Source organism: Pseudomonas sp. YH-1, assembly GCF_051990045.1.
Taxonomy (GTDB): Bacteria; Pseudomonadota; Gammaproteobacteria; order Pseudomonadales; family Pseudomonadaceae; genus Pseudomonas; species Pseudomonas nicosulfuronedens.
Map to the genome: position 1 here is coordinate 2537972 of NZ_CP178184.1, position 114940 is coordinate 2652911.

The 114940-nt window shown below is 65.7% G+C and carries 96 protein-coding genes and 1 riboswitch (1 of these 97 only partly in view); of the genes, 54 read left to right on the forward strand and 42 right to left on the reverse strand.

Features of this window, described 5'->3' with window-relative positions:
* Positions 1-81: 81 nt before the first annotated feature.
* The 12 genes from rpoE to pdxJ all read left to right on the forward strand — a co-directional run bounded on the left by rpoE (position 82) and on the right by pdxJ (position 10661).
* Complete coding sequence (rpoE, locus tag ACKI1H_RS11895; RefSeq protein ID WP_024765535.1) at positions 82-666, forward strand: RNA polymerase sigma factor RpoE; 585 nt, start codon at positions 82-84, stop codon at positions 664-666.
* A 31-nt stretch (positions 667-697) separates the two neighbouring features.
* Positions 698-1282 carry a sigma-E factor negative regulatory protein gene (locus tag ACKI1H_RS11900; protein WP_024765536.1) on the forward strand — a complete coding sequence of 195 codons (585 nt, stop codon included), beginning with the start codon at positions 698-700 and terminating at the stop codon, positions 1280-1282.
* Between the two features lie 21 nt (positions 1283-1303).
* Positions 1304-2248: a MucB/RseB C-terminal domain-containing protein gene (locus ACKI1H_RS11905; RefSeq protein WP_138520655.1), complete on the forward strand. Its 945-nt coding sequence runs from the start codon at positions 1304-1306 to the stop codon at positions 2246-2248.
* Complete coding sequence (locus ACKI1H_RS11910; RefSeq protein ID WP_138520656.1) at positions 2245-2715, forward strand: SoxR reducing system RseC family protein; 471 nt, start codon at positions 2245-2247, stop codon at positions 2713-2715. The genes ACKI1H_RS11905 and ACKI1H_RS11910 overlap by 4 nt, the downstream gene beginning before the upstream one ends.
* 36 nt (positions 2716-2751) lie before the next feature.
* Positions 2752-4182 (forward strand): DegQ family serine endoprotease, encoded by a 1431-nt coding sequence (locus ACKI1H_RS11915; protein WP_054908996.1) that lies wholly within the window; start codon positions 2752-2754, stop codon positions 4180-4182.
* 147 nt (positions 4183-4329) lie between these two features.
* On the forward strand, positions 4330-6129 hold the full coding sequence (lepA, locus tag ACKI1H_RS11920) for a translation elongation factor 4 (protein ID WP_024765539.1): 1800 nt from the start codon (positions 4330-4332) through the stop codon (positions 6127-6129).
* A 5-nt stretch (positions 6130-6134) separates the two neighbouring features.
* Entirely contained in the window at positions 6135-6989 is an 855-nt protein-coding gene (lepB, locus tag ACKI1H_RS11925) for a signal peptidase I (protein ID WP_440468438.1), read from the forward strand.
* 142 nt (positions 6990-7131) lie between these two features.
* Positions 7132-7509, forward strand: coding sequence for a DUF4845 domain-containing protein (locus ACKI1H_RS11930; protein WP_081517635.1), 378 nt, complete (start codon positions 7132-7134; stop codon positions 7507-7509).
* Complete coding sequence (gene rnc, locus ACKI1H_RS11935; protein ID WP_017517395.1) at positions 7506-8198, forward strand: ribonuclease III; 693 nt, start codon at positions 7506-7508, stop codon at positions 8196-8198. Before ACKI1H_RS11930 ends, rnc begins: the two co-directional genes overlap by 4 nt.
* Complete coding sequence (gene era, locus ACKI1H_RS11940; RefSeq protein WP_138520659.1) at positions 8191-9132, forward strand: GTPase Era; 942 nt, start codon at positions 8191-8193, stop codon at positions 9130-9132. The genes rnc and era overlap by 8 nt, the downstream gene beginning before the upstream one ends.
* A gap of 88 nt (positions 9133-9220) precedes the next feature.
* Positions 9221-9925 (forward strand): DNA repair protein RecO, encoded by a 705-nt coding sequence (recO, locus tag ACKI1H_RS11945; protein ID WP_440468439.1) that lies wholly within the window; start codon positions 9221-9223, stop codon positions 9923-9925.
* Entirely contained in the window at positions 9918-10661 is a 744-nt protein-coding gene (pdxJ, locus tag ACKI1H_RS11950; protein ID WP_017517398.1) for a pyridoxine 5'-phosphate synthase, read from the forward strand. Before recO ends, pdxJ begins: the two co-directional genes overlap by 8 nt.
* 96 nt (positions 10662-10757) lie before the next feature.
* Here pdxJ and cmoB read toward each other — a convergent pair whose 3' ends face one another.
* The 8 genes from cmoB to ACKI1H_RS11990 all read right to left on the reverse strand — a co-directional run bounded on the left by cmoB (position 10758) and on the right by ACKI1H_RS11990 (position 18894).
* The gene (cmoB, locus tag ACKI1H_RS11955; protein ID WP_440468440.1) at positions 10758-11726 is read right to left on the reverse strand and encodes a tRNA 5-methoxyuridine(34)/uridine 5-oxyacetic acid(34) synthase CmoB; all 969 of its coding nucleotides are present in this window, start codon (positions 11724-11726) and stop codon (positions 10758-10760) included.
* Positions 11723-12463, reverse strand: a complete 741-nt coding sequence (gene cmoA, locus ACKI1H_RS11960) for a carboxy-S-adenosyl-L-methionine synthase CmoA (RefSeq protein ID WP_138520663.1) — start codon at positions 12461-12463, stop codon at positions 11723-11725. The genes cmoB and cmoA overlap by 4 nt, the downstream gene beginning before the upstream one ends.
* A 113-nt stretch (positions 12464-12576) precedes the next feature.
* The gene (locus ACKI1H_RS11965) at positions 12577-13149 is read right to left on the reverse strand and encodes a hypothetical protein (protein ID WP_026078837.1); all 573 of its coding nucleotides are present in this window, start codon (positions 13147-13149) and stop codon (positions 12577-12579) included.
* Between the two features lie 87 nt (positions 13150-13236).
* A complete protein-coding gene (locus tag ACKI1H_RS11970) occupies positions 13237-13983 on the reverse strand; it encodes a substrate-binding periplasmic protein (protein ID WP_138520664.1) in 747 nt (248 codons plus the stop codon).
* A gap of 1 nt (position 13984) precedes the next feature.
* On the reverse strand, positions 13985-14659 hold the full coding sequence (locus tag ACKI1H_RS11975; protein ID WP_138520665.1) for a lysoplasmalogenase: 675 nt from the start codon (positions 14657-14659) through the stop codon (positions 13985-13987).
* A 108-nt stretch (positions 14660-14767) separates the two neighbouring features.
* The gene (locus ACKI1H_RS11980; RefSeq protein WP_138520666.1) at positions 14768-15163 is read right to left on the reverse strand and encodes a protease inhibitor I42 family protein; all 396 of its coding nucleotides are present in this window, start codon (positions 15161-15163) and stop codon (positions 14768-14770) included.
* Positions 15164-15571: 408 nt separating this feature from the next.
* Entirely contained in the window at positions 15572-17971 is a 2400-nt protein-coding gene (gene lon, locus ACKI1H_RS11985; protein ID WP_440468441.1) for an endopeptidase La, read from the reverse strand.
* A gap of 128 nt (positions 17972-18099) precedes the next feature.
* Complete coding sequence (locus ACKI1H_RS11990; RefSeq protein WP_138520668.1) at positions 18100-18894, reverse strand: AraC family transcriptional regulator; 795 nt, start codon at positions 18892-18894, stop codon at positions 18100-18102.
* A gap of 83 nt (positions 18895-18977) precedes the next feature.
* Here ACKI1H_RS11990 and ACKI1H_RS11995 point away from each other — a divergent pair, with 83 nt between their 5' ends.
* Entirely contained in the window at positions 18978-19841 is an 864-nt protein-coding gene (locus ACKI1H_RS11995; protein ID WP_440468442.1) for an ATP-binding protein, read from the forward strand.
* Positions 19842-19847: 6 nt separating this feature from the next.
* On the opposite strand, the gene ACKI1H_RS12000 is transcribed toward ACKI1H_RS11995, so the two are convergent.
* A complete protein-coding gene (locus ACKI1H_RS12000) occupies positions 19848-21896 on the reverse strand; it encodes a TonB-dependent receptor (protein ID WP_440468443.1) in 2049 nt (682 codons plus the stop codon).
* Positions 21897-22144: 248 nt separating this feature from the next.
* Here ACKI1H_RS12000 and ACKI1H_RS12005 point away from each other — a divergent pair, with 248 nt between their 5' ends.
* Complete coding sequence (locus ACKI1H_RS12005) at positions 22145-22894, forward strand: helix-turn-helix domain-containing protein (RefSeq protein WP_440468444.1); 750 nt, start codon at positions 22145-22147, stop codon at positions 22892-22894.
* A gap of 797 nt (positions 22895-23691) precedes the next feature.
* Positions 23692-25209, forward strand: coding sequence for a sodium/proline symporter PutP (gene putP / locus ACKI1H_RS12010; protein WP_440468445.1), 1518 nt, complete (start codon positions 23692-23694; stop codon positions 25207-25209).
* A 301-nt stretch (positions 25210-25510) separates the two neighbouring features.
* Here putP and ACKI1H_RS12015 read toward each other — a convergent pair whose 3' ends face one another.
* Positions 25511-26704, reverse strand: coding sequence for a sugar transporter (locus ACKI1H_RS12015; RefSeq protein WP_138520673.1), 1194 nt, complete (start codon positions 26702-26704; stop codon positions 25511-25513).
* Positions 26705-26864: 160 nt separating this feature from the next.
* Entirely contained in the window at positions 26865-27779 is a 915-nt protein-coding gene (locus ACKI1H_RS12020) for a LysR substrate-binding domain-containing protein (RefSeq protein ID WP_440468446.1), read from the reverse strand.
* Between the two features lie 139 nt (positions 27780-27918).
* Between ACKI1H_RS12020 and ACKI1H_RS12025 the strand changes: the two genes are divergently transcribed.
* The 3 genes from ACKI1H_RS12025 to ACKI1H_RS12035 are packed head-to-tail and all read left to right on the forward strand — an operon-like array spanning position 27919 to position 29146.
* Positions 27919-28557, forward strand: coding sequence for an FMN-dependent NADH-azoreductase (locus tag ACKI1H_RS12025; RefSeq protein ID WP_440468447.1), 639 nt, complete (start codon positions 27919-27921; stop codon positions 28555-28557).
* A complete protein-coding gene (locus tag ACKI1H_RS12030) occupies positions 28557-28865 on the forward strand; it encodes a DMT family transporter (RefSeq protein ID WP_440468448.1) in 309 nt (102 codons plus the stop codon). Before ACKI1H_RS12025 ends, ACKI1H_RS12030 begins: the two co-directional genes overlap by 1 nt.
* Before the next feature lie 59 nt (positions 28866-28924).
* Positions 28925-29146, forward strand: a complete 222-nt coding sequence (locus ACKI1H_RS12035) for a VF530 family DNA-binding protein (RefSeq protein ID WP_440468449.1) — start codon at positions 28925-28927, stop codon at positions 29144-29146.
* A gap of 244 nt (positions 29147-29390) precedes the next feature.
* Here the strand turns inward: ACKI1H_RS12035 and ACKI1H_RS12040 are convergent, their stop codons facing one another.
* Complete coding sequence (locus ACKI1H_RS12040) at positions 29391-32507, reverse strand: transglycosylase domain-containing protein (protein ID WP_440468450.1); 3117 nt, start codon at positions 32505-32507, stop codon at positions 29391-29393.
* A gap of 231 nt (positions 32508-32738) precedes the next feature.
* Between ACKI1H_RS12040 and ACKI1H_RS12045 the strand changes: the two genes are divergently transcribed.
* From ACKI1H_RS12045 to ACKI1H_RS12055, 3 genes are all read left to right on the forward strand, one after another.
* Positions 32739-33008 (forward strand): hypothetical protein, encoded by a 270-nt coding sequence (locus tag ACKI1H_RS12045; protein ID WP_081517656.1) that lies wholly within the window; start codon positions 32739-32741, stop codon positions 33006-33008.
* Positions 33009-33061: 53 nt separating this feature from the next.
* The gene (locus tag ACKI1H_RS12050; protein ID WP_138520678.1) at positions 33062-33739 is read left to right on the forward strand and encodes a class I SAM-dependent methyltransferase; all 678 of its coding nucleotides are present in this window, start codon (positions 33062-33064) and stop codon (positions 33737-33739) included.
* A gap of 325 nt (positions 33740-34064) precedes the next feature.
* On the forward strand, positions 34065-35447 hold the full coding sequence (locus ACKI1H_RS12055) for an amino acid permease (protein WP_440468451.1): 1383 nt from the start codon (positions 34065-34067) through the stop codon (positions 35445-35447).
* A gap of 63 nt (positions 35448-35510) precedes the next feature.
* Here ACKI1H_RS12055 and ACKI1H_RS12060 read toward each other — a convergent pair whose 3' ends face one another.
* The 4 genes from ACKI1H_RS12060 to ACKI1H_RS12075 form a co-directional block, all read right to left on the reverse strand.
* The gene (locus ACKI1H_RS12060) at positions 35511-35885 is read right to left on the reverse strand and encodes a 5-carboxymethyl-2-hydroxymuconate Delta-isomerase (RefSeq protein WP_440468452.1); all 375 of its coding nucleotides are present in this window, start codon (positions 35883-35885) and stop codon (positions 35511-35513) included.
* A 301-nt stretch (positions 35886-36186) separates the two neighbouring features.
* Complete coding sequence (locus ACKI1H_RS12065) at positions 36187-38097, reverse strand: M48 family metallopeptidase (protein WP_440468453.1); 1911 nt, start codon at positions 38095-38097, stop codon at positions 36187-36189.
* A 21-nt stretch (positions 38098-38118) separates the two neighbouring features.
* The gene (locus ACKI1H_RS12070; protein ID WP_440468454.1) at positions 38119-38715 is read right to left on the reverse strand and encodes a LemA family protein; all 597 of its coding nucleotides are present in this window, start codon (positions 38713-38715) and stop codon (positions 38119-38121) included.
* A gap of 164 nt (positions 38716-38879) precedes the next feature.
* Positions 38880-39428, reverse strand: coding sequence for a cysteine hydrolase family protein (locus ACKI1H_RS12075; protein WP_138520683.1), 549 nt, complete (start codon positions 39426-39428; stop codon positions 38880-38882).
* A gap of 124 nt (positions 39429-39552) precedes the next feature.
* Between ACKI1H_RS12075 and ACKI1H_RS12080 the strand changes: the two genes are divergently transcribed.
* Positions 39553-40551: a GlxA family transcriptional regulator gene (locus tag ACKI1H_RS12080; protein ID WP_440468455.1), complete on the forward strand. Its 999-nt coding sequence runs from the start codon at positions 39553-39555 to the stop codon at positions 40549-40551.
* Here the strand turns inward: ACKI1H_RS12080 and ACKI1H_RS12085 are convergent.
* Together ACKI1H_RS12085 and ACKI1H_RS12090 are read right to left on the reverse strand one after the other, a co-directional pair.
* Positions 40541-40840, reverse strand: a complete 300-nt coding sequence (locus tag ACKI1H_RS12085) for a DUF3303 domain-containing protein (RefSeq protein WP_138520685.1) — start codon at positions 40838-40840, stop codon at positions 40541-40543. The two genes, ACKI1H_RS12080 and ACKI1H_RS12085, sit on opposite strands and share 11 nt — an antisense overlap.
* A gap of 193 nt (positions 40841-41033) precedes the next feature.
* Complete coding sequence (locus ACKI1H_RS12090) at positions 41034-41402, reverse strand: cupin domain-containing protein (protein WP_138520686.1); 369 nt, start codon at positions 41400-41402, stop codon at positions 41034-41036.
* 162 nt (positions 41403-41564) lie between these two features.
* Between ACKI1H_RS12090 and ACKI1H_RS12095 the strand changes: the two genes are divergently transcribed.
* From ACKI1H_RS12095 to ACKI1H_RS12145, 11 genes are all read left to right on the forward strand, one after another.
* Positions 41565-41993: a VOC family protein gene (locus ACKI1H_RS12095; protein WP_138520687.1), complete on the forward strand. Its 429-nt coding sequence runs from the start codon at positions 41565-41567 to the stop codon at positions 41991-41993.
* Positions 41994-42052: 59 nt separating this feature from the next.
* Positions 42053-42259: riboswitch (cobalamin riboswitch) on the forward strand.
* 94 nt (positions 42260-42353) lie between these two features.
* Complete coding sequence (locus ACKI1H_RS12100; RefSeq protein WP_440468456.1) at positions 42354-44309, forward strand: TonB-dependent receptor plug domain-containing protein; 1956 nt, start codon at positions 42354-42356, stop codon at positions 44307-44309.
* The gene (locus ACKI1H_RS12105) at positions 44309-45013 is read left to right on the forward strand and encodes a (2Fe-2S) ferredoxin domain-containing protein (protein WP_440468457.1); all 705 of its coding nucleotides are present in this window, start codon (positions 44309-44311) and stop codon (positions 45011-45013) included. The genes ACKI1H_RS12100 and ACKI1H_RS12105 overlap by 1 nt, the downstream gene beginning before the upstream one ends.
* A gap of 113 nt (positions 45014-45126) precedes the next feature.
* Positions 45127-46026, forward strand: coding sequence for an ABC transporter substrate-binding protein (locus tag ACKI1H_RS12110; protein WP_440468458.1), 900 nt, complete (start codon positions 45127-45129; stop codon positions 46024-46026).
* A gap of 92 nt (positions 46027-46118) precedes the next feature.
* On the forward strand, positions 46119-47213 hold the full coding sequence (gene ddlA, locus ACKI1H_RS12115) for a D-alanine--D-alanine ligase (protein WP_440468459.1): 1095 nt from the start codon (positions 46119-46121) through the stop codon (positions 47211-47213).
* A 117-nt stretch (positions 47214-47330) separates the two neighbouring features.
* Positions 47331-48155 carry an aldo/keto reductase gene (locus ACKI1H_RS12120; protein WP_440468460.1) on the forward strand — a complete coding sequence of 275 codons (825 nt, stop codon included), beginning with the start codon at positions 47331-47333 and terminating at the stop codon, positions 48153-48155.
* A gap of 98 nt (positions 48156-48253) precedes the next feature.
* Complete coding sequence (locus ACKI1H_RS12125; RefSeq protein ID WP_138520692.1) at positions 48254-48625, forward strand: nuclear transport factor 2 family protein; 372 nt, start codon at positions 48254-48256, stop codon at positions 48623-48625.
* 1 nt (position 48626) lies between these two features.
* Positions 48627-49448, forward strand: a complete 822-nt coding sequence (locus ACKI1H_RS12130; protein ID WP_440468461.1) for a class I SAM-dependent methyltransferase — start codon at positions 48627-48629, stop codon at positions 49446-49448.
* Between the two features lie 73 nt (positions 49449-49521).
* Complete coding sequence (locus ACKI1H_RS12135) at positions 49522-49977, forward strand: DUF3237 domain-containing protein (protein ID WP_138520694.1); 456 nt, start codon at positions 49522-49524, stop codon at positions 49975-49977.
* Between the two features lie 69 nt (positions 49978-50046).
* Positions 50047-50475: a thiol-disulfide oxidoreductase DCC family protein gene (locus ACKI1H_RS12140; RefSeq protein WP_138520695.1), complete on the forward strand. Its 429-nt coding sequence runs from the start codon at positions 50047-50049 to the stop codon at positions 50473-50475.
* A complete protein-coding gene (locus ACKI1H_RS12145) occupies positions 50468-50860 on the forward strand; it encodes a DoxX-like family protein (protein ID WP_138520696.1) in 393 nt (130 codons plus the stop codon). The genes ACKI1H_RS12140 and ACKI1H_RS12145 overlap by 8 nt, the downstream gene beginning before the upstream one ends.
* Here the strand turns inward: ACKI1H_RS12145 and ACKI1H_RS12150 are convergent.
* Positions 50857-51600, reverse strand: coding sequence for a TorF family putative porin (locus tag ACKI1H_RS12150; RefSeq protein WP_138520697.1), 744 nt, complete (start codon positions 51598-51600; stop codon positions 50857-50859). The two genes, ACKI1H_RS12145 and ACKI1H_RS12150, sit on opposite strands and share 4 nt — an antisense overlap.
* Before the next feature lie 150 nt (positions 51601-51750).
* Positions 51751-53508 carry an amidohydrolase gene (locus ACKI1H_RS12155; RefSeq protein ID WP_440468462.1) on the reverse strand — a complete coding sequence of 586 codons (1758 nt, stop codon included), beginning with the start codon at positions 53506-53508 and terminating at the stop codon, positions 51751-51753.
* Between the two features lie 118 nt (positions 53509-53626).
* On the opposite strand from ACKI1H_RS12155, the gene ACKI1H_RS12160 reads away from it, so the two are divergent.
* Positions 53627-54535 (forward strand): LysR substrate-binding domain-containing protein, encoded by a 909-nt coding sequence (locus tag ACKI1H_RS12160; protein WP_440468855.1) that lies wholly within the window; start codon positions 53627-53629, stop codon positions 54533-54535.
* Between the two features lie 4 nt (positions 54536-54539).
* Here the strand turns inward: ACKI1H_RS12160 and ACKI1H_RS12165 are convergent, their stop codons facing one another.
* A complete protein-coding gene (locus ACKI1H_RS12165; protein WP_440468463.1) occupies positions 54540-55148 on the reverse strand; it encodes a LysE family translocator in 609 nt (202 codons plus the stop codon).
* Between the two features lie 51 nt (positions 55149-55199).
* Positions 55200-56036, reverse strand: a complete 837-nt coding sequence (locus tag ACKI1H_RS12170) for an AraC family ligand binding domain-containing protein (RefSeq protein WP_440468464.1) — start codon at positions 56034-56036, stop codon at positions 55200-55202.
* A gap of 157 nt (positions 56037-56193) precedes the next feature.
* Between ACKI1H_RS12170 and ACKI1H_RS12175 the strand changes: the two genes are divergently transcribed.
* A complete protein-coding gene (locus ACKI1H_RS12175; protein ID WP_440468465.1) occupies positions 56194-56625 on the forward strand; it encodes a hypothetical protein in 432 nt (143 codons plus the stop codon).
* 72 nt (positions 56626-56697) lie between these two features.
* On the opposite strand, the gene ACKI1H_RS12180 is transcribed toward ACKI1H_RS12175, so the two are convergent.
* The 3 genes from ACKI1H_RS12180 to ACKI1H_RS12190 all read right to left on the reverse strand — a co-directional run bounded on the left by ACKI1H_RS12180 (position 56698) and on the right by ACKI1H_RS12190 (position 60987).
* Positions 56698-58308 carry an FMN-binding glutamate synthase family protein gene (locus ACKI1H_RS12180; RefSeq protein WP_138520702.1) on the reverse strand — a complete coding sequence of 537 codons (1611 nt, stop codon included), beginning with the start codon at positions 58306-58308 and terminating at the stop codon, positions 56698-56700.
* 330 nt (positions 58309-58638) lie between these two features.
* Positions 58639-60018, reverse strand: a complete 1380-nt coding sequence (locus tag ACKI1H_RS12185) for an L-serine ammonia-lyase (protein ID WP_440468466.1) — start codon at positions 60016-60018, stop codon at positions 58639-58641.
* Positions 60019-60207: 189 nt separating this feature from the next.
* Positions 60208-60987, reverse strand: a complete 780-nt coding sequence (locus tag ACKI1H_RS12190; RefSeq protein ID WP_440468467.1) for a response regulator transcription factor — start codon at positions 60985-60987, stop codon at positions 60208-60210.
* A 150-nt stretch (positions 60988-61137) separates the two neighbouring features.
* Here ACKI1H_RS12190 and ACKI1H_RS12195 point away from each other — a divergent pair, with 150 nt between their 5' ends.
* The 3 genes from ACKI1H_RS12195 to ACKI1H_RS12205 all read left to right on the forward strand — a co-directional run bounded on the left by ACKI1H_RS12195 (position 61138) and on the right by ACKI1H_RS12205 (position 64140).
* Positions 61138-61956: a carbon-nitrogen hydrolase family protein gene (locus ACKI1H_RS12195; RefSeq protein ID WP_440468468.1), complete on the forward strand. Its 819-nt coding sequence runs from the start codon at positions 61138-61140 to the stop codon at positions 61954-61956.
* Positions 61957-62115: 159 nt separating this feature from the next.
* Positions 62116-63438, forward strand: a complete 1323-nt coding sequence (locus ACKI1H_RS12200; RefSeq protein WP_440468469.1) for an APC family permease — start codon at positions 62116-62118, stop codon at positions 63436-63438.
* A 57-nt stretch (positions 63439-63495) separates the two neighbouring features.
* Positions 63496-64140: a glutathione S-transferase family protein gene (locus ACKI1H_RS12205; RefSeq protein WP_138520707.1), complete on the forward strand. Its 645-nt coding sequence runs from the start codon at positions 63496-63498 to the stop codon at positions 64138-64140.
* Positions 64141-64405: 265 nt separating this feature from the next.
* Here ACKI1H_RS12205 and ACKI1H_RS12210 read toward each other — a convergent pair whose 3' ends face one another.
* The 3 genes from ACKI1H_RS12210 to ACKI1H_RS12220 all read right to left on the reverse strand — a co-directional run bounded on the left by ACKI1H_RS12210 (position 64406) and on the right by ACKI1H_RS12220 (position 67012).
* On the reverse strand, positions 64406-65404 hold the full coding sequence (locus ACKI1H_RS12210) for a tellurite resistance/C4-dicarboxylate transporter family protein (protein ID WP_138520708.1): 999 nt from the start codon (positions 65402-65404) through the stop codon (positions 64406-64408).
* A gap of 115 nt (positions 65405-65519) precedes the next feature.
* On the reverse strand, positions 65520-66440 hold the full coding sequence (gene metR, locus ACKI1H_RS12215) for a transcriptional regulator MetR (RefSeq protein ID WP_138520709.1): 921 nt from the start codon (positions 66438-66440) through the stop codon (positions 65520-65522).
* A 128-nt stretch (positions 66441-66568) separates the two neighbouring features.
* Complete coding sequence (locus tag ACKI1H_RS12220) at positions 66569-67012, reverse strand: CopD family copper resistance protein (protein WP_440468470.1); 444 nt, start codon at positions 67010-67012, stop codon at positions 66569-66571.
* A 201-nt stretch (positions 67013-67213) separates the two neighbouring features.
* On the opposite strand from ACKI1H_RS12220, the gene ACKI1H_RS12225 reads away from it, so the two are divergent.
* The gene (locus ACKI1H_RS12225) at positions 67214-68224 is read left to right on the forward strand and encodes an alpha/beta fold hydrolase (protein WP_440468471.1); all 1011 of its coding nucleotides are present in this window, start codon (positions 67214-67216) and stop codon (positions 68222-68224) included.
* Between the two features lie 23 nt (positions 68225-68247).
* On the opposite strand, the gene ACKI1H_RS12230 is transcribed toward ACKI1H_RS12225, so the two are convergent.
* The 4 genes from ACKI1H_RS12230 to glpK form a co-directional block, all read right to left on the reverse strand.
* The gene (locus tag ACKI1H_RS12230; RefSeq protein WP_440468856.1) at positions 68248-68574 is read right to left on the reverse strand and encodes a GlpM family protein; all 327 of its coding nucleotides are present in this window, start codon (positions 68572-68574) and stop codon (positions 68248-68250) included.
* 104 nt (positions 68575-68678) lie between these two features.
* Positions 68679-70220: a glycerol-3-phosphate dehydrogenase gene (glpD, locus tag ACKI1H_RS12235; RefSeq protein ID WP_440468472.1), complete on the reverse strand. Its 1542-nt coding sequence runs from the start codon at positions 70218-70220 to the stop codon at positions 68679-68681.
* Between the two features lie 147 nt (positions 70221-70367).
* A complete protein-coding gene (locus ACKI1H_RS12240; protein ID WP_440468473.1) occupies positions 70368-71123 on the reverse strand; it encodes a DeoR/GlpR family transcriptional regulator in 756 nt (251 codons plus the stop codon).
* A gap of 338 nt (positions 71124-71461) precedes the next feature.
* Positions 71462-72976 (reverse strand): glycerol kinase GlpK, encoded by a 1515-nt coding sequence (gene glpK, locus ACKI1H_RS12245; RefSeq protein ID WP_138520715.1) that lies wholly within the window; start codon positions 72974-72976, stop codon positions 71462-71464.
* Positions 72977-73148: 172 nt separating this feature from the next.
* Between glpK and ybaK the strand changes: the two genes are divergently transcribed.
* The 3 genes from ybaK to ACKI1H_RS12260 all read left to right on the forward strand — a co-directional run bounded on the left by ybaK (position 73149) and on the right by ACKI1H_RS12260 (position 75538).
* Positions 73149-73619, forward strand: coding sequence for a Cys-tRNA(Pro) deacylase (ybaK, locus tag ACKI1H_RS12250; RefSeq protein ID WP_440468474.1), 471 nt, complete (start codon positions 73149-73151; stop codon positions 73617-73619).
* Positions 73620-73712: 93 nt separating this feature from the next.
* Positions 73713-74498: a PhzF family phenazine biosynthesis protein gene (locus ACKI1H_RS12255; protein WP_440468475.1), complete on the forward strand. Its 786-nt coding sequence runs from the start codon at positions 73713-73715 to the stop codon at positions 74496-74498.
* 95 nt (positions 74499-74593) lie between these two features.
* Positions 74594-75538 carry an electron transfer flavoprotein subunit alpha/FixB family protein gene (locus ACKI1H_RS12260; protein ID WP_440468476.1) on the forward strand — a complete coding sequence of 315 codons (945 nt, stop codon included), beginning with the start codon at positions 74594-74596 and terminating at the stop codon, positions 75536-75538.
* Here ACKI1H_RS12260 and ACKI1H_RS12265 read toward each other — a convergent pair.
* The 3 genes from ACKI1H_RS12265 to ACKI1H_RS12275 form a co-directional block, all read right to left on the reverse strand.
* On the reverse strand, positions 75535-76596 hold the full coding sequence (locus ACKI1H_RS12265; protein WP_138520717.1) for an ABC transporter ATP-binding protein: 1062 nt from the start codon (positions 76594-76596) through the stop codon (positions 75535-75537). The genes ACKI1H_RS12260 and ACKI1H_RS12265 overlap by 4 nt on opposite strands.
* A 17-nt stretch (positions 76597-76613) precedes the next feature.
* A complete protein-coding gene (gene argF, locus ACKI1H_RS12270; RefSeq protein WP_138520718.1) occupies positions 76614-77531 on the reverse strand; it encodes an ornithine carbamoyltransferase in 918 nt (305 codons plus the stop codon).
* 214 nt (positions 77532-77745) lie between these two features.
* A complete protein-coding gene (locus ACKI1H_RS12275) occupies positions 77746-78543 on the reverse strand; it encodes a class I SAM-dependent methyltransferase (RefSeq protein WP_440468477.1) in 798 nt (265 codons plus the stop codon).
* A 244-nt stretch (positions 78544-78787) separates the two neighbouring features.
* On the opposite strand from ACKI1H_RS12275, the gene ACKI1H_RS12280 reads away from it, so the two are divergent.
* The 3 genes from ACKI1H_RS12280 to ACKI1H_RS12290 all read left to right on the forward strand — a co-directional run bounded on the left by ACKI1H_RS12280 (position 78788) and on the right by ACKI1H_RS12290 (position 82568).
* On the forward strand, positions 78788-80881 hold the full coding sequence (locus tag ACKI1H_RS12280; RefSeq protein ID WP_440468478.1) for a molybdopterin oxidoreductase family protein: 2094 nt from the start codon (positions 78788-78790) through the stop codon (positions 80879-80881).
* A gap of 132 nt (positions 80882-81013) precedes the next feature.
* Positions 81014-81340, forward strand: a complete 327-nt coding sequence (gene grxD / locus ACKI1H_RS12285) for a Grx4 family monothiol glutaredoxin (protein ID WP_017521010.1) — start codon at positions 81014-81016, stop codon at positions 81338-81340.
* A gap of 64 nt (positions 81341-81404) precedes the next feature.
* Positions 81405-82568, forward strand: coding sequence for an MFS transporter (locus ACKI1H_RS12290; protein ID WP_440468479.1), 1164 nt, complete (start codon positions 81405-81407; stop codon positions 82566-82568).
* A 48-nt stretch (positions 82569-82616) separates the two neighbouring features.
* On the opposite strand, the gene bfrB is transcribed toward ACKI1H_RS12290, so the two are convergent.
* Together bfrB and ACKI1H_RS12300 are read right to left on the reverse strand one after the other, a co-directional pair.
* Positions 82617-83093, reverse strand: coding sequence for a bacterioferritin BfrB (bfrB, locus tag ACKI1H_RS12295; protein WP_138520721.1), 477 nt, complete (start codon positions 83091-83093; stop codon positions 82617-82619).
* A gap of 219 nt (positions 83094-83312) precedes the next feature.
* Positions 83313-83528 (reverse strand): bacterioferritin-associated ferredoxin, encoded by a 216-nt coding sequence (locus ACKI1H_RS12300; protein ID WP_138520722.1) that lies wholly within the window; start codon positions 83526-83528, stop codon positions 83313-83315.
* Positions 83529-83792: 264 nt separating this feature from the next.
* On the opposite strand from ACKI1H_RS12300, the gene ACKI1H_RS12305 reads away from it, so the two are divergent.
* The gene (locus tag ACKI1H_RS12305) at positions 83793-84395 is read left to right on the forward strand and encodes a peroxiredoxin (RefSeq protein WP_138520723.1); all 603 of its coding nucleotides are present in this window, start codon (positions 83793-83795) and stop codon (positions 84393-84395) included.
* 60 nt (positions 84396-84455) lie between these two features.
* Here ACKI1H_RS12305 and rnt read toward each other — a convergent pair whose 3' ends face one another.
* Together rnt and pyrC are read right to left on the reverse strand one after the other, a co-directional pair.
* Positions 84456-85136, reverse strand: coding sequence for a ribonuclease T (gene rnt, locus ACKI1H_RS12310; RefSeq protein WP_037011317.1), 681 nt, complete (start codon positions 85134-85136; stop codon positions 84456-84458).
* The gene (pyrC, locus tag ACKI1H_RS12315; protein WP_138520724.1) at positions 85133-86179 is read right to left on the reverse strand and encodes a dihydroorotase; all 1047 of its coding nucleotides are present in this window, start codon (positions 86177-86179) and stop codon (positions 85133-85135) included. Before pyrC ends, rnt begins: the two co-directional genes overlap by 4 nt.
* Before the next feature lie 138 nt (positions 86180-86317).
* On the opposite strand from pyrC, the gene ACKI1H_RS12320 reads away from it, so the two are divergent.
* The 8 genes from ACKI1H_RS12320 to ppnN all read left to right on the forward strand — a co-directional run bounded on the left by ACKI1H_RS12320 (position 86318) and on the right by ppnN (position 113661).
* Positions 86318-87328, forward strand: a complete 1011-nt coding sequence (locus ACKI1H_RS12320; protein ID WP_440468480.1) for a flagellar protein MotY — start codon at positions 86318-86320, stop codon at positions 87326-87328.
* Positions 87329-87460: 132 nt separating this feature from the next.
* Positions 87461-88678, forward strand: a complete 1218-nt coding sequence (locus ACKI1H_RS12325; protein WP_138520725.1) for an argininosuccinate synthase — start codon at positions 87461-87463, stop codon at positions 88676-88678.
* 95 nt (positions 88679-88773) lie between these two features.
* On the forward strand, positions 88774-89166 hold the full coding sequence (gene gloA, locus ACKI1H_RS12330) for a lactoylglutathione lyase (RefSeq protein WP_017521018.1): 393 nt from the start codon (positions 88774-88776) through the stop codon (positions 89164-89166).
* A gap of 512 nt (positions 89167-89678) precedes the next feature.
* Entirely contained in the window at positions 89679-106811 is a 17133-nt protein-coding gene (locus tag ACKI1H_RS12335) for an Ig-like domain-containing protein (RefSeq protein ID WP_440468481.1), read from the forward strand.
* 385 nt (positions 106812-107196) lie between these two features.
* A complete protein-coding gene (locus ACKI1H_RS12340) occupies positions 107197-108618 on the forward strand; it encodes a TolC family outer membrane protein (protein ID WP_138520727.1) in 1422 nt (473 codons plus the stop codon).
* Positions 108615-110723, forward strand: a complete 2109-nt coding sequence (locus ACKI1H_RS12345; protein ID WP_138520728.1) for a type I secretion system permease/ATPase — start codon at positions 108615-108617, stop codon at positions 110721-110723. The genes ACKI1H_RS12340 and ACKI1H_RS12345 overlap by 4 nt, the downstream gene beginning before the upstream one ends.
* On the forward strand, positions 110720-111961 hold the full coding sequence (locus ACKI1H_RS12350) for an HlyD family type I secretion periplasmic adaptor subunit (RefSeq protein ID WP_246084819.1): 1242 nt from the start codon (positions 110720-110722) through the stop codon (positions 111959-111961). The genes ACKI1H_RS12345 and ACKI1H_RS12350 overlap by 4 nt, the downstream gene beginning before the upstream one ends.
* Positions 111962-112266: 305 nt before the next feature.
* The gene (gene ppnN / locus ACKI1H_RS12355; protein ID WP_280054383.1) at positions 112267-113661 is read left to right on the forward strand and encodes a nucleotide 5'-monophosphate nucleosidase PpnN; all 1395 of its coding nucleotides are present in this window, start codon (positions 112267-112269) and stop codon (positions 113659-113661) included.
* Between the two features lie 164 nt (positions 113662-113825).
* Here ppnN and ACKI1H_RS12360 read toward each other — a convergent pair whose 3' ends face one another.
* The 3 genes from ACKI1H_RS12360 to ACKI1H_RS12370 form a co-directional block, all read right to left on the reverse strand.
* Complete coding sequence (locus ACKI1H_RS12360; RefSeq protein WP_017521020.1) at positions 113826-114008, reverse strand: PA3496 family putative envelope integrity protein; 183 nt, start codon at positions 114006-114008, stop codon at positions 113826-113828.
* A gap of 107 nt (positions 114009-114115) precedes the next feature.
* A complete protein-coding gene (gene nth, locus ACKI1H_RS12365) occupies positions 114116-114754 on the reverse strand; it encodes an endonuclease III (RefSeq protein WP_037016056.1) in 639 nt (212 codons plus the stop codon).
* On the reverse strand, positions 114751-114940 hold the final stretch of the coding sequence (locus tag ACKI1H_RS12370; protein ID WP_440468482.1) for an electron transport complex subunit E. Its footprint extends 524 nt past the window's final position; the window shows 190 of its 714 coding nt (coding positions 525-714); its start codon lies beyond the right edge, outside the window — the gene reads right to left on this strand; its stop codon occupies positions 114751-114753. The genes nth and ACKI1H_RS12370 overlap by 4 nt, the downstream gene beginning before the upstream one ends.

A 114940-nucleotide genomic window follows, 5' to 3' on the forward strand; every position in this document is an offset into this window, starting at 1 on the left:
TTTGCAAAAGACCCGAGTCTATCTTGGCAGGACGATTCACCAGGGTGCTCGAAGCTCCTCCAGGTTTTCAGAGGAGCATTCATGCTAACCCAGGAAACGGATCAGCAACTGGTTGAACGGGTACAGCGCGGAGATAAGCGGGCATTCGACCTGCTGGTGCTGAAGTACCAGCACAAGATTCTGGGGCTGATCGTGCGATTCGTGCATGACGCCCAGGAAGCCCAGGATGTTGCACAGGAAGCATTCATCAAGGCGTATCGCGCCTTGGGTAACTTCCGGGGTGACAGTGCCTTTTATACCTGGCTGTACCGTATCGCCATCAACACCGCGAAGAACCATCTGGTTGCGCGCGGTCGGCGGCCGCCGGACAGCGATGTCACGGCAGAGGATGCGGAGTTCTTCGATGGCGATCATGCCCTGAAGGACATCGAGTCGCCGGAAAGAGCCATGCTGCGGGATGAGATCGAGGAAACCGTCCATCGCACCATCCAGCAGCTGCCCGATGATCTGCGCACGGCTTTGACCCTGCGCGAGTTCGAAGGCCTGAGTTACGAAGATATCGCCACCGTGATGCAGTGTCCGGTGGGGACCGTCCGCTCACGGATCTTCCGTGCGCGGGAAGCGATCGACAAAGCTTTGCAGCCTTTGTTGCATGATGAAGTCTGATACAGCGGCAGAAGCCAAGAGAGGTACCGCTATGAGTCGTGAAGCCCTGCAGGAGTCGCTGTCCGCGGTAATGGATAACGAAGCGGATGAGCTTGAGCTGCGGCGTGTGCTTGCAGCCTGCGGCGAGGACGCCGAATTGCGGGCCACCTGGTCCCGTTACCAACTGGCCCGTGCCGTGATGCACCGCGAGCCGGCCATGCCCAAGCTGGACATTGCTGCCGCCGTGTCCGCCGCGCTGGCTGATGAAGCCGTACCGGCGCCGCGCAGTCGCAATCCGTGGCGCAACGTCGGCCGCCTGGCTGTCGCCGCCTCGGTGACCCTGGCTGTTCTGGCCGGTGTGCGCATGTACCACCAGGATGACAGTGTTGCCAACGGCCTTGCCCAGCAAGGCGCCACTCCGCAGATCGCCCTGCCGCAAGTGCAAGGTCCGGCGGTACTGGCAGGCTACACTCAGGACGAGGCGCCGCAGGTGATCACCAATGCCCAGGGTGGGCAGACCACCTGGCACGAGCAGCGTCTTCCGGGTTACCTGCGTCAGCACGCGCAGCAGTCCGCCGTCAGCGGCACCGATAGCGCCCTGCCTTATGCGCGCGCCGCGAGCCTGGAAAGCCGCTGATTTGCGACCTTAAGGAGCGACATGCGCGCGACTACAGCACTGTTGTTCTTCCTCGGCGGTCTGCTGGCTTTGCCAGTCCAGGCCGCCGATGCGTTGGACTGGATCAAGCGCCTCTCCGAGGCTGATCAGCAACAGAACTTTCAGGGTACTTTCATCTACGAACGCAGCGGAGCCTTCTCCACCCACGATGTCTGGCATCGTGTGGAGAGCGACGGCTCTGTGCGCGAGCATCTGGTCCAGGTCGATGGGCCGCGCCAGGAAGTGGTGCGCGTCGATGGCGCTACCCAGTGTGTAGGTGGAGGTATGTCGGGGCAGGTGTCGACTGGCGAGATGTGGCCGGCACGCAAGCTCAACCCTGCCGAACTGTCCACTTACTATGACGTTCGTGTCGCTGGCGAGTCGCGCATTGCTGATCGCCCGGCGGTGGTGCTGGCGGTGATACCGCGTGACCAGCATCGCTATGGCTTCGAGCTGCACGTGGACAAGCAAACCGGCCTGCCGCTCAAGTCCCTGCTGCTCAACGACAAGGGCCAGATCATCGAGCGGCTGCAGTTCACTCGCCTCGACATGGCAGCGCCCGACGACGGTGAGTTGCAGCCGAGCGCGGCCTGCAAGCCGGTGAAGGAAGCCAAGGCTGCTGAAGTGAAGACCAGCTGGCATTCGGAATGGGTGCCGCCGGGCTTTACCCTGAACAGCACGCTGCAGGAGCGCAGCCCAGTCTCCAATGACCAGGTCCTGTGTCTTGCCTATGGCGACGGTCTGGCACGCTTCTCGGTGTTCCTCGAGCCGTTGCACGGCGCCAAGGTCGACGATGCCCGCACCCAGCTGGGCCCTACTACGGTGGTGTCGAGGCGGTTCGCCAGTGAAGACGGCGGCACCATGGTGACGGTGGTCGGCGAGATACCCAGTGGCACGGCTGAGCGCGTGGCGTTGTCCATGCGGCCAACGGGAGCCCAGCCACAGTGATCCATGAGCGGGGGAGGGTGATTGCGGTCGAGTCTGGAGCTGTCCAGGTCGAAACGCTGCGCCGCTCCTCCTGCTCGGGATGTTCGGTCAACGCCGGTTGTGGCCAGGGCCTCCTGGAACGGCTGGGTGTTTCTCGGGGGCGCGGTCAAGTACGCGCACTGACCCCGGCGAATCTGGCCTCCTTGAATCTGACGCCCGGCGATGAAGTCCTGCTGGGCGTGGATGAAGACCTTCTGCTGAAAAGTGCCCTGCTTTTCTATCTCTCTCCGCTGATCGGGTTGTTCGCGCTGGCACTACTGGCGGCGCGCCTCGATCTGGGGGAACCTCTCATCATCGTGGCCGGGCTGGCGGGTTTCCTGCTGTCCTGGCTGCTCGTGCGTCGCTACACGCGACGCCATACGGATGATCCGGCGATGCAACCGGTTGTGCTGCGTGCGCTGGTCGGTGGGCCGCCCGGCCCTGTTTAGTGATCTTCCCAATGAACATCACGGGAGCTGTAGTCAATGCAAACCCTGAAACGCAGCATGGCTGCGCTGGTCGCCCTGCTGGCCCTGAGCCTGTCGGTCACCGCGCGGGCTGAACTACCGGACTTCACCCCGCTGGTCGAGAAAGCCTCGCCGGCGGTGGTCAACATCAGTACCACCCAGAAGCTTCCCGACCGCTCCAACGCGCAGATGGGCATTCCGGACCTCGACGGCCTGCCGCCGGGCCTGCGCGAATTCTTCGAGCGCAGCATTCCCCGTGGCCAGGGCGGCCAGGGGCAGGCTCCCCGTGGTCAGCAGCGCGAGGCGCAGTCCCTGGGTTCGGGCTTCATCATTTCCGATGATGGCTACATCCTCACCAACAATCACGTGGTGGCCGATGCCGACGAGATCCTCGTTCGCTTGTCGGACCGCAGCGAGCACAAGGCCAAGCTGGTCGGTGCAGACCCGCGCAGCGACGTGGCCGTGCTGAAGATCGACGCCAAGGGCCTGCCGACGCTCAAGCTGGGCGATTCCGACAAGCTGAAGGTCGGTGAGTGGGTGCTGGCCATCGGTTCGCCGTTCGGCTTCGACCACTCGGTGACCGCCGGTATCGTCAGCGCCAAGGGCCGCAGCCTGCCGAACGAGAACTACGTGCCGTTCATCCAGACCGACGTGGCGATCAACCCGGGCAACTCCGGTGGCCCGCTGTTGAACCTGCAGGGCGAAGTGGTGGGTATCAACTCGCAGATTTTCACCCGTTCCGGCGGCTTCATGGGCCTTTCCTTCGCGATCCCGATCGATGTGGCGCTGAACGTCGCCGATCAGCTCAAGGCGGGCGGCAAGGTCAACCGTGGCTGGCTGGGCGTGGTGATCCAGGAAGTGAACAAGGACCTGGCTGAATCCTTCGGTCTCGACAAGCCGGCCGGCGCGCTGGTGGCGCAGCTGGTGGAAGACGGTCCGGCAGCCAAGGGCGGCCTGCAGGTGGGCGACGTGATCCTGAGCCTGAACGGCCAGACCATCAACGAATCCGCCGACCTGCCGCACCTGGTGGGCAACATGAAGCCGGGTGACAAGGCGTCTCTGGAAGTGATCCGCGACAACAAGCGCCAGACCCTGAGCATGACCATTGGCAGCCTGCCGGACGACGACGATGCCGTCGCCGCCGTCGAGGGCAAGGGCGCCGAGCGCAGCAGCAACCGCATGGGTGTGACCGTGGCGGAGCTGACTGCCGAGCAGCGCAAGTCCCTGGATATCAAGGGCGGTGTGGTTATCAAGGAAGTGCAGGGTGGCCCGGCAGCCATGATCGGCCTGCGTCCGGGCGACGTCATCACCCACCTGAACAACCGTGCGGTGGACTCCTCGAAAACCTTCAGCGAGATTGCCAAGGCGCTGCCGAAGGACCGTTCGATCTCCATGCGCGTGCTGCGCCAGGGGCGTGCGAGCTTCATCACGTTCAAGCTGACCGAGTAAGGTTGGTGCACCAGAAAAGGGCGACTTCGGTCGCCCTTTTTCATGCCTGACCGTCCGGCGCGGCGTGACGCATCAGGCTGTAGTCAGGTAAACTCCCCCGCTATTTTTCGGCGGACCGCCGCCTTCAGCCTTCCGAGTGTGTTCGCCGTGAGTGACCTGAGTCATATCCGCAATTTTTCCATCATCGCCCACATCGACCATGGCAAGTCGACGCTGGCAGACCGCTTCATCCAGATGTGCGGCGGCCTGTCCGACCGCGAGATGGAGGCCCAGGTACTGGACTCCATGGACCTGGAGCGTGAGCGCGGTATCACCATCAAGGCGCACAGCGTCACCCTTCACTACAAGGCGAAGGACGGCAAGACCTACCAGCTGAACTTCATCGATACCCCCGGCCACGTCGACTTCACCTACGAAGTCAGCCGTTCGCTGGCGGCGTGCGAAGGCGCGCTGCTGGTAGTGGATGCCGGTCAGGGCGTGGAAGCGCAGTCGGTCGCCAACTGCTACACCGCCATCGAGCAGGGCCTGGAAGTCATGCCGGTCCTGAACAAGATGGATTTGCCGCAGGCTGATCCAGACCGCGTGAAGGACGAGATCGAAAGCATCATCGGCATCGACGCCACTGACGCCGTGGCCTGCTCGGCCAAGAGCGGCATGGGCGTGGAAGACGTGCTGGAGCGCCTGGTCACCGCCATTCCCGCTCCGGAAGGCGAGATCGACGCGCCGCTGCAGGCGCTGATCATAGACTCCTGGTTCGACAACTACCTGGGCGTGGTCTCGCTGGTGCGCGTGAAGCACGGCCGCGTCAAGAAAGGCGACAAGATCCTGGTGAAATCCACCGGCAAGGTCCACCAGGTGGACAGCGTCGGCGTCTTCACCCCGAAGCACACCGAAACGCCGGACCTCAAGGCTGGCGAAGTGGGCTTCATCATCGCCGGCATCAAGGACATCCTGGGCGCGCCGGTGGGCGATACCCTGACCCTGAACAACACTCCCGACGTGGACGTGCTGCCGGGCTTCAAGCGCATCAAGCCGCAGGTCTATGCCGGCCTGTTCCCGGTCAGCTCCGATGACTTCGAGGACTTCCGCGAAGCCCTGCAGAAGCTGACCCTGAACGACGCCGCGCTGCAGTACGAGCCGGAAAGCTCCGAGGCCCTGGGCTTCGGCTTCCGCATCGGCTTCCTTGGCATGCTGCACATGGAGATCATCCAGGAGCGCCTGGAGCGCGAATACGACCTGGACCTGATCACCACCGCTCCGACCGTGATCTTCGAGATCGTGCAGAAGAACGGCGACATCCTCTATGTCGATAACCCGTCGAAGCTGCCCGACCTCTCGTCCATCGACGAGATGCGCGAGCCGATCTGCCGCGCGACGATCCTTGTGCCTCAGGAGCACCTGGGCAACGTCATTACCCTGTGCATCGAGAAGCGCGGCGTCCAGCGCGACATGCACTTCCTCAGCGGCCAGGTCCAGGTGATCTACGATCTGCCGATGAACGAAGTGGTGCTGGACTTCTTCGACCGCCTGAAGTCCACCAGCCGTGGCTATGCTTCGCTGGACTACAGCTTCGACCGCTTCGAGCCGGCCAACCTGGTTCGTCTCGATGTACTGATCAACGGCGAGAAAGTTGACGCCCTCGCCCTGATCGTCCACCGCGACAACGCCCCGTACAAGGGCCGTCAGCTGGTGGAGAAGATGAAGGAATTGATTCCGCGGCAGATGTTCGACGTCGCGATTCAGGCGGCCATCGGTGGGCAGATCATCGCCCGCTCGACGGTCAAGGCGCTCAGGAAGAACGTGCTGGCCAAGTGCTACGGTGGTGACGTGAGCCGTAAGCGCAAACTGCTGGAGAAGCAGAAGGCCGGTAAGAAAAGGATGAAGCAGGTCGGTAGCGTGGAGATTCCGCAGGAAGCCTTCCTCGCTGTGCTCAAAGTGGACAGTTGAACCCTATGACCCTGAATTTCCCGCTGTTGCTGGTGATTGCCGTTGCGGTATGCGGCGTTCTCGCCCTGGTGGACCTGGTGCTGTTCGCACCGCGCCGCCGGGCGGCCATTTCCGCCTACGAAGGTGCGGTCAGCGAAGCTGACCCGGAAGTGCTGGAAAAGCTGAACAAGGAGCCGGTGCTCGTCGAGTACGGCAAATCGTTCTTCCCGGTACTGTTCATCGTGCTGGTGCTGCGTTCGTTCCTGGTCGAGCCCTTCCAGATTCCGTCGGGTTCGATGAAGCCGACCCTGGAAGTGGGCGATTTCATCCTGGTGAACAAGTTCGCCTACGGCATCCGCCTGCCGGTGCTCGACACCAAGGTGATCCCGGTGGGTGACCCGCAGCGTGGCGATGTCATGGTGTTCCGCTATCCCAGCGACCCGAACATCAACTACATCAAGCGCGTCATCGGCGTACCGGGCGATACTGTCCGCTACACCAGCGACAAGCGCCTGTTCATCAACGACCAGGCCGTGGCCGAGTCGCTGGTGGGCGAGGAGCCGGGCACCCTGGGCAGCGTGACCCTGTACCAGGAGAAGCTGGGTGCCGTGGAGCACATGATCCGCAAGGAAATGACCCGCTTCCGCATCGAGCCGGGCAAGCAGTGGAAAGTGCCGGCCGGCCATTACTTCATGATGGGCGACAACCGCGACAACTCCAACGACAGCCGCTACTGGAACGATCCGAAGATTCCGAAGGACCTGCTGGGCATGGTTCCGGATCGCAATATCGTCGGCAAGGCCTTCGCGGTCTGGATGAGCTGGCCGGATCCGAAGATGCGCAATCTGCCGAATTTCTCGCGAGTCGGTGTGATTCACTAAACTTGTGAGACGCTCCAGGCCCGCATGGCTGGAACGGTGCTAGAAAAGGGCGGGGCTGCACGCGGGGAGCGAGGCGGCCCCGCTTCACTTGGACCTGCCGCGGCTGGCGGGCAAATAAGAAAGATACCGACATGAGGTCGATATGACGTACGCACGTTCGCAGAAGGGAATGTCGTTGCTGGGTTGGCTGGTCGTTCTTGCCGTCGTGGCGTTTCTCGCCAGCGCCGCGTTCAAGATCATTCCGCATTACCTGGACTACTACGCCATCGAGAAGGCCATCACCTCGGTGGAAACCGACAAGGCCGCCGAAGTGCGCACTGTCCCGGAGTTCTACTCTTACGTGGATAAGGCTCTGATGCTCAACAACATCCGCGACCTCAAACTGGATGACGCGCTGGACGTGAAGCTTGAGAACAACGAGTTCCGCGCCCACCTGAAGTACGAAAAACGCGAGCCACTGGTGCAGAACATCGACCTGGTGGTCAAATTTGACAAAGAATTCCGTGTACGAATGCCGTGAGTAACAACAGTCTGGATCGACTTGAGCGCAAGCTCGGCTACACCTTCCGTGACCAGGACCTGATGGTCCTGGCGCTGACCCATCGCAGTTTCGCCGGGCGCAACAACGAGCGCCTGGAGTTCCTCGGTGACGCCATCCTCAACTTCGTCATTGGCGAAGCCCTGTTCACCCACTTCCCTCAGGCCCGCGAAGGCCAGCTGTCGCGCCTGCGCGCGCGACTGGTGAAAGGCGAGACCCTGGCCCTGCTGGCCCGCGGTTTCGAGATCGGGGATTACCTGCGACTGGGCTCGGGTGAGCTGAAGAGCGGCGGTTATCGCCGCGAGTCGATCCTGGCTGACGCCATGGAGGCGCTGATTGGCGCCATTTATCTGGACACCGGCATGGATTCCGCCCGTGAGCGGATCATGGACTGGCTCGGCCCGCAGCTGCGCGAGCTGACCCCGGTGGATACCAACAAGGACCCCAAGACCCGCCTGCAGGAGTTCCTGCAGTCCCGCGGGTGTGAATTGCCGCGTTACGACGTGGTGGATATCCAGGGTGAACCACATTGCCGCACTTTCTTCGTGGAGTGCGAGGTGGCCCTGCTGAACGACAAGACCCACGGTCACGGCGGCAGCCGCCGCATCGCCGAGCAGGTGGCCGCCGCCGCCGCACTGGCAGCCCTGGGCGTGGAGAATGGCCATGAGTGAGCACGAGCAAGACCAGCACGACCCATCCGAGCACGATGAAGCAGGAGCCGTCCGTTGCGGTTACGTCGCCATCGTCGGCCGCCCCAACGTCGGCAAGTCGACCCTGCTCAACCACATCCTCGGGCAGAAGCTGGCGATCACCTCGCGCAAGCCGCAGACCACCCGCCACACCCTGCTGGGCATCAAGACCGAGGGTGACGTGCAGGCGGTGTATGTCGATACCCCCGGCCTGCACAAGGACAACGACAAGGCGCTCAACCGCTACATGAACCGGTCGGCCAGCGCCGCGCTGAAGGACGTTGACGTGGTGATCTTCGTCGTCGACCGCAACCGCTGGACCGACGAAGACCAGATGGTCTACGACAAGGTCAAGTACGTGAGCTGCCCGGTTCTGCTGGCGGTGAACAAGGTCGACCGCATGGAAGACAAGGGTGAGCTGCTGCCGCACCTGCAGTGGTTGGCCGAGCAACTGCCCAATGCCGAGGTCGTGCCGATTTCCGCCCAGCACGGGCAGAACCTCGACGTGCTGGAGGGCCTGGTGGCCGAGCGCCTGCCGGAGAGCGAGCACTTCTTCCCGGAAGACCAGATCACCGACCGCAGCAGCCGCTTCCTCGCCGCCGAACTGGTGCGCGAGAAGATCATGCGCCAGCTGGGTGCCGAACTGCCGTACCAGGTCACCGTGGAGATCGAAGAGTTCAAGCAGGACGGACCGATCCTGCACATCCATGCGCTGATCCTGGTGGAACGCGACGGCCAGAAGAAGATCATCATCGGCGAGAAGGGCGAGCGCATCAAAAGCATCGGCCAGAACGCTCGCAAGGACATGGAAGTGCTGTTCGACTCCAAGGTCATGCTCAACCTCTGGGTGAAGGTGAAGGGCGGCTGGTCCGACGACGAACGCGCGCTGCGTTCGCTGGGCTACGGCGACCTTTGATCCTTGCTGCCCCGCGAGCCTTCGCGGGGCACACCCTCCGGGCGCCTGAGTGCGCCCGTCTTCCGACTCCCACTCCAGGCGCAGCGCCATGAGCCTCGCTTCTACTGCCCAAGCCGCCTTCGCCCTGCACAGCCGTCCCTACAAGGAAACCAGCGCGCTGGTGGATTTCTTCACCCCGCAGGGGCGTCTGCGTGCCGTGCTGCGCGGTGCGCGGGGCAGGGCTGGCGCGCTGGCGCGACCCTTCGTACCGCTGGAGGCAGAATTCCGTGGGCGCAGCGACCTGAAAAACGTCGTGCGCCTGGAGCCCAACGGCATCCCCAACCTGCTCAGTGGCGAAGCGCTGTTCAGTGGCCTGTACCTGAACGAGCTGATGATTCGCCTGCTCCCGGTCGAGGACCCGCATCCCGGACTATTCGAGCACTACCGTGCGACCTTGCCGTTGCTGGCTGCCGGCAGTCCGCTGGAACCGCTGCTGCGCTCGTTCGAATGGCGGCTGCTGGACGACCTGGGCTATGGTTTTTCCCTGGACAGCGATATCGTCGGCCAGCCTGTCGCGCCGGATGGCCTCTACCGCCTGCTGCCCGACTCGGGCCTCGAGCCGGTGGGCAGTCTGCAGCCGGGCCTGTTCCATGGTGCCGACCTGCTGGCCATGGCCGAAGCCGACTGGAGCGCTCCCGGCGCCCTGGCGGCGGCCAAGCGCCTGATGCGCCAGGCCCTGGCACCCCATCTTGGCGGCCGACCGCTGGTCAGCCGCGAGCTCTTCATGAATCGCAAGGACAACTCCCGTGACTGAAGCCAACCGTATTCTGCTCGGCGTGAACATCGACCACGTCGCCACCCTGCGCCAGGCCCGCGGTACCCGTTATCCCGACCCGGTGAAAGCCGCGCTGGACGCCGAGGAAGCCGGCGCCGACGGCATCACCGTGCACCTGCGCGAGGATCGCCGGCACATCCAGGACCGCGACGTGCGCGTGCTCGCCGAAGTGCTGCAGACGCGCATGAACTTCGAGATGGGCGTCACCGAGGAGATGATGAAGTTCGCTGAGATCATCCGCCCGGCCCACGTCTGCCTGGTCCCGGAGACCCGCCAGGAGCTGACTACCGAAGGCGGCCTGGACGTCGCCGGCCAGGAAGCACGCATCCGCGAAGCGGTGCAGCGCCTGGCGGCTGCTGGCTGCGAGGTGTCGCTGTTCATCGACCCGGACCAGCGCCAGATCGAAGCCTCCGCCCGCATCGGAGCCCCGGCTGTGGAGCTGCATACCGGCCGCTACGCCGACGCCCATAACCCGGCCGAAGCGGCCCATGAGCTGGCGCGCATTCGCGATGGCGTGGAGTTCGGCCTGTCCCATGGGCTGATCGTCAATGCCGGCCACGGCCTGCATTACCACAACGCCGAGCCGGTGGCGGCGATTGCCGGGATCAACGAGCTGAACATCGGCCACGCCATCGTCGCCCATGCGCTGTTCGTGGGCTTCAAGCAAGCGGTCGCCGAGATGAAGGCGCTGATCGTGGCGGCGGCCAATCGCTGATTGAGGATGGTTCGCGAGCAAGGGCTAGGCGCCCTCTGGACCTACAAGGAGCACTGCTCTTCGTAGGAGCGAGCTTGCTCGCGAACCTGTCGAGACTTACGGCTTGCGCGCGACCAGCGTGGCGCGCAGCGGCGCTGGCAGGCCTTCGAGGGTGCGGCTGTGGTCGTCCGGATCGAGGAAATCCGGCAGCGACTGGTAGCGCATCCAGTCGGTGGCGCGTTGTTCGTCCACCGAGGTGCGGCTGATATCAACGCTGCACACGTCGGTGAAGCCCGCGCGACGCAGCCAGAGTTCCAGCGCCGGCACTGACGGCAGGAACCACACGTTGCGCATCTGCGCGTAACGGTCTTCGGGCACCAGCACGGTGTTCACGTCGCCGTCCACCACCAGGGTTTCCAGCACCAGTTCACCGCCCCGGCGCAGGCAGTCCTTGAGCGCCAGCAGGTGGTCGATGGGCGAGCGGCGGTGGTAGAGCACGCCCATGGAGAACACCGTATCGAAGCCTTCCAGCTTCTCGGGCAGGTCTTCCAGGGCGAAGGGCAGGTGCCAGGCCGGCAAGTCCGGCAGGTAGCGCTTCATGGCGAGGAACTGGCAGAAGAACAGCCAGTTCGGGTCCACGCCGACCACGCTACGCGCGCCGGCACCCAGCATGCGCCATTGGTAGTAGCCATTGCCGCAGCCGACGTCGAGGATGCGCTTGCCCATCAGGTCGATGTGCGGCGAGACACGCTCCCATTTCCAGTCCGAGCGCCATTCGGTGTCGATGTGTACGCCGAACAGGTTGAACGGCCCCTTGCGCCACGGGATCAGCCCTTGCAACGCGAGTTTGAGCTGGGCGCGGGTGTCCTCGTCGCAATCGCCTTCGAGGTTGAAGCGCTCGCGCAGCTCGACGGCGGCGGCTTGCAGCTCCGGCAGGCGATCTACCGCGGCTAGCCAGCGTTCGAGATCGCCGTGGCCATCGTCGACCTTGCTGGCCAGTTGCGCGGGCAGCGAGGCAGCCCAGGATTCCAGTGGCGTGCCGGCCAGTTCAAGGCGCAGGCGGTCGAGGTCGAAGCGTTCGATCATGGCAGGGCAATCAGGGAGGCGAAGTTGAGGCACTGGAACCAGGGCACGACCTTGGAGAAACCGGCTGCCAGCAGGCGCTCGCGGTGGGTATCCAGGGTGTCGGGGCGCATGACGTTCTCGATGGCGGTGCGTTTCTGGGCGATCTCCAGCTCGCTGTAGCCATTGGCGCGCTTGAAGTCGATGTGCAGGTCGGTGAGCAGGTCGTGCTCCTGCTCGTCGGCGAAGCGCAGTTTTTCCGAGAGGATCAGCGCACCGCCGGGCAGCAGGGCACTGTGCAGGCGGGTAAGCAGCTCCAGGCGTTGTTCGGGAGCGATGAACTGCAGGGTGAAGTTCAGCGCGATCAGCGAGCAGGGCTTGAGGTCCAGCTTCAGGATGTCCGCCTCGATCAGTTCGACCGGCAGCAGTTCCTGGTGCATGGCGTCCTGGGCGCGCAGGTATTCGCCGCAGCGCTCGATCATCGGCGCGGAGTTGTCGACGCCGATGACGCGGCAGCCATCGCTCTTTACGTGGCGGCGCAGCGCCTGGGTCACGGCGCCCAGCGAGCAGCCGAGGTCGTAGAGCACGCTGTTCGGCGTGGCGAAGCGCGCACCGAGCACACCGATGTTCTCGACGATGGTGGGGTAGCCCGGTACCGATCGCTTGATCATGTCCGGGAAGACGCGCACCACGTCCTCATTGAAGGTGAAGTCGGGAACCTGGGTTTGCGGCTGGGCGAAGATGCGGTCGGATTCGCTCACGCTGGAGGGGCCTCGTTACACTGGAACAGGCAGCGGGGCGCGGCGCGCCCTGATTGCCGGGGCGCGCATTGTAGCCGAGGCGCGGGGCGCGCCCAACCGTTAGCGGACGAGGGTCACTTGAGCTGGTCGGAGAAGTACTCGCCAGCGCCTTGCAGTGGGCCGAGGGGGTTCTTCTTGTCTTCCATGCGGCGGATGTTCGGCTCGCCGTTGCTGGTCTTGTGCACCACCACGTCGTCGATCAGCACGAACACCGGACGGAACGACCAGCCCTGCACCTGGCGGCGCTTGCGGAAGTTGAAGATGTCGGCCCAGAAACTGCCCACACGCTGGCTGTCGGTCTTGTTGAAATCGAAGGCATAACCGATGCAGCGGTCCTTGGCCTGCAGGCAGGTCACGAGGCCGTCGGGCAGGTAGTCAATGGGGATGTTGGGCTGCACGAAGAGCAGGCGCACGTCGATGAACGACAGCATCTTGGCGTTGCCCTGGGACAGCGGATCGAAGCCCAGCGCGTAGAGCTGCGACTTGGTGGTCTTGCCCGGATCGACCTGGTTGTAGCGGCTCTGTGCATCCTGGTAATCCAGGAATGGTGATTGCACTTCCGCGCGTTCGCTGGGCAGCAGGCTGCCACAGGCCGAGAGAGTCAGGCAGGCTCCCAGCAACAACATCGAGCGAACTACTGCACGCATGGAGCTCCCCTTTTCCCAGTCTCTTATTGATTGATCTATAGCCGATGACAGAGGGCTCTGCCGGACTTTTCTCACGCCTTCGCAGGACTAGTCAACGGCGATGCCGTAACCCTGCATCAGGGGTTTCCACTGGTCATTGCGGCGCAGTTCGCGCAGGCCCTCGTCGAGATCGGCCAGGCGTTCCTGCACGCCCTCCAGGCGAGGGTTGAGCGCGACGTACATGGGACGTTTATCGGCGAGCTCCCCGGCCGCTTGAATGCGTTCCGACAGGCCGTGGCGCTGCAGGTAGTGCTCGACGATCTGGCTGTCCTCGAGCAGCACCGTGATGCGCCCGAGCAGCAGTTTCTGGATGTTGCGTTCGAGCACCTTCTCGCCGCTGAGCACCTGTACCTGTTCGTGATTCGACAAGTGTTCGTCACGCCAGGTATCCAGCTCCCTGCCGTAGGAGTAGCCCTGGGCGAGACCGATGGACTGGCTGCTCAGCGAGGCCGGCCCATTCCAGCTCCAGGGATTGTCGTTGCGCACGTAGAAACGCATGGTCACCCAGCCGATGGGCTCCTTGCCGATCAGCAATTCCTCGGACTCTTCGCTGTAGGCGCCGACCACACCGTCCACCAGGCCCTCGCGCGCCATCTGCAGGGCGCGTGGCCACGGCAGAGGTTCGAACAATGGCGGTTGCGGCAGGACCCGGCCCAGGGCTTCGAGCAGGTAGCCGGGCTTGTCCGGGTCGTCCGGGCAGAGGTAGGGGCACCAGTCGTCGCCGGCCAGGCGCAGGGGTTCGGCGCTGGCCAGCGCCGAACAGAGCAGCAGCAGCGGTGAAGCGATTCGCAGCATGTCAGGCCCGGGAAGTGGTTTGTCCTTCCGAGTATGGCAGAGCGACATGACGGGATGTGACGGACGCGGCGATACCGAACTGGCCGAGCCAGTAAGTCAGCATGATGGCGTAGGAGGAGCCGTCGAAGGCGGCGACGAAGCGGCTGATGCCGATCATCGAATCGGAGCTGACGAACAGCAGTGCGCCCAGGGCGGCGAACATCCGGCTGGCGTTGGCGATCGAGGGCACGCCCAGGCGGGCGATGGCGCGCCAGAGCATCGCACTGATGGTCAGACTGTACAGCGCGATAGGCAGCAGCAGCGGACCCAGGCCGCGGCTGTAGAGCAACGCGAACAGGCCGCCACCTACGCTGCCGGCGATCAGCAGGCCGAGCGGGGCGAAGCGGCGGGTGTCGCCCAGGTAGGCGACCAGGTAGGCGAGGTGTGCCAGCAGGAAGGCGGCCAGCCCGGGCACGAAGGCGTTGATCGGCCATTCCAGCAGGATGTCGCCGAGCATCGACAGCACCAGGCCGACGGCGACCCAGCGGCGATAGCCGTCAGCGGGCGTGGCGAGAATCCACAACAGCATCGCCAGCACCGGCAGCGGCTTGCACAGCATGCGCAGGGCGGGCAGGTCGAAGGTGACGGCGAACAGGTAGGCGGCACCGCCGATCAGTGCCAAGAGTGCCCAGCGCATGGGGTTCCCTCCCGAGGAAATGAACGCCCACTGTGCCGCAGCGCGACGCCAAGCCTACAGGCCGAAGGCGTCAGCGCGAGCGGCTTATGGCGCCTTCGTTGTCTGCGCTTACTTGACGAGGATGGGGCAGACGAAGGTCTGCGCCGGTGCGACTTCCGCTTCCCAGGGACGGCGGTACGCCAGTTCGAGCTTGTCCTCGCCAGCGGCGGTGACACGGAAGCGCCAGGTGGATTCGCCGGCGCTGCCGACCAGGCCTGCGTCTTCCGGGTTGCTGTAGACCTCCGGGCCGAGGGCGCGCAGCAGGCCGTTGGCGGCGTTGCGCAGTTCCCAGCGGAAACCGGTGGTGGGGTTGCTCGGCAGGATCAACACCAACTCCTGGCCGGTGTGCAGTTTCAGCGGTTTGCAGTCGCTGGCATCTTCCAGGGTGACCACGGGTTTGCTCTGTCCGGCGCAGCCGGCGAGCAGAGCCAGGGTGAGGGGCAGCAACGAGCGGTACGACGGCATGATGGCTCCTGGGTGGGGACAGGTTGGGCCGCAGGATAACGCAATCATGTGAGAAATAGAGGTTTCGCGGGGGAGGCGTTTGGCGCGGGTGCGGATTCGGGGCGTTCGCCGAGGGCAGAGGAATTCTCCATGTTCAGAATTCAAGTCCACACCTAAATCACGACGGAGCAGGAATGTAGGATGGGTGGAGCTAGCGATACCCATGCTGTCGGTGCGACCGAGTCGATGGGTATCGCTGCGCTCCACACCATCCTACGCCGGTGTTTGCCGGAGGCAGCGATAGCGTTCGCCGTGAATAAGCGTCGCTCCTACGAGGAGAGAGAACGGAAAGGAAGCAGTGATCTTGCGAATCACGCCCATGGGGGTGATTCGCAAGCGTGGCCCGCTTCTGCGGGTTCATTCAGGACATCAGGCCGGGAACAATACCCTCGCCACATCGCCGAAACGCTTGGCGAAATGCACCGTGATGCCTTCCTTCAGGTACTCCGGCAGTTCCTCGAAGTCCCCCCGGTTGGGCTCGGGCAGGATCAGTTCGAAGATCTTCTGCCGGCGCGCCGCGATGACCTTCTCGCGCACCCCGCCAATGGGCAGCACCTGGCCGGTGAGGGTCAGCTCGCCGGTCATGGCCACGCCTTTCTTCGGCGCCTGGTTGCGCGCCAGTGACAGCAGGGCGCTGGCCATGGTCACGCCGGCGCTGGGGCCGTCCTTGGGCGTGGCGCCCTCGGGCACGTGCAGGTGGACGAAGGCCTGGTCGAAGAAGGTCGACTCGCCGCCGTACTTCTTCAGGTTCGAGCTGATGTAGCTGTAGGCGATCTCCGCCGACTCCTTCATCACGTCGCCCAGTTGCCCGGTGAGCTTGAAGCCCCGGTTCAGCGTATGGATGCGCGTCGCCTCGATCGGCAGGGTCGCGCCGCCCATGCTGGTCCAGGCCAGACCGGTGATCACGCCTATGCCGGAGAGTACCTGCTCGGTTCGGAACACCGGCATGCCCAGGTATTCCTCCAGGTCCTTGGCGCCGATCTTCACCACCGATTCCGGATCTTCCAGCAGCTTCATCACTGACTTGCGCACCAGCTTGCCGAGTACTTTCTCCAGTTGGCGCACGCCGGCTTCGCGGGCGTAGCCCTCGATCACCGCGCGCAGGGCCGCGTCGTTGATCGACAGGCGACTCTTCGGCACGCCAGCCTTTTCCAGCTGCTTGGGCCACAGGTGACGCTTGGCGATGGCCAGCTTCTCCTCGGCGATGTAGCCGGACAGGCGGATGACCTCCATGCGGTCCAGCAGCGGGCCGGGGATGGAGTCCAGGGTGTTGGCGGTGCAGACGAACAGTACCTTGGACAGGTCCAGGCGCAGGTCCAGGTAGTGGTCGAGGAACTCCACGTTCTGCTCCGGGTCGAGCGTCTCCAGCAGCGCCGAGGCGGGGTCGCCCTGGTAGCTGCTGCCGAGCTTGTCGATCTCGTCGAGCATGATCACCGGGTTCATCACCTCGACGTCCTTCAGGGCCTGCACCAGCTTGCCGGGCAGGGCGCCGATGTAGGTGCGGCGGTGGCCCTTGATCTCGGCCTCGTCGCGCATGCCGCCGACGCTGAAGCGGTAGAACGGTCGCCCCAGGCTCTCGGCGATGGACTTGCCGATACTGGTCTTGCCCACGCCGGGCGGGCCTACCAGCAGCACGATGGAGCCGGCGATCTCGCCCTTGAAGGTGCCGACCGCGAGGAATTCGAGGATGCGGTCCTTCACGTCTTCCAGGCCGGAGTGGTGCCGGTCGAGGACCTTGCGCGCATGTTTGAGGTCGAGCTTGTCGACGCCCATCAGGCCCCATGGCACGGAGGTCGCCCAGTCGAGGTAGTTGCGCGTGACGGCGTATTCCGGCGAGCCGGTCTCCAGGATCGACAGCTTGTTCAGTTCTTCATCGATGCGCTTCTTCGCCTGGTCGGGCAGGGTCTTGCCTTCCAGGCGGGCGCGGAACTCATCGGAATCCGCGCTCTTGTCATCCTTGGTGATGCCCAGTTCCTGCTGGATGATCTTCAGCTGTTCCTGCAGGAAGAACTCGCGCTGGCGCTCGCCGATCTTGCGGTTGACCTCGGCGGACAGCTCCTTCTGCAGGCGCGCGACTTCCACTTCCTTGCGCAGCAGCGGCAGCACTTTTTCCATGCGCTTGAGCATCGGCACGGTGTCCAGCACACCCTGCAGCTCGGCGCCGGGCGCGGTGGTCAGCGCGGCGGCGAAGTCGGTCAGCGGCGACGGATCGTTGGGGTTGAAGCGGTTGAGGTAGTTCTTCAGCTCTTCGCTGTACAGCGGGTTGAGCGGCAGCAGTTCCTTGATCGCGTTGATCAGGGCCATGCCGTAGGCCTTCACCTCGTCACTCGGGTCGTTGGGGGTGTGCGGGTATTCCACCTCCACCAGGAAGGGCGGGCGGTGGCGCTTGATCCAGCCGCGGATGCGCACGCGCGACAGGCCCTGGGCGACGAACTGCAGCTTGCCGCCTTCGCGGCTGGCGTGGTGCACGCGCACCAGGGTGCCGTGCTCGGGCAGGCTGTCCGGGTCGAAGTGGCGCGGGTCTTCCGGCGGGTTTTCCATGAAGAACAGCGCCAGGCTGTGGTGTTCGGTCTTGGCGACCAGTTCCAGCGTCTCGGCCCACGGCTCCTCGTTGACGATCACCGGCAGCACCTGCGCCGGGAAGAACGGGCGGTTGTGGATCGGAATGACGTACACCGTGGTCGGCAGGTTCTGCCCCGGCAACACCAGCCCGGTGTTGCTGACCTCTTCGGCGCTATGGATATCGTGAATCTCGTCGTGGTCGCTCATGAGGCACCTGACTGATTGAACATGACAGTCTAGATGGGGAAACCGGCTCGGGGTTTCAATCCCATTGTTCGAAGGATGTGTCTGGGGATGTTGCGGTCGATTGTGGACGACAGGAGCTTAGGAACGGATTAGCGACGCGGCCGCAGGAAATCGCTGGGCGGCCGGCCGAACTGGCGGCTGAACATGGCGCTGAAGGCGCTGGGCGTGCTGTAGCCCACTTCCAGCGCCACGCTCAGCACGCTCTCGCCCAGGGCCAGGCGCTCCAGCGCGGCCAGCAGGCGTGCCTGTTGGCGCCATTGGCCGAAGGTCAGCCCGGTCTCGGCGCAGAACCAGCGTTGCACCGTCTTGCTGTCGACGCTCAGCCGGGCGGCCCAGTCGGTGAGGCTGGCATGGTCGCCGGGCTGGGATTGGATGGCCTGGCACAGCGCACGCAGGCGCGGATGGGCGGGCAGGGGCAGGTGCAGTGGCAGCATCGGGTCTTCGCGCAGCTCATCGAGCATCAGGCCTAGCACGCGGCCGTCGCGGGAGTCCGGGGTGACCTCGCCGCTGATCGACAGCGCCGCCAGGATCAATTCCCGCAGCAGCGGCGAAACAGCCAGTACGCAGCAGTCCGCAGGCAGGTGCGGGGCGCTGCCCGGCTCCACATAAAGGGTGCGCACCTGCACGTCGCCGACCATGCGCGTCCAGTGTTCCACGCCGCCGGGTATCCACAGGCCACGGTTGTCCGGCACCACCCACTGGCCGCTGGCGCTGCCCACCACCAGTACGCCACGGACGGCGTAGAGCAACTGTGCACGGTGATGGCTGTGCGCGGGCACCTGATGGCCGTCGGGGAAGTCCAGGGCGATGGCCGCCACCGGGCTGGCGGCCCGTTCGTCACCGTGGTTTTCCAGCGGTTGGGGTGGAATGTCCTTTTTGCGCATCTGGATGCCTGTTTGTCGTTAGACGACCACTTTCCTCCATCGTTAGGCTGCTGAACAGTCCCCTCTGCCTCGATGATCCCGCCATGAACGACATGTCCCTGATCGCCGAACAACTGGCCCGAATCGCCCGGTTGCTCGAACAATCCCTGCCTGCGCGCGCCGAGCTGGCGCTGGACGAAGGCGCCATCGCCCATCTCTGGGAGTACCGCCAGGGCCAGCCGCGCCTGACGCCGGTGATCGAGCCGGCGCTGATTGCCTTCGATGACCTGCGCAATGTCGACCGGCAGAAGGCGCTGATCGAGCAGAACACTCGCCAATTCGTTTCCGGCCGCCCGGCCAACAACGTGCTGCTGACCGGCGCCCGCGGTACCGGCAAGAGTTCGCTGGTGAAGGCCTGCCTGCAGGCATTCCATGGCGAAGGGTTGCGCCTGATCGAGGTGGACAAGGAACACCTGGCCGACCTGCCGCAGATCATCGACCTGCTGCGTCATCGCCAGGAGCGCTTCATCCTGTTCTGCGACGACCTCTCGTTCGAGGATGGCGAGACCGGCTACAAGGGCCTGAAGACCGTGCTCGATGGCTCGGTCGCCGGGCAGTCCGGCAATGTGCTGATCTACGCCACGTCGAACCGCCGCCATCTGCTGGCCGAACGCACCGAGGACAACCTGTCGTTCCAGCGCAGCGAGAGCGGCGAGTTGCACCCCGGCGAGGCAGTGGAGGAGAAGATCTCGCTCTCCGAGCGCTTCGGCCTGTGGATATCTTTCTATGCGTTCAGCCAGGAGCAGTACCTGGAGGCGGTCGCGCGCTGGCTGGAGTCCCACGGCCTGGGTGGTGTGCAGCAGGAGGAGTGGGAGCAGGCGGCGATCCGCTGGGCGACCCATCGCGGGTCGCGGTCCGGGCGGATCGCCGCGCAATTCGCCCGGGATTACGCCGGGCGTCGGCCGTAGCTCAGGTCAGAAGGCGACCTTTACTCCCGCCTGGATACCGCGACCACCGGCCGGCACGCTGTCGCGCAGGATCGAACTGGCGTAGCGCACGGTCTGGTTGGTCAGGTTCTCGCCCTTGACGAAGGCCAGCCAGCGGCTGTCGCCCAGGTCGAAGCGGTAGCCAACGCTGGCGCCGAGAGTGGTATAGCCGTCGGTGCGCAGTTCGTTCTCCGGCACGCGGTTCTGGTCGGCGGCGTATTCCACGTCAACCCGTGCCTGCCACTGTTGCAGTTCCCACAGCAGGGCGCTGTTCAGGCGTAGCGGGGCGATGCGCGGCAGGGCTTCGCCGGTATCCTTGTTCTTCGCGCGGGTGTAGTCGCCGGACAATTCCAGGTCGAAGCGGCCGTAGGGGCTGTCCAGCAGGTGGATGCGGTCCTGCGCCTCGACGCCGTAGAAGTCCGCCTTCACGCCGCTGTAGAGGTACTCGGGCAGCGCCTCGTCGTCGCCGGCATCCACCACCGCGCCTTCCTCGTCGCGATAGCGCCCGCTGGCCAGCAGGCCGATGTAGTTGGAGAAGCGGCTGTAGAACACACCGACGCTGCCCTTGTGGCGGCCGTTGTCGAAGCGCAGGGCGAGGTCGGTGGAGACGGCTTTTTCCTTGCTTGCGTCGGCATCGCCCACTTCATAGGTGCCGGTAGCGGCGTGGGCGCCGTTGGCATACAGCTCGTAGAAGGTCGGTGCCCGCTCGGTGTAGGCCAGGGTGCCCGCCAGCGACCAGATCGAAGTCAGCTTGTACACCGCGCCCGTGGACAGGCTGCCGGCGGTGAAGCTGCGCGAACCGTCATTCTCGGCGAAGCGCTCGTTGTCCTTGGCGTTGGGCTCGATGCGAGTGTGCTCGGCGCGTCCGCCCAGGTTCAGCGCCAGGCGTTCGGTGGCTTGCCAGTTCTCGAGGAAGAACAGTGCGGCGCTGTCAGTCTCGGTATGCGGCACGAAGGCTTCTTCGCCAAGCGCGGAGAAGCGGCTGTTGGTGATCTGCGCGCCGACCACGCCGTCCAGTGGCCCGATGGGTTTGTGCCGGGCCTCGATGCGTGCCTCGTAACCGTCGTTCTTGAAGGTGGTGCCGGTTTCGCCGTCCTCGATCTCCTTGTGCTGGTACTCGGTGTAGGCCGCGTCCAGCTTCACCGAGCTGAAGGGGCCGTCGAGGTCGCGGACTTCCGAGGCGAAGGCGTAGCGGTCCTGCTGCATCTTCAGCCGCACGTCGTCTTCGGCGGGCGAGCCGTAGTTGCTGTCGTAGCCGCTGTAGGAGAGGCCGGCGTAGCCATGATCCCAGTGGTAGCTGCCGCCGATGGCGCCACTGTCCTGGCGGCCGTCGCTGTTGTTCACGCGGTGCCTGGAGTCGTCGCCATCGGTCTGGCGCTGGCGTGACGAGTGGGCATAGCCGGGGATGCGCAGGTCGTTGAATTCGCGGGAGCCGGCGTCCAGGTGCAGGGCGAAGGTGCCGTCGCCGGCTTCCAGCGCGCCGGCGGCGCTGCGGGTGGTGTCCGAGCCGCCGTAGCGCAGCTCGCCCTGGCCGTGGATGCCGTCCACCGGTTCGCTGGGGATGCGGTTGTCGAAGCTGTTGACCACCCCGCCGATGGCGTTGCCGCCGTAGAGCAGGGCGGCCGGGCCGCGCACGACTTCGATGCGTTCGACCACGTTGGGGTCTTCCGGCACGGCGTGGTCGTAGGAGAGCGAGGAGGCGTCCAGCGCGCCCACACCATTGCGCAGGATGCGGATGCGATCACCGTCCATGCCACGGATTACCGGGCGGCTGGCGCCGGGGCCGAACCAGGTGGAGGAAACGCCGGGCGTCCCGTTGAGGGTTTCACCCAGGCTGCCTTTCTGCCGCAGGGTCAGCTCGTCGCCCGACAATACGCTGCTGGGGGCAGCTGGCGAGGCGTCTCCCAGCGGGTTGGCGGTGATCACCTGGGGCGCAAGTTCCGTGGGGGCGGCATCGGCCAGCGAGGGCGCACCGGCGCACAGGGCCAGGCCCAGCGGTGCTAGACGCCAGCGCGGGCGGGAAAGGGATGGGGGCATGACGAACTCCTGGTTTTTCTTCTGGCAATACGACCCCCTCCCAAGTGGTCAGGGATACGCCAGGCGGCGGGGAGGGGAAACTGGAATGTGTTATTTGTTATAACATAACATATCTATCAGTTAGCAAGACTTTCCGGCTTAGATGCTTTGGTGCTTTCATGTCCTTGGAGTTGCGCCCGGTTGCACCTGTGCGCTGGGCAGGGCTGGCCGAATCCCGTACCATGCTCAAAATTTGATCAGTTCGAGCCATGTTCGATACCCGCCTCGCCAAGCTGTCCGACCAGACTGACCAGCACGCCCATGACCATCACCAGTTGGTGATGTCCCTGAGCGGCCGCGCGGAATTCGAGATCGGCGGCGCTGGTGGCGAGGTCTGCCGCATGCGCGCCTGCCTGGTGCCGGGGGATGTAGGCCACGAGTTCGCCGGGCTGGGCGACAACCGCATGTTGATCGTCGACCTCGATGAAACCGGTGCCGCCGAACAGGACCGCGAACTGTTGGCGCGGCTGTTCGAGGTGCCGCGCTACCCGACCCTGGATGCGGATTTCCAGCATCTGCTCAGCTACGCCGGAGCGGAGATCGCTCGTTACGGTGGAGATCCTCTGCTCGCTCGCGCCCTGGGGGGCGTGCTGCTAAGGGCATTGCACCTGCGTCTGTTCGGCGAGGACCGCGCGCCGCACAACGGGCCGCTGGACCTGGAGCGGCTGGACAGCTACATCGCCGATCACCTTTCCCGGCGCATCAGCGTGGCCGAATTGGCGCAGGTCGCCTGCCTGAGCCCCAGTCACTTCCATGCGCAGTTCAAGGATCGCGTCGGCCTGACGCCGCACCAGTATCTGCTGCGCCAACGACTGGACCGCGCCGCGCGCCTGCTGCGGGAATCCGATCTGCCGTTGGTCGGCGTCGCCGGGGAATGCGGATTCTCCAGCCAGAGCGCGTTGACCACGGCGATGCGCCGTTACCTGGGCTTGACCCCGGGCAGCCTGCGCCGCTCTTGAATCCGCTAGCCTGCGTCACCCCTGATTGCTGATCGAATGGTCAATTGTCGACCTGTGGGTGCCGGAGTCTTTTGCAAGAACTCCAGAGCTTTCAGCAAGAATTTCGCAGGGTGCAACCCATAGAGTCCGCCCACCGCGTTGCTGGTGTTCCAAGGTGCAACCCGGTCAGACCCAGAACATCAGACCAAAAACAACAGCCAGCTCGATACGCGGGAGGGGCAGCATGCCCATCACCGGTTTTGTCTTTGCCTGTAGCGCGCCCGCACCTGGCCGCATACACCTCTCCACGGCCCGGCCTGCAGTGCCCGCCCGTGGCCTTGCGCCGTCACCGGTCGGGCCGGTGCAACCGCATCGCCCACTTTCTGTACAATCCGCGCCCTCGCGCGCCGGCCACCCCCTGCCGCACCTCCATGCGCGCATGAACACAGTTTCGAATCGCTCCGGCCAGCAGGGCCGCCTGTCCGCAGGGCGGCGCGCGTTGCATTGCCGGGGTGCTGGCGCCCATTCCGGCGCCTGAAGGATCACCGGGCACAGCCCGGGAAACGGCCCGCACCTCGCTCACCGGCGAAGGCGGGACGGAGGTCGCCGTGGTGAGACGGTGGCTGCAGGAAGGCGCCAGCAAGGACGAGGGCGTGCCTGCGTCGGGATGCGTAGCGGTTCGGTGCCGGATGGCGCCACGCGCAACCCGGTTTGCTGTGAGCAAGCGCTAACCGGTCGGCGTCAACAGCGCCGACTGTCAGTCAAGGGTCCGCGATACCCCGCGAACCTGGATAAAAACAAGCTGTAGGGGAGTCCCCATGAGCGTCAACACGCCAACACTGATCACCTTTGTGATCTACATCGCGGCCATGGTTCTGATCGGCTTGGCCGCCTATCGTTCGACCAACAACTTCTCCGACTACATCCTCGGTGGCCGCAGCCTCGGCAGCTTCGTCACCGCGCTGTCGGCCGGTGCTTCGGACATGAGCGGCTGGCTGCTGATGGGCCTGCCGGGCGCCATCTACCTGTCGGGCATTTCGGAAAGCTGGATCGCCATCGGCCTGATCTGCGGCGCCTACCTGAACTGGCTGTTCGTCGCCGGCCGCCTGCGCGTGCACACCGAGCACAACGGCAACGCGCTGACCCTGCCGGACTACTTCAGCACCCGCTTCGAGGACAACAGCCGCCTCCTGCGCGTGATCTCCGCGCTGGTGATCCTGGTGTTCTTCACCATCTACTGCGCCTCCGGCATCGTCGCCGGCGCCCGTCTGTTCGAAAGCACCTTCGGCATGTCCTACGAGACCGCCCTGTGGGCCGGTGCTGCCGCGACCATCGCCTACACCTTCGTCGGTGGTTTCCTGGCGGTGAGCTGGACCGACACCGTGCAGGCTTCGCTGATGATCTTCGCGCTGATCCTCACGCCCATCATCGTGCTGTTCGCCACCGGTGGCGTGGAACCGACCTTCGCGGCCATCGAACTGAAGGACGCAGCCAACTTCGACATGTTCAAGGGCGCTTCCTTCGTCGGCGTGTTGTCGCTGATGGCCTGGGGCCTGGGCTACTTCGGCCAGCCGCACATCCTGGCGCGCTTCATGGCCGCCGATTCGGTGAAGTCGATTCCGGCTGCCCGCCGCATCTCCATGACCTGGATGATCCTCTGCCTGGGCGGCGCCGTCGCCGTGGGCTTCTTCGGCATCGCCTACTTCCAGGCGCACCCGGAGCAGGCTGGCGCGGTCGGTGAGAACCATGAGCGCATCTTCATCGAACTGGCGAAGATCCTGTTCAACCCGTGGATTGCCGGCGTGCTGCTGTCCGCCATCCTCGCGGCGGTGATGAGTACCCTGAGCTGCCAGCTGCTGGTGTGCTCTTCTGCCCTGACCGAAGACTTCTACAAGGCCTTCCTGCGCAAGAACGCCAGCCAGCTCGAGCTGGTGTGGGTCGGTCGCGCCATGGTGCTGCTGGTGGCACTGATCGCCATCGCCCTGGCCGCCAACCCGGAAAACCGCGTACTGGGCCTGGTGTCCTACGCCTGGGCCGGCTTCGGCGCCGCCTTCGGTCCGCTGGTATTGTTCTCTGTGCTGTGGAAGGGCATGACCCGCAACGGCGCGCTGGCCGGCATCATCGTCGGTGCGGTCACCGTGATCGTGTGGAAGCAGTTCGGTTGGCTCGGCCTGTACGAGATCATTCCGGGCTTCATCCTCTCCAGCCTCTCCATCGTGGTGTTCAGCCTGGTCGGCTCGGCACCGTCGAAGGCGATGATCCAGCGCTTCGAGGAAGCCGAGGCGGAATACGCCGAGGCTACTCAGCCGGCCGGCACTGCCGTGACCAGCCGCTGATCCTGAGCTGAATGAAAAAGACCGCGTTCCCGAAAAGGGGCGCGGCCTTTTTCGTTGGGGGGTCCCGTGATGTGTTTCGGGCTGACCGGGTGCGCTTTTGTAGGATGGTGTGGAGCGGAGCGATACCCATCATTCGCGGCGCCAACAGCATGGGTATCGCTCCGCTCCACCCATCCTACGCTGGAGCTCCCAGCGCCGCAGGGCGGATAACCTGGAACAGGAAATCCGCCGAGCCTGGGACGACGGATAACGCTGGCGCATTATGTGCCCTACGAGAACCGGTAGCGCTGGCGCAGGGCGATTAGCGCGAGGTGTTGCCGCTCAGCGCTGCCGCATAGCGCCAGCAGGCGAACAGGCAGAGCAGCAGGCCAGCCACCGCCAGCGCGCCGCCGACGTAGCCGATCCATTCCAGTCCCATGCCCACCGCTACGCGGCTGCCCAGCAGCGCACCGCCGCCGATGCCGACGTTGTACAGGCCCGAGAACATAGCCATGGCCACGTCGGTGGCGTCATGGGCCAGTTGCAGCACCTTGGCCTGCAGTGCCAGGCCGAAGCAGAGAATCGCCGCGCCCCAGAACAGGCTCAGGCCCAGCAGCGCCGTGGGCGAATGGGCGAGCGGCATCAGCAGCAGGAGCGTGGTGCCGAGTACGCCGATGGCCAGGCACGGGAAAGCGCGCGGGAAGCGCTCGCTGTAGCGACTGAAGAGGATCGAGCCGAACATCCCGGCGCCGCCGAACAGCAGCAGGAGCAGGGTGGTCTGGCGGCTGTCCAGGGCAGCGACCTCGCGGGCGAACGGTTCGATGTAGCTGTAGGCAGTGAACTGCGCGGTGATCACCAGAACGGTGAGCACATACATCGACACCAGCGCCGGGCGTCGCAACAGCAGCGGCAGGCTGCGCAGCGAGCCGGAGTTCTGGCTCGGCAGCAGCGGCAGGGCGCGGGCCAGCCAGAGCACCACGACCACCGAGACACCGGCGATGGTGAGGAAGGTCGTGCGCCAGCCCAGCGCTTCGCCGAGCATGCGTCCCAGTGGAATGCCCAGCACCATCGCCAGGATGGTCCCGGTGGCCAGCAGGCCGAGAGCCTTCGCCTGCTGCCCCGGCGGCGCCACGCGCACGGCGAGCGAGGCGGTGATCGACCAGAACACCGCGTGGGCGAAGGCGATGCCGAAGCGGCTGATCATCAGCACGGTGAAGTTCCAGGCGAAGCCGGAGAGCACGTGGCTGACGATGAACAGGCAGAAGATCACCACCAGCAGGCGGCGGCGTTCCATGTTGCGAGTCAGCTGCATCAGCGGCAGCGAGGCCAGCGACACGACCCAGGCATAGAGCGTGAGCATCAGCCCGGTCTGTTCCGGACGCATGTCGAAGCTCGCGCCGATGTCGCTGAGCAGGCCCACCGGGACGAACTCGGTAGTGTTGAAGATGAAGGCGGCGATGGCCAGGGCGATGACGTTCAGCCAACTGCCGGAGCGGGTTTCTTGCGCGGTGGTCATGGGAATCCTGAGGTGAAGTGGGGCTCAGGCCGTGCCTGGGGATCACGCGCGGGGCGTGTCGCGGGCAAAGAAGAATTGTTGTTGCGGCGATGGATCATTCTACGCAGGCATCCGGGGCCGCGCACGGCAAAGGAGCACATGCGCGGGCGCAGCGGCAGGCTCAGGCGGCGTTGCCGATCAGCGGGTCGGCCGCCTGCGCCACTTCTTCGGCCAGCCAGTCGAGGAATGCGCGCACCGGTGGGTGGCGCTCGCGGCCGGGTACGCAGAGCGCGGTGTAGCGGGCGCCGGGTACGTTGATCTCCGGGCGGTAGGGCACCAGCAGGCCCTTCTCCACGCTTTCCGACACCAGCAGCGAACTGGCCAGTACCAGCCCCTGGCCGGCGATGGCGGCCTGCAGGGCATAGAACTCTTCCTCGTACTCGCGCTGCACCGCCTGGGTCAGCAGACATTCCTCGCCGGCCACCTGGCACCAGGCCTTCCAGCCGCGCTCGTAGAGCTCGGAGTTGTGCCAGCGCACGCTGATCATCTCCGGCACTTCCACGTCGGCAGTGGCGACCAGCGCCGGCGCGCCATAGACGGCGAAGCGTTCCGCCAGCAAAAACTGGCTGTGCATGCGCGGGTAGTCGCCGAAGCCGTAGCGGATGGCGAGGTCGACGCTGGCGTCCTGCTGCAGGTCGAGCAGCTCGCACTGGCTGTCCAGGCGCAGGCGGATGTGCGGATGGCGCGCGTAGAAGCGACCGAGGCGCGGCACCAGCCAGAGCGCGGCGAAGGCCGGCGTGGTGGAGATCGTCAGGCTGCTGGCGCTGCGCTGCGGGCGCAGGCTGTCCACCGATTGCGATACCTCCAGCAGTGCGCCATGCAGGCTGCGGAACAGCCGCTCGCCGGCTTCGGTCAGGCGCACCTGGCGCGGCAGGCGCTCGAACAGCGGCAACCCCAGCCATTCCTCCAGCGCGCGGACCTGGTGCGAGACCGCCGTCGGCGTGACTGCCAGTTCCTGAGCGGCGGCCTTGAAGCTCAGCTGGCGCGCGGCGGATTCGAAGGTGCGCAGGGCGGGAAGCGGCAGGTTGGCAAACATGTGATGCTCCATGGATGAGCTGGATTCATCTGGAAGGAAATCCCCTCAGTTGTCCGGTTGTCAGCCTGGAAATAGCTTAGGCAGCAAATGGAGGCCAGTCAGGACCTCCGCAGTGTACACCTTGAACAAGGAAAGACAGATGAACAGGATTCTCGCCATCCATGCCAGCCCCCGCGCCGACCGCTCGCATTCCCGCCGATTGGCCGAGGGCTTCCTCGCCGCGCTGCCGCAGGCCGGGATCACTCGTCGGGAGGTGGGTCGCGCCGACCTGCCTCATGTCAGCGAAGGTTTCATCGCCGCCGCCTTCCACCCGCAGCGCGAGCATCGCCCGGCCGAGTTGCAGGCGGAGCTGGCGCTGAGCGATGAGCTGGTGAACGAACTGCTCGCCCACGACGTACTGGTGATTTCCACGCCCATGTACAACTTCAGCGTGCCCAGTGGATTGAAGGCCTGGGTCGACCAGATTGTCCGTCTCGGCCGCACCTTCGACCTGCATGTGAAGGACGGCGAGGCGGAATACGAGCCACTGCTCAAGGGCCGCAAGGCACTGATCATTACCAGCCGCGGCGGTGCGGGCATGGGGCCGGGCGGCGAGCTGGAGTGGATGAACCACGCTGACGCCTGGCTGCGCGTGGCCCTGGGTTTCCTCGGCATCGAGGACGTGCAGGTGATCGCCGCCGAGGGCGAGGAGGGCAATCCCGAAGCTTTCCGCGCGTCTTATCAACAGGCTGAAAAGGCCCTGGCCGATCTTGCCGAGAGCGAGTGGGCGCGTGCGTGATGGCCTGGGCCATGCTGATGGTGGCAGCAGTGTTCGAGGTAATGTTCGCGGTATCGATGAAGTATGCCGAGGGCTTCACCCGGCCGCTGCCGACGGTGGTGACGGTGCTGGCGGTGATCGGCGGGATCTTCTTCCTCACCCTGGCGATGCGCCAGTTGCCGGTGAGCATTGCCTACCCGGTCTGGACGGCCATTGGCACGCTGGGCACGGTGTTCTTCGGCTTCCTGCTGCTGGGTGAGGCGTTGACGCTGACCAAGCTGGCGTCGGTCGCCCTGATCATCGCCGGCGTGGCGGGGCTGAGGGCCTGATCGCCCGAAGCGGTGGCAGATGCTAAGGTGCCGCGCATTCTCTGCACGACGACACCGACATGACCGACAAACCGAAGAACCCGCTGCACGGCGTGACCCTGGAAACCATCCTCAACCAGCTGGTGGCGCAGTACGGCTGGGATGGGCTGGCCAAACGCATCGACGTGCGCTGCTTCAAGAACGATCCGAGCATCAAGTCCAGCCTGACCTTCCTGCGCCGCACGCCGTGGGCGCGGGAGCAGGTCGAGGCGCTGTACGTGAAGACTGTCCAGAAGGGTTGAGGGTGGGAAGCGTGTAGGAGCGGGCTCCGCCCGTGATAGGCCTGCATTGCGCCGGAGGCCATCGCGGACAGAGTCCGCTCCTACGCTCGATGTTGATGTCGATGTCGGGAATTTCCCTCAGTCGGCCGGCATAAAGAGGTGTGTTTTGCGTAGGAGCGAGCTTGCTCGCGAACCTGCCTGACACTTCGACATCAAGCGCTTCGCGAGCAAGCTCGCTCCTACAGACTCAGCCTTGCAGCGGCGATCAGCGCCAACTCACCCGCAGATTATCCAGCCGCTCCTGGCACCCGGTGCTGATCCCCGGCTCGAGGTAGCCAGTCAGCAGTGGCGCCATCCCCTTGAGCACCTGCACCGGCAGCGCCGAGGTGAACTTGAAGCCGTCGGACTCGCTGCCGGCCACATAGGCGGTGAGCGTGCCGAAGTGGCGCGGGCCGATGTAGAAGACGAAGGTCGCCGTGCGGTTCATCGCCTTGGAGCTCTTCACCCAGCCGCTGCGGGTCACGCTTTCGATGCGGTTGTCGCCGGTGCCGGTCTTGCCGCCCATCACCAGCGCATTGCCATCGGCCAGCTTGAAGGTCCCGGACAGGCGCCGCGCAGTGCCTGCATCCACCACCTGGGACAGCGCGGTGCGCAGGGCCTGGGCAACCTCCGAACGCATCACCTGGCGGCCATTGCCCGACTCCGGGCCAAGGGTGACCTCATAGGGCGTGGCAGCGGCGAAGTGCAGGCTGTCGATGCGCAGGGTCGGCAGGCGCACGCCATCGTTGAGGATGATCCCCATCAGCTCGGCCAATGCCGCCGGGCGGTCGCCCGAGCTGCCCAGCGCGGTGGCCAGCGACGGCACCAGGTGGTCGAACGGGTAGCCCAGGCGCTTCCACTGTTCATGCAGGTCGAGGAAGGCTTCCACCTCCAGCATGATGCGGATGCGCTTGTCGCGGGCGTACTTGTGCCGTGACTTGAACAGCCAGCCATAGACCTCCTTGCGCTCGGCACTGCTGGCGGCCACGGCGTCGGCGAAGGTCGCTGCCGGCTGGCGTTGCAGGTAGCCCAGTAGCCACAGTTCCAGCGGGTGCACGCGGGCGACGTAACCCTGGTCGTTGAGGTTGAAGGCGCCCGGCCCGTAGCGGGTGTAGAGGTCCTCGATGCGCTTGTCGGTGAGCTTGTCGCCAGCGTAATGGCCCTGCTTCAGACGGTCCTGCAGGAAGGCGGCGAAGGTCGGGACATCCGCCTGCGGCTGCAGGTAGCGGTGGATCGCCGCCAGCCGTACCGGCCAGGCACGCAGGCCGTCGAGGAAGGTCGTCAGGCGCGCGTCGTTGTCCTTGCCCTTGTACTTCTGCCAGAAGCGCAGCAGGTAGACCTGGCTTTCCTTGTCGACGAACCGATCGAGGTAGTCCTGTCGGCGCGGGTCCTTGTCGTCGGCCAGCACGGTCACCTTGCTGCCCTCATTGGCATAGATGTCGTGGCGCACCAGGTCGCGCAGCAGGCGGACGAAGGGCAGGTTGATCGACTCGCGCAGGGCGTCCTGCAAGGTCGGGATTCGCCCGTTGTCTTCCTTGCGGAAGTTGCTGAAGGTGTGGATGCCGCCGCCGGTAAAGAAGCTCTCGTACGGGCTGGCGGAGTACTTGCGCTGCAGGGCGGCGGCGAGCATGTCCGGCAGGTCGCGGTCCTTGGCGGTGATCAGGTAGTCGATGGACCAGCGGGTGAGGAAGTCCAGCGGCTCCACCGGCACTTTTTTCAATTCGGCGACAGACAGCGGCGCGTACTGCTGGTGCAGGTCGGCGATGGTTTCCAGGTAGGTGGCGAGCACCCGCAGCTTGGCGGTGGAGCCCAGCTCCAGCTTGCTGCCCTCGTTGATATCGAAGGGCTGCTCGGTACTGTCGGTCTGCACGCGCACACGGTTACCGCTGGGAGTGCGCTCGAACAGGGTGAAGCTGTAGCGCACGTCCTTTGTCTTGTCCTTGGACAGCAGGTGCTCGCCGAACAGGCCGATCTGCTCGGCGAATGCCGGGTCGGAGAGCTGCCGCAGGTAGCCGGTGACCTGCTCCTGCAACTCATGTTGCAGGGTGGTGGTGAAGCTCATGTCGAAGCGGTCGAGATCGTACAGCGGCACGTCGAGCATGCCGGCCAGTCGCGTGCGGGCCAGGCCGATGCCCTTGTTGTTCTCCAGCGGGGTGAAGCTCGGCTCGCTGCGCGGATCGCGGAACACCAGTTTCTGTTTGAGTGCGGCGTCGCGCAACTCGGGGGCGATCACGTTGTTCTGCGCCAGCAGGCGCAGGTAGCTGTCGGTCAGCACGGCGAGCTGGTCGCGGCCGCGCGCCAGGTACCAGGAGGGTCGACGGTGGGCGATCATCAGCGACACCACCTGGCGCAGCGCCTTGCCCTGGGCGGCCAGTTCCGCGCCGGAGCCCGGTGGAGCGTTGAGCAGCTTGTTCACCTGCTGGTAGTCGGCCCCGTACCAGATCCACAGGCCGTCCGGCAGGCCGCTGACTTCGCCGTAACCCGGCTGCGCGGAGAGGGGAACGGAGTTGAGGTAGGTAAGGGCGACGTTGCGCCGAGCAGCCATGTTCTCCGCGCCGTTCTGATACGTGCGCACGCTGGCCGAAGCCATCTGCCGCAGTTTGTCGGTGATCGAGTTGGTGCGGCCATCCTCGGAATGGCGGTACTTCTCGATCTGCGTGGCCAGGGTACTGCCGCCGGGTGCGTGATTGCCCAGGCCGACCAGTTTGCCCACCTGCGCCACGGACGCCTGGGTGAAGCGACTCCAGTCGATGGCCGGGTTCAGGTAGGGGCGGTCGGGGTCGAGCAGGTCGCGGTTCTCGATATACAGCAGGCTGTTGACGATGGCCGGCGAGATGCTCTCGAAGTTGGCGTAGAGCCGCTGCGGGTAGCGGAAGTTGTAGATCGGCAGGCCACGGCAGTCGGCGATGTCGACGCCGGCCTGGGCCTTCTCCGGATAGGGCGGGAACATGCCATGGCCGGTGTACTGCATCAGCGGGTCGGAGAAACGCGCCTGGCTCAGGGTAACGAAGTTGCGCTCGTGCAGGCGGCCCAGGAAGGTCGGCAACTGCTGGTAGCCCAGTCGCCGGTCGAAGGGCCCGCCCTGTGGATAAACCACGTCGTCGGTGCTGCCTTGCCCCAGGCTCCAGGTCAGTCCGGTCGCGTAGCGCGCCAGCTCGCGCGCCTGCAGCTTGGAGGTGCGCGCTTCATAGAGCAGCGCCGCACCCATGGCGGCCAGCAACGGCAGGAGAAACAGGAAGAGGATGAGGAAACGGTGGTGATGCACTTTCTGTGGGGAAAGGCCGGGCCCCAGACTTCCCGGTTGACCTGCCACTTGCGTACCGGAATGCTTCGAGTTGCCCATCTTCACGCCCCGCCCATGCTTGTACGACAGCCCAGGTAGCGGACTCCGCCCACGTGATGGCCGGCACCTTCCTGGCGCCGCGAAAGCCGCTGTCCCCCGCGGCTTTCCTAACTTCCAGCGTAGTCGGCGGCGAAAAAACTGCGCACCGGCTGGCGCCGTTGATGGCTGTGCGGATTGATTTGCCGACGGCCAGCAGGTGCAATGTACTGACTTCGACAGGAACCCTCCCCGATGCGTTCGCCTTTTCTGCCTTGTAGCCTGCCCCGTGTTCTGCCTCTGGCCGCTCTGCTGCTGGCGTCCTTGAGCGCCCAGGCCGCGCCGATGCCGTTCTATCGCTGGCAGAGCAAGCTCGATGGCGCCTATACCTGCCAGCAGACGTCGCCGGGCAGTGGCTGGCAGAAGATCGGCGGGCCGTTCCGCGACGCCGGCTGTCGCGAAGCGTTGCCGCAGACCCCGCCGCCCAAGGGATTGGCGGTTCCCAAGGTGCTGAAGGGGCAGTAGTCCACTGTTTCAGCAGGAGCGGGCCTCCGCCTATCTCACGCACGGAGTTCGTCATGACCGACCACGACGCCCGAATTCGCCAGAGCTGGCTGGCCAACGCCGATGCCTGGACCCGCGCAGTACGCGAGCAGCGCATCGAGAGCCGGCGGCTGGTGACGGATGCGGCGATCCTCGGCGCCATCGCTGAGGGCCCGGCGCTGCGTGTGCTCGATATCGGCTGTGGCGAAGGCTGGCTGTGCCGCGCGCTGGCGGCGCGGGGCAGCGAGTGCGTCGGTGTGGACGCCTCGGCGCCCCTGGTCGATTCGGCGCGGACAGAGGGCGGCGCACGCTTCGAGGTCATGGATTACGCGGCGCTGATCGAGTCGGGTAGCAGCCTGGGCCAGTTCGACGTCCTGGTGTGCAACTTCGCGCTGCTCGACGAGTACATCGCGCCCTTGCTGAGCGCATTGCGCGAGCGGCTCAACCCTGGCGGGCGGCTGCTGATCCAGACTGTGCATCCTTGGGCTGCCTGTGGTGACGAACCCTACGCGGACGGCTGGCGCCTGGAAACCTTCGCCGCCTTCGGGGGGGAGTTCAGCTCGCCGATGCCCTGGTTCTTCCGCACCCTGGAGTCCTGGCTGGCGCTGCTGACCGCCAGCGGCTGGCGTCTGCGGCAGCTGCGCGAACCGCGCCATCCGGACACTGGCCAGCCCTGCTCGCTGTTGCTGGACCTGCACGCGCTGGCGGGCTGAAGCGCTCTACACCGGCCCTGTCCGGGCACGCGGATGTGGCGATACGCCGCTATTCCTTTGGTCACATTGCACCTTGGTGGTGCAGACGTTTCCCACACACTTGTGTAACACTCGCCCGCGACCTCAGCCGTGGTCCTCCCGCAATGCCCACGTCCGCTTCACAAGAGCGGGCAGCCTCTTCCGGTGTGCCGTCCTGGAACTGCCAGACACTTCTCCCTCCGTGCCGCCCGGCGCGGTGGCGAAGCCTTTGCGGTGGTTCCGCACCCTGACTGCACTCAGAGTCCGCAGCTGATTACTCCCAAGAACAAAATGAGGTTGCATCACCATGTCGTCCCACGATCTCCAAAGGGATCTCAACGAGCGGCACATCCGTCTCATGGCCCTGGGCGCCTGCATCGGCGTCGGTCTGTTCCTCGGCTCCGCCAAGGCCATCCAGATGGCCGGCCCGGCCATCATGCTGTCCTACATCATCGGCGGTCTCGCCATCCTGGTGATCATGCGCGCCCTCGGCGAGATGGCCGTGCACAATCCCGTGGCCGGCTCCTTCGCCCGCTACGCCCAGGACTACCTCGGCCCGCTGGCCGGCTACCTGACCGGCTGGAACTACTGGTTCCTCTGGCTGGTGACCTGCGTCGCGGAGATCACCGCGGTGGCCATCTACATGGGCATCTGGTTCCCCGACGTGCCCCGCTGGATCTGGGCGCTGGCCGCGCTGGCGAGCATGGGCACCATCAACCTCATCGCCGTGCGCGCCTTCGGTGAGTTCGAGTTCTGGTTCGCGCTGATCAAGATCGTCACCATCGTCGCGATGATCCTGGCCGGTGCCGGCATGATCTTCTTCGGCCTGGGCAACGGCGGCATCGCTACCGGCATCTCCAACCTGTGGAGCAACGGCGGTTTCATGCCCCACGGCATCACCGGCGTGCTGATGTCGCTGCAGATGGTGATGTTCGCCTACCTGGGCGTGGAGATGATCGGCCTCACCGCCGGTGAAGCGAAGAACCCGCAGAAGACCATCCCCGGCGCAATCAACTCGGTGTTCTGGCGCATCCTGCTGTTCTACGTGGGCGCGCTGTTCGTGATCATGTCGATCTACCCGTGGAACGAGATCGGCACCCAGGGCAGTCCGTTCGTGATGACCTTCGAGCGCATGGGCATCAAGACCGCTGCCGGCATCATCAACTTCGTGGTGATCACCGCTGCGCTGTCTTCCTGCAACGGCGGCATCTTCAGCACCGGTCGCATGCTCTACAGCCTCGCCCAGCATGGCCAGGCTCCGGCCGTGTTCGCCAAGACCTCCAGCGGCGGCGTGCCGCGCAATGCGCTGTTGCTGTCGATCTTCGCGCTGCTGCTGGGCGTGCTGCTGAACTACCTTGTGCCCGAGAAGGTGTTCACCTGGGTGACCTCCATTGCCACCTTCGGTGCGATCTGGACCTGGGCGATGATCCTGCTGGCTCAGCTGAAATTCCGCCGCGGCCTCTCCGCTGCCGAAGCCGGCAAGCTGCAGTTCAGGATGTGGCTGTACCCGCTCAGCTCCTACCTGGCGATGGCCTTCCTGGTGCTGGTGGTGGTGCTGATGGCCTTCTTCGAGGACACCCGCATCGCGCTGTACATCGGCCCGGCGTTCCTGGTGTTGCTGACGGTGCTGTACTACGTGCTGAACCTCGCGCCGAAAAGCGAGCAGGGCGCTGCTGCCAGCCGTGCCTGATGCTCGGTTGAGTGAATGAAAAAAAGGGCCTCTTCGGAGGCCCTTTTTCTTTCTCGTGGCAACTCAGGCGCTGGGCAGGCTGCCGGCCATGCGCGTCAGGCTGCGGTCGAGCTCGGTGATTTCCAGTTGCAGGCCTACGGGGCGTTTGTCGATGAGCGCGGCCAGGGTCTGCTCGGCGGTGGCGAAAAGGGTATCGACGATGCGCTGGCGCAGTTCTTCCGGGCGGCCGGGGGCGATGCGGATCTGGATATTGATGAAGCCTTCGTTCCGGGTGTCGGCACCGACGTGATGCTGGTCGATGGCGCGGGCGAAGGTGCGCAAGCCGTTCAGGGGGAACACTCCCAGACTTATTGCCGCTTCGTGGAGCTTGCGGGGCAGTTCCAGTGGGTGTAGGTCGTCGGTGAGGTTGGCGGTGTAGTCGATGGCGATGTGGGGCATGGGGACAGTCCGGCATCAGTGATGCCAGCCATCCTAGGGCGATAGGTTCGCTGGAGATATGCGGGTGACTACGTATTTGACGGGGTCGATCTGCAGAAACACCCGCGGGCGCGATTCGGGGTTTCCATCCACATCAAATATACGGGTGAAGCATCAACGTAGGATGGCGTGGAGCGAAGCGATACCCATCGCTTCCTATGCACCGAAGCAGCATGGGTATCGCAAGCCCTACCCATCCTACGAATGCGTTCGCCGGGGGGCGGCAGAGAAGGTTCGCTGCGGGGTGGGGTTAGGAGGTGTTTCAGCTCGCCAGCAACGGCGGCATCGGGCAGTCCAGGATATCCGCCACCGCGCGCATCAGCTCGGCCTCGCCAGCAGTGATGTGGCCGTCATGCTCGATGCAGCGTGCCAGCGCCTTGAGCAGTTGCGGCTTTTGCAGTGGGCGCAGTTGCTCCAGTTGCTTCAGTGCGGTTTCAAGGTCGCGCAGACTGGCAGCAGCGGGGAGCGGTCGAGGCGCGAAGGGCAGACCGCTCCAGGCATCGGCGAACGCCTGCTCGGTCTGCAGGTCGCTGGTTTCCCCGACACGCGCGAGGAAGGCCAGCAGCGTCGCGCAGGCTTCGGACAACTCCGCCAGCGCCACATTGCCGATCTTGCCGCTGCCCGGTCGCAGGTTGCGCTCGATGATGCGCAGCAGGGTCCACTCCAGCAGCTTCACCTTGCCGTCGAGCTTGATCAGCAGCGCCATGTTCTCGCGCAGGGCGAGGAAGTCCTTGCTGTCCAGTTGCTTGAGCGCCGGCATGGCCAGGTCCAGCAATGGCAGGCGCTGGCCGGGGTCGAGCTGGAGCAGCGACTCTTCCAGCAGGTCCAGTTGCAGTGCCTGGCTCAGGTTCAGGCGCTGCTTGATCGCTTCCAGCTGACGCGTCCGCTGGCCGGGTTCGCTGTCCAGTAGCAGGCCGTAGACCAGCGCTTGCGCGCCTTCACTGTCGTGGGCGGCGCGCTGCAGGCGTTCATCCAGGCGCTGCAGGGTGCTGCGGGCTTCCTGCAGGTGCGCAACGGTGGGAGCACCGACAGCGGCGACGGCCACTTCCACGGCGCTGGGCTGGTAGGGCTGGCCGGTCACGGCAGCGGTCCATGCGTCCTTGTTCATCAGCGCCACGTCCAGGCGCGGCTCGAACTTCGGGTAGCGACCGTCCCAGCCCGGATCGACCCGGCGGATGCGGTCCTTGAGTGGCGGGTGGGTGTCGAACCAGCTGCTGCCCACGCCATCGCCGAAATACAGGTGGCTGAACTCGGCCGCGCGCGGCGCGCTGAGGAGGGCGCCCAACGGGTTGCCGCCGATCTTCTTGAGCGCGCCGGCGATGGTAGAGGGATCACGGGTGAACTGCACCGCCGAGGCGTCGGCCAGGTATTCGCGCTGGCGACTCACTGATGCCTTGATCAGCTGGCCGAAGAAGGTGCCGACATAGCCCAGCACATAGAGCACCACGCCCGCGCCGATCACCAGCAGCACCACGCTGCCGCCGCCGTCCTTGTTATTGCTGCTGCTCCGGCTGCTGACGCGGACGCCGGTGCTGGTTTCGCTCCAGCCGCGCAGCAGCATGCCGCCGATCAGGCCGAGCAGGAGCATGCCGTGGAGCAGGGCGGTGAGTCGGGTGTTGAGCCGCATGTCGCCGTGGTGGATATGGCTGAATTCGTGGGCGATCACGCCCTGCAATTCATTGCGGTCGAGCTGCTCGATGGCGCCACGGGTGATGCCGATCACCGCATCGTGTGGCGTCAGTCCGGCGGCAAAGGCGTTGATCGAGCCGTCTTCCAGTACGTACACCGGCGGCACCGGCGAGCCGGAAGCCAAGGCCATTTCCTCGACGACATTGAGCAGGCGGCGCTCATCGGCGTTGCCGGCGCTGAGGTTGAGCAGGCGGCCGCCCAGGCTCTCGGCGACCACCTTGCCGCCGGCGCTCAATTGCACCTGCTTGTACAGCGCACCGAGGACGACCACGCCGACGATCACCGCGGCCACCGACAGGTAGAGCTCCGGGTCGGGCAGGGAGGCGCGCGAGGTCAGGTGCAAAGCCGGCTCACCCAGGTGGCGCCAGAGCCAGCCCAGGGCGAAGCTGGTGATGGTGACCAGGCAGACCACCGCCACGCTCAGCAGCAGGACCAGGCGCCCGGTCTGCTTGCGGGCGCGGTCCTGGTGTTCGAAGAAGTTCATCGCGCGTCCTGCGCCAGGTTTTTAGAAAGCGACTTTCGGCGCGGACTGGATTTCCTTGCTGTCCTCGAACTCCAGCAGACTGGCGTCCTTGCTGTGGCCATAGGTGGTGGCCAGGAAGTTGGCGGGGAACGACTGGCGGTAGGTGTTGTACTCCATCACCGCGTCGTTGTAGGCCTGGCGGGCGAAGGCCACCTTGTTCTCGGTGCTCGACAGCTCCTCGCTGACCTGCTGCAGGTTCTGCGAAGCCTTGAGGTCCGGGTAGGCTTCCAGGGTCACGTTGAGGCGCCCCATGGCACCGCCCAGGGCATTCTCGGCGGCGGCCAGTTGCGCCATGCGGCCGGCATCGCCGGGTTGCTCGGAAGCGGCCTTCAGACCAGCAACCGCAGCATTACGCGCGGCGATCACCGCTTCCAGCGTCTCGCGCTCGTGCTTGAGGTAGGCCTTGGCGGTTTCCACCAGGTTGGGAATCAGGTCGTAGCGGCGCTTGAGCTGCACCTCGATCTGCGCGAAGGCGTTCTGGTAGCGGTTGCGCAGCGCCACCAGGCGGTTGAACACGTTGATCAGCAGGAAGATGACGCCAGCGATGATGGCGAGGGTGATGATCGAAGAAACGCTCATGGGATGTCCTTATCGGCGGGCGATCGAGCGTCGATAATAGCGGAAAGCCAGCGACGTGTTGGGCAACTTCTCACGTCTTGATTCGCCGATTCGTTGGCAGCGTCCTGGCGCGTTTCTGAACGAAAAAGGGCCTCCCTGGAGGCCCTTTTTCCAAACCCTGTAGATCAGCGGTTCAGGTAGTCGGCGGTGGACACGACTTCGGCGTAGGCAAATGCCAGGGAGGCCATGTAGGACGCATGCACCTGAGCGGCAGGAACCTTCACGCCATTGAACTCTAGGTCCAAGGTGGCACAGGCATCGTGCAGCACGGTCACCGGGTAGCCGAAGTCGGCAGCGGCGCGCACCGCACCATCCACGCACATGTGGCTCATGTGGCCGACCACCACCAGCGACGCCACGCCATGCTGGTCGAGGATCGCCTTCAGGTCGGTGTCGCGGAAGGCGTTGACGAAGTGCTTGAGCACCACCGGCTCGCCGGGCAGATTGGCGACCTTGCCGTGGATCTTCGCGCCGTCGCTGCCGGGGGCGAAGAACGGGGCGTCGGCACTGTCGAATTCGTGGCGCACGTGTACCACCAGGTCACCGCGCTCGCGGAAGGCGGCCAGGACCTTGGCGGCCTGGTCGGCAGCGGCTTCGATGCCGACCAGCGGCCACTTGCCGGAAGGGAAGTAGTCGTTCTGGATATCCACTAGGATGAGCGCTTGCTTGGCCATGTCCGCATTCCTTTCTTGAGTCTTGGGTAGTGAGTGTCGAGTGGTGGGGAAGTGGAACCAGTATGGTTCGCTGCGCGCCGCGCGGGGATCAGGCGGAACGACAATAACCGGGGGAAAACTGACAATGGCTGTGGAACGGAGCGTCGTCGAGATCGGGTTGCTGCTCTATCCCGGTGTGCAGGCGGCGGCGCTGCATGGGCTCACCGACCTGTTCGCCGTGGCCGAGCGGATCGCCGCCGAAGAGGCTGCCGGGCAATTGCCGGCGCTGCGGGTCAGCCATTGGTCTGGTGAGGATGGCAGCGAGCCCCGACGCGTCTTCGACACGCATCCGGGCGTCGCCAGCCGGCTGGTGGCGGTCCTCGTCCCGCCGTCGCTGTTTGGCCTGCCGGACGCCGCACCGTTGCGCAACCTCACCGACTGGCTCGCCGCGCGCCACGGCGAGGGCGCCATCGTCGGCTCAGTGTGCATCGGTGGTCTGCTGGTGGCGGAAGCCGGATTGCTCGACGGACGCAGCGCTACTGCCCACTGGAGCGGAGCCGAGGCCTTCGCCGAACGCTTCCCGCGCGTGCGCCTGGAGCCGCACAAACCCATCGTCGATGACGGCGACCTGATCACCTCTGCAGGGCTGATGGCCTGGTCGGACCTGGGCCTGCGCATCGTCGACCGCCTGCTCGGCCCGAGCATCGCCAACCGCACCGCGCGCTTCCTGGTGGTGGAGCACAGCGACAGCGCCCAGCAATGCGGCAGCAACTTCGCGCCGCTACTGGGCCATGGCGACGCTGCCATCCTCAAGGTGCAGCACTGGCTGCAGGGCAACGGCGCAGTGGATGTCAGCCTCGCCGCCATGGCAACCCAGGCCGGGCTGGAGGAGCGCACCTTCCTGCGCCGCTTCCGCGCCGCCACCGGGCTCAAGCCCACCGAGTACTGCCAGCACCTGCGGGTGGGCAAGGCGCGCGAGCTGCTGGAGTTCACCAACGGCACGGTGGACCACATCGCCTACACGGTCGGCTACCTCGACCCGGGTTCGTTCCGCAGCACCTTCCGCAAGATTACCGGGATGGCGCCGAGCGATTACCGCAAGCGCTTCGGCGCCAAGGCGGGGGCAAGTGCACTCAGCGATTGAATTCCTGCTTGCGCTGCTGCATCACTTCGGCCATCAGTGGCGCCAGGTCCTGGTCGGTCAGGGCCGGGTGAACCTGCATATCCAGCAGGTCGTTCCACTGCATCATCCAGCGCTGTATTTCGATGGGGCTCTCGGCTTCGGCCAGGCCGAAGCCAAGCATGTGCCCGACGGCGTGCCAGCGTCCGTGCAGCACCACCTTGTCGTGAGGCTGCGCGCCGGTCTTGAGGAACCGCTCGATGGCGGCATCGCGGTTTTCCATGGGGATAGTCCAACTCACCAGATAGAGCATTTCGCACCTCTGGCCCGGGTCCGGGCAGTCAAGTGTCGCGGACCCGAATCGGCACCGCCGCCAGAGTCACGCCTGTTGTTTCCCAGGCGTTACAGCCTCCGGCTGGGAGCGGTTTCCTCCCGTCAGGCATAGCAGCCGTTGTGCGACAGGGAGAGGCCGCTGATCGGCGCCGCGCGTTGCTGTCGATCGACGGTCACACCCAGCGATCATTCTCCGCCGTGCGCTCGCCGCCCTGGTCGCCGGTGTTCAGCACGCCGCGCGGCTCGATCAGCATCACCTGTACCTCATGCTCGGCATAGGGCTTGTGCTCGACGCCGCGCGGTACCACGTACAGCTCGCCGGCGCGCAGGGTCAGCGGGCCGTCGCGGAAGTCGATGCGCAACTCGCCGTCGAGCACGATGAAGGTTTCGTCGGTGTCGGCGTGGCTGTGCCAGACGAAGTCGCCGCGCAGCTTCACCACCTTGAACTGGTAGTCGTTCATCTCGGCGATCACCCGCGGTTGCCAGGTTTCAGTGATGCGGCCGAGCTTGTCCTGCAGGTTGATCGGTTGGCGCTGGGTCACGGTGGATTTCTCCTCTTTCTGATTCGGCTGACACTAAGGCCGCGCCGACAACCGGTCTTGCAGGAAATTGCGCTTCGCTTGCCGGTCGCCGCACCGCGCTGAAGCGGCGCAAAGGCGCGACTATGCTGGAAAGGACGCGCCCATCCCGCGTCGGAGATCGCCATGCCCCAGCCCGCACCTGCTGTACGCCCCAGCGTCATCCCCTGCCTGCGCTACCGCGATGCGCCTCAGGCCATCGACTGGCTGTGCGCCACCTTCGGTTTCCAGCGGCAGTTGGTGGTGGCCGATGAGCACGGCGGCATTGCCCACGCGCAGCTGGCGCTGGCTGATGGCAGTGGCCTGGTGATGCTCGGCTCGCTGCACGACAACGAGTACGGCCGACTGATGCGTCAGCCCGACGAAATCGGCGGCTGCACCCAGAGCATCTACGTGGTGGTGAAGGATGCGGAGGCGCTGTATCGCGCGGCGGTGGACGGCGGCGCGCAGATCGTCATCGACATCAAGGACGAAGACTACGGCGGCCAGGGCTTCACCTGCCGCGATCCGGAAGGCCACATCTGGAGCTTCGGTACCTACGATCCCTGGCACTGACGCCGCCCTGCAACATCCTGCCGCAACCCCTGCCCTTGACGCGTTCCCGACCTGGTGTTGAGATGCGCCCCGTTCCAGGTGCCTCACGCCGCCGTGCGTGAGGTGAAACGGGAAGCCGGTGCGTCGCCTTCGTGCGATCAGTCCGGCGCTGCCCCCGCAACGGTAAGCGAGCGGAGCATCCATTAGGCCACTGTGCGACAGCATGGGAAGGCGGATGCCCCAGGACCCTCGCAAGCCCGGAGACCGGCCTGGAACCTGTTTGGCAAACCCGCGGTGGGCGGGCGTGAGCCGGTTCCCGGGGCGCGCTCGTTCCGGGTCTCGCTGCGCCGCCTGCGAAATCCCGATTTCGAGGCGATCACCTTGCATTCTCCTGCTTTCAACTCCCGGCGCGCCCTGCGCTGGACTCCCGTTCTCTCCCTCTGTGCCCTCAGCTCGCAGCTCGTTGCGGCGCCGCTGGACCTGGCCGACGAAATCGTCAGCGCACCGTCGGTGGAGTCCACCACCGTGGCCGACATGGCCCGCTATGGCAGCAAGCTGGAGGTCATCGACCGCCAGCAGATCGAACGCGCCGGTCCCAGCGCCGACATCACCCGCGTGCTGCAGATGTACGTGCCCGGCCTGTTCGTTGCGCCGAAGAACGGCCCCTTCGACTACGGCACCTACTCGCTGCTGGGCGGGCGAAACGACGACACGCTGATCCTGCTGGACGGTGTGCGCCTGAACAACCGTCTCTACGGCGGCATCTACATCGACACCCTGCCGACCACCGCAGTGGAGCGCATCGAGGTGCTCAAGGGTGGCCAGGGCCTGCTGTTCGGCACCCAGGCGGTGAGCGGGGTGATCAACATCGTCACCCGCAGCGCGCGTTCGCGGGAGGCGACCGGCGAGGTGAACCTTGGCCTGGACACCTTCAAGGGCCGCAGCGGCGATGCCCGCGCTGAGAAAATCGTGCAGAACGGCCTGGGCGACCTCGGCCTGATGGCCTATGTCAGCCACAACCGCTCCGATGGCTACCAGCCTTACCGCGACCAGGACATGACCAGTACGGTCAGCGACAAGCGCCGCTCCTACGATGTCAACGTGTTCGGCGCCAAGGCCATCCAGGCCATCGGTGACGCCTCGCGGCTGGAGCTGTTCTACCAGTACGCCGATGCCGAGCTGGACTTCTCCCGGCCGACCTCCAACCACCACACCAGCAACAACCGCGTGCAGCAGATCGCCACGGCGACTTTCCAGCAGCGCGTCGGCGACGATTTCAGCTGGTTCGCCAAGACCCACATAAACGATTGGGACACCCGCTACGACCGCGTCTACAACCTGCAGGGTGGCGGCACCCAGGTGCTCAACCACAACGACTACTGGGGCTTCACCGACTGGGGCGCGCAGCTCGAAGGCAAGGCCCGGTTGGCAGGCGGCCACGAACTGGTCTTCGGCAGCGACAACCAGTGGTACAAGGGCCAGGACGATGTGCTGATCATCGACAACGACAAGGCCGAGTCCCACGCGCTGTACGCCCAGCTGCGGCCGAACATCGAGGCGTTGCCCGACTGGCATCCGAGCCTTGGCGTGCGTCGCGAGGAAATCTCCGGTGGCGAAGGCGCCACCGTGTGGATGCTCACCTCGCTCTACGACCTGACCCAGCAGCTCAAGCTGCGCGGCCAGTTCGGCACCGCCTTCAAGCTGCCCACCGCCGAGCAACTGTTCGTCAACGAACCGGGCGATGAAGTCGGTAACCGTGATCTCAAGCCCGAGCGCAGCCGCAACGCCGAACTGGGCCTGGACTACACCGGCGAACTGTTCGACCAGCCGTGGAGCGGCAGCGTCACCCTGTTCCGCCGCGAAATCACCGACCTCATCACCCTCGCGGGCGACCAGTGGGTGAACGGCAGTGGTGAGATAGAGGTGCGTGGCGTGGAAGCCAACGGCCAGTGGCAGTTTGGCCGGCACTGGCAGGTCTCCGCCGACGCCACGCGCAACCTGGTGGATAGCCGCGAAGGTGTGACGGTGAACAACATCCCGCACTTCTTCGCTCGCGTGCGCCTGGGCTACGACGACAGCCTCTGGGGCGCCGGGCTCGCCACCCGCTACGTAGGCTCCATCGTCAGCGCCCAGGACGACGACTACGGCCATTACACCGTGCTCGACGGTGACGCCTACCGCTACCTCGACGCTGCCCGCGCGCACCGCCTGAGCCTGCTGCTGGAGAACCTGCTGGACCGTGACTACGCCACCGGCCGCACCAGCAACGGCATCCGTCAAGTGGACAACCTCGGCCGGCCGCGCACCGCCGAGCTGCGCTACACCTTCAGCTTCTGATGAAGGCCATCCTGCTGGTCGGCCCGCTGGCTGGAGCCCAGGGTGAGCACCTGCACCGCGAGGTCTCGGCGCGTTTCACCGGTGTCGAATGCATCGATACCGGTGAGGGGTTCGACTCGCTCTGGGCGCGCGTTCGCGAGCGGCTGGCCGAGGGCCGGGCGTTGCTGCTGGTGGACCTGGAGCCCACTGCCGATGGCGCCTATCTCGACTGGTTGTGTGCAGAGCTGGCTGTGCTGCTGGAGCAGTATCCGCAGGCACCGCCAGCGAAGGTCACAGCGTCGGCGCTCGGCCGGCGCGGGCTGGATGCGACGGCGGTGCTCGCAGCGATTGGCGATCCGGCGCAACAGCTGGATTGCCAGGGCGTCGGCGAGGTGCCGTCGCAGCCGGACTGGTCCGCGCCGCCGCCGCACCGGCACCATCTGTTCCTCTGTACCGGGCCGCGCTGCGTGCGGCGCGGTGCGCTGCCGCTATGGAAGACCCTGCGCCATGAGCTTATTCGCCTCGATCTCTACGAAAACGCCGAGGGTGCCTTGCTGACCCGCACCGGCTGCCAGTTCCCCTGCAATCGCGGGCCGATTCTGACGGTCTACCCCGAGCGCGTCTGGTACGGCCTGCGCAACGACGAGCAAGTGTGCCGGGTGGTGGCGGAGCACCTGCGTGATGGCGTGCCGGTGGCCGACTTGCGCGTGGATGACGGCTCATGAAACCCACACGGCTTTTCGTAGGAGCGAGCTTGCTCGCGAACAGATGGAGGCACCGTCGTTCGACTGTAGGAGCGCGCCATGCGCGCGATCGCGGGCGTGGCCCGCTCCTACAGGTGGCGTTATGGCTCGCGCTGGTACTGGGCGCCACGCCGGTGTCCGCTCAGGAATACCAAAATTGCGGGAACACCAGGCATATCGACTCTCCGCCACAACGCATCCTCGCTCTCAACCAGCACGCCGCCGACCTGCTGCTGGCGCTGGGTGCCGGTGAACGGCTGATCGGCGTGGCCTACATCGATGACGATCTTGATCTGAAGAAAGGGAGCTATCGCGGCGTGCCGTTGCTGTCGCGCCAGTATCCGTCGGCGGAGGCGGTCTACGCGCAACGCCCGGACCTGGTAGTGGCCGGCTTCGCCTCGGCTTTCCGCCTGGGCAACCTGTCCCGCGGGGAACTGGCCGGCCACGGTGTCGCCAGCTACCTGCTGGATGCCGGTTGCGAGGAGCGACAGGACGATCTGTTCGCCGGTATCGAGACGGACCTGAAGACCCTGGGCGATCTGCTCGGCGAACCGCAGCGGGCGCGGCAGCTTATCCGCCGGCAACGCGCCGAACTGACCGAGGCGCGCCGCCACTTCGCCGGGAGCGCGCCGCTGGAAGTCTTCTACCTCGACAGTGCCAGCAATGGCCTGGAAAGCCAGGGCCGGCGCGGCGTAGTCACCCAGTTGCTGCACGTCGCCGGCGCGCACAACCTGTTCGAGGACGTCGATCTGGGCGGCTTCACCGCCAACACCGAACAACTGCTGGCGCGCGACCCGGATGTGATCCTGCTGGCTGACGCGTTGTGGTCCACTGCCGAGCAGAAGAGACGAGCGTTGCGCGCCGACCCGGTCCTCTCACGCCTGCGTGCTGTGCGTGAAGGGCGCTTCGTGGCGCTGCCTTTTACCCACCTGTTTCCCGGCGTGCACAGTGGCCAGGCCGCCCGCGAGCTGGCGCAGGCGCTGAGCCGGTTCTGAGCAGAGGCGTCTCGTCTGTTCGCCGCCCACTGTTCCTACCCAAGCGCCGGGGCCCGTGTTAGAAAGCGCCCATCGATCCTTCGGAGGTGGTCATGGGCAAGTTGCGCGTTGGGGTGATTTTCGGTGGGCGTTCGGCGGAGCACGAGGTGTCCCTGCAGTCGGCGAAGAACATCGTCGACGCACTGGACCGCGAGCGCTTCGAGCCGGTGCTGATCGGCATCGACAAAGAGGGACGCTGGCACCTCAACGATGCCTCCGACTACCTGCTCAACCAGGAAAACCCGGCGCTGATCGCGTTGAACCGATCCAACCGCGAACTGGCCGTGGTGCCGGGCAAGGCCGAGCAGCAACTGGTGGAAACCGGCAGCCGCCAACTGCTCGATCACGTCGACGTGATCTTCCCCATCGTCCACGGCACCCAGGGCGAGGATGGCTGCCTGCAGGGGCTGCTGCGTATGGCTGACATTCCCTTCGTCGGCTCCGACGTGCTGGGCTCGGCCATCTGCATGGACAAGGACGTGAGCAAGCGCCTGCTGCGCGACGCCGGCATCGCCATCACGCCCTTCGTTACCCTGACCCGTGCCAATGCCGCGCGCACGCCGTTTGCCGAGGCGCAGCGCAAGCTGGGCCTGCCGCTGTTCATCAAGCCGGCGAACATGGGCTCCTCGGTGGGGGTGAGCAAGGTCGAGGACGAGGCGGCCTATGACCAAGCTGTACGACTGGCGCTGGCCTTCGACGACAAGGTGCTGGTGGAGTCCGCCGTGAAGGGCCGCGAGATCGAGTGCGCGGTGCTGGGCAACGAGCAGCCGATCGCCAGTGGTTGCGGCGAGATCGTCGTGGGCAGCGGCTTCTACTCCTACGACAGCAAGTACATCGACGAGGATGCGGCCAAGGTCGTGGTGCCGGCGGATATTCCTGTCGAGGCCAGCGAGCGTATCCGCCAGCTTGCCGTGGAGGCCTTCCTTGCCCTGGAGTGCTCCGGCCTGGCGCGGGTGGACGTGTTTCTCACCGAGAGCGGCGAGGTACTGATCAACGAGCTGAACTCGCTGCCCGGCTTCACCCGCATCAGCATGTATCCCAAGCTCTGGCAGGCCGCCGGGATGACCTACAGCGAGCTGGTCAGCCGCCTGATCGACCTGGCTATCGAGCGCCACGCCGCCCGCCGGAACCTGCAGACCAACCGCTGATCCGCTACCCGTCCCGTCCTTCTGCGCTACCCTGTGTGCCCGTCGCCCGGTATCGGGCGGCTGGCCCCGTGTCGCCATATCAGCCGCAAGCATGACAGCAGCAAGAAGGAGCACGAGATGAACACTGTGGTATTCGCCGACGGTACCGCCGTTCCCGCCATCGGCCAGGGCACCTGGCGCCTGGGTGAGGACAGCTTCCAGCGCAAGCGCGAGATCGCCGCCCTGCGCGAAGGCATCGAGCGCGGCCTGACCCTGATCGACACCGCCGAGATGTACGGCGAGGGTGGCTCGGAAGAGGTGGTCGGCGAGGCCATCGCCGGGCTGCGCGAGCAGGTCTTCCTGGTCAGCAAGATCTACCCGCACAACGCTAGCCGGCGTGGCGTGGCCGAGGCCTGCGAGCGCAGCCTCAGGCGCCTGGGCACCGATTGGCTGGACCTCTACCTGCTGCACTGGCGCGGCCAATATCCGCTGGAAGAGACCGTCGAGGCCTTCGAGCGCCTGCGCGAAGCCGGCAAGATCAAGCGCTGGGGCGTGTCGAACTTCGACCTCGACGACCTGCAGGAACTGAACGAGCCGGCCTGCGCCACCAACCAGGTGCAGTACAGCCTGGAGGAACGCGGCATCGAGTGGGACCTGTTGCCCTGGTGCCAGGAACAGCGCATGCCGCTGATGGCTTACTGCCCGGTGGGACAAGGCGGTCGCCTGCTGCGCGACCGGGTGCTGGCGGACATTGCCGGCCGCCACGACGCCACTCCGGCGCGCGTGGCGCTGGCCTGGCTGATCCACCAGCCGGGGGTAATCGCCATTCCCAAGGCGGTCGACCCGTTGCACATCCGCGACAACGCTGCCGCGCTGCAACTGCGCCTGACGCCCGAGGACCTCGAAGCCCTCGACGCCGCCTTCCCGCCGCCGAGCCGCAAACGGCACCTCGCGGTGGTTTGAGTTCGACCTTGCATGCCCCGGTCGTCGCCCCCCGCGGCGCGGCTGGGGGGCGGTGCTAGCCTTCCCCCATGGCCAAGGTGGCCGGGAGGGCAGAGGCGATGAGCAACTACACGGCGGACAGCGCCGCCATCAACCGGGTACTCACGGACTATGTCGAGGGCATGACCTTCGGTGACGAGTCGCGCCTGCGCCAGGCTTTCCACCCGTCCTGCAAGATCATCGGCAACTACCATGGCGCGCTGGAGTGGTCCTCGCTGGATGAGTTCATCGGCGCCATCAAGGCCGAATCCCCGCCATCGGAAGGTGCGCCGCCGGCCTGGGAGCTGAAGTCGCTGGACATCACCGGCGACAGTGCGGTGGCCAAGGTCACCGACGAATTCCTCGGCATGCACTTCACCGACTACCTCTCGCTGCTGCAGGTCGGCAGCGGCTGGCAGATCATCAACAAGCTCTACTACCTGCACGAGTGACGTGGAACGCATCAGCCTGCGCGGTACGCCGGAAACCCTGCTGATCACCCTGTACGCCAAGGCGAAGGAGAGCGGGCTGCCCGACAGTCTGCTGCGCGACCGTTTCTCGCGGCGGGCCGTGGAGCAGATCGACTACGATTTCGCCCGCCTGCACATCGGCCGTGCCGAGCAGGTGGGTATCGCCTTGCGGGCGAAACTGTTCGACGACTGGGTGCGCGATTTCCTGGCGCGGTATCCGGCGTGCGTGGTCCTGCAGTTGGGCTGCGGGTTGGACAGCCGGGTGTTCCGAGTCGACCCGCCCTCCACCGTGCAATGGTTCGAGGTGGATTTCCCCGAAGTGATTGCGTTGCGCGAGCGCCTGTATCCCGCGCAGGAGAACTGCCACCTGCTGGCCACTTCGCTGACGGCGCCGGACTGGTGGCGTAGGGTGCCTACCGGGCGACCGGTGCTGCTCCTTTCCGAAGGCGTGCTGCCCTACGTGGAAGCGGATCAGGTTCCCAGGCTGCTGCGCGAGCTGGCGGCGTATTGCGAGCGGGGTGAACTGCTGCTCGACGGCTACAGTCGGCTGGGCATCCGCCTGTTGCAGTGGAACCCGATGATCCGTCGCACCGGCGCCGTGCTGCACTGGGGCATCGACGAGCCGCAGGAGCTGGAGCAGCAGGTGCCGTCCCTGCAGTTCGTCGATTCCATTGCTGCGTACGACCGTGCGCAGATCGCCCGGTTGTCCCTGGGCATGCGCCTTCTCTACGAGGTCACCCTGGCCATTCCGGCCATGCGCCGCCTGGGCCGGCTATTGCGCTATCGCTTCGGTTTGCCGGCCTAGGCGGAAGATGGCCGTGCCGACGCCTGGCTGCTTTACTGATGCGTCTACGACGACCTTGCGCAGGGGCGGTGCGATGAAGCTCGAGCCGTTGATGGAGATGAACGTGAAAGCCAGCGTGCCGGTGGATATCGGCCGCGTGCCGCAGGGGCAGCGGCTGATTTCGGCGGCGGGCGGCGGGACCTTCAAGGGCCAGCGGCTGAGCGGCGAAGTGCTGCCTGGTGGCGGCGACTGGATCCTGGTGGACAGCGACGGTGGCTGGCACCTGGAAGTGCGCCTGGTGCTGCGCACCGACGACGGCGCGCGTATCCTCATGCAGCACAATGGACTGCTGGTGGCCAACCCGAAGATCATTCACGCGGTCTCGCGGGGTGACAGTACCGAGTTCGGCGACACCTATTTCATGATCCAGCCGCGCTTCGAGGTCGGCGACGACCGCTACCGCTGGCTCAACCACCAGCTGGCGGTGGGCGAGGGGCGGCTGGGGCCCGGCTGGGTCGAATACCGTTTGTACTCTCTCGCCAATGGATGAGCGATGAAGAACAAGACTTGTCACACAGAGCGGGCACAGTGGGCGCATCAGGGATCCGGAGACGACGCCATGGCTCTGCCGCCTCACATGCAGCCCGACGACAAGGTCGTGCTGTTCGACGGTACCTGCCGGCTGTGCAATGGCTGGAGCCGCTTCCTCCTGCTGCATGACCGCGAGCGCCGCGTGAAGCTGTGCAGCGTGCAGTCCGCCGAAGGCCAGGCCATTCTCGACTGGTTCGGCCTACCCACCGAATACTTCGACACCATGCTCTACGTCGATGGCCGCGAAGGCTTCGAACGCAGCGACGCCTTCCTGCGGGTGATCGGCCAGTTGCCGGCGCCGTGGAACTGGTTGCGAGTGCTCTGGCTGGTGCCCCGACCGTTGCGCGACTGGTGCTACGACCGCGTCGCGCTCAACCGCTATCGTCTGTTCGGCCGCGAAGATATCTGCCTGATGCCGTCGCCACAGTACCGCGGGCGTTTTCTCGGCAATGACTAGCGCGGCCATCGCGCGGCTGGCGCTGGGGGTGGTGTTCCTCTATCACGGGCTGGTGCCCAAGCTGCTGTTCCTCAGCCCCGATGAAGTGCGGATGATCGAGGCCCACGGCTGGCCGTTGTCGACCCAGCGCATCGCCGAAGTGGCGGGAGCGGCCGAGATCGTCCTGGCCCTGGCCATCCTGCTGCTGCGCCGCAGTCGCTGGCCGCTATGGCTGGCGGTGATCGCGCTGGTCGGACTGCTGGCAGACGTGGCGTTGTTCGCCCCGGAACTGCTGCTGGGCGCGTTCAATCCGGTCTCCACCAATATTGCCGCCCTGGCGCTGTGCGCCATCGCCCTGCTGGGTGAGCGGGACGCGCATCGGGCGCGCCCCGCGCCGCTGCGTTAGAACGAACGGGAGACGCTGGCGACCACGGTCGCCGTGCACACATCGCCGAAGCCGAACTGCGTGCGGCATTCGTTCTGCGACAGGTCGGTGTCGATGTAGCTCACTGCCCAGTCGAAGCCCACCCATGCATGACTCAGCTTCGCCTCCCACTCGTGGTAGGTGTCGCGGGTGCTGCCGTCTCCGGAGAGGTAGAGCGGGTCCTTGGCGTCGTTGCGGCCGTAGCGCACGCGCAGCTTGAACTCGGCCGGCAGCTCGGCGTTGTAGGCCAGGTAGGTGTAGAGGTTGGCCTGGTCTTCGCCGAAGTAGGTGGGGTAGTCGTTGCCATAGTAGGCCGCTACTTCGAAGCCATAGGCGTGGAGGATGGCGTAGGTGTCGCTCTGGTTGAACTGGCTTTCCTTCGGGTAGGCGTACTTGATGTAGCCCAGGTCCAGAGCGATGTCGTCGTTGGCCTGCCAGTACCAGCCGCCGTAGTAGTCGATTTCCTGACGGGTCTTCAGGCCGCCACCGAAATCGACGTTGGAACTCCACACGCCCAGGTAGGCGCCCGAAGCGTGCTGCAGTGTGGCGCCGACCTGCACGGCCGGGTCGTTCTGGGTCTGCGAGATGCCGCGGGTGCGGTAGTCGCTGAGCAGGGCGGTATCGATCTGCAGGTTGAAGTCATGGCCGAGCTCGACGGCTGGAGTGGAGGTGAACGGCGCGCAGGCGAGCAGCGCGCCGGCCAGCCAGAGGGGGCGATTCATGCGGGGAGTCCCTTTGTTGTGATTGTCTGTGGGCAGATGAAAAATCCCGCGCAGCACCGGCCCTCCCGGCTATGCCGAGGAGCGTGAAGGGAGTGCAGGGCTGGCGGGCAAGGCGCCGGGGCTGTTCAGACCCCGGCGCAGGAGCCCGGCTCAGAGAGCCGGTTGATCGTCGGCGCGGTAGACTTCGCGGCCTTCGAACAGGGTGCGAAGCACGCGCGCTTCGTCCAGTTGCTGGTCGGGCACGGTGAACACGTCGCGGTCGATCACCACCATGTCCGCCTGCTTGCCCGGTGCCAGGGTGCCGATCTTGTCGCCCAGGCCGATGGTCTGCGCGGCATTGCGGGTGTAGGCGTAGAACATGGTCTGGCGATCCACGCGCTCGGCGGCGTTGAGCACGCCTTCCTCACCCTGGCGGGTGACGGCCTGGTAGATGGCCTTGAGCGGATCGGGCGTGGACACCGGCCAGTCGCTGGCGCCGGCAATGGTCGCGCCGTTGTCCAGCAGGGACTTGGCCGGGTACATGTAGCGGTAGGCCTCGTCGGCGATATAGGGCTTCACCAGCTCCACGGTGTAGGGTTCGGCGGTGGCCCAGTCGAGCTGCATCGAGGCGATCACGTTCAGCTGCTTGAAGCGCGGGAAGTCCTTGGGGTTGACCAGTTGCAGGTGGGTGATCGAGTGGGTCACGCTGCTCTGCCGGTCTTTGCGTGCCTGGGCGAAGCCATTGAGGGATTCGCGTACCGCGCGGTCACCGATGGCGTGCACGTGCACCAGCCAGCCGCGCGCGTCGGCGGCGCTGACCAGTTCGCCGAAGTGCTTCGGGTCGATCAGCAGCTCGCCCGGCTTGTGGCTGTTCTTGTAGTCCTCCAGCAGCGCGGCGGATTGCGCGGGGAACTCGATCACGCCATCGGCGAAGACCTTGATCCCCGGCAGCGTCAGGTTTGGGATGCCCTGGAACTGCTGGCGGACCTTCTCGATGACAGCAAGATCGGCCGGAGTGCTCTTGGGATTGACCACCTGCAGTGCGGCGACGTGGGCGGTGAGCTGGCCATCGCGGGCCAGATCGCGGTAAACCGGCAGCACGCCGACGGTCTTTTCGGTGGGCTTGATGGCGAACAGCGCCTCGCCGGGCGTGCCGTTGGCGGCCGGGTCCATCCAGGCGGTGATACCGAGGCTGTTGTTGTACTTCACGGCAGCGATGCCGGCGCGGTCCATGGTGGCGGTGTCGGGAACCGGCATGGCGGCGGCGACCAGGTCGAACCCGGAGTCGACCAGGAAACCGGTGGGATTGAAGTCCTTGTCGTGGGCGACGTTCTGCTGCTCCAGCGGGCTCAGGCCGCGCAGGCGCTTGGCGTCCAGCCCGGCGCGCTTGAGCATGGCGGCGTTGGCCCAGGCGGTGTGGTGGTCGCTGCCGATCAGTACCACCGGGATGTCCTTCCACTCGCCCTGGTTGAAGCGCTTGGCCAGACCATCGGCCTGGGACCAGTAGGTCGAGTTCATGCCGTTCATGACCACCACGTCGTGCACCTTGGCCTTGCCGCTGTCGCGGTCCTGCTTCAGGCGCTTCTCGAAGGCGTCGAGGTCCATCTGCTCGTCCAGCAGGCTGGCGGAAATCAGCTCCAGGCCGCCGAAGATCGAGTGCGAGTGGCTGTCGATGAAGCCGGGCATTAGTACCTTGCCGCCCAGGTCGACCTGCTTGCTGGCGCTTCCGGCGAGCTTGCGGATGTCCTCGTTGGAGCCCACCTGCAGCACCTTGCCGCCGGCGACCGCCACGGCCTGCTGCAGCGGTTGGCCGGGTTCGGCGGTGAAGACCTTGGCGTTGTACAGGATCAGGTCTGCGTTCTGTGCCTGTGCTTCAAAAGTGCCGAGTGCGATGGCGAGCGCCAGCGCGCCCTTGAGCATGCCGTGCATGACTTCCCCTTGCTTTTCGTTGGATTATTGTTGGTCTGCGGCGCAGGCTACTGGCGGACCGAAGTGTGCGGAAGTCGCTGTCAGGCATAACACTTGTGAAGGATTGGCACGAATGACGATGGACAGATTCAGCAGCCTGGCGATGTTCGTCGCCAGTGCCGAGACTGGCAGTTTCAGCCGCGCTGCCGAGCAGTTGGGCAAGACGCCGTCGGCGGTGACCAAGGCGGTCGGCCAGCTGGAACTCGAAGTCGGCGCGCGCCTGTTCGAGCGCACCACCCGCAGCATGTCGCTCACCGAAGCCGGCCAGCTGTACCTGGACGGCGCGCGCGAGGTGCTGGCGCGGATGCGCGAGACCACCGAGGAAATCGCCCAGCTGCAACACAGCCTGCGTGGCGTGCTGCGCATCACCGGGCCGCTGATCGTCGGCCCGGTGTTCCTCGACCAGGCCTGCGCCGAATTCCTCGACCTGCACCCGGACGTGCGGCTGCAGGTGGACCTTTCCGACAGTTACGTCGATCTGCTCGACGGCCGCTACGACCTCGCCCTGCGCATGGGCAACAGCGACCTGCCGGGGCTGATTGCCCAGCCGCTGGCCGAAAGCCGCCTGGCCATGTGTGCCAGCCCCGCGTACCTGGAGCGGCGCGGCACGCCAAGGCACCCCAATGAGGTCCCCGATCACGATTGCCTGGTCTATCGCCATCCGGCGCTGGATGATCGCTGGTGGTTCGACGTCGAGGGTGAACGTTTCTCGACCCCACGCACCGGCCGCCTGAACAGCGACAACCAGGCGGTGCTGCTCACCGCCTGCCTGGCCGGGCACGGCCTGTTGCCGTGCCCGCGCTGGAGCGTGCTGGAGCACCTGCGCAGTGGCCGGCTGGTGACGGTGCTGGAGGACTACTTCTTCGAGCCGGACACCTTCGGTGCGCAGATCCTGGCGGTGTATCCGAGCAACCGCCGGGCGACCCGCAAGATCCACGCGTTCATCGAGCACCTGCGCGAGTATCTGCGCCGCGACGGCATTTTCTGATCGACTAGAGCAGCGCCCCCGCCCAGGCCGATACCAGCAGCAGGACCGCCATCAACTGGTTGAGCCGCTGCATCTGTGGAGGCGAGAGCAGGCGTTGGCTGCCGATGCCCAGGCCGGCCCAGACCGCCGTGCAGGGAATCGACACGAGGAAGAACAGCAGCGACAGCAACTGCACACGGTCCAGTCGATCCACGCCGTGGCCGGCGTAAACGCTGATCACTGCCAGCGCCATCATCCAGGTCTTGGGATTGACCAGTTGCAGTGCGGCAGCACCGACCGCTCCCAGGCGCGCGGCGTCCGTGTCGCGCTCCAGGTCCGCCGGCGGGCTGCGGAAAATCTGCCAGGCCAGCCAGCTCAGCCAGAGCACGCCGACCACGCTCATCGCCTGTTGCACGCGCGGCGCACTGGCCAGTACCTCGCCCAGGCCGCTGCCCACCGCCAGCACCAGCGCCGCGGCGGCCGCGCAGCCGCCGAACATGATCGGCAACGCGGCGCTCCAGCCAAAGCGTGCGCTGTTGCTGAAGATCAGCAGGTTGGTCGGCCCCGGCGTGATCGAGGCGACGAAGGCGAAGAGGACGAAGGGCAGCCATTGGCCGAGCTGTGTGAGGTGCATGGCGGGAACTCCGGTAATCCGTGGGAGCTCATCTTCGCCAGTGCGGCGGGCTCAGTCTGGAAGCTTTGAGCAGCGCTTGCGGTAGTAAGCCGGTGTCACGCCATAGGCGCGGCGGAACCAGCGGCCGAGGTGGCTCTGGTCGGCGAAGCCAAGATCGGCGGCGATGTCTGCAGGTGCCAGGCCTCGGCCGAGCAACTGCCGTGCGCGGGCCAGGCGCAGCTGGATCAGGTAGGCGTGGGGCGGCAGGCCGAAAGCCTGCTTGAACGCGCGGGTCAGGCGGAAGCGATCGCAGCCACTGGCGCGGGCCAGGTCGTCGAGGCCGATGTCGGCGGTCAGGTTGGCGTGCAGGAAGTCCCGCGCGCGTTGTGCCACCAGTGGCAGGTGAGCTTGCGTGGTGCCGCGCTGGCGCCAGTGCAGGTGGTGGGTCATGCCGTCGAGCAGTTCGTCCATGGCGCTCTGGCGCACGATTTTCAGGTCGTTGCCGTGCACGGCCTGGAAGGCATTGTCGATCCGCCTTGTCAGACGCGGATCATCGATCAGCAGCTCGGGCACGCTCAGCTGGCAATTGCCCGGCGCCTCTTCGAACAGCGTGCCGATCTCGCGCTCCAGCCAGGGCGCGTCGAGGTAGAGCATGCGGTAGGTGAAGCCGCCCTCGGTGGGCGCGTCGCCGTCGTGGATGTCGCCGGGTTCGAGGAAGAACACCTTGCCGGCCGTGCTGACGTGGCGCTGGTTGCGGCTGTTGAACTGCTGCACGCCGGATTCGGTGTAGCCGATCAGGTAACTGTAGTGCCAGTGCGGGTCGTAGGCGTGGCCCTTGAAGTGCGCGCGCAGGCTCTGGATGCCGGTGTCGGCATCCTGCAGCAGGTCGATCCAGTTGTCTTTGTGCATGGGCCGCCTCCGCACCGCTTGCCCGGTCGGCCAGCATAGCGCGCGCAGGGTGGCTGTCTGGAAGATTCGTGCAGCCGGTGGTCACGTGTCGTGAATCTTTCGCGCCGACGATAGGATGCACCCACGAGACAGTACGCACTTCAGGAGGGAGCCGATCATGGGGCAGGAATACAACCTGATGTTGATCATCGCTGCGGCGCTCAGCGCTATCGCCGCTGCCGCGCACGTCGGCGTCGTGCTGGTCGGGCCGCGCTGGTATCGCCTGTTTGGCGCCGGGGAAAAGCTCGCGAGGGCAGCCGAGGCCGGGCGGGTCTACCCGGCGCTGATCACCTTCGGCATTGCCTTCGTGCTGTTCACCTGGGCCGTCTACGCACTTTCCGGGGCTGGAGTGCTGGCGCCGTTGCCGCTGCTGCGCCCAGCGCTGGTGGCGATCTCGCTGGTCTACCTGCTGCGCGGCGTGGCCGGCCCGTTCATCCTCAAGGGCACCGGGCGCAGCCAGCGCTTCATCTACGTCAGCTCGGCGATTTGCCTGGGGTTCGCGCTCGTGCACGGGGTTGGGTTGGCGCAGGTGTGGGGGCAGGCGGGGTAGCGACGCCCCTCCCCAGTTGAGTTTTCGGTTTGCCAGGGAGCGCCCGTTGCAGGCGCTCCCTGATTTGCCCGATCAGCCGGCGGCGGCCTCGAAGCTGTCGCTGCGCGCCATGCGCCAGATGCGCTCGTAGAACTCGCCCTCGATGTTGCCTGAGAGCAGCTCGCCGGGTTTGAGGAAGTAATGCAGGTGCGAGAACAGGCGGATCTCGGTGGCCGAGACGCGGCGCACCAGGTGCTTGGCTTCCAGCTGCGACGGGTGCTGGAGGCCGGCGGCGGCGAGCATCTCGGCCAGGCCTTTGAGCGTGTTGCGATGGAAGTGGTAGACGCGCTCGGCCTTGTCCGGCACCACCAGGGCGCGTTGGCGCAGCGGGTCCTGGGTGGCGACGCCGGTGGGGCACTTGTTGGTGTGGCAGCTTTGCGACTGAATGCAGCCGATGGCGAACATGAAGCCGCGCGCCGAGTTGGCCCAGTCGGCGCCCATGGCCAGCACACTGGCGATGTCGAAGGCGCTGACGACCTTGCCGCTGGCGCCGATGCGGATCTTGTCGCGCAGGTTCAGGCCGACCAGGGTGTTGTGCACGAACAGCAGGCCCTCGCGCATCGGCAGGCCCATGTGGTCGGTGAACTCCAGCGGTGCGGCGCCGGTGCCGCCTTCCTTGCCGTCGACGACGATGAAGTCGGGGAGGATGCCGGTCTCGTGCATGGCCTTGGCGATGCCCATGAATTCCCATGGATGGCCGATGCACAGCTTGAAGCCCACCGGTTTTCCGCCGGATAGCTCGCGCAATTGGACGATGAAGTCGAGCAGGCCGTGGGGCGAGTCGAAGGCGCTGTGGGAGGAGGGCGAGATGCAGTCCTGGCCCATGGGCACGCCACGGGTGGAGGCGATTTCCGGAGTCACCTTGTGCTTGGGCAGGATGCCGCCGTGGCCGGGCTTGGCGCCCTGGCTGAGCTTGATCTCGATCATCTTCACCTGCGGGTCGACTGCCTGCTTGGCGAAGCGCTCGGGGCTGAAGGTGCCGTCGTCGTTGCGGCAGCCGAAGTAGCCGCTGCCCAGTTCCCAGGTCAGGTCGCCGCCGTACTCGCGGTGGTAGGGGCTGATGCTGCCTTCGCCGGTGTCATGGATGAAGCCGCCGAGCTTGGCGCCCTTGTTCAGCGCGCGAATGGCGTTGGCGCTGAGCGAGCCGAAGCTCATCGCCGAGATGTTGAACACCGAGATGGAGTAGGGCTGCTTGCACTCCGGGCCGCCGACGGTGACGCGGAAGGTGCAGGGGTCGGCCACCGGCGCGGGGCGGATGGAGTGGGCGATGAACTCGAAGCCCGACTGGTAGACATCGATCAGGGTGCCGAAGGGTTTGTCGGCGGTCTCGTTCTTCGCCCGCGAGTACACCAGGGCGCGCTGGGCGCGGGAGAAGGGCAGGGCCTCCTGGTCGCCTTCGAGCAGGTACTGGCGGATCTCCGGGCGGATGGCTTCCACCAGGTAGCGGATGTTGCCCAATACGGGGTAATTGCGGCGTACCGCGTGGCGTTCCTGCAGCAGGTCGAAGACCCCGAGCACACTCAGGGCGAAGGTGGTGAGGGTGAAGGGCCACACCCAGTCATGCCCGAGGAAGGGCAGGCTGAGCACGGTGAACAGGACGCAAGCGGCAAAAAAGGCATAGCGGCTGAGGAGCGACAGGTTCATGGAATCTCCAGTCGTCGGGCTTTGATCACGGTAAGGTTGGCCAAAAGGGCCGTCACAGAGCATGGCAGGCATCGTGCGAACGTGCCTGGGCAAAGGTCAATGCAGCGGGCCTTCGGAAGATTTTCTAGTTCTGGCGGGCATCGACGGTAGCCCGAAGTTGGGAAAAAAGAAAGCAAGCTAACGATTTTATCCGGGGTTGAGAAAGCCTGTTTCGGGCACTGCAAGAAATCTTGTGTCTGGGCTGTTCGCGAGCAAGCTCGCTCCTACAGGACTGAAGCCGGTGCGCTCTTCGTAGGAGCGAGCTTGCTCGCGAACCACCATTCACTCGGGCTAACAGGCAATCACGTTGACCGCCAGCCCACCCTTCGCCGTCTCCTTGTACTTGTCCATCATGTCGCGACCGGTGTCGCGCAGGGTGTCGATGGCCTTGTCGAGGCTGACCAGGTGCTGGCCGTCGCCGCGCAGGGCGAGCTGGGCGGCGTTGATGGCCTTGAGCGAGGCCATGGCGTTGCGCTCGATGCAGGGCACCTGCACCAGCCCGGCGACCGGGTCGCAGGTGAGGCCGAGGTTGTGCTCCAGGCCGATTTCGGCGGCGTTCTCCACCTGTTCCAGGCTGCCGCCGAGGACTTCCGCCAGCCCTCCGGCGGCCATGGCGCAGGCCGAGCCGACTTCACCCTGGCATCCGACTTCCGCACCGGAAATGGAGGCGTTGAGCTTGCACAGGATGCCAATGGCGGCGGCGGTCAGCAGGTAGCGCTCGATGCCATCGGCGTTGGCGTTGCTGTCGTAGCGCGCATAGTAGTGCAGCACCGCCGGGACTATCCCGGCCGCGCCATTGGTGGGAGCGGTCACCACGCGCCCGCCGGCGGCGTTCTCCTCGTTCACCGCCAGCGCCCAGAGGTCCACCCAGTCCAGGGCGCCCAGGGTGGTGGCGATGAGGTTGCCGCTGTCCGCTTCGTTCAGCCGGCGGAACAGCATGGGCGCCCGGCGTCGCACCTTGAGGCCGCCGGGCAGCGTGCCTTCGGTTTCCAGGCCGCGGTTCACGCAGGCCTGCATTTCCTCCCAGATGTGCGCAAGGCCGGCGTGGATTTCCGCTTCGCTACGCACGGCCAGCTCGTTCGCCCACATCAGGTCGCTGATGCGTTTGAAACCGTGTTCATGACACAGGCGCAGCAGTTCCTCGGCGCTGTGGAACGGGTAGGGCATGGGGTTGCCCTGCAGCGCGCGGTCGGTGTTGAAGTCCTGCGCGTCCACCACGAAACCGCCGCCAACCGAATAACAGATGCGCTCGGCCAGCAGCTTGCCGTTGTCGTCCAGCGCCCGCAGGCGCAGGCCGTTGGGGTGGGCGGGCAGGCTGTCATCGTGGAAGACCAGTTGGCGTGCCGGGTCGAAGTCGATCTCCTGCACGCCGCCCAGGCGCAGGCGATGGCGCAGCAGGATGTCCTCCACCTGCGGGGCGAGGGCGGCGGGGTCGGCCTCGGCCGGGTCAATGCCGAGCAGGCCGATCAGGCAGGCACGGTCGGTGGCGTGGCCCTTGCCGGTGGCGCTGAGGGAACCGTACAGATGCACCTCCACAGCGGCGGTACGGCTGAGCAACTCGGCATCGCGCAGGCGGTCGACGAACTCGCGGGTGGCGCGCATCGGTCCTACGGTGTGGGAGCTGGATGGCCCGACGCCGGGCTTGAACATGTCGAAGACGCTGAGGCTCATGGCATTCCTCCTGTCCTCAAGCATGGACCCGCACAGGCATGATTGCTCACCCGCCGCTCGACGGCAGGCGGCTGGTGCAAAAGCACGCTCGTGGTCTACTGAGGAGAACTAGCGATTTGTAGGAGCGCGCCGTGCGCGCGATCGCGGGCATGGCCCGCTCCTACAGGGTGAGCGCGTGGGATGGGGGCGTCAGCCCTGCGCCTGGAGGAACAGCGAGAACAGTTCCGACTGCGACTTGATCCCCAGCTTGGCGTACATGTGCTTGCGGTGCACCTTCACCGTCTCGGCGGAGATCGCCAGCTTGCGGGCGATTTCCTTGCTGGAGCAGCCGCTGAGCATCAAGCGGCCGACTTCCAGCTCACGGGCGGTGAGCGGGGTTTCCATCTGCTGGGCGGTGGATTCCAGGCGGTTCTGCCAGCGCGGCGGCGGGGGAGCCTCCTGCACTTCGCGCTCGAAGACCATGCGCTGGCGCATCAGCCCGGCGACCCAGGGTTGCACCAGGGCGAGCAGGGCGATCTGCTCCGGGCTGAAGCGGCCCTTGCTGCCTACCGAGCAGCACAGGGTGCGCTCGCCGTCGAGCTGCACGTTGATCTGCACTTCGTCGGCGACCACGTTGAGGCTGAAGTAGCGCTGGAAGTAGTCGGTCTGCTCGAACATCTCCGGTGCCACGTCATCGAGGCGGAACAGCCCGCTGCCGGGCGCCTCGCGGCTGGCGATGTAGAAGGGATCGAGCAGATAGAGGCCCTTGAGGTAGTCCTGGAACAGCGGATCGGGGCCGCCATCCTCGCCCGGACATTCTGCGAATACCTGGGGGCGACCGTCGCTGAAGAGCAGCACCACCCAGCTGTCGAAGGGGACATACTGACCCAGCAGGCGCACCAGAGAGGTCCAGAAGTTCGGCTTGTCCAGCGCCTCGATCAGCTGCCCGACCGAACGATGCCAGGCGATATCCTGAAGGGAAAGGCTCATGACTCTACCCCCGATGGGTTACCACGCGGGCGTAATTACCCGGTGATGGCACGCCCGGCATACTCGGTGGATGCCTTGAGCCGGCGCGGTGCGTATTTTGACCCTTTTGCGTTGCGCGGTCACTGGAATACAAGAATCCGAGGAAGCCCCATGAAAGTAGAACTCGTCCAACTCGCCGGCCGTGATGGCGACGTGGCCTGGAACCTGGCCCGCACCCTGGAGGCCATCCACGCCTGCGCCGACGACACCCAGCTGGTGGTGTTCCCCGAGACCCAGCTGACGGGCTTCCCCACCGAGCAGAACATCGCCGCCATCGCCGAGCCGGTGGACGGCCCCAGCGTGCAGGCTGTTCAGCGTGCCGCACGGGAGAAGAACATTGCCGTCGCGGTGGGCTTTGCCGAGGCCGCCGATGGCCGCTTCTACAACACCACGCTGCTGATCACTCCCGAAGGCATCGCCCTGAAATACCGCAAGACGCACCTGTGGGCGTCGGACCGCGGCATCTTCACCCCCGGCGACCGCTACGCCACCTGCCTGTGGAACGGCATCCGCGTGGGCATCGTGATCTGCTTCGACATCGAGTTCCCCGAGTCCGCCCGTGCCCTGGGCCAGCTCGGTGCCGAGCTGATCATCGTGACCAACGGCAACATGGACCCCTACGGCCCGACCCACCGCACCGCGATCATGGGCCGCGCCATGGAAAACCAGGCCTATGCCGTGATGGTCAACCGCGTTGGCGAAGGCGATGACGGCCTGGTATTCGCCGGCGGCAGTGCGGTGGTCGACCCCTACGGCCAATTGATCGTCGAAGCCGGCCGCGAAGAGTGCCGGCAGATCGTCGAGCTGGATTTCGAGCGCCTGGCGCAATCGCGCCGCGACTACAGCTACCTGGCCGAGCGCCGCTTCGTGCTGCCCGGCGAGATGCGCGAGCACGACGATGGCCTGCACGAGCTGATCATTCCCGCCTGAGTTTCCCCTCCGGCCTTCTGCAGGGCCGGGGCGCAGGGTTGCGCCGACACAGCGTTATTTCAAGATCGACGGGCGACGAGAGCGCCCGCGGGGCCTGCGGGTGAGCGCAGGCCAGCAACTTAGTACTGCCATAACAAACACAACGCGGAGTAAGCAGTAATGGCTCGACTCAAACGAACCCTGTCGCTGGGTTCGGTGGTGCTGTTCGGCATCGCCTACATGACCCCGATCATCGTCCTCGGCACCTTCGGTATCCTCGCCGACGTCACTCGCGGCGTAGTCCCCTCGGCCTACCTGGTCGCCTCCGTGGCCATGCTCTTCACCGCGCTCAGCTATGGGCGCATGGCCGCCGCCTTCCCGGTGGCGGGCTCGGCCTATACCTACGTGCGCAAATCGATCAGCCCGAAACTGGGCTTCCTCGCCGGCTGGGCCGTGCTACTGGATTACCTGTTCCTGCCGATGGCCATCTGGCTGATCGGCGCGGCCTACCTGCATTCCGCCTTCCCGGCCGTGCCCCAGGCCCTTTGGGTACTGGCGTTCATTGGCGTGACCACCGCGATCAACGTGGTCGGCCTGCGCCTGGCGAAGAACATCAATGGCCTGCTGATGCTGGTGCAGTTCCTGGTGCTGATTGCCTTCGTCGGCCTGGCCATCCACTACATCATGGGGGATGGCAGCCGCCCGCTATGGACCCTGGAACCCTTCCTCAAGGAAGGCACCCAGCTACCGCTGATCATGGGCGGCGCGGCCATCGCCTGCTATTCCTTCCTGGGCTTCGACGCGGTCAGCACCCTGACGGAAGAAACCCACGAACCGCGCAAGACCATTCCGCGCGCCATCCTGCTGATCACCCTGATTGGCGGCGGCATCTTCATCGCCGCCAGCTATTTCGTACAGCTCGCGCACCCGTCGGTGGAGTTCCAGAACGCCGATTCCGCCGCGTATGAAATCGCCCGCAACATCGGCGGCGACCTGTTCGTCAGCTTCTTCCTGATCGGCCTGATCGTCGGCCAGTTCACCTCCGGCCTGTCGGCCCAGGCCAGCGCCTCGCGCCTGCTGTTCGCCATGGGTCGCGACGGGGTGCTGCCACGGCCATTCTTCGGGCGCATCAGCAAGCGCTTCGAAACCCCGGTGAACAGCATCGTGCTGTGCGGCGTGGTGGCCCTGCTGGCGCTGCACATGGACGTCACCACTTCCACCTCGTTCATCAACTTCGGCGCCTTCCTGGCCTTCAGCCTGGTGAACCTCTCGGTGATCTTCCACTACTACCTCAACGCCGAGCGTCGTGGCGCGCGCGAGCTGGTGCTGTTCCTGCTGTTCCCGCTGATCGGCCTGCTCGCCGACCTGTGGCTGATGGTCAGCCTCGACCACCTGGCGATCTGGCTCGGCGCGACCTGGCTGGTGCTGGGCGTGATCTACCTGGCGGTGATCACCGGCGGCTTCCGCCAGCAACCGCCGGAGATGCATTTCGAGGAGGCGTGAGCCGCGCGCGGGGCTATGCTGGGGACTCCGAGCCGTGATGCCCGAGGAGATCCCGCCATGCCCCGCCTCACCCTCTACCATTCGCCCCAGACACGCTCCAGCGGCACCCTGGTGCTGCTGGAAGAATTGGGCGCCGAGTACGACCTCGAACTGATCAACATGAAGGCCGGCGAGCAGCGCAAGCCGGCGTACCTCTCGGTCAACCCGCTGGGCAAGGTCCCGGCGATCCGCCTCGGCGAATCGCTGGTCACCGAGCAGGGCGCGATCTTCATCTACCTCGCCGACCTGTTCCCCCGAGCGAATCTCGCTCCGGCCCTTGACGACCCGCTGCGCGGCCCCTACTTGCGCTGGCTGGTGTTCTACGGCTCCAGCTTCGAGCCGGCCATCGTCGACCGAGCCCTGAAGCGCGATGCCGCCCCACAGGCCATGAGCCCCTACGGCGATTACGACAGCGTGATGCGCGCCCTTGCCGAGCAGCTGGAAACCGGCCCCTACCTACTGGGTAACCGCATGACCGCCGCCGATGTGCTGTGGGGTGCAGCCCTGCGCTGGACCATCGGTTTCGGCGTGGTGCCCAAGCTGCCGGTGTTCGAACGGTATGTGGAGCTGGTGACCTCGCGCCCGGCCTTCAAACGGGTGTGGGAGCGGGATGTGCAGTGGGCGGAGGAACACGCCCGTGCGGCAGAAGCAAAAGCGCCCTGACACCGGACTAAGTACCGGGCCAGAGCCATAGGAGAAATTCCGTCTGCCGTGGCGGTCCCGCCGCGTTTTGCGGAATCGGTCTCAGGTAATGTGGGAAGATTCCTTTTTTCTTGTGGCCTTATTTTCTGCCGCAGCACGTTGGTCAATGATGGCCTCAACGCCGCGTAACCCCATCACTCGGCGCTGCTGGAACCATAAGAACCACAGGTGTTGATCGACGATGTCCCCGATGGCCCATCCGCAAGGATGGGCCTTTTTTTGCGCTTCAGCGCCGCAGCAGGTAGCGCAGCAGTCCGAGGAATGTGGCGGCCCAGGCGGCCAGGGCGATGTAGGTGAGCGCCTGTATGACTGGCAGGAGCACTTGTTGATGCAACAGCGGCAGGACGTTGAACGAGGCGACGCAGAACATGCCCAATGGGAACACCACTGACCAGTTCTGCAGGTCGTAATGGATACCGATGCCATAGCGCACCCGGTGGGTGACGAAGACCAGTATCAGGAACGGAATCCACCAGCAGGCGAAAGCGCCGACAAAGACCGACAGCCCAAGGATGAAGGGCGCGAGGGACTGGATCAGCGCGCTGTCGGCTCCGGCTGTCAGCAGGCGTGCGCCGGCCAGCGTGGAAATCGCCAGGGCGCCCATGTTGATCCAGTAGGAAGGCGACAGCTCACCCGCCTCCAGGTCGAGGAACAGCCAGCGGTAGAGGATCTGCGACATGATCAGCACGTACAGCATGATGCCGATCATGTAGGCCGCCACGCAGACGAACAGGATCAGCTCTGGATCGGCAAAGCGCGTCGCCAGGTAGCTGCCAAGCACGCAGATCGAGGCGCTGGACACCGTGCACAGCAGCCAGGTGCCGTTCAGGCCCTGCTCGAGGGTGGGTTTGTGCTGGGTAAGTGTGACGCCGGCGAGCATCGCGTACATGCACAGCAGCCAGAGCGGCCCGGCGAACAACCACAGGGCCTGCGCGATGGCGTGCTGATCGACCAGCACGATGAACTGCACGCCCAGCACGTTTGTACCGGCCACCAGGGTGAGGAAGCCAGGGCCGCGCGCGTGGTGGGTGAGGTCCTGCCACATCCGTCCTGGATAGCGGATCAGCCGATACAGGCTGCACGACAGACATAGCGCGTACTGCAGGATGTTGAGCCAGAACAGGCCGAGTGCCACTGGCTGCAGGCCGATCAGATGGCAGGCCAGGGAGACGATACCGGTCGCCATGACCAGCGCGAAGTAGCTGGGTGGAAAGTCCTTGAGCACGGGAAGTTCTCCTGGGAGGGGGCTTTCCTATACCGCCATGCGCTCGCGGCGTCCCCGCTCTGGAGCCTTGCCCACAGGTCGGGCAGGCACTTTGCGAAGGAGGCACGGTGTCAGATCAATGCTTCGCTGCGCTGACACCTTCCAGCGTGGCGAAAGAGGTGTCCTTCGCCGTCAGCAGGAAATCGCGCATGAATGGCGCATCCAGCATGTCGGCGCGAATGGCCGCGAACAGCGTGCAGTACAGGCCTTTCTCCCCCAGGCGCTTGGCCGTCACATAGCCCCGCGAGCTGTATTCGTGCAGTGCCCAGTTGGGCAGGCTGCAGACGCCGCGCCCGGACGCCACCAGCTGCATCATCATCACCGTCAGTTCCGAGGTGCGCACCTGAGCCGGCTCGACGTCGGCGGGTTCGAGGAAGCGGGTGAAGATGTCCAGGCGATCACGCTCGATGGGGTAGGTGATCAGCGTCAGGTTGGCCAGGTCGTCCGGGACGATGAAGGACTTGCCGGCCAGCGCATGGTGGTTATCCACCGCCAGCAGCGCCTCGTAGGTGAACAGCGGCACGTAGGTAATGCCGGCGATCTCCACCGGGTCTGAGGTCACCACCAGGTCCAGGTCGCCGCGGGCCAGCGCCGGGAGAGGGGCGAAGGAGAAGCCGGAGGCGAGGTCCAGCTCCACTTCCGGCCAGGCGTCGCGGAACTGGTCGATGGTCGGCATCAGCCACTGGAAGCAGCTGTGGCACTCGATGGCCATGTGCAGGCGACCGGCAGTGCCGCCGGCCAGGCGCGCCAGGTCGCGCTCGGCGCCGCGCAGTTGCGGCAGCACGGCGTCAGCCAGTTGCAGCAGGCGCAGGCCGGCGCTGGTGAAGCGCACCGGCTTGGTCTTGCGGATGAACAGGGACAGGCCGAGGCGTTCCTCCAGTTCCTTGAACTGGTGGGAGAGGGCGGACTGCGTCAGGTGCAGGCGCTCGGCGGCCTCCACCAGGCTGTCGGCTTCGCGCAGGGCATGCAGGGTTTTCAGGTGACGGAGTTCAAGCATGGCGCGACCTCGCCTCACTATGAGGAAATCTTGATAAAACAGCGGAGCAATTGAGCTGGTCTCATGATAAGCCGGCGACTGGCACTTCACCAGCACGCGTTCGCCGGCCCTGACTCACCGGGCTGGTATCACCAGCTCAGGTAGAACATGCCCTTGGCCAGCAGCACGATCAGCACCACGTGGGCGAAGACGCTGTAGTGGATGCGCCGGGAGCGCTGGCCGGTCATCCGCCCCACGCGGAACGAGTACATGGCGAAGATGAAATGCCCCAGGACGCTGGCGGCCAGCAGCAGCTTGAGGCTGAGCAATGTGGCGAAGGGCGATGCCAGCGGGTCGGCCAGCATCGGCGCGTAACGCAGGTGCAGCATGCCCAGGCCGCTGCCGAACAGGGTCAGGATCACCCAAGGCATCACTCGGCGCAGACGAAGACCCAGCGCTCCCTCGACCATTTTCATCGCCCGTGCCGGAACATGGCGGTGGACGCTTTCCAGAATCAGCACTTCGAAGAACACCGTGCCGACGAACAGGATCGCGGCGAACAGGTGCAGCACCAGCAGAATAGGGTAGGCCATGGCGAAACGTCCGAGCGGGGGCTCCTATCTTCGCGACTGTTGGGGCTGATTGCCCTTGATCCCTGTCATGGGAAGTCGGGAAGGGCCGTCGGTGACCGCTCAGCGCCTTTCATCAAACTGTCACGGACCTGTGGCAGAGCGAGCGACGGAAATTCATCAGAATCGCGCTCAACTGGGGTTTTGCGTTCCGGATTTTCATTCATGCGTGCTTTTCTTCTGGCGGTCGCTCTTTTCTGCGGCCTGTCCTCCCTCTCTTTTGCCGATCGGGCGGTTGCCGCCGATCGCTGCGATGCGCGAGTGCCGACCGAACTGGTCGACCTGGGCGACGTGCGTCTGGCTTACCAGAGTATCGGCCGTCCGCAGGACCCGACGCTGCTGCTGATCATGGGCCTGGGCGGCCAGCTGATCCACTGGCCGGACGAAGTGGTCGAGGCGCTCTGCCAGCAGGGCTTCCGGGTGATCCGCTACGATAACCGCGATGTCGGGCTGTCTTCGTGGCGCGTTCCTACACCCAGCGGCAACCTGACCTACGAAGTTATCCGCTACCGCCTCGGCTTGCCCGTGAGTGCGCCCTACAGCCTGACCGACATGGCTGGCGATGCCCTGCACCTGCTCGACGCGTTGCATGTCGAGCGCGCCCACGTATTGGGCGCGAGCATGGGCGGGATGATCGCCCAGCATGTGGCCGACATGGCGCCCGACCGTGTGATCAGCCTGACGCTGGTGATGACCAGTTCCGGCGCCGAAGGCCTGCCGGCGCCCAGCGAGTCGCTGCTGCGTCTGCTCGCCCGACGTGAAGCGGCCAGCCGCGAACAGGCCATCGAGCAGCAGGCTGACCTGCTGGCAGCCCTCGGCAGCCCGGCAGTGCGCGACGATCGTCAGCAATTGCTGCAGCAGGCGGCGCGTTCCTACGACCGTGCCTTCAACCCTGAAGGCGTGCAACGGCAGATGCTGGCGATCCTCGCCGAACCGAGCCGCGTGGAACTGCTCAACCGCCTGAATGTGCCAACCCTGGTGGTCCATGGCACCGCCGACCCGCTGCTGCCGGTGATGCACGGGGTGCACGTGGCGGCGCACATCCGCGGCTCGGTGCTCAAGCTGATTCCCGGCATGGCGCATCGCTTCCAGGAATACTTCAAGGAACCGCTGCTGGGCGCGGTGCTGCCTTACCTGCGCGAGCACCAGGGCGGCGGGCACGTCGCCCAGCTCTGAGCCGAGGCATCACCGGCAAGGGTTCAGTGCAGGCGCACCCAGACGAACACCAGCAGCGAGGCCGCTACCAGCCAGGCCAGCGCGGCCATCGCCAGCGACAACTCCAGGCGCAGGCGATCCACCATCAGGTAGAGCGCGGCGAGGTAGACGAAGTAGGGGATGATCGACCACATGCCGAACAGGATGGTGTTTTTCAGGTCGTCCAGCGAACGGCTCTTGCCGACGATGTAGTGGGCGATCAGGGCGAAGGTGGGGAACAGCGGCACCAGACCGGCGATGTAGTAATTGCGCGTCTTCGACAGCGCGGCGAGGATCAGCACCACGCCGGCGCCGATAGTTGCCTTGAGGATCAGGTCCACGTCGTTCCCTTATGCGGCGACGCCACCGGGGCGGTGGCGTCGGGGGATGGTTGGTGGATTATCCGCGAGACGGGCTTCCCGCTCCAATTCGACGTTCAGGCAACCTGCGTACTCGGTTCCAGTGGACTTTCGCTGCCGAGGAATTGTTCCAGACGTTCCCGCTGCCGGGCATTGAGGAACAGGCCGAGCTTGGTACGGCGCCAGAGGATGTCATCGGCGTCGCGCGCCCATTCCTCGTGGACCAGGTACTCCACTTCCCGTGCATAGAGCCCGGCGCCCAGGTGTTCGCCCAGCTCGCTGAGGTTGTGCGCGCCGTCGAGCAGCGCCCAGATGCGGCTGCCGTAGGTGCTGGCCCAACGGCGGGCGAGGGCGGGGTCGAGCTGGCGCAGGCGATCCATCAACTGAATGGCCAGGTCTTCCACCGTGGTCATCGCCTCGCCGCCGGGTAGCGGGGCGTCGGCAGTCCAGCGCGGCTTCATCACGCCGGCAAAATGCGGGGCCAGCTGCTCCAGCGCGGCTTCGGCGAGTTTGCGGTAGGTGGTCAGCTTGCCGCCGAACACCGATAGCAGCGGCGCTTCGCCGGGGGTGTTGTCCAGCGCCAGGGTGTAGTCGCGGGTCACGGCCGAAGGATCGTCGGATTCGTCGTCGCACAGCGGGCGCACGCCGGAGAAACTGCGCAGGATGTCCTGGCGGCCCAGCTGGCGCTTGAAGTGGGCATTGACCACGTTGAGCAGGTAGTCGGTCTCTTCTTCGCTGATGCTGATTTTCGCCGGGTCGCCCTGGTATTCGCGATCGGTGGTGCCGATCAGAGTGAACTGGCGCAGGTAAGGGATGGCGAAGACGATGCGCCGGTCCTCGTTCTGCAGGATGTAGGCATGCTCGCCTTCGTAGAGGCGCGGCACGATCAGGTGGCTGCCCTGGATCAGGCGGATGCCGTAGGGCGGCTTCTGGCGCAGTTCCTCACGCAGGAAACGGTCGACCCAGGGGCCGGCGGCGTTGACCAGCGCGCGGGCGCGTACCGAATACAGGCTGCCGTCGCGGCGCTCGAGGTGGAGGTGCCACAGCCCCTTGCTGCGGCGGGCGCTGACGCAGCGGGTGCGCGGATGAATGTGGGCGCCGTTCTCGCGGGCGGACATGGCGTTGAGCACCACCAGGCGCGCGTCGTCCACCGAGCAGTCGGAGTATTCGAAGCCGCGAGTGATCTCGGCCTTCAGCGGGCTGTCGAGGCCGAAGCGCAGGCCGCGGGAGGCCGGCAGCTTCTCGCGCTTGCCCAGGTGGTCATAGAGGAACAGGCCGGCGCGGATCATCCACGCCGGGCGCAGATGCGGACGGTGCGGCAGCACGAAGCGCAGCGGGTGGACGATGTGCGGCGCCTTGGCCAGCAGCACTTCGCGCTCGGCGAGGGCTTCTCGGACCAGGCGGAATTCGTAGTGCTCCAGGTAGCGCAGGCCGCCGTGGATCAGCTTGCTGCTGGCGGAGGAGGTGTGGGCGGCGAGGTCGTGCTGTTCGCAAAGGAACACCGACAGCCCGCGACCGGCGGCGTCTGCCGCGATCCCCGCGCCATTGATGCCGCCACCGATGACGGCCACGTCATAGACTTCGGCCAGGGGCGCGTGGCGCTTGCTGGTTGGGTTCATGGGGGCCGCCTTGGGGATTGAAAGTGAATCTTTTGATGTTCGTTTTCGAAAATATCCTAGTTCAGTGAATGAAATATGACCAGCCTTAAGCGCGAATTCGCGCAGGCATTCGTCTGAATGTTCGAAAGTGAAGGAGGTGAGTGCGGCTCAGACCAGTTCCAGCTGGACCTTGTGCTGCTGCATCAGGCGCACCACGGCGGTGGGCGGCGGGCTGTCGGTGAACACCCGGCTGACCAGGGAGATCGGGCCCAGGCGCACCACGGCGTTGCGCCCGAACTTGCTGGAGTCGGCGGCGAGGAAGACCTGCCGAGCGTTGTCGATAAGGGCGCGGGAAACGCGCACTTCCTGATAATCGAAGTCCAGCAGGCTGCCGTCTTCGTCGATGCCGCTGATACCGACCACGGCGAAGTCGACGCGGAACTGCTCGATGAAGTCCACCGCTGCCTGGCCGACCACGCCGCCGTCGGCGCGCACGGTACCGCCGGCGATCAGCACTTCGAAGTCGTCCTTGCCGGCGAGGATGCTGGCGACGTGCAGGTTGTTGGTGATGACCTTGAGGTTCTGGTGGCCGAGCAGGGCGCGGGCGATGGCTTCGGTGGTGGTGCCGATGTTGATGAACAGCGAGGCGTTGTCCGGGATGTGCGCGGCGATGGCGTCGGCGATGCGTTGCTTCTCGTCGCGCATCTGGTCGGCGCGGGTGTTGTAGGCGGTGTTCTCGATGCTCGAGTCCCAGGCCGCGCCGCCGTGGTAGCGACGCAGCAGGTTCTGTTCGGCGAGTTGGTTGATGTCGCGGCGGATGGTCTGCGGGGTGACGGCGAACTGCTGAGCCAGCTCCTCGATGCTCAGGTAGCCGCGTTCGCGGACCAGGTCGAGGATGCTTTGCTGTCGAGGGGGCAGGTTCATGCGGTGCGCTCGTGCGGACGGGCCGGGAGGGCAAGGATGCCGTACCGCGGCCTCTCTGTCATGCCAGGCGGGTTCGGCGCGGGCGCTTTCCCTCTCCCTAACCCTCTCCCTTAAGGGAGAGGGGACTGAGCGGCATCAAGCGGAGCACCAAGCTGGCCGGTCACTCCGAACGGCTTCCTCTCCCTTCTGGGAGAGGGCGGGGGAGAGGACTGTGCTTCGCTCAGGAATTTCCCTGGTCCGCAGGATGGGTGGAGCTTGCGATACCCATCAGCGCTGCTCGCACGGTCATCGATGGGTATCGCTTCGCTCCACACCATCCTACGGTGCCGGCAATGCGTTCAGTCTTCGGCCGCCCAGCCGCGCGTTCGCTCCACGGCCTTCTTCCAGCCCTTGTACAACCGCGCGCGCTCGGTCTCGTCGCAGGCCGGCTGGAACACTCGCTCGATCACCGCCTTGTTCTTCAGTTCGTCCAGGCCGCCCCAGAAGCCGCAGGCCAGGCCCGCCAGCACGGCGGCGCCGAGGGCGGTGGTCTCGCGCATCTGCGGGCGCTCCACCGGGGTGCCGAGGATGTCGGCCTGGAACTGCATGAGGAAGTTGTTGGCCACCGCGCCGCCGTCCACGCGCAGGGCGCGCAGCGGTTCGCCGGCGTCCTGCTGCATGGCATCAAGCACGTCGCGGGTCTGGTAGGCGATGGATTCCAGGGTGGCGCGGATCAGGTGGTCGGCCTTCACCCCGCGGGTCAGGCCGAACAGCGCGCCGCGGGCATAAGGGTCCCAGTAGGGCGCGCCAAGGCCGGTGAAGGCGGGGACCAGGTAGACGCCATTGCTGTCTTTCACCTTGGTAGCGAAGTATTCGGAGTCGTGGGCGTCGTTGATCACCTTGAGCTCGTCGCGCAGCCACTGCACGGTGGAGCCGCCGTTGAACACCGCGCCCTCCAGCGCATAGGCGACTTCGCCGTGCGGGCCGCAGGCGATGGTGGTGAGCAGGCCGTGGGTGGATTTCACCGCGTTGGCCCCGGTGTTCATCAGCAGGAAGCAGCCGGTGCCGTAGGTGTTCTTCGCCTGGCCCGGCTCCACGCACATCTGGCCGAACAACGCGGCCTGCTGGTCGCCGGCGATCCCGGCAATCGGCGTGCGATGCACACCGAGGCCGCCGACCTTGGCATGCCCGTAGACCTCCGAAGACGGACGAACCTGCGGCAGCATGGCGCGCGGCACACCCAGCGCGGCCAGCAGGCGCTCGTCCCAGTCGCGCTTGTGGATATCGAACATCAGGGTGCGCGAGGCGTTGGTGTAGTCGGTGACGTGCACTTCCCCTTCGGTGAGTTTCCAGATCAGCCAGCTGTCGACAGTGCCGAACAGCAGTTCGCCACGTTGAGCGCGTTCGCGGGCGCCGTCGACGTTATCGAGGATCCATTTGAGCTTGGTACCGGAGAAGTAGGGGTCGACGACCAGCCCGGTGGTGTCGCGGATGTGCTGTTCCAGGCCGTCACGCTTGAGTTGTTCGCAGATGGCCGCGCTGCGCCGGCATTGCCAGACGATGGCGTTGTGGATCGGCCGGCCGGTGGCCTTGTCCCATACCAGGGTGGTCTCGCGTTGGTTGGTAATGCCGATGGCGGCGACCTCGCCGAAGCCGATGTTGGCCTGGGCCAGGGCTTCCACCAGGGTCGAGCTCTGGGTCGCCCAGATTTCCATCGGGTCGTGCTCGACCCAGCCTGGCTGCGGGTAGATCTGCGCGAACTCGCGCTGGGCCGTGCTGACCACGTTGGCGTCATGGTCGAAGACGATGGCGCGCGAGCTAGTGGTGCCCTGGTCGAGGGCGACGACGTATTTCTTGTTCTTCGAATCGGTCATGCGGGCGGCCTTGTGCGGATTCCGTTCGGCAGTCCCGGCCGCGTGGGCCGGAAGGTGAATGGCGCAGACCATACGGGATTCGTCCACGTCGGTGAAGCGAACACCGTGCAGTGCAGCACGCCTTGGCTTACTGTTATGCGCTGGAAAGCCGCTTGCGAGAAGCCCGCCGATCATGACCCCCGCCATCGACCTGCTGAAGAAGAACCGTGCCGAACACCACGTGCTGAGCTACGAGCACGACCCGAAGGCGCCGTCCTACGGGTTGGAGGCCGCTGAGAAGCTCAACCTCGACCCGGCGCGGGTATTCAAGACCCTGCTGGCGGCCAGCGAGAAGGGCGAACTGCTGGTGGCGGTGGTGCCGGTGGTGGGCAGCCTGGACCTCAAGGCGCTGGCGCATGCGGCGGGCGTGAAGAAGGCCGACATGGCCGACCCCAACGCCGCGCAGCGTGCCACCGGTTACCTGGTGGGCGGCATCAGCCCGCTGGGGCAGAAGAAGCGCCTGCGCACCTTCATCGACGAGTCCGCCCAGAGCTTCCCGACCATCCATGTCAGCGCCGGCCGACGCGGTCTGGAAGTGGAACTGAGCGCCGAGATCCTGGCTGGGTTGACCTCGGCGAAGTTCGCGCCCATCGGGCGCCCCTGATCGCTCGACCCCAGGGACTGTGTGGTCCCTACTGTACGGTTCGCCGCCCGTCGGCTTCTGTCATGCTCGGCCATCACTTACAAGGAGATCGCCATGCTGCTCGACTTCCATCAGGTGGACGCCTTCACCGACCGTCCCTTCGCCGGCAACCCGGCCATGGTCTACCGCCTCGACGCGTGGCTGAGCGATGAGCTGATGCAGAAGATCGCGGCCGAGCACAATCTGTCGGAGACTGCCTTCCTGGTAAAAGAGCCTGAGGGATGGCGCATCCGCTGGTTCACCCCGACCGCCGAAGTGCCGCTGTGTGGCCACGCCACCCTGGCCAGTGCCCATGTGCTGTTCGAGGTGTTCGATGAACCGGGCGAAGTGCTGGAACTCAACTCCTTGTCCGGCCCGCTGCGCGTGAGCCGCGAGGATGGCCGGCTGGCACTGAACTTCCCGGCTCAGCCGCCGAGTGAAACGGGCGCTACCGTGGAGTTGGCCAGCGCACTGGGCGTGGATGTGGTGGACGCCTTGAGCAACGCCTCGCACCTGCTGGCGCTGCTGGAGTCCGAGCAGGCCGTGCGCGACTGCAAGCCGGACTTTGCCGCCCTGGCGCGCCTGCCTTACCTGGGGGTGATCGTCACCGCGCGCAGCGATGACTACGACTTCGTCTCGCGCTTCTTCGCCCCGGCCATCGGCCTCAACGAAGACCCGGTGACCGGCGCTGCCCACTGCAGCCTGATTCCCTACTGGTCGGGCCGCCTGAACAAGCTGCAGATGCGCGCCTTCCAGTGCTCCGCGCGCGGCGGCGAGCTGTGGTGCCGCCTGGAGGACGACCGCGTGAGCATCGCCGGGTACGCGCGCCTGGTGACCAGCGGTCGTCTGCTGGTTGTTTGATCTGTGACCGGGGGCCATGCCGTCCCCCGGCGTACCCTTGCCTTCACTCACGGCCTCGCCGCACCTGCGCGGCGCGTCCGAAAGGAGGCAAATCCATGGCAATCCTGCTCATCGCTGACTATCAATCCACCGGCGCCCCCGCGGCTCTCACTCCGGCGACCCTGAGCGCCCTGACGGCTGCGAGACAAATCGGCGGCGAGGTCCATCTGCTGCTGGCTGGCAGCGATCTCGGTGATCTGGCCGAGCGCGCTTGCTGCCTCGACGGTGTGGCGCGGGTCCTGCTCGCGGACGATACGACCTATGACCACCTGCTGGCGGAAAACCTGTCCGCGCTGGTCGTCAGCCTGGCGCCGCACTACTCGCATATCCTCGCGCCGGCCACTGCCGTCGGCCGTGACTGCCTGCCACGGATCGCCGCGCTGCGGGATGTCGATGCAGTGTCGGACGTCATCGCCGTGCTCGACCGCGACACCTTCCAGCGCCCGATCTACGCTGGCAACGCTATCGCGACAGTACGCTGCGACGGGCCGGTGATCGTGTTGGGCATCCGTCCCACGGCATTCGATCCCGTCGCAACCGAGGGCGGCAGCGCCGTGCTCGAACGCATTGGCGGGCCGGGCGATCTTGGCCTGTCGCGTTGGCAGGGCGAGGAGCACCCGGACTTCGAGCGTCCTGCCCTGGAGTCGGCGAAAGTCATTGTCGCTGGCGGGCGCGGATTGCAGACGCAGGAGGGTTTCGCCGCGCTCTATCCGCTGGCAGATCGGTTGCAGGGCGCCGTGGGCGCGTCACTGGCGGCGGTGGACGCGGGTTTCGCACCGGCGGAGCTGCAGATAGGCCAGTCCGGGCGCATCGTCGCGCCGGAGCTTTACCTGGCCGTGGGGATTTCCGGCGCCGTGCAGCATGTGGCGGGCATGAAGGACGCCAAGGTCATTGCCGCGATCAACCTCGACCCGGATGCACCGATCTTCGAGATAGCCGACTACGGCCTGCAGGGCGACCTGTTCGAGTTGCTGCCGGAGCTTGAGAGGGCGCTCGGCTAGAGCGCCACGCTGCCCTGGGCGGGGAACAGCACCAGATGCTCGGCGGCCACCCCGATGGCCACTTCGTCGCCCGGCTGATGGTCGGCGTGACTGGGGAAGAGGGATTCCAGCTGGGTGCCGGTAGGCAATTGCAGGCGGTACAGGGTGGCGGCGCCGAGGAACGACTTGCCGACAATCCGTGCCTTCAGCGCGCCCTCGGCGGCTGGCACCAGGTCGTCCGGGCGTAGCAGCACATCCACCGCGCTGCCGTCCGGCAGGCTGTAGGCGCGGTTGCCGCGCAGCAGGCCGAGTTCGGTTTGCACTGCGTCACTGCCGCACATCTGTCCGCGAATGAAATAGCCCTGGCCGACAAAGCTGGCGACGAAGGGCGTCTGCGGCTCGTGGTAGAGATTGAACGGGGTGTCCCACTGTTCCAGCAGGCCGTTGCGGAACACGCCGACGTGGTCGCTGACGGCGAAGGCCTCTTCCTGATCGTGGGTTACGAGGATGGCACTGGTACCGCGTGCCTTGAGGATGTCGCGCACTTCGTGGCTGAGCTGGCGGCGCAGTTCCACGTCGAGGTTGGAGAAGGGTTCGTCGAGCAGCAGCAATTGCGGCTGCGGCGCCAGCGCGCGGGCCAGGGCCACGCGTTGCTGCTGGCCGCCGGAGAGCTCGTGGGGGAAGCGCTGGCCGAGGCCGTCGAGCTTCACCAGCTCCAGCAGCTCGCCGACGATGCGCTCACGCTCGGGATGCTTGCGGATGCCGAAGGCGATGTTGTCGGCCACCGACAGGTGTGGGAACAGCGCGTAGTCCTGGAACACCATGCCGATCCGGCGTTTCTCCGGCGACAGGGTGAAGCCGGGACGGGAGATGACTTCGCCACCCAGCTCGATGCGGCCGCCCTGCACCGGCTCGAAACCGGCGATGGCGCGCAGGGTGGTGGTCTTGCCGCAGCCCGAGGGACCGAGCAAGCAGCCGATGTCACCGGCGTTCAGGTGCAGGCTGACGCCTTGCACCACACGCTGCTGTTCATAGCCACAGGAAAGATCGTCGAGATTGAGCAGCAGCGTCTGGGTCATCGGACTCGAAGTGGGGCTTAGGCGTAGTGCGCGTGCTCGACCAGCATCTCGAGCAGTGCCTTCTGGGCGTGGAGACGGTTTTCCGCCTGGTCCCAGGCCACGGAGCGCGCGTCGTCCAGCAGGTCTTCGCTGATCTCTTCGCCACGGTGGGCCGGCAGGCAGTGCATGAATAGTACATCCGCCGCCGCGCCATCGAGCAGCGCACGTGTTACCTGATATGGCTGGAACAGGCGCAGGCGTGCGGCTGCTTCGTCTTCCTGGCCCATCGAGGCCCAGACGTCGGTGCTCACCAGGTGCGCGCCGGCCACCGCCTCGCGTGGGTCGCGGAATATCTTCACGCGCTCGCCGGCCTGTTCCATCAGCGCGGCGTTCGGCTCGTAGCCTTCCGGGCAGGCCACGTTCAGTTGGAAGTCGAAGCGGATCGCCGCCTCGATGTAGCTGTTGCACATGTTGTTGCCGTCGCCGATCCAGCTCACGGTCTTGCCGGCGATGCTGCCACGGTGTTCGTGGAAGGTCTGCATGTCGGCCAGTAGCTGACAGGGGTGCAGGTCATCCGACAGGCCGTTGATCACCGGCACGCGGGAGTTCTCGGAGAACTCGATCAGGTTGCTGTGGGCGAAGGTGCGGATCATCACCGCATCGACCATCCGCGACATCACCCGCGCGGCATCGGCGATCGGCTCGCCACGGCCCAGCTGGGTGTCGCGGGGGGAGAGGAAGATGGCCTGGCCGCCGAGCTGGATCATGCCGGCTTCGAAGGAAATCCGCGTCCGGGTCGAGGCCTTCTCGAAGATCATGCCCAGCACGCGGTTCTTCAACGGTTCGTAGAGCACGCCTCGGTCTCGCAGGTCCTTCAGCTCGGTGGCGCGGCGGATCAGACCGAGCAGTTCTTCGGTCGTGTAATCCAGCATCGAGAGGAAGTGACGTGCGCTCATGGTTCGTACCTACTACTTATTCTCAGAATCAGGCCGAGGTACCGACCGGCTTTCGTGAGAAAAAACGGGCTGAACCTGCGGCGGGACCGCATGGAGCGGAAAATGGGGGAAGGCGCGATCTTATAAGGAAATGTCGCGCCTTTACAATGGCGACTTGTGGCGCATTTTTTCGCGGGTCAAGAGTGCCCGCATAGTCGTTGCCGGCAGCCGACCATCAGCGCTTTTTGAGAAATACCATCGCAGAGGTCCATTGGACATTCCCATCGTTCAGGACAACATGTCGACGACGGCGATCCACGTTCTGATTAATCGGGACCGAATCGATCAGGTACTCGAGTGGTGGTAACGCCCAGTTCATGCCGTCGATTAGCGTGGCGTCAGTTGTGGCATCGATGATGTACTTCTGGAACTGACGTTGAGTGAAGAACTCGGGATGAACATGTTCATCGAGTAGCATCAGTTCGGTGGCGACACAGACTATACCGCCAGGGCGCACGACCCGAACCATCTCGCGCATGGCCTGTGCGGAATTTTCGTGACCGCCGAAGTGCTCGATTGACGACAGGCTCCAGCAGAAATCGAAACTGTCATCGGCGTAAGGGAGGGCTGTGCCGTTGGCATTCTCGAACTTGATGTTGGTCAGGTTGATGGGGCGCGGACAGAATTTCTGTGTGTCCGTTATGACCTCGCTTGATGCTTCTTTGCCCCCGGCTGCAGACCACTCCTCGTTGCCATAGAGGTCGGTTGCCACCACCTCGCCTATCCTGTCGGCGAGCCAGAAAATCACTGGTTCCCTACCGGCGCCTACTCCAAGGGCTTTGGCATTGCCTGCGATCACGCCGCTTTTGCCCAGCCCATAGAGGCAGTGAGTCCATTCCCAGCTCTTGCGGTAGATATGGCCGGCTTCAGTGAAGAAAACATGCTTGTCGACGGAGTACGTTTCCAACTCCTCATGCAAACGCATCCACTCTTGATCGTCGTATCTAGCGGGATTGATTACTTCGGAAAGCATCGGGTGCCCTCTACTCAGATTGATCACATTGGCCATCACAAAACGTAGAGCAGATTGGGCGGAAATCCAGCAGGCTCGAGCGGAAATCGATTATCTGAGCGAGCCATCGGTAGATGGCTGTTACTGATGCAGGCAGATTCACCCGACGGAAGCTGGTGGTGCTTCGCCGGGACTGGATTCATAGTGCTTTCGACCCCGCGACCGGCCCCATGAGGCGCCGGCGACAACAATAACGAGGCGAGCCATGAGCAAGACCCTCCACCACCGTGCGTGCCACCTGTGCGAGGCCATCTGCGGCCTGACCATCGAGACCGAGGACGAGCGCATCCTCTCGATCAAGGGCGATGCCCTGGACAGCTTCAGCCGCGGCCACGTCTGCCCCAAGGCGGTGGCGTTGCAGGACATCCAGAACGATCCGGACCGCCTGCGCCAGCCGGTGCGCCGCGTCGGCAACGAGTGGCAGCCGATCGGCTGGGACGAGGCTTTCGAGCTGGTCGCCACGCGCCTGGCGGAGATTCGCGAGCGCCATGGCAACGACGCGGTGGCCGTGTACCAGGGCAACCCCAGCGTGCACAACTACGGGCTGATGACCCATAGCAATTACTTACTCGGCCAGCTGAAGACCCGCAACCGGTACTCGGCGACTTCGGTCGACCAGCTGCCGCACCATCTGGTCAGCCAGCAGATGTTCGGCCACGGCCTGCTAATCCCGATTCCCGACATCGACCACACCGATTTCATGTTGATCCTGGGCGGCAACCCGCTGGCTTCCAACGGCAGCATCATGACCGTGCCTGACGTGGAGAAACGCCTGAAGGCGCTGAAGGCGCGCGGCGGCAGGCTGGTCGTGGTCGACCCGCGCCGCACCGAGACGGCGGCGCTGGCGGACCAGCACCTGTTTGTCCGCCCTGGCGAAGATGCAGCCTTGTTGCTGGGCATCCTCGACACGCTGCTCAACGAAGGGCTGACCCGCGAAACCTCCCTGCCGGTCACCGGCCTGGATACGGTCCACGAGGCCTTGGCACCTTTCAAATTGGCGGCCATGGCGACGCGCTGTGGCGTGCCGGCGGAAGACATCCGCCAACTGGCGCGGGCTTTCGCCGCTGCCGACAAGGCGGTCTGCTACGGGCGCATGGGTGTTTCGACGCAAGTCTTCGGCAGCCTGTGCCAGTGGCTGGTGCAGTTGATCAACCTGGTTACCGGCAACCTCGACCGCGTCGGCGGCACCTTGTGCACCACGCCGGCCGTGGACCTTGTGGCGACTACCGCGGGCGGCGCGTTCAACCGCTGGCAGAGCCGCGTATCTGGCCTGCCGGAGTACGGCGGCGAGCTGCCGGTGGCGGCGCTTGCCGAGGAGATGCTGACCGAAGGGGAAGGGCAGGTGCGCGCTCTGGTGACGGTGGCGGGCAACCCGGTGCTGTCCACGCCCAATGGCCGCCGCCTCGAGCAGGCGCTGGATGGCCTGGAGTTCATGCTCAGCGTCGACCTCTACATCAACGAGACGACCCGCTACGCCGACCTGATCCTGCCTCCCACCGCGCCCCTGGAGCACGATCACTACGACACCACCTTCAACGTCTTCGCGGTGCGCAATGTCACGCGCTTCAACGAGGCGATCCTGCCCAAACCCGAAGGCGCTCTGCACGACTGGGAGATCTTCGTCGGCCTGGCCAAGGCCTACGCCGCGCGCCAGGGCAGCGAGCTCAAGCCGACCATGGCGCCGGAGCAGATGATCGAGATGGGCCTGCGCTTCGGCCCCTACGGCGACGCCAGCGAGCACAAGCTCAACCTGGCGCGGCTGCGCGAACACCCCCATGGGCTGGACCTGGGCCCGCTGCAGCCGAACCTGGCGCCGCGATTGAAGACCGCCAGCCGCAGCATCGAAGCGGCACCGGAGATATTCCTGGGTGACCTGCGTCGCTTCGCCGACACCCAGTCGCCGGCCATCGATCAACTGCTGCTGATCGGTCGTCGCCATGTGCGCAGCAACAATTCCTGGATGCACAACTATCACCGCCTGGTGAAGGGCAAACCGCGCTATCAGTTGCTGATGCACCCGCAGGACCTAGCTTCGCGCGGGCTGGTGGACGGGCAGAAGGTGCGGGTGCGTTCGCGGGTCGGCAGCATCGAGATCGAAGTGGCTGCCAGCGACGAAGTCATGGCCGGCGTGGTCAGCCTGCCGCACGGCTGGGGCCACGGGCGACCGGGGGTGCAGCTGGCCATCGCCCGCGAGCAGGGCGGTGCCAGCGCCAACGACCTGACGGATGAACGCCACCTGGATGCGCTCTCCGGCAACACAGCGCTCAACGGGGTACCGGTGGAGGTAGAGGCGGCCTGACAAGCTGACGCGCGTCACCTGCAAAGCCGAGCGTTGCACTCGGCTTTGCAGTACAATGCGCGGTACCGTGCCGGCCTATGCCCTGAGAGGCGACTGCCGGGTCAGTGTCTGATAGTTAAGCCGAGGAAGTTCATGGATATCATCGATACCATCAAAGAGCAGATCTCCAGCAACCCCGTTCTGCTGTACATGAAGGGTTCGCCGAACGCTCCCCAGTGCGGTTTCTCGTCCCGCGCCGCGCAGGTGCTGATGGCTTGTGGCGAGAAGTTCGCCTATGTCGACATCCTGCAGAACCCGGAAATCCGCGCCAACTTGCCCAAGTACGCCAACTGGCCGACCTTCCCGCAACTGTGGGTCGGCGGTGAACTCGTTGGCGGCAGCGACATCCTGGCCGAGATGTTCGAGAAGGGTGAGCTGCAACCGCTGATCAAGGACGCCGTGAGCAAGGCCAACGCCTGAGTCTTTCGTGCTGCCGCACAGAGCCCCGCCTTGGCGGGGCTTTGTTTTTGGGAAGAAATAAAAGATGACTGAACAGACGCGGGCCAATGCCGCGCGCTGGGCGTGCGGATACTGCTTCGCCATGGGCGGGATGGTCCATGGCAGCGTGATGGGGCGGGTTCCGGCCCTCAAGAGCATGACCGGGGTGGACGAGCAGCAACTGGGCCAGGCCCTGCTGGGCGCGGGCTTCGGCGCGCTGCTGGCGTTTGCCTTCGCCGGCGCGCTGGTACGCCGCTATGGCAGCCGGGCGATCACCGTGGTGTCGGGGCTGGCGCTGATGGCGACCTTCCCACTGCTTGGGCTGGCGCAGGACGTCTGGGTCCTGGCGGCGGGCTTTCTCGCCGTCGGCCTGACCTTCGCGACCATGGACGTGGCGATGAACACCCAGGCGGTGGAAGTCGAGCGGCGCCTCGGCCGCCCGTGCATCTCCAGCCTGCACGGCATGTACAGCCTGGGCGGCCTGGTCGGCGCTGTCGGGGCGGCGGCCTTCGCCGACCTGGCGCCGATCTGGCACTTCAGCCTGCTGGCGCTGATCGCCGTGGCGATCCTGCCGCTCTTCGCCCGCCATCTATTCGAGGGCCGTCCGGAACCCATGGAGGAGGAGGCGCCAGCCCAACGTGGCTGGCGCCTGCCGCCACCGGCACTGATCGGGCTGGGTCTGCTGACTCTCTGCGCATTCGTTTCCGAAGGGGCGGTCGCCGACTGGGGCGCCTTGCTGCTGCACCAGGTATTGGGTGCGTCCGAACGCCTGGCGGCACTGGGCTTTGCGGCGTTCTCCGCAACCATGGTGCTGGGGCGGTTGTTCGGTGATCGCTTGCGCGTACGCTTCGCCGACGAGGCGCTGGTGCGCAACCTCGCACTGCTTGCGATTGCGGGCATGCTGCTGGCGTTGTTCAGCCCTTGGGTGGCCGGAGCGATTGCCGGATTCGCCCTGGTGGGCGCGGGCCTGTCGGTGGTGGTGCCGATCCTGATCGGTGCGGCGGGCAACCGGCCGGGCGTCGAGCCTTCGCGCGGTGTGGCGGCGGTGGCGTCGTTCGGTTATGGCGGTTTGCTGATGGGCCCGCCGCTGATCGGCTTCCTCGCCGAGCACGTGGGCTTGCGCCTGTCGCTGCTGGTGGTGATCGGGCTGTGCGCGGGCCTGGTGTTCAAGGCCGGACTGGTGCGCCGTCCGCCGAAGGCGAACGTCTAGAAGGGAAGGGCACCGGCGTCCACAACTGCGCCGGTGCCTTTTGCCTGATCAGTCGTCTTCGTGCATGTGCGACTGCAGGTAGTTTTCCAGGCCGACTTTCTGGATCAGGCCCAGTTGGGTTTCCAGGTAGTCGATGTGCTCTTCCTCGGACTCGAGAATGTCCTTGAGCAGATCGCGGCTGACGTAGTCATGCACGCTTTCGCAATGCACGATGGCGTCGCGCAGGTCCTTGCAGGCCTTGAGTTCCAGGTTCAGGTCGCACTGCAGCATTTCCTGGGTGTTCTCGCCGACCAGCAGCTTGCCCAGGTCCTGCAGGTTGGGCAGGCCTTCGAGGAACAGAATGCGTTCGATGAGCTTGTCGGCGTGCTTCATCTCATCGATGGACTCGTGGTACTCGTGCGCGCCGAGGCGCTTCAGGCCCCAGTCGTTCCACATGCGCGAGTGCAGGAAGTACTGGTTGATGGCGATCAGCTCGTTGCCGAGGATCTTGTTCAGATGCTGGATGACTTTCTTGTCGCCTTTCATGCCGGGGTCCTGCCGTGTGGAGTGGGAGAGATTGAAATTCTCGCCCCCTTATAACCACATGTCAAACATAAGTGCTTGAATTTGTTATAAAAAGGAATATGAATGCGAATGTTTTCATTCCGCATCCCGGCGCTAAATCCCTGAATTTCAGGCATAAAAAAACCGGGCAATGGCCCGGTTTCTTCGGAATTTCGGCTGAACTGATCAGCGGTATTTTTCTCAACCCGCCGCGTAGGCCAGGTTGTAGTTCATCGACTGGGCACTCTGCAGATCGCCGAGGGTATCGCGAACCACCTGCTTGGCCAGGCACGCGCACTTGCCGCATTGGGTGCCGACACCGGTGCATTCGCGCACTTCGCGGTAGTTGCAGGCGCCGTCGTAGATCGCATCGCGGATCTGGGTATCGGTAACACCGTTGCAGAGGCAGACGTACATGGTTGCACTACTTGTCGCTGTGGGGTTGTTGGAAGCGATACTAATAATAATGAGAATGATTGTCAAAAGTTGCCGAGGTCTCATTTCGACGGCCCGATAAATGGTCAACCGGTTCAATGAGTTAGCGCCGAGGCCGCGCAGATGTAGGTGTTGCGGGCGGGGTGTATGATGGCTGCCCCCACTGGAGTGGCGGGCTCTCAAGCACGGCAGTTTCGACCGGGCGGAGCCTCCACTCCCCAGCGTCTCACCATTAAGGAGAAGGAAATGAGCGTACTCGTAGGTAAGAAAGCTCCCGATTTCAACGTGGCCGCCGTGCTGGGCACTGGCGAGATCGTCGACAGCTTCGTGCTGTCCGAAGCCATCAAGGGCAAGTACGGCCTGGTGTTCTTCTACCCGCTGGACTTCACCTTCGTCTGCCCGTCCGAGCTGATCGCCCTGGATCACCGCATCCCCGACTTCCGGGCGCGCAACGTCGAAGTGATCGGCGTCTCCATCGACTCCCACTTCACCCACAACGCCTGGCGCAACACCCCGGTGGACAAGGGCGGTATCGGCCCGGTGAAGTACACCCTGGCCGCCGACATCACCCACGAGATCTGCAAGGCCTATGACGTCGAGTCCGAAGGCGGCGTGGCTTTCCGAGGGGCATTCCTGATCGACAAGAACGGCGTGGTGCGTTCGCAGATCGTCAACGACCTGCCGCTGGGCCGTAACATGGACGAGCTGCTGCGTCTGGTCGACGCCCTGCAGTTCACCGAGGAGCACGGCGAAGTCTGCCCGGCCAACTGGAAGAAGGGCGACAAGGGCATGGCCGCTTCGCCCGAAGGCGTTGCCGCCTACCTGGCCGAGCATGCCGGTAAGCTGTAACGCTGGCGGCCCATGAAAAAGCCCCGCTAGTGCGGGGCTTTTTCATTCAGGAAGGCACGATCAGTGATCGTCTTCCATCCAGCCGCCGAATTCCTTCCAGCGGTTGACGATGCCGCAGAACAGCTCGGCGGTCTTCTCGGTGTCGTAGCGCGCCGAGTGCGCCTCGCGGTTGTCGAACTCGATGCCGGCAGTCTGGCAGGCCTTGGCCAGCACGGTCTGGCCGTAGGCGAGGCCGGCGAGGGTGGCGGTATCGAAGCTGGAGAACGGGTGGAACGGGTTGCGCTTCACGCCGCTGCGGTTGACCGCGGCGTTGAGGAAGCCCAGGTCGAAGCTGCTGTTGTGGCCGACCAGGATCGCCCGCTTGCAGCCGTTGGACTTCAGCGACTTGCGAATGCCACGGAAGATCTCGGTCAGCGCCTGCTCTTCCGGCACGGCCATGCGTAGCGGGTGGTCCAGCTTGATGCCGGTGAACTCCAGCGCCGCCTGCTCAATGTTGGCGCCTTCGAAGGGCTCCACACGGAAGAAGTAGGTGTGCTCCGGGAACAGGTAGCCACTCTCGTCCATGCCGATGGTGACGGCGGCGATTTCCAGCAGGGCATCGGTGCCGGCGTTGAAGCCGCCGGTCTCGACATCCACGACCACCGGCAGGTAGCCACGGAAGCGGCGCGCCATCGGGTGGCGCGGGCCGGGCGGGAAGGAACCGTCGAGTTCTTCTTCGAAGATTTCGTTCTCGTCACTCATGCCTCGGTCTCCAGCAGGCGCCAGCGCAGTTTTTCACCCGCGCGCAGCGGAACCACGTCGAAGTCACCGAACGGCAGCGCCGCCGGGGCTTCCCACTCTTCGCGGACCAGGGTGATGCGATCGCTGTTGCGCGGCAGGCCGTAGAAGTCCGGGCCGTGGAAGCTGGCAAAGCCTTCCAGCTTGTCCAGCGCATTGCGCTGCTCGAAGGCTTCGGCGTATAGCTCGATGGCGGCATAGGCGGTGTAGCAGCCGGCGCAACCACAGGCGGCTTCCTTGGCGTGGCGCGCGTGGGGGGCCGAGTCGGTGCCGAGGAAGAATTTCGGGCTGCCGCTGGTGGCCGCATCCAGCAGGGCTTCCTGGTGGGTGTTGCGCTTGAGGATCGGCAGGCAATAGAAGTGCGGGCGGATGCCGCCAACCAGCATGTGGTTGCGGTTGTACAGCAGGTGGTGCGCGGTGATGGTGGCGCCGACGTTGGCCGGGGCGGCCTTGACGAAGGCGGCGGCATCGCCGGTGGTGATGTGCTCGAAGACCACCTTGAGAGTCGGGAAACGCTCGACCACGCGGGTCAGGTGCTCGTCGATGAAGCGTTTCTCGCGGTCGAACACGTCGACCTCGGCGCGGGTCACCTCACCGTGCACCAGCAGCGGCAGGCCGACTTCGGCCATGGCTTCGAGCACATGGAAGATGTTGTCGACGCTGGTGACGCCGGAATCGGAGTTGGTGGTGGCGCCGGCCGGGTACAGCTTGGCGGCGTGCACGAAGCCGGAGGCCTTGGCGGTGCGGACTTCCTCGACGCTGGTGCGGTCGGTGAGGTACAGCACCATCAGCGGCTCGAAACGGCTGCCGGCCGGACGGGCGGCCAGGATGCGCTGGCGGTAGGCGTCGGCTTCGGCGGCGTTGCGTACCGGCGGGACCAGGTTCGGCATGATGATGGCGCGGCCGAAGGTGCGCGCGGCGTCGCCGACGGTTTGCGCGAGTGCGGCGCCGTCGCGCAGGTGGATGTGCCAGTCGTCGGGGCGCAGGAGTGTCAGGCGGTCGGACATGCGGATTCCAGGGGTGCGGTTGCAGCGGGAAGAGGGTGAAATGCTACCGGAAAAGCCCGCCGCCGGCACTCGCTATCAAGTTTTGCCGAGGCTGACCGATAGAATCTGGGACGCCTTTTTACCTGTGTGGAAGCCATCGTGCGCCAGCCCTCTCTGCTCCTGCTCACTCTCTGCGCCAGCCTTCCGGCCTGGGGGCTGACCTTCCAGACGCGCATGGAGAGTGCGCAATGGACGGTGGCGGGCGACCAGTTCGAGTGCCGGTTGTCGCAGAGCGTGGCCGGTTTCGGCCTGGGCGAGTTCGTCTGGCGCGCGGGCGAGCAGCCGACCTTCCGCCTCAAGCCGCAGACCGGCTGGCTGGGCAGCGGTTCTGCGACCCTGCTGGCGGCCGCGCCGCCATGGCGCCCAGGGCAGGGCGACCTGAATCTGGGGGCGGTGCAGGTCGGTTCGGGCGACGTTCCCTTCAATAGTACCCAGCAGCAGGCCGGGCGCCTGCTCGGCGGCCTGCTGGAAGGTCGTGCGCCGGAGGTCCGCCACCGCACGCGCACTGGCGAGAACCTGCTGGTGCGGCTGATGCCGACGCGTTTCGCCGATGGATACACGAAATTCCAGGACTGCTCGACGAAGATGCTTCCGGTCAACTTCGACCAGGTGCGCCAGAGCCAGGTCGGCTTCCCGGACGGCGGTACCGAGGTCGACCCGTTGGGCCGCGCCAAGCTGGACATCATCCTGCAATATATGAAGGCCGATCCGACGGTGAACCGTATCGAGCTGGACGGCCACTCCGACAACAGCGGCAACCGTCTGGCCAACCGCGAGGCCTCGCGCCGCCGCGCCATCGCGGTGATGGAGTACCTCAAGGCCAACGGTGTGGCGGAATCGCAGATCACCGTGCGTTTCTATGGCGAGCGCTACCCGCTGGTGAAGAACAATTCCGCCGCCAACCGCGCGAAGAACCGCCGGGTGACGGTGAACCTGTCCCGCGAGGCGGTCGTCGAACAGGTTCCCGCCGAAGCCCCGCCAGCCCCCGCCGCCGCTGCGCCCAGCACGCCGGCTCCGGCTGCCAGCGCGCCCGCTCAGGGCGCCCCGGCAGCGCCATCGGCCAGCGCTGCCAATCCACCCTCCACGCCGCCCACGACTCCCAAGGGTTGAGCCGCGGCGTCGGGTCGCACCGACGATAGTATTTGTCGCTTTGTCGTCAAAAGCTGTCGCCCCTCTGTAAATTATTCCGAGCGGACAGTAGAATCGACCCCTTTCGTGACAACCCCCGTGGAGTTGAGTGGCATGGCGGACGTGAAGAAGGTAGTCCTGGCGTATTCCGGTGGCCTGGACACCTCCGTAATTCTGAAGTGGCTGCAGGATACCTATAACTGTGAAGTGGTGACCTTCACCGCCGACCTGGGTCAGGGCGAGGAGGTCGAGCCGGCCCGCGCCAAGGCCAAGCAGATGGGCGTGAAAGAGGTCTTCATCGAGGACCTGCGAGAAGAGTTCGTCCGCGACTTCGTCTATCCGATGTTCCGTGCCAACACCGTCTACGAAGGCGAGTACCTGCTGGGTACCTCCATCGCCCGCCCGCTGATCGCCAAGCGCCTGATCGAGATTGCCAACGCCACCGGCGCTGACGCCATCTCCCACGGCGCCACCGGCAAGGGCAACGACCAGGTGCGTTTCGAGCTGGGCGCCTACGCGCTCAAGCCGGGCGTGAAGGTGATCGCTCCCTGGCGCGAGTGGGACCTGCTGTCCCGCGAGAAGCTGATGGACTACGCCGAAGCCCACAACATCCCGATCGAGCGCCACGGCAAGAAGAAATCGCCGTACTCCATGGATGCCAACCTGCTGCACATCTCCTATGAAGGCGGCGTGCTGGAAGACACCTGGACCGAGCACGAAGAGGACATGTGGAAGTGGACCGTCTCCCCGGAGAAGGCCCCTGACGCGGCGACCTACATCGAGCTGACCTACCGCAAGGGCGACATCGTTGCCATCGACGGCAAGGACATGAGCCCGGCGCAGGTACTGACCGAGCTGAACCGCATCGGCGGCGCCAACGGCATCGGTCGACTGGACATCGTCGAGAACCGTTACGTCGGCATGAAGTCCCGCGGCTGCTACGAGACCCCCGGCGGCACCATCATGCTCAAGGCGCACCGTGCCATCGAGTCGATCACCCTGGACCGCGAAGTCGCTCACCTGAAGGACGAGCTGATGCCGCGTTACGCCAAGCTGATCTACACCGGCTACTGGTGGAGCCCGGAGCGCGAGATGCTCCAGCAGATGATCGATGCCTCCCAGGAACACGTGAACGGCGTCGTGCGCCTGAAACTGTACAAGGGCAACGTCATCGTGGTCGGCCGCAAGTCCGACGACTCGCTGTTCGACGCCAACATCGCGACCTTCGAGGAAGACGGCGGCGCCTACAACCAGGCCGATGCCGCTGGCTTCATCAAGCTCAACGCGCTGCGCATGCGTATCGCCGCGAACAAGGGCCGCAAGCTGTTCTGATAAGCTTGCGTCTCCCGTGACAAGCAAACCCCGGCCACGAGCCGGGGTTTGTGTTTATAAGCCCGTCAACCGGGCACCTGATGAGGAAAGAACCGATGAGACTGCTGCACACCATGCTGCGCGTCGGCGACATGGACAAATCCATCGCCTTCTACACCGAAGTCCTGGGCATGACCCTGCTGCGCCGCAAGGATTACCCGGACGGCCAGTTCACCCTGGCTTTCGTGGGCTACGGCAACGAGGACGACAACAGCGTCATCGAGCTGACCTACAACTGGGGTGTGGACAAGTACGAGCTGGGCACCGGCTATGGCCATATCGCCCTGGAAGTGGCCGACGTCTACAAGGCCTGCGAGGACATCCGCTCCCGTGGTGGCAAGATCACCCGCGAGCCGGGCCCCATGAAGCACGGCACCAGCATCCTGGCCTTCGTCGAGGACCCGGACGGCTACAAGATCGAACTGCTGTCGCCGCAGCGCAAGGACTGACCTTCCAGTCCTCGGAAACCCCGCCTCGAGCGGGGTTTTTCTTTTCCGGTGCGGGAAGTCGAGCCTTTGGCCAGGAAGGGCGCCCGAGCCTGCCTGGGGCGACAAAAGTTCGCAGGTTATCTCGTGCGGGCTCTCGTTCGTCGGGCGCAATGCCCGAGGCAGACACCGTGCAGTGCCTTTTCGGAGGCTGCTCCCGGCGCCTGGGGGATTAGGAATCATCTGATGTCCGCGAAGAACGCTGCTACGGATACTTCAGCCAGTATCCACGGGTTGCTCCCCGACGCCGCCAAGCAGGCCGGCCGGCTGCACCTTCGGTCCCTCGACGCCCAATTCCAATAACCAATCGCTTTTCCTTCCCCGCCGGCCCTCGTCTGCCGGTCGCTGCGATGCGTCTCCGAACCCCGTGGTTGAAGAAGGTCCGCAAGCCTGTCGGCTTGCGGCCGCCCTTGTGACCGGGAATGGCAGCGGCCCTGCCGCAGCTTTCCCCTGACTGCCGAGTTCCGAGGCCCATCATGGCTAAAACAATCGTTGTAATCGACAAGGCGACCCACGCGGCCACCGAGATCAACCAGGCTGACCTGACCCTTCGCGCACCCTCAGTCGTGAAGCTGGCCTTGAGCAAGGAGCAGGTCCTCAGCATGACCCGCGAAGGCAATGCCCTGGTGATCAAGACCCTGGACGGCGAGACGATCGTCATCCACGGGTTCTTCGGGGCGGCCGGTGAGCCGAACAGCGATCTGGTACTCGACAGCGGTGACGGCCATTACTGGGTTGCCGAGGTCAACGACGAAGGCTCGGTCTTCGCCAGTTACAGCGAAGTCGACTCGGTGGAGTCTCTGCTGGTAGCAGAAGGTGGCGATCAGGGGGCGCTGCCCTGGGTGCTGGGCGGTCTGGCTCTGGTTGCAGGCGGTGTTGCGGCCTCCAATAGTGGCGGCGGTGGCGGTCATCACGGCAGCAGCGGGCTCAAGGCTCCTACCGCCGAGCTGCAGGCAGGCGAGGCGGGCGGCCTCGTCGTCAGTGGCACCACCAGCCCCGGCGCCAGCGTTACCGTGACCTTCCCCGATGGTTCCAGCACGACCGTGGTGGCCGATGCCAATGGTCACTACCAGGCTTCCACCTCTTCGCCGCAGACCAGCGGCGGCGTGGACATTCACGTCGAGGATGGCAAGGGCAACAGCAGCGATGCCCATGTCGACTACACCGACACCACTGCGCCGAGCGCACCCAGCATCGAGGTGACTACCAACACCGATGGCAGCGTGACTGTCAGCGGTAACGCCGAGCCGGGTAGCACCGTGACCGTGACTTACCCGGATGGCAGCACCGGCAGTGTCGTCGTTGGCGAAGATGGCGGCTACAGCCTGACCTCTCCGCCCGACCAGCCCTCGGGCGAGCTGACCGCCAGCGCCACCGACGACGCCGGCAACACCAGCCCCGGCACCCAGTTGCCCTATGTCGATACCACTCCGCCGGCCGCGCCGAGCATCAGCGTCACCGAGAACACCGATGGCGGCCTCACCATCAGTGGCAGCGCCGAAGCCGGCAGCATCGTCACCGTCACCTTCCCGGACGGCTCGGTGGGTAATGTCATGGCTGACGACAACGGCCAGTACAGCATCACTACCCATGCGCCCCAGGCCAGTGGCGAAGTCAGCGCCACCGCCACCGACATCTACGGCAACACCGGTGAGCCCGGCAACCTGGCATACGTCGATAGCACCCCGCCGGATGCGCCGTTGCTCGATCCGCTGATTGCCCTGGAGGATGGTTCCGTCACCGTCTGCGGCAACGCCGAGCCCGGCTGCACCGTCACCGTGACCTTCCCGGACGGCTCCACCGGTACCACGGTTGCCGATGCGAACGGCGCCTTCGCGGTGACCTCCGTCAATCCGCAGCCCAACGGCGAGGTCAGCGCGGCTGCGACCGACCTGGACGGCAACACCGGCCCGGCCGCTACCGACAACTTCGCTGACAGCACCCCGCCCGGTGCTCCCGTGCTGGGCCCGATCATCACCAACGAAGATGGCAGCATTACCGTTGGCGGCAGCGCCGAGCCGGGCAGCACCGTCACCGTGACCTATCCGGATGGCTCCACCGGCTCCGTGGTCGTGGGTGACGATGGCAGCTTCACCTTCACCTCGCCTGAGAACCAGCCCACTGGCGACATCAGCGTCAACGCCACCGACGAAGCCGGCAATACCGGCGCCTCGGCGACCGAGAGCTATACCGATACCACCGCGCCGGAAGCGCCGAGCGTCAACGTCACCGCCAACGCCGATGGCGGCCTCACTGTCACCGGCAGTGCCGAAGCGGGCTCGACCGTCACCGTGACCTTCCCGGATGGCTCGACCGCCACGGCCACCGCCGGCAGCGACGGCAGCTACGAAATCACCACCCACGTACCGCAGACCAGCGGTGAGGTCAGCGCCGCCGCGACCGACGCGGCCGGCAATACCGGTGGTTCGACCACTTTCCCCTATACCGACAGCACCGCACCGCAAGCGCCGGTACTCGATCCGATCATTACCAACGAAGACGGCAGCATTACCGTTGGCGGCAGCGCCGAGCCAGGCAGCACCGTCACCGTCACCTACCCGGATGGCAGCACCGGCAACGTAGTCGTCGGTGAAGACGGCTCCTGGTCGATCACTTCGCCGGAAGATCAGCCCACCGGCGAAATCAGTGTCAACGCCACCGACGAAGCGGGTAACACCGGCGCTTCGGTGACCGAGAACTATGCCGACACCACTGCGCCGGAAGCGCCGAGCGTCAACGTCACGCCTAATGCTGATGGCGGCCTGACCGTAACCGGCAGTGCCGAAGCGGGCTCGACCGTTAGCGTGACCTTCCCCGATGGCTCGACCGCGACGGCCACCGCCGGCAGCGACGGCAGCTACGAAATCACCACCCACGTGCCGCAGACCAGCGGTGAGGTCAGCGCCGCCGCGACCGACGTAGCCGGTAACACCGGCGACTCGACCAGTGTCACCTATACCGACAGCACTGCTCCGCAAGCGCCGGTTCTGGACCCGATCGTCACCAACGAGGACGGCAGCATCACAATCGGTGGTAGCGCCGAGCCAGGTAGCACGGTGACCGTCACTTACCCGGATGGCAGTACCGGCAACGTAGTCGTCGGTGAAGACGGCTCCTGGTCGATCACCTCGCCGGAAAACCAGCCCACTGGCGACATCAGCGTCAACGCCACCGACGAGGCCGGCAATACCGGCGCCTCGGCGACCGAGAGCTATACCGATACCACCGCGCCGGAAGCGCCGAGCGTCAACGTCACCGCCAACGCCGATGGCGGCCTGACCGTCACCGGCAGCGCCGAGCCGGGCACCACCGTCACCGTGACCTTCCCGGATGGCTCCACCGGCACCGCCACGGCAGGTGGCGATGGCAGCTACAGCGTCACCACGAACGTGCCGCAGACCAGCGGTGAGGTCAGCGCCGCCGCGACCGACGCCGCCGGCAACACCGGCGACTCGAGCACTTTCCCCTACACCGACAGTACCGCACCAGAAGCGCCGGTTCTGGACCCGATCGTCACCAACGAGGACGGCAGCATCACCGTTGGTGGCAGCGCCGAGCCAGGTAGCACCGTGACCGTCACCTACCCGGATGGCAGTACCGGTGACGTAGTCGTCGGTGAAGACGGATCCTGGTCGATCACCTCGCCGGACAACCAGCCCAGCGGTGAGATCAGCGTCAACGCCACCGACGAAGCCGGCAATACCGGGGCCTCGGTGACCGAGAGCTACACCGACACCACCGCGCCGGAAGCGCCGAGCGTCAACGTCACCGCCAACGCCGATGGCGGCCTGACTGTCACCGGCAGCACCGAACCGGGCACCACCGTCACCGTGACCTTCCCGGATGGCTCCACCGGCACCGCTACGGCAGGTGGCGATGGCAGCTACAGCGTCACCACGAACGTGCCGCAGACCAGCGGCGATGTCAGCGCCGTCGCGACCGACGCCGCCGGCAACAGCGGTGACTCGACCACCCAGGGCTACACCGACAGCACCGCGCCGTTGGCTCCGGTTCTGGACCCGATCGTCACCAATGACGACGGCAGCATCACCATCGGCGGCAGCGCCGAGCCGGGCAGCACCGTGACTGTGACCTATCCGGACGGCTCCACCGGCAACGTAGTCGTCGGTGAAGACGGCTCCTGGTCGATCACTTCGCCGGAAAACCAGCCCACTGGCGACATCAACGTCAACGCCACCGACGAAGCCGGCAATACCGGCCCGTCAGTCAGCGAAAGCTTCACCGACACCACCGCCCCGGAAGCGCCGAGCGTCAACGTCACCGCCAATACCGACGGCGGCCTGACCGTGACCGGTAGTGCCGAGCCGGGCACGACCGTCACCGTCACCTTCCCCGACGGCAGCACCGGCACGGCCACCGCCGGCCCCGGCGGCAGCTACGAAATCACCACCCATGTACCGCAGACCAGCGGTGAGGTCAGCGCGACTGCGACCGACGCCGCCGGCAATACCGGCGACGCCACCACCCAGGGCTACACGGACAGCACCGCGCCAGAAGCGCCGGTTCTGGACCCGATCATCACCAACGAGGACGGCAGCGTCACCGTCGGCGGCAGCGCCGAGCCGGGCAGCACGGTGACCGTGACCTACCCGGACGGCAGCACAGGTTCCGTGGTAGCGGGCGAGGACGGCAGCTTCAGCCTCACCTCGCCGATCAACCAGCCGAGCGGTGACGTAAGCGCCAAGGCTACCGACGAGGCCGGCAATACCGGCCCGTCCGCTACAGGCGAGTTTGCCGACACCACCGCGCCGGAGGCGCCGAGCCTCAGCGTCGCGGCCAATGCCGACGGCGGACTGACTGTGAGCGGTATGGCAGAGGCAGGCAGCACCGTTACCGTGACCTTCCCGGACGGCTCCACCGGCACGGGCACCGCTGGTGGCGATGGCAGCTACAGCATCACCACCACGGTTCCGCAAACCAGCGGTGACGTGAGCGCGACCGCCACCGACGCCGCCGGCAATACCGGCGACGCCACGACTCAGAGCTACACCGACAGCACTGCGCCGCAAGCGCCGGTACTCGATCCTCTCGTCACCAACGAAGACGGCAGCATTACCGTTGGCGGCAGCGCCGAGCCAGGCAGCACGGTGACCGTCACCTATCCTGACGGTAGCACCGGCTCCGTGGTGGCGGGTGAAGACGGCTCCTGGTCGATCACCTCGCCGGAAAACCAGCCCACCGGCGAAGTCAGCGTCGATGCCACTGACGAAGCCGGCAACACCGGCCCGTCTGCCAGTGAGAGCTTCACCGATACCACTGCGCCGGAGGCACCGAGCGTTTCCGTCACGGCGAACGCCGATGGCGGCCTGACTGTCACCGGCAGCGCCGAACCGGGCACGACCGTTACCGTGACCTTCCCCGATGGCAGCACCGCCAGCGCCACCGCTGGCGATAACGGCGACTACAGCGTCACCACCCATGTGCCGCAGACCAGCGGTGAGGTCAGCGCGACCGCGACCGACGCCGCCGGCAATACCGGCGACGCCACCACCCAGGGCTACACGGACAGCACCGCGCCAGAAGCGCCGGTTCTGGACCCGATCGTCACCAATGAGGACGGCAGCGTCACCGTCGGCGGCAGCGCCGAGCCGGGCAGCACGGTGACCGTGACCTACCCGGACGGCAGCACGGGCTCCGTGGTCGTGGGCGAGGACGGCAGCTTCAGCCTCACCTCGCCGGAGAACCAACCCACCGGCGAGATCAGCGTCAACGCCACTGACGAAGCGGGTAACACCGGTGCTTCGGTGACCGAGAGCTACACCGACACCACCGCGCCGGAAGCGCCGAGCGTCAACGTCACCGCCAACGCCGATGGCGGCCTGACCGTCACCGGCAGCGCCGAGCCGGGCACCACCGTCACCGTGACCTTCCCGGATGGCTCCACCGGCACCGCCACGGCAGGTGGCGATGGCAGCTACAGCGTCACCACGAACGTGCCGCAGACCAGCGGTGAGGTCAGCGCCGCCGCGACCGACGCCGCCGGCAACAGCGGTGATTCGACCACCCTCGGCTACACCGACAGCACCGCGCCGTTGGCTCCGGTTCTGGACCCGATCGTCACCAACGAAGACGGCAGCATTACCGTCGGCGGCAGCGCCGAGCCGGGCAGCACCGTGACTGTGACCTATCCGGACGGCTCCACCGGCGACGTAGTCGTCGGTGAAGACGGCTCCTGGTCGATCACCTCGCCGGAGAACCAACCCACCGGCGAAATCAGCGTCAACGCCACCGATGAGGCCGGCAACACCGGCCCGTCGGTCAGCGAAAGCTTCACCGACACAACCGCCCCGGAAGCGCCGAGCGTCAATGTCACGGCCAATGCCGACGGCGGCCTGACCGTGACGGGTACGGCGGAAGCGGGCAGCACCGTCACCGTGACCTTCCCCGATGGCAGCACCGGCACGGCAACCGCTGGCACCGATGGCAGCTACAGCGTCACCACCACGGTGCCGCAGACCAGTGGTGAGGTCAGCGCCAGTGCGACCGACGTCGCCGGCAATAGCGGCGACTCGACCAGCGTCACCTACACCGACAGCACTGCACCGCAAGCGCCGGTACTCGACCCGATCGTCACCAACGAAGACGGCAGCATCACCCTCGGTGGCAGCGCCGAGCCGGGCAGTACGGTGACCGTGACCTACCCGGACGGTAGCACCGGCTCCGTGGTAGCCGGTGAGGACGGCAGCTTCACCCTCACCTCGCCGGAGAACCAGCCCACCGGCGAGATCAGCGTCAACGCCACCGACGAAGCCGGCAATACCGGGGCCTCGGCGACCGAGAGCTACACCGACACCACCGCGCCGGATGCACCAAGCGTGAATGTCGCGGCGAATGCCGACGGCGGCTTGACCGTGACTGGCACGGCGGAAGCCGGCAGCAGCGTGACGGTGACCTTCCCGGATGGCTCCACCGGTACGGCAACCGCCGGCTCCGATGGCAGCTACAGCGTCACCACCCAGGTGCCGCAGACCAGCGGTGAGGTCAGCGCTACTGCCACCGACGAAGCCGGCAATACTGGCGATTCGGCCTCCCTTGCCTATGTCGACGACACGGCACCGCAAGCGCCGGCCCTGGACCCGCTGCAGAGCAATGCCGACGGCAGCATCACGGTCAGCGGTTCGGCCGAGCCAGGCAGCACGGTCAACGTGACCTATCCCGACGGCAGCACGGGTTCCGTGGTGGCCGGCGAAGACGGCAGCTTCACCCTCACGTCTCCGGCTGGCCAACCCAGCGGCGATGTGACGGCCAGCGCTACCGATGAGGCCGGCAACACCGGCCCGTCGGCTACTGGCGAGTTTGCCGACACCACCGCACCGGAGGCGCCGAGCGTCACAGTCACCGCCAATGCCGATGGCGGCCTGACCGTCAGCGGCAGCGCCGAGCCGGGTAGTACGGTGACCGTGACCTTCCCCGATGGCTCCACCGGCACGGGCACCGCTGGTGGCGATGGCAGCTACAGCATCACCACCACGGTTCCGCAAACCACCGGTGAGGTCAGCGCGACCGCGACCGACGCCGCCGGCAATACCGGCGATGCCACTTCCCAGGCCTACACCGATAGCACCGCGCCGCAGGCGCCGGTACTCGATCCGATCGTCACCAATGAAGACGGCAGCATCACCCTCGGCGGCTCGGCCGAGCCGGGCAGCACGGTGACTGTCACCTACCCCGACGGCAGCACCGGCTCCGTGGTGGCGGGTGAAGATGGTTCCTGGTCGACCACCTCGCCGGAGAACCAACCCAGCGGCGAAGTCAGCGTCAATGCCACCGACGAGGCCGGCAATACCGGTCCATCGGCGACCGAGAGCTATGCCGACACCACCGCGCCGGATGCACCGAGCATGACTGTCACGGCCAATGCCGATGGCGGCCTGACCGTGTCGGGTACGGCGGAAGCCGGCAGCAGCGTGACGGTGACCTTCCCGGATGGCTCCACCGGTACGGCAACCGCCGGCTCCGATGGCAGCTACAGCGTCACCACGAACGTGCCGCAGACCAGCGGTGAGGTCAGCGCCACTGCGACCGACGCCGCTGGCAACACCGGCGATGCCACGACTCAGAGCTACGCCGACAGCACCGCGCCGCAAGCGCCGGTACTCGACCCGATCGTCACCAATGACGACGGCAGCGTCACCGTTGGCGGCAGCGCCGAGCCAGGTAGCACCGTCACTGTCACCTATCCCGATGGCAGCACCGGCAGCGTCGTGGCGGGCGAAGACGGCAGCTTCAGCATCACCTCGCCGATCAACCAGCCGAGCGGTGACGTGAGCGCCAAGGCTACCGACGAAGCCGGCAATACCGGTGACTCGGTGACCGAGAGCTACACCGACACCACCGCCCCGGAAGCGCCGAGCGTCAATGTGACGGCCAATGCCGATGGCGGCCTGACCGTGAGCGGCAGCGCCGAGCCCGGTTCGACCGTTACCGTGACCTTCCCGGACGGTTCCAGCGACACCGTCACGGCAGGTAGCGACGGTAGCTACGGCATCACCACCCACGTACCGCAGACCAGCGGTGAGGTCAGCGCCAGCGCCACCGATGCCGCCGGCAATACCGGCGACGCCACCACCCAGGCCTACACCGACAGCACCGCGCCGCAAGCGCCGGTACTCGACCCGATCGTCACCAATGACGACGGCAGCGTCACCGTCGGCGGCAGCGCCGAACCGGGCAGCACCGTGACCGTGACCTATCCGGATGGCTCCACCGGCGACGTAGTCGTCGGTGAAGATGGTTCCTGGTCGATCACCTCGCCGGAGAACCAGCCCACCGGTGAAATCAGCGTCAATGCCACCGACGAAGCCGGCAACACCGGCGCCTCGGTGACCGAGAGCTACACCGACACCACCGCACCGGAAGCGCCGAGCGTGACTGTCACAGCGAACGCCGATGGCGGCTTGACCGTGAGCGGCAGCGCCGAGCCGGGCTCGACCGTTACCGTGACCTTCCCGGATGGCTCCAGCGACACCGTCACAGCAGGTAGCGATGGTAGCTACGGCATCACCACCCACGTGCCGCAGACCAGCGGTGAGGTCAGCGCCAGCGCCACCGATGCCGCTGGCAATACCGGCGACGCGACCACCCAGGCCTATACCGACAGCACCGCGCCGCAAGCGCCGGTACTCGACCCGATCGTCACCAACGAAGACGGTAGCGTCACCGTCGGCGGCAGCGCCGAGCCGGGCAGCACCGTCACCATCACCTACCCGGACGGCACTACCGGCTCCGTGGTAGCGGGTGAAGACGGCTCCTGGTCGATCACCTCGCCGGAGAATCAGCCCAGCGGTGACCTCACCGCCAAGGCCACCGACGAAGCCGGCAATACCGGCGCCTCGGTGACCGAGAGCTACACCGACACCACCGCGCCGGATGCACCGAGCGTGAATGTCGCGGCGAATGCCGACGGCGGCCTGACCGTGACTGGCACGGCGGAAGCCGGCAGCACCGTGACCGTTACCTTCCCTGATGGCACCACCGGTACGGCCATCGCCGGCTCCGATGGCAGCTACAGCGTGACCACCACGGTTCCGCAGACTTCCGGCGAGATCAGCGCGACCGCCACCGATGCCGCCGGCAACACCGGCGACGCCACTGCACAGAGCTACACCGACAGCACTGCTCCGCTGGCGCCGGTACTCGATCCGCTCGTCACCAATGAAGACGGCAGCCTCACCATTGGCGGCTCGGCCGAGCCGGGCAGCACGGTGACCGTCACCTATCCCGACGGCACCACCGGCAGTGTGGTGGCCGGTGAGGATGGCAGCTTCACCCTCACGTCTCCCGCCGGCCAGCCCAGCGGCGATGTCACCGCCAAGGCCACCGACGAAGCCGGCAATACCGGCCCGTCGGCCACCGGCGAGTTCGCCGATACCACCGCACCGGACGCGCCGAGCGTTAACGTCACGGCCAATGCCGATGGCGGTCTGACGGTGACCGGCAGCGCGGAGGCGGGCAGCACCGTGACCGTGACCTTCCCGGACGGCAGCACCGCGACCACCACGGCGGGTGGCGATGGCAGCTACAGCATCAGCACCCAGGTGCCGCAGACCAGCGGTGAGGTCAGTGCAACCGCCACCGATGCCGCCGGCAACACCGGCGATGCCACCACCCAGGCCTACACCGACAGCACTGCGCCGCAAGCGCCGGTCCTCGACCCGGTCGTCACCAACGAAGACGGCAGCATTACCGTCGGCGGCAGCGCCGAGCCGGGCAGCACCGTCACCATCACCTACCCGGACGGCACTACCGGCTCCGTGGTAGCGGGTGAAGACGGATCCTGGTCGGTCACCTCGCCGGACAACCAGCCCAGCGGCGAGATCAGCGTCAACGCCACCGACGAAGCCGGCAACACTGGCGCCTCGGTGACCGAGAGCTACACCGACACCACCGCGCCGGATGCCCCGAGCGTCAACGTCACGGCCAATGCCGATGGCGGCCTGACGGTAACGGGTACGGCAGAGGCGGGCAGCAGCGTCACCGTAACCTTCCCGGATGGCTCTACCGATACCGCCACGGCGGGCAGCGATGGCAGCTACAGCATCACCACCCACGTACCGCAGACCAGTGGCGACGTGACCGCCAGCGCCAGCGACGCGGCTGGCAACGTAGGCGACAGCACCACCGTGGGCTACACCGACACCGGTGCGCCACAATCGCCGAGCGTGAACGTCAGCGCCAATGCCGATGGCGGCCTGACCGTCAGCGGCAGCGCGGAGGCGGGTAGCACCGTTACCGTGACCTTCCCGGACGGCTCGACTACCTCGGTGACCGCCGGCAGCGATGGCAGCTACGAAGTCACCACCCACGTCCCGCAGACCAGCGGTGACGTCAGCGCCAGCGCCACCGATGCCGCTGGCAACACCGGCGCGCCCACGGTCGAGAGCTACAGCGACACCCAGGGCCCGCAGGCTCCGAGCGTCAACGTCACGGCCAACGCCGACGGCGGCCTGACCGTCAGCGGCAGCGCGGAGGCGGGCAGCAGCGTCACTGTGACCTTCCCGGATGGCTCCACCGACACCGTCACGGCGGGCAGCGATGGCAGCTACAGCGTTACCACCAGCACTCCGCAAACCACAGGCGAGGTCAGCGCCAGCGCGACCGACGCCGCCGGCAATACCGGCGCCGCGGCCACCGTGGACTACACCGACAGCGGCGCACCGCTGGCGCCGAGCGTGAACGTCGGCGTCAATGCCGATGGCGGCCTGACTGTCAGCGGCAGCGCGGAGGCGGGCAGCAGCGTCACCGTGACCTTCCCCGATGGCAGCACCGGCACGGCGACCGCGGGCACCGATGGCAGCTACAGCGTCACCACCCACGTCCCGCAAACCAGTGGTGACGTCAGCGCCAGCGCCACCGATGCCGCTGGCAATGCCAGCGCCCCGACGGTCGAGTCCTACACCGACAGCACCGCACCGCTGGCGCCGGAACTGGAGCCGCTGGTGACCAACGGTGATGGCAGCGTCACCCTCACCGGCAGCGCCGAAGCGGGCAGCACCGTGACCGTGACCTTCCCGGACGGCACCACCGGCTCTGTGGTCGCGGGCAGCGATGGCACCTTCAGCATCACCTCGCCGGCGGGGCAGCCCACCGGCGATGTCACCGCCAAGGCCACCGACGAGGCGGGCAATACCGGCCCGTCGGCCACCGGCGAATTCGCCGACACCACCGCACCGGATGCGCCGAGCGTGAACGTCAGCGCCAATGCCGATGGCGGACTGACCGTCAGCGGCAGCGCGGAGGCGGGTAGCACCGTTACCGTGACCTTCCCGGATGGCAGCAGTACCACCACGACCGCCGGCAGCGACGGTTCCTACAGCGTTACCACGACGGTGCCGCAGACCACGGGTGAAGTCAGCGCCACGGCGACCGACAGCGCCGGCAATACCGGAGACGCCGCCACGGTGGGCTACACCGATACCGGCGCGCCGCAGTCGCCGAGCGTGAACGTCAGCGCCAACGCCGATGGCGGCCTGACCGTGACAGGCATGGCGGAGGCGGGCAGCACCGTCACCGTGACCTTCCCGGACGGCAGCACCGGTACGGCGATCGCGGGCAGCGACGGTAGCTACAGCGTCACTACCCATGTTCCACAAACCTCCGGTGAGGTCAGCGCGACCGCTACCGACGCAGCGGGCAATAGCGGCGCCGCCGCCACGGTGGACTACACCGACACCGGTGCTCCGCTGGCACCGAGCGTGAACGTCACGGCCAATGCCGATGGCGGCCTGACCGTGAGCGGCACGGCGGAGGCGGGCAGCAGCGTCACCGTGACCTTCCCGGATGGCAGCACCGGCACCGCGACTGCGGGTTCCGACGGCAGCTACAGCGTCACCACGACGGTTCCGCAAACCAGTGGTGAAGTCAGCGCGACCGCCACCGATGCCGCCGGCAATACCGGCGGCGCGGGTACCGCGGACTACACCGACAGCGCTGCGCCGCTGGCGCCGAGCGTGAACGTCACGGCCAATGCCGATGGCGGCCTGACCGTGAGCGGCATGGCGGAGGCGGGCAGCAGCGTCACCGTGACCTTCCCGGATGGCAGCACCGGCACCGCGACTGCGGGTTCCGACGGCAGCTACAGCGTGACCACCACGGTTCCACAGACCAGTGGGAATGTCAGTGCATCGGCCACCGATGCCGCCGGCAATGCCGGTGCGTCGACGGTCGAGAGCTATACCGACAACACCGCACCCCTGGCGCCGGTACTCGATCCGCTGGTGAACAATGCTGATGGCAGCGTTACTGTCAGCGGCAGCGCCGAAGCGGGCAGCAGCGTCACTGTGACCTACCCGGATGGCACCACTGGATCGGTAACCGCCGGCTCCGATGGCCGCTTCAGCGTCACCTCGCCGGTCGGCCAGCCCAGCGGTGAGGTCAGTGCCAGTGCCAGTGATGCCGCCGGCAACAACGGCCCGTCGTCTGCTGCCACCTTCACCGACACCACAGCGCCGACTGCGCCGAGCGCCAACGTCGCGGCGAACGCTGATGGCGGCCTGACCGTGAGCGGTACGGCCGAGGCGGGCAGCACTGTCACCGTAACCTTCCCGGATGGCACCAGCGGCACGGCAGTCGCCGGCACCGACGGCAGCTACAGCGTCACCACCCATGTGCCGCAAACCAGCGGTGACGTCAGCGCCCTGGCGACCGACGCAGCCGGCAACAACGGTCCGGCCACTACCGCCGCCTACACGGACACCAGCCTGCCGCAAGCGCCGGTGCTCGACCCGCTGGTGAACAATGCCGATGGCAGCGTCACCGTCAGCGGCAGCGCCGAAGCGGGCAGCAGCGTCACTGTGACCTACCCGGATGGCACCAGCGGATCGGTGACCGCCGGGACCGATGGCCGCTTCAGCGTCACCTCGCCGGTTGGCCAGCCCAGCGGCGAAGTCAGCGCCAGCGCCACCGACCTGGCGGGTAACGTCGGCCCGGCTGCCACCGCAGACTTCACCGACACCACCGCACCAGGTGCGCCGAGCGTGAACATCACGGTCAACGCCGATGGCGGCCTCACCGTGAGCGGCAGCGCGGAGGCGGGCAGCACCGTCACCGTGACCTTCCCCAGCGGCGCTACCGGTACGGCCATTGCCGGTTCCGACGGCAGCTACAGCGTTACTACCCACGTCCCGCAGAGCACTGGCGAAGTCAGCGCCGCTGCCACCGACGCGGCCGGCAACACCGGTGCGTCCGCCTCCGCGGACTACGCCGACAACACCGCGCCGCTCGCTCCCAGCGTGCTGGTCAACGCCAATGCCGACGGCACCCTGGTGGTCAGCGGCAACGCCGAAGCCGGCAGCAGCGTCACCGTGACCTTCCCCGATGGTACGCAGCAGACCGTCACCGCCAGCGCCGCGGGCACCTACAGCGTTACCAGCGCTGGAGCCCAGGGCAGCGGCGAGGTCAGCGCCGTAGCCACTGACGCCGCCCATAACAGCAGCGCCAGCGGCAGTGCGCACTACGCGCTGGCGACTGTCAGCGGCATCTCCGAAGACAACGGCCTGAACAGCGGCGACTTCATCACCAACGACAACACCCTGGTGGTCAGCGCCACCGTGGTCGGCCAGCTCAACGCCGGCGACAAGGTGCAGATCTCCATCGACGGCGGCCAGACCTGGCACGACGCCGTCGATCAGGGCAACGGCACCTATGTCTTCGACAACAGCGGCACCACCCTGGGCGATGGCGACTATGTGTTCATGGCCCGCGTGGTCGGCAGCGAAGGCAATGTCAGCCTGGCCGGCAGCCAGGCGGTACAGATCGATACCCAGGGTCCGTCCGCCAGCCTCACCATCAGCTTCGATGGCATCAGCGACGACAACGGCTACCTCGGCAACGACTTCGTCACCAACGACAATACGCTGCTGTTCCACGGCCACCTGAGCCAGAACCTGGCGGCTGACGAGGGTGTGGAAATCAGCCTCGACGGTGGCCAGACCTGGCAGCGCGTCGAGGTCAACGGCACTGACTGGAGCTTCGACAATACGGGCAAGGTACTGGGTGACGCGGTGTACGACGTGCAGGTACGGGTGGTCGACGATGCCGGCAACGTCGGCAACAGCGCCAGCCACAACGTGCAGATCGATACCGACGGACCGAGCGCCGACAAGACCATTACCCTCGACGCCATCAGCGACGACAACGGCGCCCAGGGCAATGACTTCATCACCAACGACAACACCCTGGTGTTCTCCGGCAAGCTGGGCGTTGCCCTCGGCGCCGGCGAAGGCGTGGAGATCAGCCTGGATGGCGGCCAGACCTGGCAGCGTGCCGAGGTCAATGGCACCGACTGGCGCTTCGACAACACCGGCAAGGTGATTGCCGACGGCAGCTACACCGTGGTTGTGCGGGTGGTGGACGACGCCGGCAACATCGGCCAGAGCGCCCAGCACGACCTGAGCATCGACACCCAGGCGCCGACCTTCACCAGCTTCGTCCTCGACCTGGATACCGCCAGCGACAATGGCAGCAGCACCACCGACAACAAGACCAGCGTGATGACGCCGAGCTTCACCGGCACTGTTGCCGGTCTCTCCGCGGCGGACGCTGCGGCTGCCGCGGCGGGCAAGATCACCGTGATGCTGTTCGACGACAAGAACGGCGATGGCGTCTATGGCGAGGGCGATGTCCTCTACGCCCAGGACCTCACCCTGACGGTGAACGGCACCGGCGGCACCTTCAACGTGACGCTGCCGTCGATGTTCGATGGTAGCTACAACATGAAGGCAGTGCTGGTGGACGAGGCGGGCAACCACTCCCAGGTCGGCCTGCTCGACAACAGTGCCGATGCCAGGCTGGTCATCGACGTGGCCGGCACGCCGTCGGTGGCTTCCAGCACCCAGGCCGCCGACGGCCTCGGCCTGTCGATGTCGTCCATCGGTGACTTCAACGGCGACGGCTACGAGGACTTCGTGGTCTCCGCGCCGCACGACATCTATGGCTCCACCGCGGCCTACCAGTCGGACATCTATGTGCTCTATGGCAGCGCCAATGGCCTACCGTCGTTGAAGAACATCGACAACCTGACACCCGACCAGGGCTTCCGCATCAAGCAGAGCGGCGTTACCGGCACGGGGGGCGATGTTGGTATCCAGGGTCAATTGGTCACCAACCTCGGCGACATCAACGGCGACGGCTATGACGACTTTGCCATCACCGGCACGCTCAACGACCGCGCCTACATAATCTTCGGTCGTGAAGGCAACACTCTCAGCACCCTCGATCTGCAGAGCCTGGAGAATGGTGCCACCGCCAATGGCTTCGTGATCAAGAACAACAACACCGGTGGGTGGCCGGCCAACAGCATCAGCGGCGGCGACATCAATGGTGACGGCTACGCCGACCTGATCATCGGCTCGGCCGACGGTAACGGCGGCAACGGCATGTACGTGGTGCTCTATGGTCACGCTGGCGACGCGGGCAGCTCTGCGTGGAGCAACCTGCTGCTGCGCAACTACGCCAGCGATGCCGATCCGGGTGGCCTCTACTACGCCACCGGTGCCACCTCGTCCACTCTGGGTTCACGCGTGGAGAACCAGACCAACGTGCGCACCACCTATACGCCTGACGCCGATTCCGACCTCGGTTCGGTGATCAAGGTCATCGGCGACGTCAACGGCGATGGCTACGCCGACTACATCGTCACTGCTCCGCGCGGCAACGGGCTGAGCGGCAGTACGGTGTCCAACAGCGGCACCGCCTACCTGATCTGGGGTAGCGCCAATGGCTTGGGCAACAGCTACAACCTGGCCAACCTGACGCCTGACCAGGGCGTGCGCCTGGTGGGTTCGGAAACCGGTGAGTGGCTCGGCGGGGCGACCTATGACCAGGGCGGAACAGCGCAGAACGCCGGCCAGTGGTACGCCGAATTCTCCTCTATCCAGAACATCGGCGATATCAATGGCGACGGCATCGAGGACTTCGCCATCGGTTCGCCGGGCTGGGGCGACTCGGCTACCGACACCACCGCACCGGGCCGGGTCTATGTGATCTATGGCAAGGAGAGTGGGGTGGCCTGGAGTGACATCAAGCTGGGCAACCTGAACGGCACCGATGGCTTCATCATCTCCAGCAGCAGCAATGGCACCGCCATTAGTGGTTCGAAGACCACCGCTGACGGCATGCTTGGCTATGCCGTCAGCTCCGGCGGCGATGTCAACGGCGACGGCATCGACGACTTCCTGATCGGTATGCCCGGCTACGATAACGGCGTCACCAACCGTGGCGCGGTGTACCTGGTGTACGGTCGCGCCGACGGCAGCTTCGACGCCAATACCGACCTGGACGCGCTGGTCGCGGCCGGGCTGGCGGTGAAGTACACCGGGGTCAACGCCAATGACTATGCCGGTACCGGCCTGGCCATGGGCGACTGGAATGGCGACGGTATCGCCGATTATGGCTACGGCGTCTGGCAGAGCGACACCGGAGCGACCAACGCCGGTGGCTACAACATCTACAGCGGCTCCATCGCGCTGCTGACCCACAGCTACACCGTCGGTGACGATGAAATCTGGGCCGGCACCACCAGCCCGGGAGCGTCCGCCATCAACAACGGGGTGGACATCATCAGCGGCGGCCAGGGCAACGACATCATCCACGGCATCGGTACCGACACCACTGGTACCACCGATACCAGCGTGCAGCATGACGTGGCCATGGGCGGTGCCGGCAACGACACCATCGGTCTGGTCGGGACGACGTTCACCCGGGTCGACGGTGGCCTGGGCATCGATACCCTGAAGTTCGAGGCCTCCGGCCTGCAGCTGGATCTCACCAGCTACGGCACGCGGGTCAAGGGTTTCGAGATCTTCGACCTGGGCAGCAGCCAGGAGGGCAGCGGCAACAACACCCTCTCGCTGCGCCTGGCGGACGTGCTCAAGCAGGTCGACACCACCAGCGCCGAGGTGCCCAACCTGATGATCAAGGGTGATGGCAGTTCCACCGTGGACCTGGCCGAAACGGTCGGTTCCGGCGGCTGGGAAGTCAGCGGCAGCAAGAACGTGAACGGCGTCGATTACGACATCTGGCACAACGCGAGCATGGGGAGCAACACCAATGCGGACCTGCTGATCCAGCACGGCATCAACGTGGTCTGACGACCGGGGCGAGGGGCGCTGGGTGGCCGGCGCCCCTCGGCTTTGTCACAGGCCGTGGCTCTTCTGCCTGACCTCCGGAGTGCTCGTCGCTTCCCGGTGGTTGGGCGTTTGTCGTTTAGGAAACGTCTCATTCTTGCCAGGACGCAGGCTTCGGATAATGGCCCGGACGATTCGCAACAGGCCGTTCTGAGCGGTCTCTTTCTACAGCGGGCACTCCCCGGTCACCCCCCGGCGACCATTAGCAGGCCCACCTCTCCACGCCCGCCACGGGCGCTGCAGACGAACGTCGCGTATCCAACGCGCGCCGGCACTCCAGGACGAGTTCCCCGAATACGAGTATGGAAGACCGTACCGGCGCGCCTCCATTGACTCCGGGAGGCCCTCGGTGAACGCCTGGAAATTCGGACCCCTGGCCTGGCTCTGCCTGGCCGGTTTCTCCACCGCAACGCTCGCCAGTGTCCTCGATGATGGCTGGTTCGGTGCCAGCAGCCCCGAACAGCGCAGCCTGGCACCCAGCCAGCTGATCGAACGCACCGGCGGCCAGCGCCAGACACCGGAGCTCGACGCGCCGGCGGCGCGGCGCCTGCTGGATCTCAATCAGGCCGTGCAGATGGCCGTCAACCGCCACCCCTCCATCGCCGACGCCATCGCCACCCTGGCACAACAGGGCGACGGCATCGCCATGGCGCGCTCCGGCTATTACCCCCAGGTGAAAATGGGCCTGGGGCGTGGGGATACCACCCAGAACGGCACCAGCCAGACTGCCTCACTGTCGGTCTCGCAACTGCTCTACGACTTCGGCAAGGTCGCCGGCAGCGTCGATAGCGCCGAGGCACAATCGCGCCGGCAGCAGGCGCTGGTCCTCAAGCAGATCGACCTGATTTCCCGGCAGACCGCCGAGGCGACCATCGACCTGCACCGCTACCGCCTGCTCGGGCGCATCGCCGATGAGCAGGTGAGTGCCATGGAGCGTGTCTATGCCATGACTCAGGACCGCGCGGGAGCCGGCGTCACCAGCCGATCCGACCCGATCCAGGCACTGGCCCGGGTCGACGCGGCGCGTGCCAGCCAGTTGCAGATCCGCTCGCAGTACCACCAGGCGCAGGAGCGTCTGCGCACCCTGGTCGGTGGCCCGGTTTCCGGCGATATCGCCGCGCTCTCCGACGACCAGGCCGCCCGCGTCGACCTGGCGCGGCGCCTGGACACCAGCATCCTGCCCGATGTGCTGGCCGCCGAAGCCGAGCGCCAGACTGCCGAGGCGCAGTTGCGGGTCGCCAAGGCCGACCGCATGCCCACCGTGAGTATCGAGGCCGCCAGCACCAAGGCGCTGAGCGGCGACAACCCCAGTACCTATGAGCGTCACGGCAGCGACAACAGCATCAGCCTCAACTTCACCTCGACGCTTTACCAGGGCGGCGGCCTGCGTGCCCAGGTGCGCGCCGCCACCAATGCCCTGGAAGCGGCACGGCAACGCATCGAGGACGCACGCCTGTCGGCCAGCGACCAGATGCGCAATATGCGCGAACAGATCATCGGCAACCGCGCGCGCCTGGGAGTGCTCGGCAGCCGCAAGCGCAACCTCGACGAATCCCGCGAGCTGTACCGCGAGCAGTACAAGCTCGGCACCCGCTCGATTCTCGACCTGCTCAACACCGAGCAGGAGTACTACCAGGCACTCTCCGACGAGGAAATGGTGCGCCATGACCTCTGGCTGGGCCAGGTCGGCCTGGTCGACGCCCAGGGCCGTGGCCGTGAGTTCTATGGCCTGAACTACACCACCGTTCAAGGTATGGAGGTGCTGCCATGAGCCTCGCTCCGCAATCCGCTCGCTGGCTGGACGCGATGCTCGCCGTCGCCCGCCACTACGGCATCGGTGTCTCCGAAGAGGGCGCGCGTGTCGCCCTGGCCTGGGAGCAGGGCGCTTCCGCCGACCTGATGCTGCTGCACATGGCCAAGAGCCTGGGGCTCGCCCTGCGCTTCGGCAAACTCTCGGTCGAGCTGCTCGACGCCTGGCGCCTGCCACTGGTGGCAGAGTTCGACGACGGCAGCGTCTGCGTCGTGCAGACCATCGACGGCGAGGGCAACCTCGGCGTGCTGTTCAGTGGTGACAAGGGCCTGGAAACCCGCATCGGCGTCGACGAGTTCCGCCAACGGGTGCGCCGTGTGGCGATCCTCCGGCCGCAGGTGGCGGTGCCCGACGCGCGCGTCGACCAGTACATCCGCCCGTACCGGCGCAACTGGTTCTGGAGCATCGCCCTGCGCGACTGGAAGCGCTACGGCGACGTCATGCTCGCCTCGCTGGTGGCCAACGTCCTGGCCCTGGCCGGGGTGATCTTCTCCATGCAGGTCTACGACCGGGTGGTCCCGGCCAACTCCGAGGCAACCCTCTGGGTGCTGTTCGGCGGGGTGATGCTGGCGATCTTCTTCGAGTTCTGCCTGCGCGTCTCGCGCACCCATATCTCCGACACGGTCGGCAAGCGCGCCGACCTGCGCATCTCCGACGTGGTCTTCGGCCGCGCGCTGCGCCTGCGCAACTCGGCACGCTCGCGCTCCACCGGCACCTTCATCTCGCAGTTGCGCGAGATCGATCAGGTGCGCGACCTGTTCACCTCGACCACCGTCGGGGCACTGGCTGACCTGCCGTTCTTCCTGCTGTTCCTGGTGGTGCTGTGGATGGTCGGCGGCCCGCTGGTGTTCGTCGCCCTGGGCGCCGTTCCTTTGCTGGTGATTCCCGGCCTGCTGATCCAGAAGCCGCTGGAACGCCTGTCCAACGAAGGCATGCGCGAGTCGGCGCTGCGCAACGCAATGCTGGTGGAGGCGGTGCAGGGCATCGAGGACATCAAGCTGCTGCGGGCCGAGGCGCGCTTCCAGAACCAGTGGAACAACGTCAACGATGTGTCCGCCGGCATCAGCATGCGCCAGCGCTTCCTCACCAGCCTGCTGATGAGCTGGACCCAGGAAGTCCAGGGCATCGTCTATGCCCTGGTGCTGGCCCTGGGCAGCTACCTGGTGATGCAGGGCGACATGACCACCGGCGCCCTGGTGGCCTCGTCGATCCTCGCCTCGCGGATGATTTCGCCGCTGGCGCAGATGGCCTCGGTGTTCTCCCGCTGGCAGACCGCCAAGGTCGCGCGCAAGGGCCTGGACGAACTGATGAGCCGCCCGGTGGACCAGCCCGAACGTGCCCGCCGGGTTCACCGCGCGGCACTCAACGGCAATTACCAGCTCGACGGTGTGAGCTTCCGCTACGGCGACAACGACAAGCGCCCGGCGCTAATGGTGCCGCAGCTGCAGATCCGCGCCGGTGAGAAGATCGCCATCCTCGGCCGCATCGGCTCCGGCAAGTCGACCCTGCTCAACCTGCTCTCGGGCATGCACAGCCCGCAGGAAGGCCGCGTCTCGCTGGATGGCCTGGACCTGGCGATGATCGACACCGCCGACGTCCGCCGCGACATGGCCATGCTGCCGCAGAGCTCGAGGCTGTTCTACGGCACCATCCGCGAGAACATCCTGCTCGGCGCGCCGATGGCCAGCGACGCCATGGTCACCCAGGCGCTGTCCCTGTCCGGGGCGCTGTCCTTCGTGCAGGCGCTGCCCGATGGACTCGACGAGGTGATCCTCGAAGGCGGCCAGGGCCTGTCCGGCGGCCAGCGCCAGACCCTGCTGCTGGCCCGCACGCTGATCCGCAATCCGTCCATCGTGCTGCTCGACGAGCCGACCGCCAACTTCGACGAGATGACCGAGCGCCAGGTGATCGACGCCATGGGCCCGTGGATGGCACCGCGCACGCTGGTGGTCGCAACCCACCGCATGCCGGTCCTGAAATGGGTCGACCGGATCATCCTCGTCGACAACGGGCGGGTGGTGCTGGACGGTCCCAAAGACAAGGTTCTCAAGGAGCTGACCCAATGACCGATCTCAAGCTCCCGGTAGCCAGGGCGGACGTCCCGCCGGCTATCCCGCAGACCACGGTTTCCACTCCGCGTGCGCACCAGCGCGGCGCCCCGGCAGAACCGCCACTGCCGCGCTCCAGCCTGGTTGTGTGGCTGATCGCAGCCATGCTCGCCGCATTTGCCGTGTGGGCCAGCCTGTTCTCCCTGGACGAAGTCTCCACCGGCAGCGGGAAGGTGGTCCCATCCTCGCGCGAACAGGTCATCCAGTCCCTCGAGGGCGGCATCCTGGTCTCGCTCAACGTCCACGAGGGCGATCTGGTCGAGGCCGGCCAGGTCCTTGCCCAGCTCGACCGCACCCGCAGCGAGTCGGCGGTGGAAGAGAGCGCCTCGCGCATGCGCGCCGCCAAGGCCGAGGCCGCACGGCTATATGCCGAGGTCAATGGCACGCCGCTGAACTTCCCTGACGATGTCCAGGCATTCCCCGATCTGGTGAGCAGCGAGACGGCGCTCTATCACTCGCGCAAGGACAGCCTGGCGAAGAACCTGGCGGGCATCAATGACGCCCTTGGTCTGGTCCGTCGCGAGCTGGCGATGACCCAGCCGCTGGTGGCGCGTGGCGCCGCCAGCGATGTGGAAGTGCTGCGCCTGCGGCGCCAGGCCAACGAGCTGGAGCGCAAGGCCACCGAGCTGCAGACCCAGTACGTGGTCAAGGCCCGTGAGGACCTGGCCAGGGCCAATGCCGAGATCGAGGCACAAAGTTCGGTCACCCGTGGCCGCTCGGATGCCCTGCACCGCACCACCTTCACGTCGCCGGTGCGCGGCATCGTCAAGGACATCGCGGTCACCACGGTCGGCGGCGTCGTGCCGCAGGATGGCAAGCTGATGGAGATCGTGCCGGTCGATGAGAAGCTGCTGGTCGAGGCACATATCTCGCCGCGCGACGTCGCCTTCATCCGTCCCGGACTGGACGCCACGGTGAAGATCACCGCCTACGACTATTCGATCTACGGTGGCCTGCACGGCAAGGTCACGACCATCTCTCCGGATACCATCCAGGACGAGGTGAAGCGCGAGGTCTTCTATTACCGGGTATTCATCCGCACCGACGTCGATCACCTGACCAACAGGGACGGCAAGCGCTTCGACATCGTTCCGGGGATGATCGCCACGGTGGATATCCACACCGGTAACAAGACCATCCTCGACTACCTGTTGAAGCCGCTGAACAAGGCCCGCGAGGCACTGCGCGAGCGCTGAGTCTCCGGTGGCGTCAATCGGCCATCATTGATGGCCCGGAAGCCCCGCCAGCCAGGCGGGGTTTTTCTTTTCGGGCTGTCATCAGAAAGTCACCACAGCGTTCATACTCAAGAGGCATCGACGTCGGACGCGTCGATTGCGGAAGCAGTTTCCGCCATTCGCTTGTCACAGTCAGAAGGAGCGCGCTGCGGGCCGGAGAATCCCCGCCGCGACGCCCCCGGCAGTGACGGTCGAATGGACGGCCGCATCGATTTATCGGAAGGCCCGCGCCACGGCGCCCGGCTTCCATCGTCAAGGAATACAGCATGTCCCCAAGACCGGTAAACAATGCCTCGGTCAGCCCCAAGGGCAGCCTCGAAACCCTCTCCCAACGTGAAGTCCACCAGCTCAGCGAAGCGGGCTCTGGCAGCACCTACAAACTCTTCCGCCAATGTGCCCTGGCCATCCTCAACACCGGCACGCAGATCGATAACGCCAAGCACATCCTCGACGCCTACCGCGACTTCGAACTGGAAATCCACCAGCAGGACCGCGGCGTGCGCCTGGAACTGTTCAACGCGCCGGCCGACGCCTTCGTCGATGGCGAGATGATCGCCAGCACCCGCGAAATGCTCTTCAGCGCCCTGCGCGACATCGTCTACACCCAGAACGCCCTGAACAGCCGGCGTTTCGGCCTCGACAGCTCGGCCGGTATCACCGACTACGTCTTCCACCTGCTGCGCAACGCTCGCGCCCTGCACGCCGGCGTGGAGCCGAAGATCGTCGTGTGCTGGGGCGGCCACTCGATCAGCACCAACGAGTACAAGTACACCAAGAAGGTCGGCCACGAGCTGGGCCTGCGCAGCCTCGATGTGTGCACCGGCTGCGGTCCGGGCGTGATGAAGGGCCCGATGAAGGGCGCCACCATCGGCCACGCCAAGCAGCGCATCACCGACGGCCGCTATATCGGCCTGACCGAGCCGGGGATCATCGCCGCCGAGGCGCCGAATCCCATCGTCAACGAACTGGTGATCCTGCCGGACATCGAGAAGCGCCTGGAGGCCTTCGTCCGCGTCGGCCACGGCATCATCGTGTTCCCCGGCGGTGTCGGCACGGCGGAGGAGTTCCTCTACCTGCTGGGCATCCTCATGCACCCGGAGAACCAGGACATGCCGTTCCCTCTGGTGCTCACCGGCCCGCGCAGTGCGGCGGCCTACATCGAACAGCTGCATGCCTTCGTCGGTGCGACCCTGGGCGAGGCGGCGCAGAAGCGCTACCGCATCATCATCGACGACCCGGCGGAAGTAGCGCGCGAAATGAGTTCCGGGCTCAAGCAGGTCAAGCAGTTCCGCCGCGAGCGCAACGACGCCTACCATTTCAACTGGCTGCTGAAGATCGACGAGGGCTTCCAGCGCCCGTTCGAACCGACCCACGAGAACATGGCCGGCCTGGACCTGGGCCGCGACGTGCCGCCCCACGAGCTGGCGGCGAACCTGCGCCGGGCCTTCTCCGGCATCGTCGCCGGCAACGTGAAGGACCGCGGCATCCGCATGATCGAGGAGTTCGGCCCGTACGAGATCCACGGCGACGCGGCCATCATGGAACCGCTGGATGCGCTGCTGCAGGCCTTCGTCGAGCAGCACCGGATGAAGCTGCCGGGTGGAGCGGCTTACGAGCCGTGCTACCGGGTTGTGCAGCGAGCCGGCGTGGCGGCAGTATGACTTTGTAGGAGCGAGCTTGCTCGCGAACCGCACAGCATCGGAGTCGCCGGGAAGTGTTCGCGAGCAAGCTCGCTCCTACGAAGAGCGCAAAACAAAAAGCCCCGCCAGAATGCGGGGCTTTTTCATGTCGGTATAGCGTTCAGGACTTACATTCAGGAGAAGGCTTACAGATCGAAATCGTAGTCAGACAGTTGGCGCTGCAGGCGACGCTCTTCCAGGTAATTGTCGATGATGCGGCGCTTGGTCAGGTTGGTCTTGGCGACCTCTGCCGTGGCTTCTGCGCCGTCATCGCTGTCGTCAGTGCTGACATCGTCCTCGAGTTCGAGGTCTTCTTTGTCGTTTGCCATTCGGTGCACTCCACAACACGGGGTGTGTTGGCGCCCCTTATATCGACAAAGGCGTAAGCGGTAAAAAAGATTTTTTCAATCGGCCTGAAGGAATTTTCCCATAACGCTCAATCGTCCGAAGTCTTGTGCTTGTACTCGCACAGGTCCTCGATTCGGCAGCTGCCGCACTGTGGCTTGCGAGCCTTGCAGACGTAGCGCCCATGCAGGATCAGCCAGTGGTGCGCATCCAGCAGGTATTCCTTGGGCACGAACTTGAGCAGCTTGCGCTCCACCTCCAGCACATTGCGCCCCGGCGCGATATTGGTGCGGTTGGAGACGCGGAAGATGTGGGTGTCCACCGCCATCGCCGGCTGTCGGAAAGCCGTGTTGAGGACCACGTTGGCAGTCTTGCGGCCCACGCCCGGCAGCGCCTCGAGATCTTCGCGGTTTTCCGGCACCTGGCCGCCGTGCTTCTCGATGAGGATGCGGCAGGTCTCGATGGTGTTCTTCGCCTTGCTGTTGTACAGGCCGATGGTCTTGATGTACTCCGACAGGCCTTCCACACCGAGGGCATAGATCGCCTCCGGGGTATTGGCCACCGGGTAGAGCTTGGCGGTGGCCTTGTTCACCCCGACGTCGGTGGCCTGGGCGGAGAGCAGTACCGCGATGAGTAGCTCGAAGGGTGAGCTGTAGGCCAGTTCGGTTTCGGGGTTGGGGTTGTCTTCTTTCAGTCGGCGGAAAATCTCCGCGCGCTTGGCGGCATTCATTCGATCACTCCGGTCACGCGGACGCGTTGGCGCTCAGTTGCGGGTACGTCGCCCGCCTGCGCCTTGGCGCGGCCCGCCAGGCTTTCATCAATACGGTTCTTCAGTGCAATCAGCAGGCCCAGCACCAGGAAGGCGCCGGGCGGCAGTACGGCCAGCAGCAGGCCCTGGTAGCCGGGAATCTGCAGT

Bases quoted from the DNA above. Each gene is read 5' to 3' on its own strand.
- rpoE (WP_024765535.1), top strand. From the start codon at position 82: ATGCTAACCCAGGAAACGGATCAGCAACTGGTTGAACGGGTACAGCGC.
- ACKI1H_RS11900 (WP_024765536.1), top strand. From the start codon at position 698: ATGAGTCGTGAAGCCCTGCAGGAGTCGCTGTCCGCGGTAATGGATAAC.
- ACKI1H_RS11905 (WP_138520655.1), top strand. From the start codon at position 1,304: ATGCGCGCGACTACAGCACTGTTGTTCTTCCTCGGCGGTCTGCTGGCT.
- ACKI1H_RS11915 (WP_054908996.1), top strand. From the start codon at position 2,752: ATGCAAACCCTGAAACGCAGCATGGCTGCGCTGGTCGCCCTGCTGGCC.
- lepB (WP_440468438.1), top strand. From the start codon at position 6,135: ATGACCCTGAATTTCCCGCTGTTGCTGGTGATTGCCGTTGCGGTATGC.
- ACKI1H_RS11930 (WP_081517635.1), top strand. From the start codon at position 7,132: ATGACGTACGCACGTTCGCAGAAGGGAATGTCGTTGCTGGGTTGGCTG.
- era (WP_138520659.1), top strand. From the start codon at position 8,191: ATGAGTGAGCACGAGCAAGACCAGCACGACCCATCCGAGCACGATGAA.
- recO (WP_440468439.1), top strand. From the start codon at position 9,221: ATGAGCCTCGCTTCTACTGCCCAAGCCGCCTTCGCCCTGCACAGCCGT.
- cmoB (WP_440468440.1), bottom strand. From the start codon at position 11,726: ATGATCGAACGCTTCGACCTCGACCGCCTGCGCCTTGAACTGGCCGGC.
- ACKI1H_RS11965 (WP_026078837.1), bottom strand. From the start codon at position 13,149: ATGCGTGCAGTAGTTCGCTCGATGTTGTTGCTGGGAGCCTGCCTGACT.
- ACKI1H_RS11970 (WP_138520664.1), bottom strand. From the start codon at position 13,983: ATGCTGCGAATCGCTTCACCGCTGCTGCTGCTCTGTTCGGCGCTGGCC.
- ACKI1H_RS11975 (WP_138520665.1), bottom strand. From the start codon at position 14,659: ATGCGCTGGGCACTCTTGGCACTGATCGGCGGTGCCGCCTACCTGTTC.
- ACKI1H_RS11980 (WP_138520666.1), bottom strand. From the start codon at position 15,163: ATGCCGTCGTACCGCTCGTTGCTGCCCCTCACCCTGGCTCTGCTCGCC.
- lon (WP_440468441.1), bottom strand. From the start codon at position 17,971: ATGAGCGACCACGACGAGATTCACGATATCCATAGCGCCGAAGAGGTC.
- ACKI1H_RS11990 (WP_138520668.1), bottom strand. From the start codon at position 18,894: ATGCGCAAAAAGGACATTCCACCCCAACCGCTGGAAAACCACGGTGAC.
- ACKI1H_RS11995 (WP_440468442.1), top strand. From the start codon at position 18,978: ATGAACGACATGTCCCTGATCGCCGAACAACTGGCCCGAATCGCCCGG.
- ACKI1H_RS12000 (WP_440468443.1), bottom strand. From the start codon at position 21,896: ATGCCCCCATCCCTTTCCCGCCCGCGCTGGCGTCTAGCACCGCTGGGC.
- ACKI1H_RS12005 (WP_440468444.1), top strand. From the start codon at position 22,145: ATGTTCGATACCCGCCTCGCCAAGCTGTCCGACCAGACTGACCAGCAC.
- putP (WP_440468445.1), top strand. From the start codon at position 23,692: ATGAGCGTCAACACGCCAACACTGATCACCTTTGTGATCTACATCGCG.
- ACKI1H_RS12015 (WP_138520673.1), bottom strand. From the start codon at position 26,704: ATGACCACCGCGCAAGAAACCCGCTCCGGCAGTTGGCTGAACGTCATC.
- ACKI1H_RS12020 (WP_440468446.1), bottom strand. From the start codon at position 27,779: ATGTTTGCCAACCTGCCGCTTCCCGCCCTGCGCACCTTCGAATCCGCC.
- ACKI1H_RS12025 (WP_440468447.1), top strand. From the start codon at position 27,919: ATGAACAGGATTCTCGCCATCCATGCCAGCCCCCGCGCCGACCGCTCG.
- ACKI1H_RS12030 (WP_440468448.1), top strand. From the start codon at position 28,557: ATGGCCTGGGCCATGCTGATGGTGGCAGCAGTGTTCGAGGTAATGTTC.
- ACKI1H_RS12035 (WP_440468449.1), top strand. From the start codon at position 28,925: ATGACCGACAAACCGAAGAACCCGCTGCACGGCGTGACCCTGGAAACC.
- ACKI1H_RS12040 (WP_440468450.1), bottom strand. From the start codon at position 32,507: ATGGGCAACTCGAAGCATTCCGGTACGCAAGTGGCAGGTCAACCGGGA.
- ACKI1H_RS12045 (WP_081517656.1), top strand. From the start codon at position 32,739: ATGCGTTCGCCTTTTCTGCCTTGTAGCCTGCCCCGTGTTCTGCCTCTG.
- ACKI1H_RS12050 (WP_138520678.1), top strand. From the start codon at position 33,062: ATGACCGACCACGACGCCCGAATTCGCCAGAGCTGGCTGGCCAACGCC.
- ACKI1H_RS12055 (WP_440468451.1), top strand. From the start codon at position 34,065: ATGTCGTCCCACGATCTCCAAAGGGATCTCAACGAGCGGCACATCCGT.
- ACKI1H_RS12060 (WP_440468452.1), bottom strand. From the start codon at position 35,885: ATGCCCCACATCGCCATCGACTACACCGCCAACCTCACCGACGACCTA.
- ACKI1H_RS12065 (WP_440468453.1), bottom strand. From the start codon at position 38,097: ATGAACTTCTTCGAACACCAGGACCGCGCCCGCAAGCAGACCGGGCGC.
- ACKI1H_RS12070 (WP_440468454.1), bottom strand. From the start codon at position 38,715: ATGAGCGTTTCTTCGATCATCACCCTCGCCATCATCGCTGGCGTCATC.
- ACKI1H_RS12075 (WP_138520683.1), bottom strand. From the start codon at position 39,428: ATGGCCAAGCAAGCGCTCATCCTAGTGGATATCCAGAACGACTACTTC.
- ACKI1H_RS12080 (WP_440468455.1), top strand. From the start codon at position 39,553: ATGGCTGTGGAACGGAGCGTCGTCGAGATCGGGTTGCTGCTCTATCCC.
- ACKI1H_RS12085 (WP_138520685.1), bottom strand. From the start codon at position 40,840: ATGCTCTATCTGGTGAGTTGGACTATCCCCATGGAAAACCGCGATGCC.
- ACKI1H_RS12095 (WP_138520687.1), top strand. From the start codon at position 41,565: ATGCCCCAGCCCGCACCTGCTGTACGCCCCAGCGTCATCCCCTGCCTG.
- ACKI1H_RS12105 (WP_440468457.1), top strand. From the start codon at position 44,309: ATGAAGGCCATCCTGCTGGTCGGCCCGCTGGCTGGAGCCCAGGGTGAG.
- ddlA (WP_440468459.1), top strand. From the start codon at position 46,119: ATGGGCAAGTTGCGCGTTGGGGTGATTTTCGGTGGGCGTTCGGCGGAG.
- ACKI1H_RS12120 (WP_440468460.1), top strand. From the start codon at position 47,331: ATGAACACTGTGGTATTCGCCGACGGTACCGCCGTTCCCGCCATCGGC.
- ACKI1H_RS12125 (WP_138520692.1), top strand. From the start codon at position 48,254: ATGAGCAACTACACGGCGGACAGCGCCGCCATCAACCGGGTACTCACG.
- ACKI1H_RS12135 (WP_138520694.1), top strand. From the start codon at position 49,522: ATGAAGCTCGAGCCGTTGATGGAGATGAACGTGAAAGCCAGCGTGCCG.
- ACKI1H_RS12140 (WP_138520695.1), top strand. From the start codon at position 50,047: ATGGCTCTGCCGCCTCACATGCAGCCCGACGACAAGGTCGTGCTGTTC.
- ACKI1H_RS12145 (WP_138520696.1), top strand. From the start codon at position 50,468: ATGACTAGCGCGGCCATCGCGCGGCTGGCGCTGGGGGTGGTGTTCCTC.
- ACKI1H_RS12150 (WP_138520697.1), bottom strand. From the start codon at position 51,600: ATGAATCGCCCCCTCTGGCTGGCCGGCGCGCTGCTCGCCTGCGCGCCG.
- ACKI1H_RS12155 (WP_440468462.1), bottom strand. From the start codon at position 53,508: ATGCACGGCATGCTCAAGGGCGCGCTGGCGCTCGCCATCGCACTCGGC.
- ACKI1H_RS12160 (WP_440468855.1), top strand. From the start codon at position 53,627: ATGGACAGATTCAGCAGCCTGGCGATGTTCGTCGCCAGTGCCGAGACT.
- ACKI1H_RS12165 (WP_440468463.1), bottom strand. From the start codon at position 55,148: ATGCACCTCACACAGCTCGGCCAATGGCTGCCCTTCGTCCTCTTCGCC.
- ACKI1H_RS12170 (WP_440468464.1), bottom strand. From the start codon at position 56,036: ATGCACAAAGACAACTGGATCGACCTGCTGCAGGATGCCGACACCGGC.
- ACKI1H_RS12175 (WP_440468465.1), top strand. From the start codon at position 56,194: ATGGGGCAGGAATACAACCTGATGTTGATCATCGCTGCGGCGCTCAGC.
- ACKI1H_RS12180 (WP_138520702.1), bottom strand. From the start codon at position 58,308: ATGAACCTGTCGCTCCTCAGCCGCTATGCCTTTTTTGCCGCTTGCGTC.
- ACKI1H_RS12185 (WP_440468466.1), bottom strand. From the start codon at position 60,018: ATGAGCCTCAGCGTCTTCGACATGTTCAAGCCCGGCGTCGGGCCATCC.
- ACKI1H_RS12190 (WP_440468467.1), bottom strand. From the start codon at position 60,987: ATGAGCCTTTCCCTTCAGGATATCGCCTGGCATCGTTCGGTCGGGCAG.
- ACKI1H_RS12195 (WP_440468468.1), top strand. From the start codon at position 61,138: ATGAAAGTAGAACTCGTCCAACTCGCCGGCCGTGATGGCGACGTGGCC.
- ACKI1H_RS12200 (WP_440468469.1), top strand. From the start codon at position 62,116: ATGGCTCGACTCAAACGAACCCTGTCGCTGGGTTCGGTGGTGCTGTTC.
- ACKI1H_RS12205 (WP_138520707.1), top strand. From the start codon at position 63,496: ATGCCCCGCCTCACCCTCTACCATTCGCCCCAGACACGCTCCAGCGGC.
- metR (WP_138520709.1), bottom strand. From the start codon at position 66,440: ATGCTTGAACTCCGTCACCTGAAAACCCTGCATGCCCTGCGCGAAGCC.
- ACKI1H_RS12220 (WP_440468470.1), bottom strand. From the start codon at position 67,012: ATGGCCTACCCTATTCTGCTGGTGCTGCACCTGTTCGCCGCGATCCTG.
- ACKI1H_RS12225 (WP_440468471.1), top strand. From the start codon at position 67,214: ATGCGTGCTTTTCTTCTGGCGGTCGCTCTTTTCTGCGGCCTGTCCTCC.
- glpD (WP_440468472.1), bottom strand. From the start codon at position 70,220: ATGAACCCAACCAGCAAGCGCCACGCGCCCCTGGCCGAAGTCTATGAC.
- ACKI1H_RS12240 (WP_440468473.1), bottom strand. From the start codon at position 71,123: ATGAACCTGCCCCCTCGACAGCAAAGCATCCTCGACCTGGTCCGCGAA.
- glpK (WP_138520715.1), bottom strand. From the start codon at position 72,976: ATGACCGATTCGAAGAACAAGAAATACGTCGTCGCCCTCGACCAGGGC.
- ybaK (WP_440468474.1), top strand. From the start codon at position 73,149: ATGACCCCCGCCATCGACCTGCTGAAGAAGAACCGTGCCGAACACCAC.
- ACKI1H_RS12255 (WP_440468475.1), top strand. From the start codon at position 73,713: ATGCTGCTCGACTTCCATCAGGTGGACGCCTTCACCGACCGTCCCTTC.
- ACKI1H_RS12260 (WP_440468476.1), top strand. From the start codon at position 74,594: ATGGCAATCCTGCTCATCGCTGACTATCAATCCACCGGCGCCCCCGCG.
- ACKI1H_RS12265 (WP_138520717.1), bottom strand. From the start codon at position 76,596: ATGACCCAGACGCTGCTGCTCAATCTCGACGATCTTTCCTGTGGCTAT.
- argF (WP_138520718.1), bottom strand. From the start codon at position 77,531: ATGAGCGCACGTCACTTCCTCTCGATGCTGGATTACACGACCGAAGAA.
- ACKI1H_RS12275 (WP_440468477.1), bottom strand. From the start codon at position 78,543: ATGCTTTCCGAAGTAATCAATCCCGCTAGATACGACGATCAAGAGTGG.
- ACKI1H_RS12280 (WP_440468478.1), top strand. From the start codon at position 78,788: ATGAGCAAGACCCTCCACCACCGTGCGTGCCACCTGTGCGAGGCCATC.
- grxD (WP_017521010.1), top strand. From the start codon at position 81,014: ATGGATATCATCGATACCATCAAAGAGCAGATCTCCAGCAACCCCGTT.
- ACKI1H_RS12290 (WP_440468479.1), top strand. From the start codon at position 81,405: ATGACTGAACAGACGCGGGCCAATGCCGCGCGCTGGGCGTGCGGATAC.
- bfrB (WP_138520721.1), bottom strand. From the start codon at position 83,093: ATGAAAGGCGACAAGAAAGTCATCCAGCATCTGAACAAGATCCTCGGC.
- ACKI1H_RS12300 (WP_138520722.1), bottom strand. From the start codon at position 83,528: ATGTACGTCTGCCTCTGCAACGGTGTTACCGATACCCAGATCCGCGAT.
- ACKI1H_RS12305 (WP_138520723.1), top strand. From the start codon at position 83,793: ATGAGCGTACTCGTAGGTAAGAAAGCTCCCGATTTCAACGTGGCCGCC.
- rnt (WP_037011317.1), bottom strand. From the start codon at position 85,136: ATGAGTGACGAGAACGAAATCTTCGAAGAAGAACTCGACGGTTCCTTC.
- pyrC (WP_138520724.1), bottom strand. From the start codon at position 86,179: ATGTCCGACCGCCTGACACTCCTGCGCCCCGACGACTGGCACATCCAC.
- ACKI1H_RS12325 (WP_138520725.1), top strand. From the start codon at position 87,461: ATGGCGGACGTGAAGAAGGTAGTCCTGGCGTATTCCGGTGGCCTGGAC.
- gloA (WP_017521018.1), top strand. From the start codon at position 88,774: ATGAGACTGCTGCACACCATGCTGCGCGTCGGCGACATGGACAAATCC.
- ACKI1H_RS12335 (WP_440468481.1), top strand. From the start codon at position 89,679: ATGGCTAAAACAATCGTTGTAATCGACAAGGCGACCCACGCGGCCACC.
- ACKI1H_RS12345 (WP_138520728.1), top strand. From the start codon at position 108,615: ATGAGCCTCGCTCCGCAATCCGCTCGCTGGCTGGACGCGATGCTCGCC.
- ACKI1H_RS12350 (WP_246084819.1), top strand. From the start codon at position 110,720: ATGACCGATCTCAAGCTCCCGGTAGCCAGGGCGGACGTCCCGCCGGCT.
- ppnN (WP_280054383.1), top strand. From the start codon at position 112,267: ATGTCCCCAAGACCGGTAAACAATGCCTCGGTCAGCCCCAAGGGCAGC.
- ACKI1H_RS12360 (WP_017521020.1), bottom strand. From the start codon at position 114,008: ATGGCAAACGACAAAGAAGACCTCGAACTCGAGGACGATGTCAGCACT.
- nth (WP_037016056.1), bottom strand. From the start codon at position 114,754: ATGAATGCCGCCAAGCGCGCGGAGATTTTCCGCCGACTGAAAGAAGAC.